This is a genomic window from Psychrosphaera sp. B3R10 (assembly GCF_018861025.1).
GTDB lineage: Bacteria > Pseudomonadota > Gammaproteobacteria > Enterobacterales > Alteromonadaceae > Psychrosphaera > Psychrosphaera algicola.
Genome location: NZ_JAHKQH010000042.1, coordinates 1,964 through 117,306 on the forward strand (window position 1 = coordinate 1,964; position 115,343 = coordinate 117,306).

General features: G+C 40.4%; 112 protein-coding genes and 5 tRNA genes (1 of these 117 cut by a window edge). 70 read left to right on the plus strand and 47 right to left on the minus strand.

Annotation, left to right across the window (positions count from 1 at the left end; translation table 11 throughout):
- The 3 genes from KO525_RS15405 to KO525_RS15415 form a co-directional block, all read left to right on the plus strand.
- On the plus strand, positions 1-1,063 hold a 1,063-nt coding region (locus tag KO525_RS15405; protein WP_215964734.1), incomplete at its 5' end, for a hypothetical protein.
- 67 nt (positions 1,064-1,130) lie between these two features.
- Positions 1,131-2,594, plus strand: coding sequence for a hypothetical protein (locus KO525_RS15410; protein WP_215964735.1), 1,464 nt, complete (start codon positions 1,131-1,133; stop codon positions 2,592-2,594).
- Positions 2,595-2,727: 133 nt separating this feature from the next.
- On the plus strand, positions 2,728-4,572 hold the full coding sequence (locus KO525_RS15415) for a POTRA domain-containing protein (protein WP_215964736.1): 1,845 nt from the start codon (positions 2,728-2,730) through the stop codon (positions 4,570-4,572).
- Positions 4,573-4,652: 80 nt separating this feature from the next.
- On the opposite strand, the gene KO525_RS15420 is transcribed toward KO525_RS15415, so the two are convergent.
- The 7 genes from KO525_RS15420 to KO525_RS15450 form a co-directional block, all read right to left on the minus strand.
- Positions 4,653-5,150: a GNAT family N-acetyltransferase gene (locus tag KO525_RS15420; RefSeq protein ID WP_215964737.1), complete on the minus strand. Its 498-nt coding sequence runs from the start codon at positions 5,148-5,150 to the stop codon at positions 4,653-4,655.
- Positions 5,151-5,327: 177 nt separating this feature from the next.
- The gene (locus KO525_RS15425; RefSeq protein WP_215964738.1) at positions 5,328-6,242 is read right to left on the minus strand and encodes a hydroxymethylglutaryl-CoA lyase; all 915 of its coding nucleotides are present in this window, start codon (positions 6,240-6,242) and stop codon (positions 5,328-5,330) included.
- Positions 6,239-8,353, minus strand: coding sequence for an acetyl/propionyl/methylcrotonyl-CoA carboxylase subunit alpha (locus tag KO525_RS15430; protein ID WP_215964739.1), 2,115 nt, complete (start codon positions 8,351-8,353; stop codon positions 6,239-6,241). The genes KO525_RS15425 and KO525_RS15430 overlap by 4 nt, the downstream gene beginning before the upstream one ends.
- A 5-nt stretch (positions 8,354-8,358) precedes the next feature.
- A complete protein-coding gene (locus KO525_RS15435) occupies positions 8,359-9,189 on the minus strand; it encodes an enoyl-CoA hydratase/isomerase family protein (protein ID WP_215964740.1) in 831 nt (276 codons plus the stop codon).
- Positions 9,190-9,198: 9 nt separating this feature from the next.
- Positions 9,199-10,806 carry a carboxyl transferase domain-containing protein gene (locus KO525_RS15440; RefSeq protein ID WP_215964741.1) on the minus strand — a complete coding sequence of 536 codons (1,608 nt, stop codon included), beginning with the start codon at positions 10,804-10,806 and terminating at the stop codon, positions 9,199-9,201.
- 158 nt (positions 10,807-10,964) lie between these two features.
- Complete coding sequence (locus KO525_RS15445) at positions 10,965-12,134, minus strand: isovaleryl-CoA dehydrogenase (RefSeq protein WP_215964742.1); 1,170 nt, start codon at positions 12,132-12,134, stop codon at positions 10,965-10,967.
- 92 nt (positions 12,135-12,226) lie between these two features.
- Positions 12,227-12,613 (minus strand): MerR family DNA-binding transcriptional regulator, encoded by a 387-nt coding sequence (locus tag KO525_RS15450; RefSeq protein WP_215964743.1) that lies wholly within the window; start codon positions 12,611-12,613, stop codon positions 12,227-12,229.
- A 562-nt stretch (positions 12,614-13,175) separates the two neighbouring features.
- On the opposite strand from KO525_RS15450, the gene KO525_RS15455 reads away from it, so the two are divergent.
- On the plus strand, positions 13,176-14,360 hold the full coding sequence (locus KO525_RS15455) for an acetyl-CoA C-acyltransferase (RefSeq protein WP_215964744.1): 1,185 nt from the start codon (positions 13,176-13,178) through the stop codon (positions 14,358-14,360).
- A gap of 81 nt (positions 14,361-14,441) precedes the next feature.
- Here the strand turns inward: KO525_RS15455 and hpf are convergent, their stop codons facing one another.
- The 6 genes from hpf to KO525_RS15485 all read right to left on the minus strand — a co-directional run bounded on the left by hpf (position 14,442) and on the right by KO525_RS15485 (position 20,431).
- Entirely contained in the window at positions 14,442-14,801 is a 360-nt protein-coding gene (hpf, locus tag KO525_RS15460; RefSeq protein ID WP_215964745.1) for a ribosome hibernation-promoting factor, HPF/YfiA family, read from the minus strand.
- Positions 14,802-15,104: 303 nt separating this feature from the next.
- Positions 15,105-15,458: a DUF2149 domain-containing protein gene (locus KO525_RS15465; protein WP_215964746.1), complete on the minus strand. Its 354-nt coding sequence runs from the start codon at positions 15,456-15,458 to the stop codon at positions 15,105-15,107.
- Positions 15,458-16,018: a MotA/TolQ/ExbB proton channel family protein gene (locus KO525_RS15470; protein WP_252736570.1), complete on the minus strand. Its 561-nt coding sequence runs from the start codon at positions 16,016-16,018 to the stop codon at positions 15,458-15,460. Before KO525_RS15470 ends, KO525_RS15465 begins: the two co-directional genes overlap by 1 nt.
- A 365-nt stretch (positions 16,019-16,383) precedes the next feature.
- Positions 16,384-16,770 carry a tautomerase family protein gene (locus tag KO525_RS15475; RefSeq protein WP_215964748.1) on the minus strand — a complete coding sequence of 129 codons (387 nt, stop codon included), beginning with the start codon at positions 16,768-16,770 and terminating at the stop codon, positions 16,384-16,386.
- A 153-nt stretch (positions 16,771-16,923) separates the two neighbouring features.
- Complete coding sequence (gene asnB / locus KO525_RS15480; RefSeq protein WP_215964749.1) at positions 16,924-18,603, minus strand: asparagine synthase B; 1,680 nt, start codon at positions 18,601-18,603, stop codon at positions 16,924-16,926.
- A gap of 280 nt (positions 18,604-18,883) precedes the next feature.
- The gene (locus KO525_RS15485) at positions 18,884-20,431 is read right to left on the minus strand and encodes a M28 family metallopeptidase (RefSeq protein WP_371744426.1); all 1,548 of its coding nucleotides are present in this window, start codon (positions 20,429-20,431) and stop codon (positions 18,884-18,886) included.
- A gap of 297 nt (positions 20,432-20,728) precedes the next feature.
- Here KO525_RS15485 and KO525_RS15490 point away from each other — a divergent pair, with 297 nt between their 5' ends.
- On the plus strand, positions 20,729-21,550 hold the full coding sequence (locus KO525_RS15490) for a DUF3025 domain-containing protein (RefSeq protein ID WP_215964751.1): 822 nt from the start codon (positions 20,729-20,731) through the stop codon (positions 21,548-21,550).
- A 155-nt stretch (positions 21,551-21,705) separates the two neighbouring features.
- Positions 21,706-22,797: a PQQ-dependent sugar dehydrogenase gene (locus KO525_RS15495; RefSeq protein ID WP_215964752.1), complete on the plus strand. Its 1,092-nt coding sequence runs from the start codon at positions 21,706-21,708 to the stop codon at positions 22,795-22,797.
- A 105-nt stretch (positions 22,798-22,902) separates the two neighbouring features.
- Here KO525_RS15495 and hisF read toward each other — a convergent pair whose 3' ends face one another.
- Positions 22,903-23,676, minus strand: a complete 774-nt coding sequence (hisF, locus tag KO525_RS15500; protein ID WP_215964930.1) for an imidazole glycerol phosphate synthase subunit HisF — start codon at positions 23,674-23,676, stop codon at positions 22,903-22,905.
- Between the two features lie 210 nt (positions 23,677-23,886).
- Between hisF and KO525_RS15505 the strand changes: the two genes are divergently transcribed.
- The 3 genes from KO525_RS15505 (at position 23,887) to KO525_RS15515 (ending at position 28,985) form a co-directional block, all read left to right on the plus strand.
- Positions 23,887-25,677 carry an alpha-amylase family glycosyl hydrolase gene (locus KO525_RS15505; RefSeq protein ID WP_252736569.1) on the plus strand — a complete coding sequence of 597 codons (1,791 nt, stop codon included), beginning with the start codon at positions 23,887-23,889 and terminating at the stop codon, positions 25,675-25,677.
- A gap of 176 nt (positions 25,678-25,853) precedes the next feature.
- The gene (locus KO525_RS15510; protein ID WP_215964753.1) at positions 25,854-27,548 is read left to right on the plus strand and encodes an NAD-dependent malic enzyme; all 1,695 of its coding nucleotides are present in this window, start codon (positions 25,854-25,856) and stop codon (positions 27,546-27,548) included.
- A 153-nt stretch (positions 27,549-27,701) separates the two neighbouring features.
- A complete protein-coding gene (locus KO525_RS15515) occupies positions 27,702-28,985 on the plus strand; it encodes a vWA domain-containing protein (RefSeq protein WP_215964754.1) in 1,284 nt (427 codons plus the stop codon).
- Between the two features lie 155 nt (positions 28,986-29,140).
- On the opposite strand, the gene lipA is transcribed toward KO525_RS15515, so the two are convergent.
- From lipA to KO525_RS15590, 15 genes are all read right to left on the minus strand, one after another.
- Positions 29,141-30,112 (minus strand): lipoyl synthase, encoded by a 972-nt coding sequence (gene lipA / locus KO525_RS15520; RefSeq protein ID WP_215964755.1) that lies wholly within the window; start codon positions 30,110-30,112, stop codon positions 29,141-29,143.
- Positions 30,099-30,794, minus strand: coding sequence for a lipoyl(octanoyl) transferase LipB (lipB, locus tag KO525_RS15525; RefSeq protein ID WP_215964756.1), 696 nt, complete (start codon positions 30,792-30,794; stop codon positions 30,099-30,101). The genes lipA and lipB overlap by 14 nt, the downstream gene beginning before the upstream one ends.
- Positions 30,795-30,799: 5 nt before the next feature.
- Complete coding sequence (gene ybeD, locus KO525_RS15530; RefSeq protein ID WP_215964757.1) at positions 30,800-31,072, minus strand: DUF493 family protein YbeD; 273 nt, start codon at positions 31,070-31,072, stop codon at positions 30,800-30,802.
- 87 nt (positions 31,073-31,159) lie between these two features.
- Positions 31,160-32,314: a serine hydrolase gene (locus KO525_RS15535; protein WP_215964758.1), complete on the minus strand. Its 1,155-nt coding sequence runs from the start codon at positions 32,312-32,314 to the stop codon at positions 31,160-31,162.
- Between the two features lie 479 nt (positions 32,315-32,793).
- Positions 32,794-33,561 carry a septal ring lytic transglycosylase RlpA family protein gene (locus KO525_RS15540; protein WP_215964759.1) on the minus strand — a complete coding sequence of 256 codons (768 nt, stop codon included), beginning with the start codon at positions 33,559-33,561 and terminating at the stop codon, positions 32,794-32,796.
- Position 33,562: 1 nt separating this feature from the next.
- Positions 33,563-34,678: a rod shape-determining protein RodA gene (gene rodA / locus KO525_RS15545; RefSeq protein WP_215964760.1), complete on the minus strand. Its 1,116-nt coding sequence runs from the start codon at positions 34,676-34,678 to the stop codon at positions 33,563-33,565.
- 1 nt (position 34,679) lies between these two features.
- Positions 34,680-36,614, minus strand: a complete 1,935-nt coding sequence (gene mrdA / locus KO525_RS15550; RefSeq protein WP_215964761.1) for a penicillin-binding protein 2 — start codon at positions 36,612-36,614, stop codon at positions 34,680-34,682.
- Positions 36,615-36,634: 20 nt separating this feature from the next.
- Complete coding sequence (gene rlmH / locus KO525_RS15555; protein WP_215964762.1) at positions 36,635-37,105, minus strand: 23S rRNA (pseudouridine(1915)-N(3))-methyltransferase RlmH; 471 nt, start codon at positions 37,103-37,105, stop codon at positions 36,635-36,637.
- Between the two features lie 15 nt (positions 37,106-37,120).
- The gene (gene rsfS / locus KO525_RS15560; protein WP_215964763.1) at positions 37,121-37,459 is read right to left on the minus strand and encodes a ribosome silencing factor; all 339 of its coding nucleotides are present in this window, start codon (positions 37,457-37,459) and stop codon (positions 37,121-37,123) included.
- Positions 37,460-37,561: 102 nt separating this feature from the next.
- On the minus strand, positions 37,562-37,891 hold the full coding sequence (locus KO525_RS15565; protein WP_215964764.1) for a DUF962 domain-containing protein: 330 nt from the start codon (positions 37,889-37,891) through the stop codon (positions 37,562-37,564).
- A 127-nt stretch (positions 37,892-38,018) separates the two neighbouring features.
- Complete coding sequence (locus KO525_RS15570) at positions 38,019-38,654, minus strand: GNAT family N-acetyltransferase (RefSeq protein ID WP_215964765.1); 636 nt, start codon at positions 38,652-38,654, stop codon at positions 38,019-38,021.
- A 368-nt stretch (positions 38,655-39,022) separates the two neighbouring features.
- Positions 39,023-39,463: a DUF4426 domain-containing protein gene (locus KO525_RS15575; protein ID WP_252736568.1), complete on the minus strand. Its 441-nt coding sequence runs from the start codon at positions 39,461-39,463 to the stop codon at positions 39,023-39,025.
- Positions 39,463-40,005 (minus strand): YggT family protein, encoded by a 543-nt coding sequence (locus KO525_RS15580; RefSeq protein ID WP_215964766.1) that lies wholly within the window; start codon positions 40,003-40,005, stop codon positions 39,463-39,465. Before KO525_RS15580 ends, KO525_RS15575 begins: the two co-directional genes overlap by 1 nt.
- A 19-nt stretch (positions 40,006-40,024) precedes the next feature.
- On the minus strand, positions 40,025-40,867 hold the full coding sequence (gene proC / locus KO525_RS15585; RefSeq protein WP_215964767.1) for a pyrroline-5-carboxylate reductase: 843 nt from the start codon (positions 40,865-40,867) through the stop codon (positions 40,025-40,027).
- An 18-nt stretch (positions 40,868-40,885) separates the two neighbouring features.
- Positions 40,886-41,590, minus strand: a complete 705-nt coding sequence (locus KO525_RS15590) for a YggS family pyridoxal phosphate-dependent enzyme (RefSeq protein ID WP_215964768.1) — start codon at positions 41,588-41,590, stop codon at positions 40,886-40,888.
- Between the two features lie 34 nt (positions 41,591-41,624).
- On the opposite strand from KO525_RS15590, the gene KO525_RS15595 reads away from it, so the two are divergent.
- From KO525_RS15595 to KO525_RS15605, 3 genes are all read left to right on the plus strand, one after another.
- Positions 41,625-42,686 carry a type IV pilus twitching motility protein PilT gene (locus KO525_RS15595; protein WP_215964769.1) on the plus strand — a complete coding sequence of 354 codons (1,062 nt, stop codon included), beginning with the start codon at positions 41,625-41,627 and terminating at the stop codon, positions 42,684-42,686.
- A 12-nt stretch (positions 42,687-42,698) separates the two neighbouring features.
- On the plus strand, positions 42,699-43,823 hold the full coding sequence (locus KO525_RS15600; protein WP_215964770.1) for a PilT/PilU family type 4a pilus ATPase: 1,125 nt from the start codon (positions 42,699-42,701) through the stop codon (positions 43,821-43,823).
- Positions 43,824-44,189: 366 nt separating this feature from the next.
- Entirely contained in the window at positions 44,190-44,393 is a 204-nt protein-coding gene (locus tag KO525_RS15605) for a hypothetical protein (protein WP_215964771.1), read from the plus strand.
- 435 nt (positions 44,394-44,828) lie between these two features.
- Here the strand turns inward: KO525_RS15605 and rne are convergent, their stop codons facing one another.
- On the minus strand, positions 44,829-47,711 hold the full coding sequence (rne, locus tag KO525_RS15610; protein ID WP_215964772.1) for a ribonuclease E: 2,883 nt from the start codon (positions 47,709-47,711) through the stop codon (positions 44,829-44,831).
- A gap of 528 nt (positions 47,712-48,239) precedes the next feature.
- On the opposite strand from rne, the gene rluC reads away from it, so the two are divergent.
- On the plus strand, positions 48,240-49,208 hold the full coding sequence (rluC, locus tag KO525_RS15615; RefSeq protein WP_215964773.1) for a 23S rRNA pseudouridine(955/2504/2580) synthase RluC: 969 nt from the start codon (positions 48,240-48,242) through the stop codon (positions 49,206-49,208).
- A 191-nt stretch (positions 49,209-49,399) separates the two neighbouring features.
- On the opposite strand, the gene KO525_RS15620 is transcribed toward rluC, so the two are convergent.
- On the minus strand, positions 49,400-50,008 hold the full coding sequence (locus tag KO525_RS15620) for a nucleoside triphosphate pyrophosphatase (protein WP_215964774.1): 609 nt from the start codon (positions 50,006-50,008) through the stop codon (positions 49,400-49,402).
- 125 nt (positions 50,009-50,133) lie between these two features.
- Here KO525_RS15620 and yceD point away from each other — a divergent pair, with 125 nt between their 5' ends.
- The 13 genes from yceD to KO525_RS15685 all read left to right on the plus strand — a co-directional run bounded on the left by yceD (position 50,134) and on the right by KO525_RS15685 (position 60,119).
- The gene (gene yceD, locus KO525_RS15625; RefSeq protein ID WP_215964775.1) at positions 50,134-50,667 is read left to right on the plus strand and encodes a 23S rRNA accumulation protein YceD; all 534 of its coding nucleotides are present in this window, start codon (positions 50,134-50,136) and stop codon (positions 50,665-50,667) included.
- A 9-nt stretch (positions 50,668-50,676) separates the two neighbouring features.
- On the plus strand, positions 50,677-50,841 hold the full coding sequence (rpmF, locus tag KO525_RS15630) for a 50S ribosomal protein L32 (RefSeq protein ID WP_215964776.1): 165 nt from the start codon (positions 50,677-50,679) through the stop codon (positions 50,839-50,841).
- 15 nt (positions 50,842-50,856) lie between these two features.
- Positions 50,857-51,885 (plus strand): phosphate acyltransferase PlsX, encoded by a 1,029-nt coding sequence (plsX, locus tag KO525_RS15635; RefSeq protein ID WP_215964933.1) that lies wholly within the window; start codon positions 50,857-50,859, stop codon positions 51,883-51,885.
- 33 nt (positions 51,886-51,918) lie between these two features.
- The gene (locus KO525_RS15640) at positions 51,919-52,881 is read left to right on the plus strand and encodes a beta-ketoacyl-ACP synthase III (RefSeq protein ID WP_215964777.1); all 963 of its coding nucleotides are present in this window, start codon (positions 51,919-51,921) and stop codon (positions 52,879-52,881) included.
- Positions 52,882-52,894: 13 nt separating this feature from the next.
- Positions 52,895-53,818, plus strand: coding sequence for an ACP S-malonyltransferase (gene fabD, locus KO525_RS15645; RefSeq protein ID WP_215964778.1), 924 nt, complete (start codon positions 52,895-52,897; stop codon positions 53,816-53,818).
- Between the two features lie 11 nt (positions 53,819-53,829).
- Complete coding sequence (gene fabG / locus KO525_RS15650; RefSeq protein ID WP_215964779.1) at positions 53,830-54,573, plus strand: 3-oxoacyl-ACP reductase FabG; 744 nt, start codon at positions 53,830-53,832, stop codon at positions 54,571-54,573.
- Positions 54,574-54,729: 156 nt separating this feature from the next.
- The gene (gene acpP / locus KO525_RS15655) at positions 54,730-54,963 is read left to right on the plus strand and encodes an acyl carrier protein (protein WP_215964780.1); all 234 of its coding nucleotides are present in this window, start codon (positions 54,730-54,732) and stop codon (positions 54,961-54,963) included.
- A gap of 127 nt (positions 54,964-55,090) precedes the next feature.
- The gene (gene fabF, locus KO525_RS15660) at positions 55,091-56,329 is read left to right on the plus strand and encodes a beta-ketoacyl-ACP synthase II (RefSeq protein ID WP_215964781.1); all 1,239 of its coding nucleotides are present in this window, start codon (positions 55,091-55,093) and stop codon (positions 56,327-56,329) included.
- Positions 56,330-56,428: 99 nt separating this feature from the next.
- Positions 56,429-57,235, plus strand: a complete 807-nt coding sequence (gene pabC / locus KO525_RS15665) for an aminodeoxychorismate lyase (RefSeq protein ID WP_215964782.1) — start codon at positions 56,429-56,431, stop codon at positions 57,233-57,235.
- A 65-nt stretch (positions 57,236-57,300) separates the two neighbouring features.
- Complete coding sequence (mltG, locus tag KO525_RS15670) at positions 57,301-58,284, plus strand: endolytic transglycosylase MltG (RefSeq protein WP_252736580.1); 984 nt, start codon at positions 57,301-57,303, stop codon at positions 58,282-58,284.
- Positions 58,285-58,297: 13 nt separating this feature from the next.
- Complete coding sequence (gene tmk / locus KO525_RS15675) at positions 58,298-58,924, plus strand: dTMP kinase (RefSeq protein WP_215964934.1); 627 nt, start codon at positions 58,298-58,300, stop codon at positions 58,922-58,924.
- The gene (locus KO525_RS15680; RefSeq protein ID WP_215964784.1) at positions 58,924-59,790 is read left to right on the plus strand and encodes a hypothetical protein; all 867 of its coding nucleotides are present in this window, start codon (positions 58,924-58,926) and stop codon (positions 59,788-59,790) included. The genes tmk and KO525_RS15680 overlap by 1 nt, the downstream gene beginning before the upstream one ends.
- A 2-nt stretch (positions 59,791-59,792) precedes the next feature.
- Positions 59,793-60,119, plus strand: coding sequence for a PilZ domain-containing protein (locus KO525_RS15685; protein WP_215964785.1), 327 nt, complete (start codon positions 59,793-59,795; stop codon positions 60,117-60,119).
- A gap of 141 nt (positions 60,120-60,260) precedes the next feature.
- Here KO525_RS15685 and KO525_RS15690 read toward each other — a convergent pair whose 3' ends face one another.
- Together KO525_RS15690 and KO525_RS15695 are read right to left on the minus strand one after the other, a co-directional pair.
- Positions 60,261-61,727, minus strand: coding sequence for a DUF3413 domain-containing protein (locus tag KO525_RS15690; RefSeq protein WP_215964786.1), 1,467 nt, complete (start codon positions 61,725-61,727; stop codon positions 60,261-60,263).
- 40 nt (positions 61,728-61,767) lie between these two features.
- Positions 61,768-61,992 carry a DUF1414 domain-containing protein gene (locus KO525_RS15695; protein WP_215964787.1) on the minus strand — a complete coding sequence of 75 codons (225 nt, stop codon included), beginning with the start codon at positions 61,990-61,992 and terminating at the stop codon, positions 61,768-61,770.
- 70 nt (positions 61,993-62,062) lie between these two features.
- Here KO525_RS15695 and KO525_RS15700 point away from each other — a divergent pair, with 70 nt between their 5' ends.
- From KO525_RS15700 to KO525_RS15710, 3 genes are all read left to right on the plus strand, one after another.
- Positions 62,063-63,076, plus strand: coding sequence for a nucleoid-associated protein (locus KO525_RS15700; RefSeq protein WP_215964788.1), 1,014 nt, complete (start codon positions 62,063-62,065; stop codon positions 63,074-63,076).
- A 10-nt stretch (positions 63,077-63,086) separates the two neighbouring features.
- Positions 63,087-63,305: a hypothetical protein gene (locus tag KO525_RS15705; RefSeq protein WP_215964789.1), complete on the plus strand. Its 219-nt coding sequence runs from the start codon at positions 63,087-63,089 to the stop codon at positions 63,303-63,305.
- A gap of 110 nt (positions 63,306-63,415) precedes the next feature.
- The gene (locus KO525_RS15710) at positions 63,416-63,850 is read left to right on the plus strand and encodes a hypothetical protein (protein ID WP_215964790.1); all 435 of its coding nucleotides are present in this window, start codon (positions 63,416-63,418) and stop codon (positions 63,848-63,850) included.
- Positions 63,851-63,986: 136 nt separating this feature from the next.
- On the opposite strand, the gene KO525_RS15715 is transcribed toward KO525_RS15710, so the two are convergent.
- Positions 63,987-64,427: a lysozyme inhibitor LprI family protein gene (locus tag KO525_RS15715; protein ID WP_215964791.1), complete on the minus strand. Its 441-nt coding sequence runs from the start codon at positions 64,425-64,427 to the stop codon at positions 63,987-63,989.
- A 20-nt stretch (positions 64,428-64,447) separates the two neighbouring features.
- Positions 64,448-64,747, minus strand: a complete 300-nt coding sequence (locus KO525_RS15720) for a YciI family protein (protein WP_215964792.1) — start codon at positions 64,745-64,747, stop codon at positions 64,448-64,450.
- Between the two features lie 173 nt (positions 64,748-64,920).
- On the opposite strand from KO525_RS15720, the gene KO525_RS15725 reads away from it, so the two are divergent.
- The gene (locus KO525_RS15725) at positions 64,921-66,342 is read left to right on the plus strand and encodes a sodium-dependent transporter (protein ID WP_215964793.1); all 1,422 of its coding nucleotides are present in this window, start codon (positions 64,921-64,923) and stop codon (positions 66,340-66,342) included.
- A 154-nt stretch (positions 66,343-66,496) separates the two neighbouring features.
- Here KO525_RS15725 and KO525_RS15730 read toward each other — a convergent pair whose 3' ends face one another.
- A complete protein-coding gene (locus KO525_RS15730; protein WP_215964794.1) occupies positions 66,497-66,892 on the minus strand; it encodes a ribonuclease E inhibitor RraB in 396 nt (131 codons plus the stop codon).
- A gap of 90 nt (positions 66,893-66,982) precedes the next feature.
- Positions 66,983-67,879, minus strand: a complete 897-nt coding sequence (gene queF, locus KO525_RS15735) for an NADPH-dependent 7-cyano-7-deazaguanine reductase QueF (protein WP_215964935.1) — start codon at positions 67,877-67,879, stop codon at positions 66,983-66,985.
- A 91-nt stretch (positions 67,880-67,970) separates the two neighbouring features.
- Here queF and syd point away from each other — a divergent pair, with 91 nt between their 5' ends.
- Positions 67,971-68,513, plus strand: a complete 543-nt coding sequence (gene syd, locus KO525_RS15740) for a SecY-interacting protein (protein WP_215964795.1) — start codon at positions 67,971-67,973, stop codon at positions 68,511-68,513.
- A gap of 24 nt (positions 68,514-68,537) precedes the next feature.
- Here syd and rnt read toward each other — a convergent pair whose 3' ends face one another.
- The gene (gene rnt, locus KO525_RS15745; RefSeq protein ID WP_215964936.1) at positions 68,538-69,167 is read right to left on the minus strand and encodes a ribonuclease T; all 630 of its coding nucleotides are present in this window, start codon (positions 69,165-69,167) and stop codon (positions 68,538-68,540) included.
- Positions 69,168-69,604: 437 nt separating this feature from the next.
- Between rnt and KO525_RS15750 the strand changes: the two genes are divergently transcribed.
- The 13 genes from KO525_RS15750 (at position 69,605) to KO525_RS15810 (ending at position 78,735) form a co-directional block, all read left to right on the plus strand.
- Complete coding sequence (locus tag KO525_RS15750; protein WP_215964796.1) at positions 69,605-70,483, plus strand: OmpA family protein; 879 nt, start codon at positions 69,605-69,607, stop codon at positions 70,481-70,483.
- 287 nt (positions 70,484-70,770) lie between these two features.
- Complete coding sequence (locus KO525_RS15755) at positions 70,771-71,316, plus strand: hypothetical protein (RefSeq protein WP_215964797.1); 546 nt, start codon at positions 70,771-70,773, stop codon at positions 71,314-71,316.
- Positions 71,317-71,452: 136 nt separating this feature from the next.
- Complete coding sequence (locus KO525_RS15760) at positions 71,453-71,824, plus strand: hypothetical protein (RefSeq protein ID WP_215964798.1); 372 nt, start codon at positions 71,453-71,455, stop codon at positions 71,822-71,824.
- A gap of 497 nt (positions 71,825-72,321) precedes the next feature.
- Complete coding sequence (locus KO525_RS15765) at positions 72,322-72,654, plus strand: hypothetical protein (RefSeq protein WP_215964799.1); 333 nt, start codon at positions 72,322-72,324, stop codon at positions 72,652-72,654.
- Positions 72,655-72,720: 66 nt separating this feature from the next.
- Positions 72,721-73,404, plus strand: a complete 684-nt coding sequence (locus KO525_RS15770; RefSeq protein WP_215964800.1) for a YoaK family protein — start codon at positions 72,721-72,723, stop codon at positions 73,402-73,404.
- A gap of 84 nt (positions 73,405-73,488) precedes the next feature.
- Positions 73,489-74,175, plus strand: a complete 687-nt coding sequence (locus KO525_RS15775) for a 2'-5' RNA ligase family protein (protein ID WP_215964801.1) — start codon at positions 73,489-73,491, stop codon at positions 74,173-74,175.
- A gap of 291 nt (positions 74,176-74,466) precedes the next feature.
- Positions 74,467-74,871 carry a DUF3465 domain-containing protein gene (locus tag KO525_RS15780; RefSeq protein WP_215964802.1) on the plus strand — a complete coding sequence of 135 codons (405 nt, stop codon included), beginning with the start codon at positions 74,467-74,469 and terminating at the stop codon, positions 74,869-74,871.
- Positions 74,872-74,905: 34 nt separating this feature from the next.
- A complete protein-coding gene (locus KO525_RS15785) occupies positions 74,906-75,112 on the plus strand; it encodes a hypothetical protein (RefSeq protein WP_215964803.1) in 207 nt (68 codons plus the stop codon).
- A gap of 347 nt (positions 75,113-75,459) precedes the next feature.
- Complete coding sequence (locus tag KO525_RS15790) at positions 75,460-76,038, plus strand: YdeI family protein (protein WP_215964804.1); 579 nt, start codon at positions 75,460-75,462, stop codon at positions 76,036-76,038.
- A gap of 118 nt (positions 76,039-76,156) precedes the next feature.
- Complete coding sequence (locus KO525_RS15795; RefSeq protein ID WP_215964805.1) at positions 76,157-76,633, plus strand: GNAT family N-acetyltransferase; 477 nt, start codon at positions 76,157-76,159, stop codon at positions 76,631-76,633.
- Between the two features lie 374 nt (positions 76,634-77,007).
- Positions 77,008-77,379, plus strand: coding sequence for a hypothetical protein (locus KO525_RS15800; protein ID WP_215964806.1), 372 nt, complete (start codon positions 77,008-77,010; stop codon positions 77,377-77,379).
- A gap of 161 nt (positions 77,380-77,540) precedes the next feature.
- Positions 77,541-77,960 carry a hypothetical protein gene (locus KO525_RS15805; RefSeq protein WP_215964807.1) on the plus strand — a complete coding sequence of 140 codons (420 nt, stop codon included), beginning with the start codon at positions 77,541-77,543 and terminating at the stop codon, positions 77,958-77,960.
- 64 nt (positions 77,961-78,024) lie between these two features.
- Positions 78,025-78,735, plus strand: a complete 711-nt coding sequence (locus tag KO525_RS15810) for a ZIP family metal transporter (RefSeq protein WP_215964808.1) — start codon at positions 78,025-78,027, stop codon at positions 78,733-78,735.
- A gap of 22 nt (positions 78,736-78,757) precedes the next feature.
- On the opposite strand, the gene mnmC is transcribed toward KO525_RS15810, so the two are convergent.
- Positions 78,758-80,167, minus strand: coding sequence for an FAD-dependent 5-carboxymethylaminomethyl-2-thiouridine(34) oxidoreductase MnmC (gene mnmC, locus KO525_RS15815; protein WP_215964809.1), 1,410 nt, complete (start codon positions 80,165-80,167; stop codon positions 78,758-78,760).
- 634 nt (positions 80,168-80,801) lie between these two features.
- Between mnmC and fabB the strand changes: the two genes are divergently transcribed.
- The 10 genes from fabB to purF all read left to right on the plus strand — a co-directional run bounded on the left by fabB (position 80,802) and on the right by purF (position 94,591).
- Positions 80,802-82,010 (plus strand): beta-ketoacyl-ACP synthase I, encoded by a 1,209-nt coding sequence (gene fabB / locus KO525_RS15820; RefSeq protein WP_215964810.1) that lies wholly within the window; start codon positions 80,802-80,804, stop codon positions 82,008-82,010.
- Positions 82,011-82,124: 114 nt separating this feature from the next.
- Positions 82,125-83,267 carry a 4-phosphoerythronate dehydrogenase gene (locus KO525_RS15825; RefSeq protein WP_215964811.1) on the plus strand — a complete coding sequence of 381 codons (1,143 nt, stop codon included), beginning with the start codon at positions 82,125-82,127 and terminating at the stop codon, positions 83,265-83,267.
- Positions 83,268-83,510: 243 nt separating this feature from the next.
- Entirely contained in the window at positions 83,511-84,530 is a 1,020-nt protein-coding gene (locus KO525_RS15830) for an aspartate-semialdehyde dehydrogenase (protein ID WP_215964812.1), read from the plus strand.
- Between the two features lie 523 nt (positions 84,531-85,053).
- The gene (locus tag KO525_RS15835) at positions 85,054-88,545 is read left to right on the plus strand and encodes a FimV/HubP family polar landmark protein (RefSeq protein ID WP_215964813.1); all 3,492 of its coding nucleotides are present in this window, start codon (positions 85,054-85,056) and stop codon (positions 88,543-88,545) included.
- Between the two features lie 62 nt (positions 88,546-88,607).
- Positions 88,608-89,393 (plus strand): tRNA pseudouridine(38-40) synthase TruA, encoded by a 786-nt coding sequence (truA, locus tag KO525_RS15840; RefSeq protein WP_215964814.1) that lies wholly within the window; start codon positions 88,608-88,610, stop codon positions 89,391-89,393.
- A gap of 199 nt (positions 89,394-89,592) precedes the next feature.
- A complete protein-coding gene (gene accD, locus KO525_RS15845; RefSeq protein WP_215964815.1) occupies positions 89,593-90,465 on the plus strand; it encodes an acetyl-CoA carboxylase, carboxyltransferase subunit beta in 873 nt (290 codons plus the stop codon).
- On the plus strand, positions 90,465-91,844 hold the full coding sequence (folC, locus tag KO525_RS15850; RefSeq protein ID WP_215964816.1) for a bifunctional tetrahydrofolate synthase/dihydrofolate synthase: 1,380 nt from the start codon (positions 90,465-90,467) through the stop codon (positions 91,842-91,844). Before accD ends, folC begins: the two co-directional genes overlap by 1 nt.
- An 8-nt stretch (positions 91,845-91,852) precedes the next feature.
- Positions 91,853-92,503 (plus strand): SPOR domain-containing protein, encoded by a 651-nt coding sequence (locus KO525_RS15855; protein WP_215964817.1) that lies wholly within the window; start codon positions 91,853-91,855, stop codon positions 92,501-92,503.
- Positions 92,504-92,571: 68 nt separating this feature from the next.
- Complete coding sequence (locus tag KO525_RS15860; RefSeq protein WP_215964818.1) at positions 92,572-93,063, plus strand: CvpA family protein; 492 nt, start codon at positions 92,572-92,574, stop codon at positions 93,061-93,063.
- A 13-nt stretch (positions 93,064-93,076) separates the two neighbouring features.
- On the plus strand, positions 93,077-94,591 hold the full coding sequence (purF, locus tag KO525_RS15865; RefSeq protein WP_215964819.1) for an amidophosphoribosyltransferase: 1,515 nt from the start codon (positions 93,077-93,079) through the stop codon (positions 94,589-94,591).
- Positions 94,592-94,691: 100 nt separating this feature from the next.
- On the opposite strand, the gene folD is transcribed toward purF, so the two are convergent.
- Positions 94,692-95,549 (minus strand): bifunctional methylenetetrahydrofolate dehydrogenase/methenyltetrahydrofolate cyclohydrolase FolD, encoded by an 858-nt coding sequence (folD, locus tag KO525_RS15870; protein ID WP_215964820.1) that lies wholly within the window; start codon positions 95,547-95,549, stop codon positions 94,692-94,694.
- Positions 95,550-95,805: 256 nt separating this feature from the next.
- Between folD and KO525_RS15875 the strand changes: the two genes are divergently transcribed.
- The 11 genes from KO525_RS15875 to KO525_RS15925 all read left to right on the plus strand — a co-directional run bounded on the left by KO525_RS15875 (position 95,806) and on the right by KO525_RS15925 (position 104,932).
- Positions 95,806-95,882 (plus strand) — tRNA-Pro (locus tag KO525_RS15875).
- Positions 95,883-95,915: 33 nt separating this feature from the next.
- A tRNA-Arg gene (locus KO525_RS15880) sits at positions 95,916-95,992 on the plus strand.
- 25 nt (positions 95,993-96,017) lie between these two features.
- Positions 96,018-96,093 (plus strand) — tRNA-His (locus KO525_RS15885).
- A 6-nt stretch (positions 96,094-96,099) separates the two neighbouring features.
- Positions 96,100-96,184 (plus strand) — tRNA-Leu (locus tag KO525_RS15890).
- 14 nt (positions 96,185-96,198) lie between these two features.
- Positions 96,199-96,275 (plus strand) — tRNA-Pro (locus KO525_RS15895).
- A 215-nt stretch (positions 96,276-96,490) separates the two neighbouring features.
- Positions 96,491-97,798 carry a trigger factor gene (tig, locus tag KO525_RS15900; RefSeq protein WP_215964821.1) on the plus strand — a complete coding sequence of 436 codons (1,308 nt, stop codon included), beginning with the start codon at positions 96,491-96,493 and terminating at the stop codon, positions 97,796-97,798.
- Positions 97,799-97,893: 95 nt separating this feature from the next.
- Positions 97,894-98,535 (plus strand): ATP-dependent Clp endopeptidase proteolytic subunit ClpP, encoded by a 642-nt coding sequence (gene clpP, locus KO525_RS15905; protein WP_215964822.1) that lies wholly within the window; start codon positions 97,894-97,896, stop codon positions 98,533-98,535.
- 86 nt (positions 98,536-98,621) lie between these two features.
- Positions 98,622-99,890 carry an ATP-dependent protease ATP-binding subunit ClpX gene (clpX, locus tag KO525_RS15910; protein ID WP_215964823.1) on the plus strand — a complete coding sequence of 423 codons (1,269 nt, stop codon included), beginning with the start codon at positions 98,622-98,624 and terminating at the stop codon, positions 99,888-99,890.
- Between the two features lie 112 nt (positions 99,891-100,002).
- Positions 100,003-102,354: an endopeptidase La gene (gene lon, locus KO525_RS15915; RefSeq protein ID WP_215964824.1), complete on the plus strand. Its 2,352-nt coding sequence runs from the start codon at positions 100,003-100,005 to the stop codon at positions 102,352-102,354.
- 216 nt (positions 102,355-102,570) lie between these two features.
- The gene (locus KO525_RS15920; protein WP_215964825.1) at positions 102,571-102,843 is read left to right on the plus strand and encodes an HU family DNA-binding protein; all 273 of its coding nucleotides are present in this window, start codon (positions 102,571-102,573) and stop codon (positions 102,841-102,843) included.
- Between the two features lie 238 nt (positions 102,844-103,081).
- Positions 103,082-104,932 (plus strand): SurA N-terminal domain-containing protein, encoded by a 1,851-nt coding sequence (locus KO525_RS15925; protein WP_215964826.1) that lies wholly within the window; start codon positions 103,082-103,084, stop codon positions 104,930-104,932.
- 94 nt (positions 104,933-105,026) lie between these two features.
- On the opposite strand, the gene KO525_RS15930 is transcribed toward KO525_RS15925, so the two are convergent.
- Positions 105,027-105,308, minus strand: coding sequence for an EscU/YscU/HrcU family type III secretion system export apparatus switch protein (locus tag KO525_RS15930; protein ID WP_215964827.1), 282 nt, complete (start codon positions 105,306-105,308; stop codon positions 105,027-105,029).
- Entirely contained in the window at positions 105,305-106,213 is a 909-nt protein-coding gene (locus KO525_RS15935; RefSeq protein ID WP_215964828.1) for a hypothetical protein, read from the minus strand. The genes KO525_RS15930 and KO525_RS15935 overlap by 4 nt, the downstream gene beginning before the upstream one ends.
- 245 nt (positions 106,214-106,458) lie before the next feature.
- Between KO525_RS15935 and KO525_RS15940 the strand changes: the two genes are divergently transcribed.
- The 5 genes from KO525_RS15940 to KO525_RS15960 are packed head-to-tail and all read left to right on the plus strand — an operon-like array spanning position 106,459 to position 111,512.
- Positions 106,459-108,420: a heme lyase CcmF/NrfE family subunit gene (locus KO525_RS15940; RefSeq protein ID WP_215964829.1), complete on the plus strand. Its 1,962-nt coding sequence runs from the start codon at positions 106,459-106,461 to the stop codon at positions 108,418-108,420.
- A complete protein-coding gene (locus KO525_RS15945; RefSeq protein ID WP_215964830.1) occupies positions 108,420-108,992 on the plus strand; it encodes a DsbE family thiol:disulfide interchange protein in 573 nt (190 codons plus the stop codon). The genes KO525_RS15940 and KO525_RS15945 overlap by 1 nt, the downstream gene beginning before the upstream one ends.
- On the plus strand, positions 108,989-109,489 hold the full coding sequence (locus KO525_RS15950; RefSeq protein ID WP_252736565.1) for a cytochrome c-type biogenesis protein: 501 nt from the start codon (positions 108,989-108,991) through the stop codon (positions 109,487-109,489). Before KO525_RS15945 ends, KO525_RS15950 begins: the two co-directional genes overlap by 4 nt.
- The gene (ccmI, locus tag KO525_RS20015) at positions 109,486-110,730 is read left to right on the plus strand and encodes a c-type cytochrome biogenesis protein CcmI (RefSeq protein WP_215964831.1); all 1,245 of its coding nucleotides are present in this window, start codon (positions 109,486-109,488) and stop codon (positions 110,728-110,730) included. Before KO525_RS15950 ends, ccmI begins: the two co-directional genes overlap by 4 nt.
- Positions 110,727-111,512, plus strand: a complete 786-nt coding sequence (locus KO525_RS15960; protein ID WP_215964832.1) for a VacJ family lipoprotein — start codon at positions 110,727-110,729, stop codon at positions 111,510-111,512. Before ccmI ends, KO525_RS15960 begins: the two co-directional genes overlap by 4 nt.
- Positions 111,513-111,627: 115 nt before the next feature.
- Here the strand turns inward: KO525_RS15960 and ilvN are convergent, their stop codons facing one another.
- The 5 genes from ilvN to KO525_RS15985 all read right to left on the minus strand — a co-directional run.
- Entirely contained in the window at positions 111,628-112,125 is a 498-nt protein-coding gene (gene ilvN / locus KO525_RS15965; RefSeq protein WP_215964833.1) for an acetolactate synthase small subunit, read from the minus strand.
- A complete protein-coding gene (locus KO525_RS15970) occupies positions 112,125-113,885 on the minus strand; it encodes an acetolactate synthase 3 large subunit (RefSeq protein ID WP_252736564.1) in 1,761 nt (586 codons plus the stop codon). The genes ilvN and KO525_RS15970 overlap by 1 nt, the downstream gene beginning before the upstream one ends.
- A gap of 243 nt (positions 113,886-114,128) precedes the next feature.
- A complete protein-coding gene (locus KO525_RS15975; RefSeq protein ID WP_215964834.1) occupies positions 114,129-114,812 on the minus strand; it encodes an NAD(P)H-binding protein in 684 nt (227 codons plus the stop codon).
- Positions 114,796-115,215 carry a Holliday junction resolvase RuvX gene (gene ruvX / locus KO525_RS15980; protein ID WP_215964835.1) on the minus strand — a complete coding sequence of 140 codons (420 nt, stop codon included), beginning with the start codon at positions 115,213-115,215 and terminating at the stop codon, positions 114,796-114,798. Before ruvX ends, KO525_RS15975 begins: the two co-directional genes overlap by 17 nt.
- Positions 115,215-115,343, minus strand: the end of a protein-coding gene (locus KO525_RS15985) for a YqgE/AlgH family protein (RefSeq protein WP_215964939.1). 429 nt of this gene lie beyond the right edge of the window; only the last 129 of its 558 coding nucleotides appear in the window; its start codon lies beyond the right edge, outside the window; it ends in the stop codon at positions 115,215-115,217. Before KO525_RS15985 ends, ruvX begins: the two co-directional genes overlap by 1 nt.

Here is a 115,343-nt window from a genome sequence, read left to right on the forward strand (position 1 = left end):
AGATACCGCAATTGCAGCAGTGCAAGCAGATGTTGACTTAAACGAGTCTGATGCGGATACCGCGATTGCAGCAAATACAAGCTCTATAGCAGCAGTGCAAGCGGATGTGGACTTAAACGAGTCTGATGCAGATACCGCAATTGCAGCAGTGCAAGCGGATGTGGACTTAAACGAGTCTGACGCAGATACCGCAATTGCAGCAGTGCAAGCGGATGTGGACTTAAACGAGTCTGATGCAGATACCGCAATTGCAGCAGTGCAAGCGGATGTGGACTTAAACGAGTCTGATGCAGATACCGCAATTGCAGCAGTGCAAGCGGATGTGGACTTAAACGAATCTGATGCGGATACCGCGATTGCTGCAGTGCAAGCGGACGTTGACTTAAACGAATCTGATGCCGATACCGCGATTGCAGCAAATACAACAGCGATAGCAGAAAATGCAACTGGTATTTCGGATGAAATGACACGTGCTATGGCAGCCGAAGCTGCACTTCAAACTGAAATAGATACGATAGATTCAGATCTCAGTGGTGTTGTTGCCGACAATGCAACGGCTATAGCAAGCAATGCAACCGCGATAATGTCTAATTCAAGTGCAATCGATGCAGAAACGGCTCGTGCTGTCGCAGCAGAATCGCTAAATACAACAGCGATTGCGGCCAATGGCACTAATATCAATATTAATGCAGAGGCAATTACCGCAGAAAGCGCACGGGCAATGGCTGCCGAAGCAAGTAATTCTGAATCCGCAATGCTGGCTAATGCAAAAGCTGATTCATTGGCGACTTATTCAACATCAAGCGGTGAAACTCCAGTAGCGGCGGATGGCAGTGACATTGCAAATGCGAAGTTAAATGCAGTTGACGCTTCGTTGGTTACTGCGGGGGCAGACAGTACCGGACTTGGAACGGAACTAGATGCGATTCAGGCTGACCAAGAAAGTGGCAGTGGATTTGTCGATTTCTTCCGTAAATTGTTTGGTGAAAGCGACGACAGTGGTACAACTGATTCAGGAGACAGTGAAACTGGCGAAAGTGAGTCTGGGACCAATAACGGATAATCATGCTAATGAGCAAACAAGTTGTTAAGCCTACGGATATAGATATGTTGTTAGATAGGAGATGTGCATGAACACAATGATTAAACAGTGTTTATTTGTGTTATTAGCGATTGGCGTATTACAAGGCTGTAGTCGCCCCGGGCATTCAGAGGTAGAAGTGGATCCTGAACCGTTTTTCTATAGTTTTGTTGCTGAAGATGCTTCGCTAGTTGGGCTGTTGGTTTCAGATAGTACTGGAACCGTGGCAACTGAAATTAGCCCCGGGGTTTATCAGTTTGGTCCAGACTATCTTCCTACGACACCAATTACGTTTGAGTCTAAAAATTTAGTTGAACCTGGTGCATCGTTTCAAGATATCGATGAAGATGGTCTAAAAAGTGCCACGGATATTAATTACAATGTCGGATTGGAAATTGCTTACATTGGTAGTTTTAGTGCTTTAGGAGAACGTACCGTTTTTGCCAATCCAATTACTGCTTTAATCCCATCAACAGGGATCCCCTCTTCGGGGATTGGAGGACTGCCTGAGGAGTTATTTCAGTTAGCGTTTTTAGCTGGGATAGCAGGCGCACCTACAACGACAATTGAACTAAGTGACGGCATAGAACTTTCGATAAAAGCGGTATTGTCTCGAACTGCGGTTTTACTCACGGCATTGCAGGAAGGCATTGTGATATTAGAAGGTGATACGCAAGCCGCGGTTGATGTCAGTATTGCCGTGTTAGCAAGTTTTAGGGATGCTGAACCAACGGAAGGACTTGCTGATATCACACAATTAAGCATTGCAATGCAAAGTGCTATTGAGTCGCATGTTTCCCAAGCAAATAGCGATAAGGTAATGCAACTTGCAAGTTCAATTGGCAATACCTTAGCAAGTACGACAGATGCGACATTTTATGAAGCATTAATATTGGCTGTTCAACAAAATGTCAATGCATCGAGTACGGTCGCCTCAATTCTTGAAAAACTGACAGTACAGGAGTTTTCTAGATTAGATAATAGCATTCAATTTGCCGTTAAACTTGCCAATGAAATCGCTGAGAGCGGCGGAATGTCGGCATTCTTAAATAGTTTGTCAATTGTTCCTATTAATGTCAGTGGCAATGGCCAGTCTATCGTTGACGATGGGGTGACCGATTTTAATTTAGAGTTAATAACATCCACTGAAACCATCAAACTTAATGGCAGTGACGCTTTTTTTGACCAAAGTGAACTGACTTATTATTTTGAAGATGATTTATATGGCGTTAAAGTTGATGCAGACCACGCGGTACTCATAGCTTTAAATGCCAATGAAACCAACTTGTTGGGAGCGGCACAAAATGGCATTAATTCAGCAAGATTACTGGCGTTGTGCTGGAATAGTGTTGAACAACCAAATAGCTCCGACTCGGATGTTTGTGGTTCAGAAAATGCTAACCTAGAATATTATGCGCTTGCTACTCAAAGTGAAGTCTGCGCGGCAGATTTTGACGCCGCAGAATTGGCGCAAATTAATGCCTTAAATCGTCAGCAAATATCGTGTAACTAATTGAAACTCATGCTAACTTAATCCTAATCACCTATTGTTTTTACCTTGTAAGGTTTAAACTTTTGGTGAATAGGCATCAAATCGGTGTCATTTAATTGTACCGAATTTAGTTTAAAGGACGTATTGGGCTTTTATGGTTATTCGAGTTGTAACACCTAGCTTATCGATTGTAAGTTTTTTGATTTATGTGGTGCTGAGCTTTATCGCACTCAATGTTTCCGCGGTTTTAGCTGCGCCGACCCCGAGCTTACCTGAGATAAAAAAACAACAGGAAGATTTACTCAATAAATCCAAAAATGACACATTAATCGACAATTTAGTTGACGACTTAGAAGTAGAAAAACAACAACAAAAAGCTGAAATTGCTGGCAACATTGCATTTTTATTGCGCGGAGTGAAAATCACCGGTAATAACGTCCTCACTAAAGAAGATGTTTCACCTCTCATACAACCCCGAATTAATCAACAAATCACAGCAAACGAACTCAAAGATATTGCCGCAAAACTGACGTTGGTTTTGCAGTCTAAAGGTTATAAAAGTTCTAGAGCGTTTGTACCACCACAACAAATTAGTGGTGGCATTGTAGAGTTTCAAGTAGAAGAAGATTTGTTGAGCAATATCCATGTTCTCGGCAAAGACAGTTTTAAATATGAAGAGTCATTGTTTTATCAATACTTTGCGGATTTAAAAGGCAAAATCATTCATACTCCAACCTTAGTTGAGCGTCTGAAATATCTCAATTTTTTACCGGGTACCCGAATTAAACCCACACTCAAAAAAGTTGAATTTGGCAAGAGTGCTTTAGTCTTGGTATTAGAACCTGTAGAAGACTTAACCGCATTAGCGATAAACAATAACGCATCCCGTTATCAGGGAGATTTACGTACCGTGTTTTCTACGTTAGTTACCAACCCAACAGGTAGGTCAGATACTTTTAGTCTGTTTGCTGCAATTAATCCTGAGTTTCCCAAGTACTTCTCATCAATGGCAGCCAGTTATTCCGTACCGTTTGGCAACAAAGGGGCAAAATTGCACCTCAATATGTCTAAGCTGGACTATCAAATAGATCCTGACGCCATTGGTCAAAGTCTATTATTGTTTAGTGGGAGCAGTGACACTATGAGTGTGTCCTACGAAAAACCATTTTGGTTAGATGTAGGTAGCAACAGTTGGACCGTTGGGCTTGAGAAACGTTCGGCAAGTTCACAAACAACCAATAATTTTCCAGACCCACTTGTTGGCAATCAAATAGGGTTTAAGTGGGTTGACCAATCTGAAACTTTATATGCATTAAATGCGTCAATGCAGTTTGTTTTTTCTGATCAGATTATTGATGAAAACTACCCAGCTCAAAATGTGCTTAATGTTAAAGTCGCTAAGATATTAGAAGGGCTAGCAGATGCCACGACGCAGGAAGAAATTGACTACAAAGAACTCAACAATAACAATGGCATTATTCCACAAAAAGGCCCAATAGGTGACACTAGAGACGCAGTTGCTAATTTTTGGAAAGTTTATTTGAGTTATTATCGCCGACAAACATTACCGTGGAATATGACCCTTAATGTGCAGGCCAATATTGAGTGGGCCAATTTTGATAATATTCTAAGCTCATATGATTATGGTGGTGCGGATACGGGGACATCTGGCGGTGATCTCAGTATTAGTGTGGCTCGGAATTTTGAATTTGAAAAGTATCTAGATTGGATGAATCTGCAATTTGGGTTTGAACAACAAATTTCCTACAATACGTTTTACCCTGACCGAAATAGACCATTAGACCGAAGTGTAGAAGCTTGTGGTGGCTTAACTGACTTAACGCCATATTCACAATATCGTTGTGACGCATCGAGTCCCTTTCTATCGACACGACTTAAAAAAGACAATCATTTGTTGTCAGTTAAAGTACGAAGCCGATTGCAGAGCTTTGGCGTGACAGAAGATAAAGCCACTATTACCTACACTTATGTTTTTTAAACTCTATTGTTGAGACGAGTCCCGATAAGTAAAAGGTAAGACGAGTAATTCGGTTGTCGAATCGGATAGTATCTGCATATTTAGAATATTAACGTGTATTTTTTGATCGGCTCCTCTTCGCCATCCATAACAACAACCCCGTCTTCTTTAAAACCTAATTTAAGCAGTAAATTTTGAGATGCAATATTAGGAAAGTCGACTACGCCATTTAGGGCTGTTAATCCTTTTCTTTTTGCGTAATTGACCAAAGCTGAAGCGGCTTCGAAGGCGTAACCTTTGCCAAAATAGTCAGGTAAAAAGGCATAGCCAATATCTTCAAATGCTAAGAAATCCCTTTTTAAAAAACTGACAGAACCAATCGCAGTATGATCGTTACGCCGCACAACTATAAACAAGCCATGGGTTGGATAATTGACAATATACTTCTCTAAAATCATTTCCTCAGCTTGCTTCACCGTACGAATACCGCGGTCACCAATATTTTCGATAAAGCCGTTGGAATTAAGTAATTCAACCAGAAAAGGCGCATCTTTTAAGGTTAATTCACGAATGTTGAGACGGTCGGTGGTTATATTCATCTTTGGCGTTTGATTTTACATTTAGTCTATTGGATTACTTTACGTGCTATTGGCAAGTAGAGGAAATGAAATTTTATGAGGAAGTCATTTTTAAAGCGAACAAAATCGTCCTTGTTTTTGTTCACTAATTTAGTATTTAGTGGTTATCATTGACCGCCATTTTTTACTGTTTTTCTATTATGACTTGGCCGCTAATGCGTTTGCTACTTTTGATTGTGGCGGTTTTCCCAATGCAGCACATATATCAAGTCCTGCCTGTGCCAGTTTAGTTAAATCGACACCATGGGTGATCCCCAACCCAGTTAACATATAAACGACGTCTTCGGTGGCTACATTACCCGATGCACCTTTGGCATACGGGCAACCGCCTAAACCAGCAACTGCCGAATCTATGACACTGACGCCAAGCTCTAGACAGGCGTAAATATTGGCTAACGCTTGTCCATAAGTATCATGAAAGTGCACCGCTAAGTGCTCTATCGGTACGACCTCTGCAACTGCCTGCAACATCGCTTTTGCCTGTTGTGGTGTGCCAACGCCAATAGTATCGCCCAATGATATTTCGTAACAACCCATTTGATACAGGGTTTGTGCAACGTTCACGACATTGTTGATGTCAATGTTACCTTCATAGGGGCAACCTAAAACACAAGATACATAACCACGGACTTTGACGATTTCTAATTTGGCTTGAGCCATAATGGGTTCGAAGCGCTGTAAGCTTTCTGCGATTGAACAGTTTATGTTTTTTTGTGAAAACGACTCGCTGGCAGCACCAAAAATAGCGACTTCATCAACTCCAGCACGAATCGCGTCCTCATAACCTTTCATATTTGGAGTGAGGGCAGGGTAGCTGATATTGGTTTTACGGGATATCCTGCTGAAAATGTCTGCACTACCCGCCATTTGCGGCACCCATTTAGGGGACACAAACGATCCCGATTCAATCACCTGCAAGCCAGTTTCAGATAAGCTGTTGATCAGTTTAATTTTATCTTCTAATGTGACCGGAACTTCATTTTGAAGACCATCACGTGGACCGACTTCAACAATTTTTACCGATTGTGGAAAGCCTGTTACTGTTGTATTCATTTATTTGTTTCCTGTTCGGCTTTGGTAACAGAAGTTGGTGCTTCTGTAACAAGGTCAAACGCCAATAATGGCGATCCACCGTCGACCATATCGCCTTCTGCATAATAAAATTCAGTGACGACACCATCTGCTGAGGCTCGAATGGTATGCTCCATTTTCATCGCTTCCATGATCACGAGAGCCTGGCCTTTAGTTACCGGTTCACCGACGGCAACCAAGTTACTGACAAGTGTGCCGTTCATTGGTGCAAGTAATCCGTCGTTACCAGCCACATCATCAACTTCACCTAAACTTGGCAGTACGCGGCTAAACTGAAAAACACCACTTGGGTGATAAAGACTCATTTCTAAGCCATTTTGAACCAACTCTGCCGTTGTCCGATAGCCGTCAATATAACAAGTTAATGTATTGTTAGACTTAGCATTGGTGACCGTTGAATGGGCGCTATCAAGTTGCGTGTGCAACGAACCTTGGCAGTCGACAGCTAAACGAGAGAATGCTTCGCCTTGGATAGATATTAAATAATAACAAAGGTGGGCCGTGCGTTTTTGTTCAACCGAGATTTGATATTCGCGATTATCATGACTGAGCACAAACGACTGCGTATGTGGCTCATTAAGTCGCCACCCGTTGCGTTGATGCCATGGTGAGTTGCGGTCTTGGCTGTGCTCTGCGACAATTTTTGCGTCATTTTTTTCGGTTAAGACTAATGCCAGTGCTGCCATTGGTAGCTCTTTACTAAGGGCTTGTTCTGTTGAATGGAACAACTGGTCTTGGTTTTTGTCGATAAAGCCTGTATCTATTTCTTCACGAATAAAAGGCTCGCATGTACTTAAATTATACAAAAACTCAATGTTAGTTGTAACACCACTAATGCGGAAGGCCGCGAGTGCTTTTGATAGTCGCTGTAACGCCTTTTGACGGGTTTCGCCCCATACAATGAGCTTTGCTATCATAGGATCGTAATACACGCTGACCTCGTCGCCTTGACGTACGCCCGTGTCGACCCGCACAAATTTATTTTGCTCAGGAGTTTGCATAAATTCCAACAAACCCGTTGCCGGTAAAAAGTCATTGTTGGCGTCTTCGGCGTAAATACGTGCTTCAAAAGCATGGCCATGAATGGCAAGCTCGTACTGTTGTTTCGGTAACGATTCGCCAAAGGCGACTCGCAATTGCCATTCCACGAGATCTTCGCCGGTGATCATTTCCGTTACGGGGTGTTCAACTTGCAGACGGGTATTCATTTCCATAAAGTAGAACGAACCGTCTACGTCTAATAAAAATTCCACTGTCCCCGCACCACAATAACCAATCGCTTTAGCTGCTTTGATGGCCGCTTCACCCATTTGTTGACGAAGCGATTCGGACATACCAAATGCGGGCGCTTCTTCAATGATCTTTTGATGGCGACGTTGCACAGAACAATCGCGCTCAAATAAATAAACTGCATTGCCATGGCTGTCACAGAATACTTGAATTTCCACATGACGGGGTTGTGTTAAGTATTTTTCAACTAACATGATGTCGTCACCAAATGACGAACGTGCTTCGCGTTTCGCTGCCGCTAAGCCTTCGGCAAATTCATCCGCTGACCAAACTTGACGCATGCCCTTACCGCCGCCACCGGCTGCGGCTTTTAATAATACTGGGTAACCCATGTCGTCAGCGGCTTTTTTAATAATAGCATCTGACTGATCATCGCCATGATAACCGGGAACGAGAGGTACATTGGCTTTTTCCATTATCGTTTTAGCGGCGGATTTGCTGCCCATCGCTTCAATAGCAGAAACTGGCGGGCCGATAAAACAAATGTTTTCTTGTTCGCATCGGCGACAAAAATCTGCGTTTTCAGATAAAAAACCATATCCTGGGTGGATTGCTTGAGCGCCTGTTTGTTTAGCGGCGTCGACGACTTTATCACCCAATAAATAACTTTCACGAGATGGCGAAGGGCCTAAATAGACCGCTTCATCCGCCATATTGACATGGAGTGAATCTTTATCTGCGTCGGAATAAACAGCCACTGTGCTTATCCCCATAGCGCGCGCCGTTTTTATTATACGGCAAGCAATTTCACCACGATTAGCAATAAGTATTTTAGTAAACATTGAGATTATTCCTGTAGCTTATTAGCTGTAGACCCACGTTGCCAATTTGGTTGGCGTTTTTCAAAAAAGGCGGTTAACCCTTCTTGGCCTTCGGCTGATACTCGAATTTCTGCGATTCGACGGCTTGTTTCTGCCATTATCGTGTCATCCACATCTTGGCCTGCAACATCAAAAATCAACGCTTTAGCTTCACGAATTGCTGTAGGACCATTATTGAGTAAAAGGTTGGTCATGTTTTCAGTTAGTTCGTCTAGTTCAGTGACCGCAACAACTTCGTCAATTAAGCCAATTTGCTGGGCTTTTGCCGCAAAAAAACGTTCCGCAGTGGCAAAGTAACGTCGACTGGCCTTAACACCAATCGCGGCTACAACGTAAGGGCTAATCGTTGCTGGGATCAGGCCGAGTTTAACTTCACTTAAACAAAAGCTGGCTTTTTCAGACGCGAGGGTAATGTCACAGCAACTCACAAGTCCTACCGCACCGCCAAACGCTGCACCTTGGACTTTAGCAATTGTAGGTTGTGGAAGGTAATTTAATGCGTATAACATCGATGCGAGGGCATTGGCGTCTGTTAAATTATCCTCGAAAGAATAACTTGCCATTCGTTTCATCCAACCTAAGTCCGCACCGGCGCTAAAACTTTTACCGTTTGCTGCAAGTACAACCACGCTGATGTCAGCGCGTGTGGCGATATGATCAAAAGTACGTTGTAATACGCCAATTATTGTATCGTCAAAAGCATTGTGTTTATCAGGATTATTGAGGGTCACCGTCGCAACACCACGGCTATCCACAGTAAATAAAACTGCGTTGTTTTGAGTCGAGAATTCAGTCATGTCAGCCCCTTACATTCTGAAAATACCAAACTTGGTATCTTCTATTGGTTTGTTAAGGGAAGCCGAAATGGCAAGACCTAATACTTGTCGAGTTTCCGCAGGGTCAATTACACCATCGTCCCACAATCGAGCAGAAGCGTAATATGGGTGCCCTTGGTGCTCGTAAGCGTCGATAATTGGCTGTTTAAATTCAGCTTCTTGTTCATCGCTCCAGTCTTCACCACGTTTGGCTTTTTGATCACGGGTTACTTGCGCTAATACGCCAGCAGCTTGTTCACCGCCCATGACCGAAATGCGGGCATTTGGCCACATAAATAAAAATCGTGGGTCGTAGGCTCGCCCACACATACCGTAGTTTCCGGCACCATAACTGCCACCGATTAATATGGTAAATTTAGGGACTTTTGCACAGGCAACGGCCGTTACCATTTTTGCGCCGTGTTTGGCGATACCGCCGGCTTCATACTGTTTGCCAACCATAAAGCCTGTAATATTTTGCAAAAAGACCAGTGGAATTTTGCGTTGGGCACATAGCTCAATAAAATGCGCGCCTTTTTCTGCGGATTCGCCAAATAAAATGCCATTATTAGCAACTATACCAACAGGATAACCGTAAATGTGGGCAAAACCACAAACCAATGTTGAACCGTAAAGTGCTTTAAATTCGTCAAATTCGCTGTTGTCGACGACCCGTGCGATGATTTCTTTTACATCATATGGCTGGCGTGGATCTTTAGGGATCACGCCATAAATGTCTTGAGTTGGGTAGGCCGGTGGCGTGACATCTTTAACCGCCAGTTGCATTGGCTTAACTCGATTTAGATTGCTTATGGCACTGCGTGCTAACTCTAATGCGTGGTGATCGTTTTGAGCATAATGATCTGACACGCCAGATGTTCGGCAATGCACGTCGGCGCCGCCAAGCTCTTCCGCCGTAACAACTTCGCCCGTCGCGGCTTTTACTAGAGGTGGGCCAGCTAAAAATATCGTGCCTTGTTCTTTTACAATAATGGATTCGTCAGCCATTGCTGGGACATACGCACCACCGGCGGTACACGACCCCATTACCACAGCAATTTGTGGAATGTTCTGAGCGGACATATTAGCTTGATTAAAAAAGATCCGGCCAAAATGCTCCCGGTCTGGGAATACTTCGTCTTGATTGGGTAAATTGGCGCCACCTGAGTCAACCAGATAAATACAAGGCAGGTAATTTTCCTGCGCTATGGTTTGCGCGCGAAGATGTTTTTTTACCGTAAGCGGGTAATAGGTGCCGCCTTTTACTGTTGCATCATTAGCAACGATGACACACTCTTGCCCACCCACTTGACCAATGCCGGTAATAATACCAGCAGCAGGAACATTGTCTGGGTAAACATCAAGTGCAGCAAGTTGTGACAATTCTAAAAATGGTGAACCTTGGTCCAGCAACTGAGTCACCCGATCACGAGGTAATAACTTACCACGGGATAAGTGGCGCTCACGGCTTTTTTCGCCGCCACCTAACTTGATTTTTTCTAATGTGGTTTTTAAGTCGTCAACCTGAGCCTGCATATGTTCTGCATTTTGGATAAACTCTGGGCTGCGTGGGTTCAATTTAGTAACTAATTTCGCCATGACAGTTTCTCTTTGGAGGCCCGTATCGGAGGCCTCTTTCTAGAGACATCAACGGATGTCTCGTTACGTTTATTTGTCCGATTCAAACCCTATTCATATTGTAAATATTGAATCGTGTCGATGTAATTCCAAATTCAAAATGGTCGCGTGGGCAGACCTTATTTGGATTCGTTAAATAATTCACGACCAATTAACATTCTACGAATTTCAGATGTACCGGCGCCAATTTCATAGAGTTTGGCGTCACGCAATAAACGTCCAACTGGGAATTCATTGATGTAGCCGTTACCGCCAAGGAGCTGAATTGCATCAAGGGCCATTTTGGTGGCAAGTTCTGCTGAATATAAAATGACAGCAGCGGCGTCTTTACGAGTCGTTTCACCGCGGTCACATGCAGCGGCAACAGCATAAACATAAGATTTAGCCGCATTCATTTGGGTATACATATCTGCTAGTTTGCCTTGGATTAATTGGAATTCACCAATCGATTGGCCAAACTGTTTTCGGTCGTGGACATATGGCACTACAATATCCATACATGCATCCATAATCCCAAGTGGACCACCGGATAAGACAACACGTTCGTAGTCCAAACCAGACATTAAAACGCGAACGCCTTTGCCTTCTTGACCAAGTATGTTTTCTGCTGGTACTTCACAGTCTTCAAACACTAATTCACAGGTGTTCGAACCGCGCATACCTAATTTGTCGAGTTTCTGGTGACGGGAAAACCCAGGGTAATCGCGTTCAACGATAAATGCTGAAATGCCTTTAGAACCTGCATTTACATCAGTTTTTGCATAAATAACATAAACATCAGCGTCGGGACCATTGGTGATCCACATTTTGTTGCCGTTAAGAATATACTTATCGCCTTTTTTGTCGGCTCTTAATTTCATGCTTACAACGTCTGAGCCCGCATTCGGTTCTGACATTGCTAATGCGCCAACATGTTCGCCTGTACATAACTTAGGAAGGTATTTTAATTTTTGCTCATGGCTGCCATTTTTACGCAATTGATTCAAACAAAGGTTAGACATTGCACCATAACTTAAACCAACAGACGCCGATGCACGGCTGATCTCCTGCATTGCAATTACATGTTCTATGTAACCTAAGTTACTGCCACCGTATTCTTCTTCCACTGTCATGCCAAGCAACCCCATATCTCCAAACTTACGCCATAGGTCGCTTGGAAATTCGTTGTCGATGTCAATTTGCGCCGCTCGTGGTGCAATTTCATCGCGGGCAAAGGCATTAACTTGGTCGCGGATCATATCGACAGTTTCGCCAAGATTAAAATTTAAGGACGTGAAAGGACTGATCATGATGGTTCTCTTATTCTTATGTTAATAGGGTTCTGTTGATTGAGTTTTTGTTCTATTTTTCAGTTTTAATATTTGTAACAACTAGTGTAGTTCTAAATTTTAGCTAATGATTCATTGCAGCTATCTTCGAGTGCCGCTAAGTCGTGTAAAATATCTTCCAGATCTTTTTGTTGTTGGATAAGTTGTTGTTTTTTAGCGGCGATGAGTTCCAACATTTTATTTAATTGTTTTTCTTCTGTTGGTTCATTATCGTATAGTTCAAATATCGTTTTAGTTTCGCCTAATGAGAAGCCTAAACGTTTGCCACGTAAAATGAGCTTTAAACGAGTTCTGTCTTTTGAACTGTAAACTCGCGATTGCCCTTTACGACTGGGATATAACAATCCTTCGTCTTCGTAAAAACGAATACTGCGGGTCGTGACATCAAACTCTTTTGCTAACTCACCAATAGTGAATGTTGTTTGGTTTTGAGTTGTCATTAAGAACTTCCTACAAATTAATTTTTACAAATATTAGGGTAAGTTTACGTAAACGTAAAGTTAGATGTTTTTTATCCTTTTCTCCAACTGTAAATAAATTCGCACAATGTCGTTTTAAATTTGTATTTCAGTTCATTTCCTTTGTTTGGCAATGACTCAGGTACACAGCGGCTTATTTGTAAACGATGGTGTTGAATAGACGTTGAATTAGTGACTCTCGGCAGGGATCAAATAAGCGTCTAATATGATCATTTAGGTTTTATCTATTGGTTTATAAGTGAATTTAATGTCGTTGAAATTAAAAATGTGGGTAAAAGTCTTTCTTCGAGGCGGGGTTTTAAGGGTTGTCTATCTATTAGTTTGTGCTTAGGTTGATGTATTTAAATAGCTTTTTTGTTTTCGTGTAAATAATATTTTCCAACTGGTGGTTAAGCAAATCAGTGTTGAAAATTGGTTTACTCATGCAACCATCGTAGTATCCCCAGCATAAATTATAAGGGGTAAACTAAGCCCCACGCTTTAGTACCAATTAGGTCATCAACAAAATAGAAGGGTAAGCATTATGTCTGATCTTGATCCAATCGTTATTGTATCTGCACAACGGACGCCAATGGGCGGTTTTCAGGGCGCGTTAAGTGGCGCAACAGCACCGGAATTAGGTGCCAGTGCAATTCGAGCTGCAATTAGCCATGCAGGCATCTCGGGTAATGACATCGATGAAGTCATTATGGGTTGTGTATTACCCGCAGGACTAGGGCAAGCGCCAGCTCGACAAGCGGCCATTAAAGCAGATGTTAGATTAGCTGCTGGCGCCACAACGATAAACAAGGTTTGTGGTTCTGGAATGAAAGCGGTCATGATGGCCAATGATTTTATTACGGCAGGTTCTATTAATGTTGCAGTTGTTGGTGGCTTCGAGTCAATGACCAATGCACCATATATGTTACCGCAAGCTCGCTCAGGCATGAGAATGGGTCATAGCAAAACCATGGACCATATGTTCTTAGACGGTCTTGAGGATGCGTACCAAGGCAAAGCAATGGGATGTTTTGCTCAAGACACGGCTAATGAGTACCAATTTACCCGCGAACAATTAGACGAATACGCCATTCGCTCACTGACTCGAGCTCAAGAGGCAATTGCCAGTGGTCGATTTGATAATGAAGTATCGCCTGTAACCATACAATCCCGTCGTGGCGATATAACCGTATCCGTCGATGAACAACCGGGTAATGCCAAGATGGATAAGATCCCAACCTTACGTCCAGCCTTTGCGAAAGATGGCACTATTACTGCGGCTAACTCTTCTTCAATCAGTGACGGTGCTGCGGCATTAGTTGTGATGAAGTTATCTGAAGCACAAAAACGTGGTTTAACGCCAATGGCAAAAATTGTTGCCCAGGCGACAAATTCTATTGAACCTGAAAAATTCACTACTGCGCCTGTTGGGGCCATGCAATCGGTATTAGAGAAAGCCGGTTGGAAGGCCAGTGACGTTGATTTGTTTGAAATTAACGAGGCGTTTGCAATGGTAACTATGGCGGCCATTAGAGATTTAGAGTTGTCATCAGAGAAAGTGAACATCAATGGTGGTGCTTGTGCATTAGGTCATCCATTAGGTGCATCGGGCGCACGAATTATTGTCACTTTATTACATGCTCTTAAAAATCGTGGATTAAAAACCGGTGTAGCGTCGTTGTGTATTGGCGGTGGTGAAGCGACTGCAATGGCTTTCGAATTGTTGTAATCGTTGCGGTGTTAGACGAATGTCTTGTCTGTAAATCAAAACGCTAGGATAGAACCTAGCGTTTTTTTTTTGGAAGTGAGATTAATTTAGCTGCAAGTTTTGCAGATGTTCATGGGTATGATCTTGCTCTACTTCTTCTATTTTATCGTTGCGTGCGGCTTGTTCGATACCTTTTCGGTCGACTAATACACGGTGAAGCTTATCGGTTGCTCTGTTTATGGCAACTGTAATATTGTCCTTTGAATCTTTAACTGCGACTTTGTGTCCGTGATATACGGTTTCAAATTCAGCAATCGCATTTTTCTTGTTATCTATAGTGAGTATGACGTTTGTCGAAATAAGTTCAGGAAAGTGCTCACTGATTTTTGCTAGTTTTTCCTCAACATGTTCTTTAATAGAATCTTTAACACTGAGGTGATGACCAGAAATATTTATCTTCATAAAACTTTGTCCTTAGATATGCAGAGCATACGCTCATTAATAACTATGGCCCTCTTATTTTATTTTTCCAGTGCTAACTGGTTTGTTTGCTGTTTATTTCACCAACTTGACGATTTTATTACAAATTTAGTTTTATAAAAGTTAAAAAACCGCCATAAAGAGGCGGTTTTTTTTATGCAATGTCGCAGTAACTTTCTTACGTCATTTTTAAGCCATTTTTATGCGGTTTGTGGTGAGTTAATTTAACATAACAAAAGGGCAATAAATTGTGTTGGTATTACATGCTGGTTTTGCTTTCAGCGATTAATTCTTAGGTTGACTATTTTTCGTGGGATCGTTTTTTGTGTCACCATCTTCAGGGACATAAACAAAACTGCCATCTGCCATTTTGTAGGCAACCCCAGCACGTGACCCCTCACCTGAGCCCATTTCCCCGGTGGACTTGTATTCTTTAATTTCTTTTCCTTTTTTAACAATAACCTCCATATTTGGTTTACCGGCATTTTTTATGACGGTGACATCATCACTAGAAAACACACTTAGCGGGTTTTGGGCTAAGGCAATGAGCAGGGCCGCTATGATTACCAAAAATACATCCACCAAATTGACCGCACTGCTCATTGGGTTTAATTCTTCGTCTTCATTGAGCAAACGCATTACGCTGCTCCTTGTACAAGCTCGGTTTCAAATTCAGGTTCATTTGTTGTCACTTGATCATCATTGCGTCTGAATTTGCGAATATTGATCAGCTCAGTGGCGTACCAGCGCTTTTTAACTGACGCAGGCCAAAATGTAATGGTCGAAACCAATAATCCCCAAATAACCGCGGCGAAAGCAATGATGAGGTTTTCACTTATCCCTTGAATATTACCATCAGCAAGTGCTTTTAGTGCCGGTCCCATTGGGATCATTGTTGCAATTAAGCCTAACATTGGGCTCAATTTAGTGACGATCCTTAATGACTCCAACTGCTTTAAAGCAAACACATCGACTTCATCTTCATCACATTGAGGGTTGGCAATAAAATAATTATGAATTGGGTAACCTGCAATAGGTTTGGCTAGTCCTTGTTTTAAACTTGTTTCGTACTGTACCGAATGTTTACGACGTAATATTGATTGGGAAATAAACTTACCCAGTTCAAAAAGGGCATAGATGAACATGCCGCAAATTAAAAATAGTACCGGAACGATAAATAGTTCTGACATGTCTGCCATTAGAGTTTCAATTTGACTGATTAACACGGTGGACCTTACTTAATAAATTGATTTCAGAGCCGTATTGTAAAGTAATAAAATAAAATGTAAATACGAATCATTATCATTTGACTTAAATTTTGCGGTGTGTCATTATCTTTCCGTGGTTTGGTATGACACATTAAATACTTTGGATTACAGGCCTTTGGTATTTATATCCGTACCAAATCAAGATTAAACTACGACGTGGTAGTTTAATTTTTGGTTTATTAACATCGAAGTTAATAGAGCAGTTTTTGTTTATGTTGGAAGTCAAAGCCAGTGCGCACACACTGGCTTTTTTCATTTAAAGCTAGTCCCTGAAATCAATTGCAAGTCGTTGTGTGTTAAACATCTACCTTGTAGCTTAAGGTGTTTGCTTCATCTCCAGTAATGCCTCTAAATCCCCAGCAATGTTTTGGTTGCTCATGAATGGTAATCTCGACATCAATAGGTTTGATACCTAATGTCGATTCAATCGACGTGAATAGGTGCTTGATTAGCGCTTTTTTGGTTTCTATGGTGCGTCCTTCCATCATGTTAATTTCAATGATGGTATATTGGGCGCTTCGGTCACTTGGGTAATAAAAATTATCAGCGTCCATCGGCATAAATCGTTGAATACGTTTATCTTCAGGCAATCCTAATACGGCGACAAGGCTCGCGTGGATGACATCAGATAGAGTGGCTTTTATTGGGTTTAACGTTTCTCTAATTCCATAAATGACAATCATAATGTTTCCTTTTTTGATCCCGTTAATACATTAATATTAATAATAACTTCTTGTTTTCTTATTCCAGCAGATTGTACAGTTTGATTAAATAGGTATAAAAAAACGGCGCTAATTGAGCGCCGTTTCTAATGTTTGTTTTGTGTTATGTCGGTATTACGATTTGTCGTTATATCCTGACGAGTGAACATCAAACATAGCACGGCCAGATGGGTCAGCATTGGCTGCAAATTTAGCATCCCATGCAATCGCTTCAGGCGTTGAACATGCAACTGACTTACCGCCAGGGACACATTCAGCTGCTGAATCTAATGGGAAGTGCGCTTCAAAAATTGTGCGGTAATGATACGCTTCTTTAGATTGTGGTGTGTTATGAGGGAAGCGATATTCCGCGCTTGCCATCATTTGGTCAGTCACATTAGATTCCGCTGCTTCAACAAGAGAATCAATCCAACTGTAGCCAACGCCGTCAGAGAACTGTTCTTTTTGACGCCACAATACTTCTTCAGGTAAATAACCTTCGAACGCTTCACGTAAAACGTGTTTTTCCATTTTACCATTGCTACCACAAAGTTTTAGTTCAGGGTTTATCGACATTGCGATATCCAAGAATTCTTTGTCTAAGAATGGTACACGGGCTTCAACACCCCATGCCGACATAGCTTTATTAGCACGAGCACAGTCAAACATGTGCAAACGGTCTAATTTACGAATGGTTTCTTCATGGAATTCTTTTGCATTTGGTGCTTTGTGGAAATACAAATAACCACCAAACACTTCATCTGCACCTTCACCAGAAAGAACCATTTTAATGCCCATCGCTTTGATTTTACGCGCCATCAAATACATTGGAGTAGAGGCACGGATAGTTGTTACATCGTATGTCTCTAAATGGTAAATAACGTCACGAATGGCGTCGATACCTTCTTGTACAGTGTAATGCACTTCGTGGTGGATCGTACCAATCGCGTCGGCAACTTTTTTCGCTGCGATTAAATCCGGTGCGCCTTCAAGACCAACAGCAAATGAATGCAGTTGTGGCCACCAAGCTTTTGATTGGCCATCATCTTCAATGCGTTTTTGCGCGTATTTTTGCGCAACAGCAGAGATTACAGATGAATCAAGGCCACCTGAAAGTAATACGCCGTATGGTACGTCAGACATCATATGAGACTTAACAGCGTTAGATAATGCGTCGTGAATTTCCTTTGCAGAACCTTTGTTGTCTTTAACGTTGTCAAACTCTCTCCAGTCACGCGAATAATATGGCGTAATTTTGCCGTCACGGCTTGACCAGTAATGGCCAGGAGGAAATTCAGTTACGGTACGACAAACTGGTACAAGTGCTTTCATTTCAGAAGCCACATACAGTTGACCATGCATGTCATAACCATAATACAGAGGGATGATCCCCATGTGATCACGTGCAATTAGGTAACTGTTATCTGTTTCATCAACTAAGATAAACGCGAACATGCCTTTAAGCTTGTCGATAAACCCTAAACCTTCCTGTTCATATAGCGCTAAAATGATTTCACAGTCAGATTGGGTTTGAAATTGATAGTCGACGGTCAGTTCGGCCTGCAATTCTTTGTGGTTATAAATTTCGCCATTAACGGCTAATATGTGATTTCGATTATTATTTAATAGAGGTTGCGCGCCATTCTCTAAATCGACAATCGCTAACCGCTCATGGGCTAAAATCGCATTGTCGTTACTCCAAATACCAGACCAATCAGGGCCACGGTGACGTAATAAACCAGATAATTCTAACGCTTTAGGGCGCAATTCTGTGGCATCAGTAGTGATGTCCAGAATTCCAAAAATCGAACACATAGGTGTTGTACTCCAAAAATTAATAATCAAAATCACGGTGCTTAGGTTTGACTTTGGCGCGGTCACTGGCCTAAGCAGTTGTATAAGTGTAATTAGAGTTAGTACTTTAACTCTTATCGCACACTGTCATAAACTTTAAATTATGCCAAGTGATTTTTGTGCAATTAATAAATGTAGGCGATTAAACGAAGACTTATTGAACAATTTTGGAGGTTGGGACTCGATTGAAGCGGCCCGTATTGAAAGGGCCGCAGAAGATTAGACAATACTAAATATCTGACTATTTTGAACGTTGAAACTCGGACGTTTTTGACCATTTTGGCCAGTCTTCGTTAGTCGATAATGAATAGCCAATATCGAAAAAGAGTTGTACGTCTTGTTGCGCTCCGGTGAGGTCCCAATTACGACGATATTCATCACATGGTTGGTGGTAACAACCGCGCACAACCAACTTCATTTTTTTACTGTATTTCGCCGTTTTTTCATCGACAGGGGTTTCGCCATTGCCAGCGTAAAGGGCTGGAACACCCACTTTGGCAAAGTTAAAATGATCCGAGCGATAATAGTAACCCGCAGATGGGTTTTTACCTTTAATTAAAGTTCGGTTTTGTTTTGCTGCAGCAACGGTAAGGTAATTGTCGAGTTCTGATTTACCTAAGCCTTGAACAGCCACTTCTTTGACTTTTCCAAGAATATTAAGACTGTCCATATTGATATTCGCGACGGATTTATTCAGTGGGATAATTGGGTTTTCAGCATAAAACTTAGAACCTAACAAACCTTGCTCTTCCGCTGTAACGGCCAGCACAGTAATTGAGCGGTCAGGCCGATTTTTTAATATGCTGAATGCTTGTCCTAACTCCAATAAGCCAGCAATGCCCGTAGCATTGTCATGGGCCCCATTATAGATTTTGTCGCCTTTTTTAGTGTCGTCAAAACCAATATGATCCCAGTGGGCGGTGTAAATGATGTGTTCGTCAGGGCGTTTAGCGCCGGGTAGGGTTGCAATAAAGTTATAGCTGGTTGATTTTTTTACTTTTGAATTAACAACGACCGAAGCTTTTAAACCACTCAAATTTACAGCTGTTGGCTTTTTCATTGCTTGTTTTTTGTAAGTTTCAAAATCGAGTCCAGCCTGATTAAATAGCTCTACGGCAACATTACGCTGGATCCAACCTTCAACGGCGACTCGACTCTTATTACCGTCGTCTTTCCAAAGTCCATATTGCGGGCCTGTCCAGCTATTTTCTACGACGCTCCAGCCATATGATGCTGGCGCGGTTTCATGAATGATAATAGCTCCGGCAGCACCTTGACGGCTCGCTTCTTCATATTTGTATGTCCAACGACCGTAATAGGTCATGGTTTTACCTTGGAATTTACTGTCGTCGCCGGATTCAAACCCCGGATCGTTGACAAGTATAACGGCGGTTTTGCCTTTCATATCGACATTGGCGTAGTCATTCCAGTTATATTCTGGTGCGTTAATGCCATAACCTACAAAAACAAGCTCTGAGTTTTTTAGTTTTTCAAGTTCACTTGTGCGACTGGTGCCCATGACCATGTCTTTTCTAAATTGATATTTTTTATTGCCAAGTGTTAATACTTGGTCTTCACTTGCAACGATTTCGACCAGATCAACAGGTTGTAAAAAACTGTCGCCATTACCAGGTTGAAAACCATATTTTTTAAAATTAGTCGTTAAATAATCAAGCATTAATTGCTCTCCCGGACCAGTAGGCAATCGGCCCATGTATTTGTCTGAGGCAATTTCTTTAACGTGAGTGGCGAGGTCTTGATCAGAAATAGAAAGGTATGCAGCTGACATTTTGTCATTGGCAGCAAACAATGGACTTGTTACAACGGATAAAGCAACAATCCATTTTCTTAAAGCTGGGTGTCGAAACATGAACAATTTCCTATAAATGCAATGTTTTAAAATGAAACATTTAACTTCATCAGTATACGCAAGGCGAACCGTGTGGCAAATAATGCTGCAGTAATTCAGATATTGGAAAGTGTAAACTTTTCGTTTCTGATATACTCAGTTTATTCGATTTTATCCTCGATTATATTGTTTTAAGTTATTGATTGAGGAAGTATTTAATAAGCGTAACCTTTAATAATGAAAAAATTCCAACCACTTACCCATTGGACCACTGACTTTGCAGCGCAAGGTGTTTTTGACGATATTAATCGATTGGTCGCCTTTGACGAGTGGTCTAACTGGCCAACGTGTGAAGAGCTTGCGACGCTTTTTCCTTATGACATTACCAATCTAAATAACAAAGCGATTGAATTTGTGCCGCAAAAGGTCAGCGAAAACTTTAGCGCTGTGGCCTACGAAGAAGTGATTTACACAACCGGTAAAATACCGACTCGTGAACAGTCGTGGCACGATGTGTTTGGCGCGTTAACATGGAGTTTGTTCCCGCAGACTAAAGCGTTAATTAACAAATTGCACTTTGACGACATCCAAAAAAATGGCAAGGAACAACGTTCTAAATTACGAAACGCCTTAACTTTGTTTGATGAATGCGGAGTCGTATTGGTAACGACAAACAAAGAGGTTTTAACGAAATTGGAGTCGCATCAATGGACTGAAACGTTTGTTGATAATCGCAAACTTTGGCACTGCGCTAAAGCCGACGGGGTTGGTGTGTTTCAGTTTGGACATGCAAATTATGAGATGTTAACAAAACCGTATATCGGCTTAACCGGAAAATGGCTAGCGCTAGAGATGAGCGCTGAGTTGTTGTCGTTACCATTAAACGTTCAATATCGAATGGTGGACGAAAGACTAGCAAAGTATATTAAATCCGGTGCCCTTAACGACAATCAAAAGTTATTCCCGCTGCCATTGTTAGGCGTACCTAACTGGTATTCTGAAAATGAACATCCTGATTTTTATTTAAATGAAGATTATTTTCAGCCAAAACGAAAATAATTAATTGCGATTTAAGTAACAGCGGTTGAATGTAGAGTTTATATCATTAGTGTTTGTCTGATAGAGCATAACCGGTGGGCACTAATTGGTATTTTTTTGTTAGAGTCATATGCCAAACGTTGATGAGCTAATTTCATAACTATCTAGGAACCAATATGTTAAAAATGATTTTGAGTATGTTGGCTGTGGTTAGTTTTTACAGTCATGCTGAATTCGACTTTAAAGTAGATGTATTAGCTGACGATTTGCAACGGCCCTGGGGCATAAGTCACATAGGCAGTGGCAAAATGTTAATTACTGAACGAGATGGTGATGTGCGACTCTATGATGGCAAAACTATGCTGCCTGCACTTCAAGGTTTACCCTCCGTTTATAATGTTGGGCAAGGAGGCTTGTTAGATGTATATGCTCACCCTAATTATGCATCAAACAAGTACGTTTACTTTACATTTGGTGAAGGGACGGCGACGAAAAACTACACTAAACTTATCCGAACAAAATTTACGGGATCTGAGTTTGTCGACGTAAAAACACTTTTTATGGCTTCCCCGACTAAAAAACAAGCGTTGCACTACGCAGGGCGAATTAGCTTTTTAGCAGATAATTCAATGGTTTTTGGGGTTGGAGACGGTTACCTCTACAAAGAACAAGCTCAGGAACTAAACTCACACCTTGGTAAAATTATACGGCTTTATGACGATGGTTCTATTCCGGCAGATAATCCGTTTATTGGTAAAAAGAAAACACTGCATGAAATATATTCCTATGGGCACCGTAATCCACAGGGCATGTTTTTTGACAACAAACGCAAAATTCTATTTTCTAACGAACATGGCCCGAAAGGCGGTGATGAAATTAATATCATCCAGGCTGGGAAAAACTATGGCTGGCCTGCAATTACCTATGGTGTTGATTACTCTGGGGATATCATCAGTGATTTAACTCATAAAGCGGGGATGGAACAGCCTTTATTGCAATGGACACCGTCCATCGCGCCGTCATCTATGTTGGTTTATTATGGCGCAATGTTCCCTGATCTAAATGGCCATATATTGGCAACAGCGTTAAAGTTTACGCAGATGAGAGTTGTTAGATTAAACGATAAAAATGGTCAAGTGTCAGTAGTGAAACAAGAAGTGTATTTAAAAGACCGCGGCGAGCGAATTAGAGATATTGAATTGGATGACGTTGGCCGGATATATTTGATCACCGACAGTGGTAAGTTACTTCGCCTGACTAAACCTTAGTTAAATCAGTTTCACTAAACCCCTAGCAGGCAGTGGAACTGACTTTGCGACAAAATGTTTATGATGATAAAAGGAGCGAATTAGGTAAACTCGCTCCGTTAACTATTAGGTTCTGATTGGAATATTGTTGCTAATTAAATACGATTTTAGCTCTTGAATGTCGATGATTTTTTTATGGAATACTGACGCAGCAAGGGCTCCGTCGACACCAGCTTGTTGGTAAACGTCATAGAAATGCGACATTTCACCAGCGCCACCAGAAGCAATGAGAGGGACTTTGCATTTCTCACGAACTTTAGCGAGTTGTTCGATGTCATATCCTTTACGAACGCCATCTTGATTCATGCAATTTAATACAATTTCTCCTGCGCCTCTAGACTGCACTTCTTCTATCCAATCAAGTGTACGATAACCTGCTTTTTGAGTTCGAGATTCATCACCGGTAAATTTGTACACTTCGTACTCACCAGTTTCCGCATTAAAAAATGAATCAATCCCGATTACAACGCATTGTTGACCATATCGGTCATGCAGCTCAGTGATTAAACTTGGGTTTAACAAGGCTGGGGAGTTTATTGAGATTTTGTCTGCACCCATTGCCAAAATTTCACCGGCTTGCTCAACACTCTTAATTCCACCGGCAACACAAAATGGAATATCGATAACCTCAGCAATTCGAGAAACCCAACTTTTATCAACAACGCGAGCGTCACTAGAGGCGGTAATATCATAAAAGACAAGTTCGTCAGCGCCTTCGGCAGCATAACGTTCAGCTAATGGCACTATGTCGCCAATCGTTTCATGGTTTCTGAATTGAACACCTTTAACAACTTTACCGTCTTTAACGTCTAAACAAGGAATGATCCGTTTGGCTAACATATATACTTCAACTATGACAAATTCTGGACCGTAATGGTCGCTGACCACATGTTTAGTGTCAAGACTCTAGAATTTTATTTTCAGGAATTAATTATATTAAATGCCTAACATCCATAAAGTGCATACGTAGTCATCAGTAAATAGGTTCCCAAAGCCCCCTGTGATCGGCTAAATTGACGTCACAACAACAGTGGATTTGGCTTTAATTTTATGACAAAACGATATTTAGGTATGAAAATACTTAGCATGGCAGCCGTGACAACTTCTCTTTTAATGTTAAATGGTTGCGGTAAAAGCTCGATGGAAACATCAATAGGCGCAAGCAATAAAATAAACGCTACGGGTGATATAGAATTTTCAGAACATTATCTGACTCGGGATGTCCGTGATGATGTGTTTTATTTTGTTATGCCAGACAGATTTGATAACGGTGATCCGAGCAATGACTTAGGATCTAAAACCATCAAAATTAGCTCTGGTGGATTCGATCCAAAAAGCACTGGGCATTACCATGGTGGTGACATTAAGGGGCTTACTAAGCGTTTAGATTATTTAAAAGATTTAGGGATTTCGGCAATTTGGCTTACGCCTATCCTCCGTAATCAAGCAGTGCAGGGCGATTCGTCAGGTTATCATGGTTATTGGCCGTTAGATTTTACGGAAATTGACCCTCATTTGGGTACCAATGCGGATCTAAAAGAGTTTATAGACAAAGCCCACGCTAAAAATATAAAAGTGTTTTTTGACATCATCACAAACCACACCGCAGATGTGATTAAATTCAAAGAATGCCATGGCAGTGACCAACCTCAATTTAGTACTTCTACCGCATTATGTGATTATCGTTCAGTCGCCGATACAAAAGCTGGTAAGGGTTATACACCATATTTACCTGAGGGGACCGCTGAGTTAAAAAGCCCTGCATGGTTAAATGACCCTAAGTTTTACCACAATCAAGGTGATAGTACATGGCAGGGGGAAAACTCTGTTTACGGTGACTTTATGGGACTTGATGATGTTGATACCGACAACCCTGAAGTTGTAAAAGGCATGATTGAAATATTCAATAATCTCATTAAAGAATTTAAACCAGACGGTTTTCGAATTGATACCGTCAAACACGTGAATATTGAATTTTGGCAGCAATTTACTCCCGCGATAACTGAGTTTGCTCAGTCTATTGGGATCCCACAATTTTTTGTGTTTGGTGAAGTTTTCTCTGGTGATACCGACGTATTAAGTCATTACACAACTACAGGTGATATGCCTTCTGTTTTAGATTTTGCATTTCAATATCGAGTTAAGGATGTATTTGCCAGTCAAAAAGGCACTGACAATTTGGCGGACTTATTTAGCCATGATGTAAAATACGAAGATCATAATAGCTCTGCTGATCTGTTGATGAATTTTGTCAGTAACCATGATGTGGGACGACTTGCTTATACGCTTGACCAATCGTTGCCAAATGCAGATGAAGACGAAAAAATACAACGCTTTTTATTGTCCAATGCGATGATGTATTTTGCGCGCGGTATTCCTGTTATTTATTATGGTGATGAGCAGGGATTCACTGGCGACGGTGGGGACCGCGGTGCGCGCGAAGACATGATGCCTTCAGTGACGCCAGAGTATAATGATAATAATCTGTATGGCACGAGTAAAACCACAGCCGATGACAATTTTGACCCTTCGCATCCTATTTACCAGCAGTTTGCTAAATATGCTGAGTTGTACCATGGGCACAAAGCACTTCGTCAGGGCAAACAAACGGTTTTACAAACAAGTGATGAACCAGGGATTTTTGCGATCAAACGTTCTTTTGCTAATAACGAAGACTATATCGTTGTTTTTAACTCTGCAACTGAGGAAAAAAACTTTACCCAATCAATTGAAGGTCATTCAGCTGAATTAATTTATGGTAAAAAGGCGAATGTGAAAAACAGGGTTGTTTCGACGACGTTACCTGCATTAAGTATGAGTATATACCGAATTGGTCGATAGTTTACGCTAACGCAGAAAAAGCCCCGGACAAATAAATTGTTCGGGGCTTTTTTGTTTTAAAGGTGTTTTTAACTAAATTAAAATTAATTGCTATTAATACCGCTAAGTCTTTCACAAATGGCTAAAAAATTACTAAAATAGGCAGATACCCGACAACAATAATAATTAGGAAAGTAATGATCCAGCCTGAGCCAAAAAGCGCACTGTATATTCACCACTCCGGTCCTGCACTGATTGAAACGCCGTTGTTAAACAAAGGCACAGCATTTAGTAAATTGGAACGAACTAATTTTAACTTGATGGGGTTGCTACCACCTCGTTATGAAACGATAGAAGAACAAGTCGATCGTGCTTACCGCCAGTTTTCAAGTTTTGACGATCCGATCAACAAACACATCTATTTACGTGCAATTCAGGACAATAACGAGACTTTATTTTTTAAATTGTTGCAGCGCAATATTGAAGAAATGATGCCGATTATATACACCCCGACGGTGGGCGATGCCTGTGAGAAATTCTCTGATATTTATCGCAGTAACCGGGGATTGTTTATCTCCTATACCGAACGCGACCAAATGGAAGATATCCTACGCAACGCAACTAAACAAAAAGTTAAGGTTATCGTAGTTACCGACGGCGAACGGATCTTAGGCTTAGGTGACCAAGGTATTGGTGGTATGGGGATCCCAATTGGTAAATTGAGTCTCTATACAGCCTGTGGTGGGATCAGCCCCGCATATACTATGCCTATCACATTAGACGTAGGCACAAATAACGAAAAGCTATTAAACGACCCAATGTATATGGGCGAACGTCACAAACGAGTTTCTCAACAGGAATATGATGCGTTTGTTGAACGGTTTATACGCGCGGCTCAAAAGCGTTGGCCTGGCGTTATGATCCAATTTGAAGATTTTGCACAGCCAAACGCAATGCCATTATTAAAACGTTATCGAGACGAAGTTTGTTGTTTTAATGACGATATTCAGGGAACCGCTGCGGTAACCGTTGGAACCTTGTTAGCCGCATGTCGCAAAAAAGGCGAAAAACTATCTGAACAAAAAGTCGTGTTTGTAGGTGCTGGTTCTGCCGGTTGTGGGATTGCTGAGCAAATCATTATGCAGATGAAGGCAGAGGGGGTTGACGACAAAACTGCACGTAGCCAAGTCTTTATGATTGACCGCCACGGTTTGGTTTCAGAAGGTATGACGGACTTACGAGATTTTCAGCAAGTTTTGACTCAAAGTGCAGAAAATCTAAAAGACTGGCAGTACTCAGGTGACTACCCAAGTTTATTGGATGTTATGCATTGTGCCAAACCGGGAATTTTAATCGGGGTGTCTGGCGTACCAGGATTGTTTACCGAAGAAGTTGTTAAAGCCATGTCAAAAGGCACAGAACAACCGATTATATTCCCACTAAGTAATCCAATTAAACAAATAGAAGCCCGTCCGGAAGACATTCTGAAATGGACTAAAGGTCAAGCCATCGTTGCCACTGGCAGCCCATTTAGTAAAGTTGAAGTTGATGGAGAAACGTTTGAAATTGCCCAGTGTAATAATGCTTATATCTTCCCAGGTATTGGGTTAGGTGTGATTGCAGTCGGTGCTAAGTTGATTAGTGATGAAATGTTAATGGCCACAAGTGTTACCTTGGCTGACGCGAGTCCGGTTGTAGAAAATAATGATGGCGCGTTATTACCTAAGCTGGTGGATTTACCAGAGTTAAGTAAAACCATCGCATTTAATGTGGCTAAAGTTGCTATAGAGCAAGGTTTAGCGCTGCCGTTATCCGATGAACAATTACGCGATAAAATTAATAAAAACTTCTGGCAACCAGAATATAGACCGTATAAGCGGGTAAGTGTTTAATCGAACGTTTGTGGTTATAAACGCATTCGGATTTAAAGCTTGTTGCAAGCTCTAGCTGCATTAATGGTCAAGTAACATTCGATAACAAATGATTACATAATGGTGTTACTTGACCTGCTAGATTATGGACTGGATTAAATTAAGGACGAAAGAATGAATAAAATTACCACAATGTGTTTTGTATTGGCTTTGTTAGGAGGCTGTGGTGAAGTGGTTACTGAAAGTGCTGACTCCGATACAGAAATCGTCACAGAGACTCCCGTTGCTGATGGCACAGACAAAACAAGTGTCGATTCTGATGCTTTATGGTCTGGAGAAGTCAGCCCGTCTACCGGTACGGAAACCGAAATTCAAGCCGGCACATTAACGTCTGGCGATTATGACGACTTACTTAATCCTGCACTTTATTCAGATTATATAACCTCTATTTTACAGGGGTCAGAAGAATTTTCTGAATTTCCTACCTTTGATATTACTAATGCAATTAAATTGTCTGTTGTTGATATGGATGACAAACCATTCGGTGGTGCAACGATTTCAATACAGTCTGGTGATACTGGGTATTCACTTTCAACACCTAGCGCTGGTTGGGTTCACCTTTATCCTGCATTAGATAGCCTATCAGATACGGTTGATATTACGGTTACTTATGATACTTATTCAGTTTCAAAAACAATAAAAATTAGCGAATTAGGCGACCAACGTACTGTTGATTTCAAAATAGAAGACTTTGCAAATTCGCCGTCAATGTTAGACTTGATGGTGGTAATTGATACAACAGGAAGTATGGGGGACGAACTGGCTTATCTTAAAGTTGAACTGGCTTCGATACTGAATGAACTCTCAGTTTCATTAGGCGGCATTGACCTTAATTTAGGATTGGTTATGTATCGTGATGATGGCGATCTTTATGTTACTCGAGTCTTTGACCTATCAAGTGATGTCGACCAAATTCTCGATGACTTGTCAGAACAGAATTACGATGGTGGTGGTGATTACCCAGAGGCGATGGAACGAGGTATTGGCGAGGCATTACAACAACAATGGCGTGGACAGGCGACCAAAATGATGTTGTTAGTCGCTGACGCGCCACCACACGACGAAGCGTTAATAACAACCTGGGAACTTGGCCAACAGGCACGTGAACAGCAAATTCATATCATCCCGATCGCAGCCAGTGGTGTAGCGTTAAAAGCTGAGTTTGTAATGCGCGGTTTGGCGGCGCTAACACACAGTCGGTATATATTCCTAACCGATGATTCAGGCGTTGGTGGCACCCATGAAGAGCCAACAGCAGACTGTTATGTTGTGACACGTCTCGACAGTAATATCCGCCGAGTGATATTGGATTTGTTCACAGGCGCTCGTACTGAACCAACAGAAAACGAAATTGTTCGAACCAAAGGTAACTATCAAAATGGCATCTGTGGCGAATAGTGCGCAATCATTCATGTGATATCGCACTTTAGGTGTTAACTTTAGGATTAAATGATTAATCTTGGTTATACGATAAAGCGATGTAAAAAGGCGCCCAATGTGATTGCAATGGGCGCCTTTTATCTAATAGAGACTGATTTTACAGTCGACTATTTTTATTTAACCTCTTCACCAGCTGCTTGTTTGTCCGCATGATAACTAGAGCGTACAAATGGACCTGAGGCCGCATGTTTAAAACCTAGGTTGTCAGCTTCAGCTTTAAAGATATCAAACTCAGCAGGCGGTACATAACGTTCTACTGGCAAGTGATGTTTACTTGGTTGTAAGTACTGGCCAATAGTTAACATGTCTACGTCGTGCTCGCGAAGATCTTTTAGTACTTCAATTATCTCTTCGTTTGTTTCACCAAGTCCAACCATCAGCCCTGATTTAGTATCAACCTCTGGATGTTGTGCTTTGAATTTTTGAAGTAATTCTAGTGACCACTTGTAGTTAGCGCCTGGACGAGCTAAACGATACATACGAGGCGCTGTTTCTAAATTGTGATTAAACACATCCGGTGGTGCGGTCCCTAAAATCTCCAGAGCAGTGTCCATTCTTCCACGGAAATCAGGAACCAAAATTTCAACTTTAATGCCAGGGTTATGTTTACGAATTTCAGTCACACAATCAGCAAAGTGTTGGGCACCGCCGTCACGCAAGTCATCACGGTCAACAGAGGTGATAACAACATATTTAAGGCCCATTTCTTTGATGGTTATGGCGAGCTTTTCTGGCTCTTGAGCACTTGGAGGCAATGGGCGTCCATGAGCAACGTCACAAAATGGACAACGGCGAGTACAAATGTCACCTAGAATCATGAAAGTTGCCGTGCCGTGGGTAAAACATTCTGGCAGGTTAGGGCATGACGCTTCTTCACATACAGAACTTAACCCTTGGCTACGCATCGCTTTTTTGATGTTGTCGATTTTTTCGCTCGACTTAGGCAATCTGATCTTCAACCAATCAGGTTTTCTTAACATGGTTTCGCGTTCAGTCGGCATGATCTTTACCGGAATTAGCGCCATTTTGTCTGCATCACGTAATTTAACGCCTGCTTCTAATTGAGATGTTTTAATTCTGCTCATCGTTTTTTTCAACTAACCTTTGTTCAAGATCCGTTATGCCTTGTGTGATTTCAATGTCCTTCGCATTAAGCGAAAGCGCCAGTATTTTTGTCAGTCTATCTGCAGCATCAGAAACGTGGGAAGGCCCGCCAATCTGATTAGACTGGACCATTTCAAGTCCAGCGTAGCCACATGGATTAATTCGCAAAAACGGTTCCATATCCATATCTACGTTTAACGCAAGGCCATGAAAACTGCAACCTTTACGAACCCGCAATCCTAGGGAAGCGATCTTTTTCTGATCAACATAAACACCAGGAGCGTCTTTTTTTGGATATGCTTCAATATCAAATTGTGCCAGTAGGTCGACAATTGATTGTTCAATTTGAGTAACTAATTCACGAACACCTATCTTACGGCGACGTAAATTAAGCAATAAGTAAACAACAAGTTGGCCGGGACCGTGATAAGTGACTTGACCACCACGGTCTACTTTAATGACCGGAATTCCACCGGTATTTAACAAATGTTCTTCTTTACCTGCTTGGCCTTGTGTAAATACCGGGTTGTGCTCGACCACCCATAATTCATCGACGGTGTCGTCGTTTCTGCGGTCAGTAAAGTCCTGCATTTTGTGCCATATTGGCTCGTAATCAGAACGACCAAGTTGACGAATAACAAGCTTGTCATTTAGGTTGGTCATGACGACTAAAGTACCACACGCACAAGTTCAAGTGCACCAAGTTCGTTATAAACAAGTTCCATATGGTCTTTGCTTGTCACAGTTACCGATATAGAAAGTGAATGGTAATTGCCTTTACTGCTCGGCTTTATTTTTGGGACGTAATCACCCGGAGCGAGCCTTTGTAAAACGGTTATGACGTGAACCGGTAAGTCGTCGTGCGCCACGCCCATGATTTTAAACGTTTGCTGACAAGGAAAATCCAATAACTCGTCAAATTTCGTATCTTTTACTGTCATGTTAAAACCTCATGTTTCGTAGGGGTAAGGTTTAATAAAACCGAAAAACCGATCTTTAGACCGGTTTTTTGTTACTCAACGTATTTATTATAGGTCGAGTTTCTTTTTGACGAAGTCTTTTATCTTTTTAAAGACACTGCCTTCATTCACTTCATCGAGTGAAACTAATGGATATTGGGTAATGAGTTCGTCTTCAATTTTTAACGTCAGAGTCCCAACAACAGCGCCTTTATTAATTGGGGCTTCTAACTCTTTATCAAGAGTGAAACTTGCTGTTAATTTTTCTCTATAACCACGAGGGATAGTAATTGGGGTGCTTTGGTTTATACCTAAACGTACTTCATCTTTGTCGCCCATGTAGATTTTTTGCTTGGCAAACTCAGTACCGGCTTCATAAGCGGTTAAAGTTTCAAAGAATCGGAATCCGTAATTTAATAGCTTTTTGCTTTCAACTTTACGCGCTCGCTTACTTGCGGTACCCATAACAACCGCGATAAGGCGCATTTCGCCTTTGGTCGCTGATGATACAAGTGAATAACCAGCAGCGTCTGTATGACCGGTTTTAATACCATCTACATTGAGGCTTTTATCCCATAACAAACTGTTACGATTAATTTGAGAAATGTTGTTAAACGTGAAGTCTTTTTCTTGGTAGATTGCGTATTCTTCAGGTACGTCGCGTATTAAAGCGGCACCAAGTTTAGCCATATCGCGAGCGGTAGTCATGTGGCCATCTGCAGTTAAGCCATGGCTATTCACAAAATGAGAATCATGTAGGCCAATTTTTTCAGCGTACAAGTTCATTAATTGTGCAAACTGATCTTCACTCCCGGCAATATGTTCTGCCATTGCCACACATGCGTCGTTACCTGATTGAATGATAATGCCCCGATTTAAGTCAGAAACAGAAACTTCTTTCCCGACTTCGATGAACATTTTTGATGATTCTGGGAAGTTCTTTGACCAGGCTTTGTGACTAACAGTTACCATGTCCGTTAATGAAATTGTGCCGTTTTGAATTTCACGACCAATAACATAACTCGTCATCATTTTTGTCAAACTTGCAGGGTTAAGTTGCTCATCCGCATTTTTTTCAGCGAGAACCTTACCAGTGTCAAAGTCAATTAGAATGTAACCCTTGGCATTAACTAAAGGCGGGTTTGGGACTAAAAAGTTGGCGTTAACGTTCAGGGTGAAAACCGTGGCAGATACTAAGATAATTCGAGTTAATAATTTTTTCATGTTTTAAAATTGAATTCCAATAACAGTAGTTAAATACAAAAGGATGAGGCGTGTTATTTAGGGTCGATATTATCCACACGTTAGCTAAGCATGTCTAGCAGACCAGTGAAATAACCGACAATTTGTTTAATCTAATGGTATCCCCCTAACAAGTGACAAATTAATGGCTATGGAGTTCAGGGTTTTACGAAATAAATAAGGTTTGAGATAAATTCATGCGGTGGCCTAAATGGACGCAAAAATTTGCCTATTGCCTAGCCCAGAGGAAGATTGCAACACAAATGTCGAGTGAAGGCGTGACTATTTCTGGTCAAAGTAACTGTATGTTGGTCGTCAATGCGAATCTACGACAACGAATACGAATACTAAAGTGGGTCCGTTTAGCTCTGCGGTACGATAAATAGTATGTTCTTATTAAGAGTACTAAAAGTCGAGAACCCAAATGTAAGCAATCTAAAAGTCTGAAATCGGAAATTCGACTATTTTGAATAGGCTTCCAATGTTGCTTCTGGGTAACCAAAGTCATGTACTTTTTGTTTAAGCTGCTTGGCATCTTTTTCTGAGCCAAATGGGCCAATTATCAAGGTTTGGTGATGTGAGTCGTCAATAAACTTTGAGTCAATATGTAACATATGACTAAGCCCTACAGCGGTATCACGGACTTCATCACGAGATTGAAACCCAGAAACTCTTATTTGATACTGTGACGATTCAAGCGCAACAGTAGGCTTTTCAGGTTTGAGAGGGGGTGGTAATATCGTTTCGATTTTCACATTGGCAGTACCGGTGTCAAAAACCCCAATTTTCACTGCCGCTGAATAGGATAAGTCAATGATACGACTTTCATGAAATGGCCCTCTGTCATTCACTCGGACCACTACGGTTTTATTATTTGAAAGGTTGGTTACTTTTACATAGCTAGGTAAAGGCAGAGTTTTATGCGCCGCCGACATGGCATACATGTCATAAACCTCGCCATTTGAGGTTAAGTGCCCATGGAATTTTTTGCCATACCAAGAAGCAATGCCTTGCTGTGAATAAGGTTTCCTATCTCGCATTGGTTTGTATTTTTTTCCAAAAACGATGTAAGGATTATTGCCACGTCCCACAGGCTCGTGCACTACTTTTGCATCTTCGAGTTCCATTGCCGTTGGCGGGCGAACGGGTGCGCTATCGTGTTTGTGATCATATCGGCCACTGGTACAAGACGCCAATAATAAGGCTACAAAGACAAATACAAACTTCATGTTAACTCGCTAATAAACGTTTATTGGTGCTAATTGCCATTAAAATACCAAAACTTGCCATTAACGTCACAATAGAGGTGCCGCCATAACTGACGAGTGGAAGCGGTACACCAACGACAGGGAGAAGGCCGGAAACCATTCCAATATTGACAAAGAGATAAACAAAAAAGGTTAAGATCAAACTGCCAGCCAGCAATTTAGCAAAGCCTTCTTGAGCCCGAACCGCAATATAAATACCTCGGGCGATAATAAAGGCATATACAGACATCAGCATTAAAACCCCAATAAACCCAAACTCTTCACTAAAGACTGAAAAGATAAAGTCGGTGTGGCGTTCTGGTAAAAATTCCAGTTGCGACTGTGTCCCGTGTAAAAATCCTTTACCATTTGTGCCGCCTGAGCCAATGGCAATTTTTGATTGAATAATATGATAGCCAGAACCGAGTGGATCGCTTTCGGGGTTTAAGAAAGTAAGCACACGTTGCTTTTGATATCCATGCATCAAGAAGTTCCAGAGGATATAAAGGAAGGGCACAGATGCACTGAGCAAACCGATAATTATCCGAAACCTTAAACCCGCCAAAAACAACACAAAAAATCCACTGCTGGCAACTAATATGGCGGTGCCTAAATCAGGCTGTTTGGCAATAAGTAGCGTTGGAATAGCGATTATTATAAAGCTAAATAGCGTATTTTTACTCGAAGGGGGCAAGGTAAATACACTTAAAAACCACGCCATCATCATAGGTAAAGCGAGTTTCATTACTTCAGATGGTTGGAATTTAACGATTTTTAAATCGAGCCAACGTTGGGCTCCTTTACCCATATCGCCAAATAACAATACAGCGAGTAAAAACGCAACGCCAAGGATATACAAGTGGGGTGCCCATTTTTGGTAAGTAAATGGGGATATTTGTGCGACGACAATCATCACAACGATGCCAATGCCAAGTCTAACCGCTTGTCGAATAACCATATCCATGTTTTGACCGCCGGCACTATATACGACGCACATACTCAGCGCCATTAGTGTCAATATTCCGAGCAATAACGGAATGTCGATATGAAAGCGAAAAAACAACGAACTACGACGTTTTTCGTGTTCAGTTTTTGCCATCTTATTCTCCGGCCTTAACTGTAGTTGAAACGGGCGCTACGATATCAATTAACGGAGCAACTTTTCGTTTACTCGGAATACCTAGTGCAAAATACAAATCCATCATTTGCCGTGCAATCGGCGCTGCGTTAGAACCACCACCGCCAGCATTCTCGACGGCAACCACGATAACAATTGACGGTGAATCAAAAGGCGCAAAACCAATATACATGGCGTTATCGCGTTGACGTTCAGCAACTTTTTCTACTTCATACTCTTCGTCTTCACCAAGAGAGAAAAGCTGCGCCGTTCCGGTTTTTCCCGCAGAACTATAAACTGACCCTACGAAGGCCGAACGGGCCGTACCGTTATCAGCATTTACAGTATCGTACATGGCCTTTAAAATGAGATCCCAATTTTCAGTTTCTACGTCATCAATTGGCTCACGGATTTTAACGGGGGTTGCTTGATATTCGCCTTGATTAGTGATCCCTGTGACGATCCTAGGCTCGATGACCGTACCTTTGTTGACCATAACCGATGTTGCCATCGCAAGTTGAATTGGCGTTGCCGTCCAATATCCTTGGCCTATACCAATAGAAATTGTATCGCCTTTGTACCAAGGTTGCTTAAATCGTTCTTTTTTCCATTCCCTCGAAGGCATATTGGCTTTGGATTCTTCTTTTAAGTCGATGCCAGTGTAATTGCCAAAGCCAAACCGATGCCCAAATTTACTAATTTCATCGATCCCTAGCCGATAGGCTAAATCATAGTAATAAATATCGCAGGATTGGCGGATAGATAATGACAAGTTAACATGGCCATGACCAGATGGTTTCCAATCTCTAAAACGACGTTTAACATCTAGGTTTGGAAATCGCCAATAGCCAGGGTCCCATATAGTGGTTTCGGGGGTAATCAATTTGTTATGCAAACCAAGTAATGCTAATTGTGGTTTAACGGTTGAAGCCGGTGGATATTGGCCCTGCGTTACCCGGTTTAACATAGGTTTGTCTTTAGAATTAACAATCTTAGAATAAAGTTTTTGGCTTATACCACTAACAAAGTAATTAGGGTTATAACTTGGATTACTGTACAGAGCTAATATTGAACCGTCGCGTGGATCCATTGCGACAATGGCTCCGCGATTCCCGTCTAAAATTTCCTGGGCCTTTTTCTGCATTTCAACATCAATGGATAGGTGTAAGTCGCTGCCAGGAATGGGCGGTGTGACACTAAGCTGTCTAATCACTCGACTACGGTGATTAACTTCAACTTCTTCACTGCCAGTTATGCCGTGGAGTTGCGTCTCGTAGAAACGTTCAATTCCTAACTTTCCGATACTCCGTGTTGCGGCATAGTTTTGAATTTGACTGTTTTGTTCTAAGCGATGAATGTCTTTTTTATTTATTTTTCCGACATAACCTACTGCATGGGTCAGAAATGAATCATAGGGATAATAACGCGCTAAACGAGCTTCGATAGAAACACCTGGAAACTTGTGTTGGTGAACACTAAAGGATGCAACTTCTTTTTCAGTCAATTTTGTCTTAATCGGCATGCCTTTAAAGCGACGCTGGTATTTTATTGATTTTTTAAACGCGCTGATGTGCTCTTCTGAAAGTTCGATAACCTCACTAACCGCAGCGATAGTTTCATCCATATCGTCGACGAGTTCGGGAATGATCTCCAATGAAAACGTGGGTTCATTGGTTGCCAGCACATTGCCATTAATGTCTTTAATTACACCACGATTAGGTGCAATCGGTTGGACTTTTATTCGATTGTCGTTAGACCGAGTTTGGTAAGATTGGTAAGAAGCGACTTGTAAATAATAGAGATTACCGATTAATACCCCCATCATGCAAACCACAAAAACAAACGAGATTATAGCTCGACGCGCAAATAAATTTGCTTCAGCAGAATGGTCTTGGATTTGATAGGAGTTACGGCGCATATGATTGAATTATATAAAAATCATTCTCTATGATAAGGATGATTATTATTTAAACTCCAAGCTCGATATAGACTTTCCGCCACGATAACGCGAACCATCGGATGTGGCAAGGTTAAAGGTGATAGGGACCATTTTTGTTCTGAACGTTGAATACACTCAGGTGACAAACCTTCAGGGCCACCGACAAGTAGACTGACGTCTCTGCCGTCCATCTGCCAACGACTCAGTTGCTCAGACAGTTGGTGAGTATCCCAAGGTTTACCGGTAACTTCTAACGTTACTATGCGATTTGATTGAGGCACAGCCGCTAGCATTTTTTCGCCTTCGGCTTGCAAAATACGAGGTATGTCTGCGTTTTTACCGCGCTTCCCGGCGGCAATTTCGGTGAGGTCAAACTGGCAGTCTTTTGGAAATCGGCGCTGATATTCAGCAAATCCGATTTCTACCCACTTGGGCATTTTGGTGCCAACAGCAACTAACTGAATTTTCATTTGGTCAGTCGCAATTTATTCGTCATTTGAGCTGGAGGCTTGCCAAAGTTTTTCTAATTGGTAGAAGTCTCGAGTGGCATCTTGCATCACATGCAGAACAACGCCGCCTAAATCCACTAAAACCCATTCACCTTCAGTAAATCCTTCAATACCAATCGGTGGATTGTCAGAATGCTTAGCTTCAGTTAATGCGTGGTCTGCAATAGATTGCACATGTTTTTTAGAGTTGCCTGAACAAATTACCATGTAATCGGTAATCGAAGATGTTTTGCTGACATTTATAGTTTGAACATCACGAGCTTTAAGACTGTCTATATTTTCTAAAACAGCATTTAATATTTCTTTATTTAACAAAGTAAGTTTGGCCTATTTATAATTAAGGTTTGTAATTTTACGCGTCACAGCCCGATTTGTAAAAGTGTTCGCGGATTTAATCCCAAATTAATGGTACAAACCTTATTTTGAGGTGGATTTTGGAAGCTTTCCAAATAAAAAGTCTTTTAACATGACCCAATCACCAAGAAAACTATAGAAAGGATAGGTAAAAGTGGCGGGGCGGTTTTTCTCAATAAAAAAATGGGCGATCCAAGCAAAGCCATAACCAAGTAGTGGCAAATACCAAAATACATAATATTGGGATGTGAACAGACCATAAAACAAAGTTAACAGTACCAATGTTGAGCCAACGTAATGAAGGGCTCGGCACATTGGTTTGCTGTGTTCAGCAAGATAAAAAGGATAAAATTCAGCAAATGATGAAAATTTTTGAGGGGGGGCATCGTTCATCTATTCATCTCCCTTTGTCGTTGGTACGCTTTTTCACTTTTGTTTCGAATTTACATTCATTTTATCTAAAACATTATCAGACAATAAGGTTAACTTGTTTGCCGCTAAGTCTGTATTGAATGACGTTTTACTTCTCTCTAAACATTAGCGTACCGCAAACATCGCCGATGGTGATATCTTCTAATTCTTTATAATTGCCACCGTCAAACAGAGGCTTGTTTTTTTCTTTTGTAACAAAAACCGCAACACCTTTAGATAGGCTATTTTCATTAACAATTGAATCAACGGCTTTGATCAAATAATGGCCCAATCCTAAATGTTGATGGTCAGGGTGAACGGCAATAAATGTTAATAAATGATAGTGGTCAAATGGGATAGCAGCGGCGACACGTTTTTCTTTTTCGATCATGTTTTTAGTGCTTAAATAGCCTGCGTTGATCATCATTTTTAAGCGCCAGTGCCAAAAACGTTCTGGTTCCAATCCGGTTTGCGGTTCAATTAAACACGCAACAGCGAGTAAATGTTCATCAGAATAGAGGCCAATCATAGGCTGTTCAGTTTGCCAAAAAGCCGCAAGTTCTTCGCGGATCGCAGCACGAAGACGCTTATCGTAATCTGGACGCTCACTTTCGAAAATATGTTTAAATACAGGATCTTCGTGATAAGCAACATAAAGCAACGAGGCTGCGAGATTAATTTCTTCTGCCGTTAATAAAATTGCTTTAATTCCTAAGTCTTCCGAGTGTTCTTGTGTAGCAGACATTCGTTTACAATCCTTATTCATTTGAGTGAACATAACGTACCAATATATTTTCAAATCGCCAAGTATAAATATTCAACGATTCACTGAATTTACAATTTTTAGTTTAAAACGGCAAAATATTTCTGAAGATTGGTTCACAATATGCTTTCTGATTGATAGATGACTTTGCTCCGTTCTAATCTTTTTATAATGGAATGTTGGAATGTTATTTGGCAGTTACAACGAGGTATAAAGAGGGCTAGTGCAAAGGTCGATTTTAGGGCTGGCTTTTACAGGTGTGGCTGTCAAAACAAGAAGTGAGGTCAATTGAAAAGAATTGACCTCACGACTTAATGGTTTCACGCTAACCTAAATTCCTCAGGAGGGGGTTAATCAACATAAAATTTTTGGTCAAATTTTAATTTTTCTGACCGGTCACCTAATTTGATATCAATATCAAACTTATAGATTTCTTCATTACTAAATTTCAGTTGTGCTAAATAATAAATAGCGTCTCCCTCTTTCACCTTGCTAAATGATAACGATTTAGTTTGGCCAAGTAGGTTTCTTGCTGTTCCGGTAACATAGACATTTTTTGCAGCGTCATTATTTTGATTGTCTAGAACGGAAATATTTACAACCCCCATATATCGACTACGCTGCAATTCGTAAGTTTTAGCTACCGTTGGGTTTAGAAAGGAGCTTGGAAAGGCGATGTAATGAATATCCCAATCACCCTTTACGACCTTTTGTTCTGCCGATACAGTCCATGACGTAAGGACCATAACGCAGATAAAACACAGTGTTTTTAAATTTATTTGACTGCTCATTAAAATACCATTTTTAACATTTCATTAACTAATATTTGAACAAACTGCAGTCCGATTAAAAATACAATTAGGCTTAAATCCAATCCACCAATTGGTGGAATGATTTTACGAATGGGCGCCAATATAGGGTCTGTTAGTTGGTGTAATAACGCTTCGACCGGATTATAACCCTGTGATATCCAACTCATGATGGCGCGGATAATAGTTACCCAGAAAACAATAGTGAATATTTCTTTAATCACAGTAAATAAACCAGCAATTAAAATTTCAGGAATTGGAAATCCGTTACTAAACAAGGCTTGGATTGCGACTATTTTTAGTGTCGCCACTAAGTAAACAAGTACAACGCCAGCCCAGTCGATACCGGCAACACCGGGAACAACTCGACGTAACGGAACTAAAAGCGGATTTGTCGCTTTAACTACAAATTGGCTAACAGGATTGTAAAAGTCAGCTCGAACCAACTGTAGCCAAACACGCAGAATGGCAACCATGAGATATAAATCAAATAAGGTTGAAATTAAAAAGTGAAACGCTTGCATATATAAAGTACCTTAATAATTATGATAATTGGCTAAGCTCTTTTGCTCTTGCGATATTTGCATCTAAAGCATCGGCAGATATGGCGGACAAATTATTCTGTTCATAACAACGGATCGCCTCTGCGGTTGTGCCACCGGGCGAAGTGACATTTTTTCTCAGTTGCTCAACTTCAATCGTGGCTTGTTGCGCCATTGTTGTTGCGCCAATAGCCGTTTGCTTGACCATCAGTTTAGCTTCTTCGTCAGAGAATCCTAGCGATTTAGCTTTTTCAATTAGTCCTTCCATAAACAAGAAAAAATACGCCGGACCGGAGCCCGAAATCGCCGCTACAGCGTCAATTTGTGCTTCTTCATTTAGCCAAACCGTTTCGCCAACACATTTAAATACATTCTCAGCAACCGCTTTGTCCTGTTCGATTACATCCTGATCAAACGTTGTTATGTCAGACGCTGAATAAATGCCCGTCATGCCAAGGCCTAATACTGACGGCGTATTTGGCATAGTGCGGATAAACCTAACATTGCCAATAATGTCTTTATAGCTTTGACTATTAAGACCTGCAGCAACGGTGACAACAAGTTTTGAACTAAAATCGACGCCGTCTGCCACCAACTCTTTAAGCATTTGCAACATCATTTGCGGTTTGACGCCAAGGATAACAACATCTGAGTGTTCGATAGCCTGACGGTTACTGCAATTTGTAATAACACCGAGTTCCGCATGTAGTTTTTCGTTTTTCTCTTTGCTTCGATTGGTGGCATAAATTTGTGTGGCTGGGACGCCAGCGTTAACCATACCAGTTAAAATTGCGCCAGACATATTGCCTGCGCCAATAAATGCGAATGTTTGATTTAATGTCATAAATAGTTTCTTGTCTTTTTAGTTTCTTGAGCCAAAGATGGCAGTGCCAATTCTTACCATTGTGCTACCACTCGCGATTGCTAAATCCATATCACCAGACATTCCTAGCGACAAAGTGTCAACTGTAGGATATTGATGTTGCAATTGCATAAAACAAGTGTGCATTTGGATAAATTCATTTTTAAGTTGTTGTTTGTCGTCATGTTGATCGGGAATAGCCATCAGGCCTTTTAGAGTCAAGTGCGGTAAATTGTTTATAACGTCTGCTAACTCTTCTACCTTTGTTATTAATACCCCCGACTTTTTGTCAGAGTTTGATATGTTCACCTGGATCAAAATATTCAGATTTTTTTCCAGTTGTTGTGCGTGATTATTGAGTCGAATTGCGATTTTTTCACGGTCAACACTGTCTACCCAATTAGCGGCTTCTGCTACGATTTGCGTCTTATTACTTTGAATAGGGCCGATATAATGCCATTCAATGTCCTTTAGATGTGCCAGAGCCTTATATTTTTCATTTAGTTCTTGGGCATAATTTTCGCCAAATATACGTTGCCCACATTCATATGCCGCTATAATGTTTGATAAGGGTTTGGTTTTACTTACCGCCATAAGTTTTACATTAGTTGCTGATTTTTCAGCTTTTTGAGCCGCCATTTGAATATTGTCGTGGGCAGTTGACAGGCTATTTGCTATGGTATTTATAAGTTCTTTTTCCGACATGATTTTTGACTTTAATTAACTCTAGGTTATTAGTATGGATATTACCGAATTATTAGCGTTTAGTGTGCAACATAAAGCATCCGATTTACATTTGTCAGCTGGATCACCACCAATGATTAGGGTTGATGGCGACGTGAGGCGCGTAAATATTCCGGCATTGGACTCGAAAGAAGTTCAATCGCTTATTTACGATATTATGAATGATAAGCAACGTAAAGAATACGAAGAAAATTTAGAAACGGATTTTTCGTTTGAAGTTCCAGATCTGGCGCGCTTTCGTGTTAACGCATTTAACATGAATCGTGGTGCTGGTGCGGTATTTAGAACAATTCCGGCAGAAGTGTTGTCATTAGAAGAAGTTGGCGCTCCTGATATTTTCAGAGATATTGCTGATAACCCTCGTGGTCTAGTTCTAGTAACCGGCCCTACCGGCTCGGGTAAATCAACAACGTTAGCAGCAATTATTGATTATATTAATGCTAAACGTCACGACCATATTTTAACAATTGAAGACCCTATCGAATTTGTTCACAACAATAAGAGCAGTTTAATTAGTCAACGAGAAGTACATCGAGATACGCACAGTTTTAGTAATGCATTACGCTCGGCGTTACGTGAAGATCCAGATGTTATTTTAGTTGGTGAATTACGAGATCTTGAAACCATACGATTAGCAATGACCGCAGCAGAAACCGGCCATTTAGTCTTTGGTACTTTGCATACAACATCGGCCCCTAAAACAATAGACCGGATTATTGACGTATTTCCAGGTGAAGAAAAAAGCATGGTTAGGTCGATGTTATCTGAATCTCTGCGCGCGGTAATTTCTCAAACCTTATGTAAGAAAGTCGGTGGTGGACGTGCCGCTGCTCATGAAATAATGATTGGTATTCCGGCAATACGTAACTTAATTCGTGAAGACAAAGTCGCGCAAATGTACTCTTCGATTCAGACTGGTGCAGCACATGGCATGCAAACAATGGATCAGTGTTTAATGAATCTCATTAATATGGGCTTGATTACACGAGATGAAGCATTAACAAAAGCGAATGACAAAAATATGTTTAGCCAAGGTTTTGGCGGCGGCGGATTCTAGGACGGAAATTATATGGATTCTATAGATAAAATTTTTGAAAAGATGGCGATGCAAAAAGCGTCAGACCTTTTCATCACGGTAGGTTTGCCAATAAGTGCGAAGATTAATGGCGAATTAACACCACTTGAAAGTGAGCCTTTGTCAAAAGACGAAGCTCAGGAACTTGTTTTTAGTTGCATGAGTAGCAAGCAACAAACTGAGTTTGAAACAACTAAAGAATGCAATTTCGCGGTGGCGAATGATGTCGGTCGATTCCGTATTTCGGCGTTTTGGCAGCGCGATCAAGTTGGTATGGTTGTAAGACGCATCGTAACCAAAATACCTGATGTGGATGAGTTAGGCTTACCACCAATCCTTAAAGACATGATCATGGCTAAACGTGGGTTATTGTTATTTGTCGGCGGCACTGGCACAGGTAAATCAACAAGTCTTGCCGCGTTGTTAGGCTATCGAAACCGTAATTCAAAAGGGCATATTTTAACCATTGAAGACCCAATCGAATTTGTTCATGATCATAAAAAATGCATCGTTACCCAACGCGAAGTTGGTATTGATACACCATCGTTTGAATCTGCACTGAAAAGTTCGTTGCGACAAGCACCTGATGTGATCCTAATTGGTGAAATTCGTTCCCAAGATATTATGGAATATGCACTGTCTTTTGCTGAAACAGGTCATTTATGTGTAGCCACATTACACGCAAACAATGCGAACCAAGCAATTGACCGAATTATGCATTTAGTGCCAAAAGAAAAACACGACAAACTTAAATACGATTTGGCCTTGAACTTAAGAGCAATCGTCGCCCAACAACTTATTCAGACATCTGATGGGTTAGGGCGTGTGGCAGCCATAGAAGTACTACTAAACTCTCCTATGGTTGCTGAGTTGATTAAGAAAGGTGATATTTCTGGACTTAAAGAGGTAATGGCCAAATCCAAAGAAATGGGAATGCAAACTTTTGATCAGGCATTGTTTGAATTGTATCAGCAATCTCGGATCAGTTATGCAGACGCCTTGCATCATGCAGATTCGCCAAATGATTTACGATTGATGATTAAATTGAGAAACAATGAGCAGACGGGTTCTGGTTTTCTTCAAGGTGTGACTGTTGACGGCTTAGAGAAAGACGAATAGAAATAGCCTTGTCATTCACAATTGTAATTTAGTTTTATTTACTATGCCGACGCACAGTCGGCATAGTTATTCTAATCGAACTTCAAGCATTATTATCCCTCTTAACTTCGAAACAAAATCCGATGAGTGCTAAATGGAACCTAGTTTGATGTGACTCTCTAGGCCATAGACGCTTAGCTAGAACATTGTGAAAACGTAAATTGCTGTGATAAATGCAATCGATAGGTCATTAAATTAGCTTATAACTAAAAGTGTAAAATAAACACAATATATTAGTGCTTTTATTCTAAAAATTGATTAGAATATACACTCTATTAATTTAGAGCATAAACTCAATCATTAATTTATTTTTAAAGGATAGCAATTATGACTTTCGCAGAACTCGCAACAACATTATTGATCACAGCAACTCCAGTAGATGCAGCGGCAATTGATAAAAATATTATCAAAGTTGAAATTCAAAACTCTTTACAATCAGAACTTAGCTTGATTAATTTTGAACACCAAGTAAAACCTGTATTTGCAGCTAAACTTGACAAACAAACATCAGTTAACGAAAACGCTGAATAATTACACCAGTTTATTAGCATTTCCATATATTATATGGTTCCAAAATGCACAATGGCTGAGTTTTTATCCGCGTTAGTTTTATCCTGATTTACATAAAGAATTATTAAAGAACCGTTTAGTTAAACGGTTTTTTTTCGTCTTAAATTTGGTGTTTAGTTGTTAACTTAGTAACTCATCAAAAGTAACTCACCACAAGTAACTCATCACAAATAAACTTAACTTAATCATCCACACCCGATAGAAATCCCAAATATCACGGTGGCTAGGTGCTATTACAAGTTAAGGAATGACTTTTTTATTCTTGATTTAAAATGTTCATGGGTAAAGCTAAGGAAGTCGTAGTTGCGTGGGGATGGCATATTTTGTCAATATTAAAGCCCAAATTTTGGACATAAAAAAACCGCTCATCAGAGCGGTTTTTTAAACGACTTAACGTTAAAGTGTTTTAGTCGCTTCAGATGTTGCACTGTTGGTTGCATTAGATGCACCAGCAGAGCGGCCTGATACCGTAATTGCAGGACGTGACTCGATAGCCATAGCCACTAAACTTTCACCAGTACCTGCTACTACAGGCGTTGGTTTTGTCATCGGCGCGCTAGCGAAGCCAATCGTTGCTGATTTTGGTTTAACAATTTCAGTTTCGACCTTAGTCTCAGCTTTTACAACTTCAGCTTTCAATTCGGTTTTAGCAGGTTCTTTTACTTCTTCAGCCGGTTTAGGCTCTTCCGTAATTGGTGCTTCAACTTGTTCTACTTCAGCTTTAGGCGTATCGACAACGTCAGTTTTCACCTCAGGAGCCGCTTCAGCTTCAGGGACAGATACCGGAGCATCGACGCTTTGAACTTCTTCAATCGTTTTGGCAGCCGGTGTCAAATGTTCATGCGTTTGATCAAATGTTGCATCAGACTCAGGATAACGACTTTCAACTTCAGCAGCTGTTTTGACAGATGCGAGTTGTTTAATCAATAAACGTTGTGCTTTAGTAACAAAGACTTTATCTGTTCTTAGTGGGCGTTTAAACCTATCTAAACCCGTCACTTTAACAACCGCTTTTTCTACAACTGGTTTAGCTGCTTCTGGCTGTTTTGTCGGTGCTTTTTTAGCAACGTCAGTTTTAGCAACTTCAGTTTTAGCAACTTCAGTTTTAGCAGGCTCTGCTACGTTGGTCGCCTTTTGTTCGTTTTGAACTTTAGGTTTAACGTTTTGTTTCGCCGCTACTGCCGAGTCGTCTTTTTGAACTCGAACACGCTTACGATTGTTACGACGCTGACGACGTTCAGCGAGCTTCTCTTCTTTCTTAGGAGCAGGCGCTGCTGTTTTGGTTGTCGTTGCATCTTCGTTTTCATTAGTACGAGGCGCATTCTTTTGACGATTGTCATTCTTAGGCTTATTCGTGCGTTCCTGTGGTTTTCTACCACGCGGTTGTTCTGCACGTTTGTCATCGCGGTCTTCGTTATCGCGTTTGTTGTTACGATTACGATTACGGTTGCCATCAGCATTTTGGTTGCGATTGCGACTGCGATTTTTATTGTTATTACGACGATTGTCTTCACGTGGCCCATTGTTGGTATTACGTGATTTATTTTGCGTCTTCTTAGTCGTTTCTTCTTCAGATTTGAATAAGTCAGTAACAAACTTAACAAGTTTACTAAATAAGCTTGGACCAGCTGGCTTAGCCTGTTCTGCTGCTTTTGCTGGAGCCGCAGTCGGCGCCGGAGCAACAGGTGCTGCAAAACCTTTTAATACCGGTTGTTCAATCTCTTTTTTCATCGGAATAACGATTTCTTGAGTTGATTCTGCAGTTTCAGGTTTGGTCACAAGTTTAAAGCTTGAGTCAGCAATGTCTTCATCAATACGAACACGCACAACATCATAATGTGGTGTATCCATATGGATGTTAGGGATGATCATTACGTTAACTTTATTGTTAATTTCGATGTGGCGAATAGAGTCACGTTTCTCATTTAACAAATAAGACGATACAGGAACAGGCACTTGCGCTTGAATTTGAGCTGTATTTTCTTTAATAGCCTCTTCTTCAATAATACGAAGAATAGAAAGTGCTAAAGACTCATTACTACGGATTGTGCCTTGGCCATCACAACGAGGGCAAGTATGTTGGCTTGCATCACCTAATGAAGGACGTAAACGTTGACGTGACATTTCAAGCAAACCAAAACGACTGATTTTACCAATTTGCACGCGTGCACGGTCTTGTTTAACGCTGTCTTTTAGACGGTTTTCAACTTCGCGTTGATGTTTTGGTGGTGTCATGTCAATAAAGTCAATAACCAACAAACCACCTAAATCTCTAAGGCGCAGTTGACGGGCAACTTCTTCAGCGGCTTCTAAATTAGTATTTAGGGCCGTTTCTTCGATGTCGCCACCTTTAGTTGCTTTTGAAGAGTTAATATCAATTGATACTAGGGCTTCAGTTGGGTCGATAACAATTGAGCCACCAGACGGAAGACGAACTTCACGTTGGAATGCCGATTCAATTTGCGACTCAATTTGGTAATGAGTAAATAAAGGTACGTCGCCTTTATAAAGCTTAACGCGTTCAACAAAGTCAGGTCTAAATAGTTCGATATGACCTTTTGCTTCATTAAATACGTTTTGGCTGTCGATTAGAATCTCGCCTACATCACGCTTAAGATAGTCACGTATCGCACGGAATACGACGTTACTTTCTTGGTGAATTAGGAATGGAGCAGGGCGACCGCCAGCAGCTTGTTGGATTTTATCCCAATGTAATAGTAGTGCACGTAAGTCGTATTCAAGTTCTTCATACGATTTACCAACACCAGCAGTACGAACAATTAGACCCATGCCTTTAGGCAATTCTAATTTGTTTAGCGCTGTTTTAAGTTGTGTGCGTTCGTCACCTTCGATACGACGTGAAATACCGCCTGCACGTGGGTTATTTGGCATTAATACCAAATAGCTTCCAGCTACAGAGATAAACGTCGTAAGGGCTGCGCCTTTTTGACCGCGTTCTTCTTTTTCAATCTGAATGATAACTTCTTGACCTTCTTTCACCACTTCTTTGATGTTAGGTCGGCCTTGAAATTTATAATCGTCAGGGAAGTAATTGCGGGCAATTTCTTTGAGAGGTAAGAATCCGTGTCTATCCGCACCATAGTCGACAAATGCCGCCTCTAGGCTCGGTTCAACTCGAGTGATAGTTCCTTTGTAGATGTTGGCCTTCTTTTGTTCATGACCTGGACTTTCGATGTCAAGGTCATACAAACGCTGACCATCAACCAACGCGACACGCATTTCTTCTTGTTGCGTGGCATTAATTAACATGCGTTTCATATATATAGTAGCTCTTTATTTTTTAGGGCCACGTTTCACACATTTTTACCTGCACTATTGAACACACCTAGGCGCTGTATAGTTTCTCAACTAGTTATTGCTTCATTTCAATCGTCTCGATTGTAATCAAGGGTTTCAAATTCTATTTGTCAGAATACTTCATGTGCCAATTGCTAAAAATGCTTTTGGAATACGTGGCACTGGTTAAATTAACGCCTCTTTTAGTTGACAGGTCTGAACGGTTAAAGAAGAGGGTAATATGTTACACGCATTACCGTACTTAAGTGGCGTGGAGGTTTGAGATTATGTTCCTGGCACCGATTATAGATGTGCGCTGTGGAAGTTTTCTGATATTATCGAGTTCTCAAACCCTGCTCCGTTACATGACTCTTACGTCCATTGAGTGAGGCAGTTCAATCAGTTGCTCAACTGAGCGCGGCCATTATCAGTCGCATTGCCAGATATAGCAACATAATTAAAGCAGTTTTTCATATAATTGTTGAAAAAATGACAGGTAATGACGTTTTTATGACCGAACAAACCACAGAATTCCCGAAAGTTCAATTTGTCGAAATTGACGAGGTTCATGAAGGGCAACGAATAGACAACTTTCTCATTACCAAATTGAAAGGGGTTCCTAAATCAGTTATTTACCGAATTTTGCGAAAAGGCGAAGTTCGAGTTAACAAGGGCCGTATTAAACAGACATACAAATTGTTAAATGGCGATGTTGTCCGAATCCCCCCCGTTAGAGTAAAAAGTGACCAAGAGTCAAATATATCTAGTGGTCTGAAATCTGTACAAAAATTGGAACAAGCGATCATTTATGAAGACAAATCTCTTATCGTATTAAATAAGCCATCTGGCATTGCTGTTCACGGGGGGAGCGGATTAAGTTTTGGGGTTATCGAAGGGTTGCGTGCACTTAGACCTAAAGAAAAGATGCTTGAACTTGTGCATCGATTAGATCGCGACACGTCAGGTATTTTATTGATTGCTAAAAAACGTTCTACTTTAGTGGCGCTACATGAGCAACTAAGAAGTAAGTCGATGAACAAAATCTACTGGGCATTGGTTGAAGGCGAATGGGATAAGTCAGTACGTTCAGTGCAAGAGCCCCTGTTAAAAATCAATACAAAATCTGGTGAGCGCATCGTTGTTGTTGATAGAGAACAAGGCAAAAGCTCATGCACTATGTTTGATGTTGTCGAACCGCTCGACGGCGCAACATTGATAGAAGCAAGACCGCAAACCGGTCGTACTCATCAAATTCGAGTGCATACCGCGTGTAAAGGTCATGCTATTGCGTGTGACGATAAATATGGTGACAAAGCATTTGCGGCTCGAGCGAATTCACTGGGGTTAAAACGATTATTTTTACATGCCAAGGAAATTTCGTTTTACCACCCTGTGTCTGAAACCACTGTGCGATTTGAAGCCGAATTGGAACCTGCTCTACTAAATGCAATTGAAGCGTTTAGGATTAAGTCGGATTAACCAGCGCTATAAACCAGTTGAGTAGCTAATACAAACGCGGTTCAAAAACGATATGATGAAAGTGCTAATAGAAGTAAAGTTTAATGGGTATAACAATTGAATTATTTCGTTTGGCGATTGCGATAACGTAATTAAAAAGAATAGCCATTAAAAAGCCACATCTTCATTTATTGAATGTGGCTTTTGTGATTTTATGTGGCTTGTTGTTCTAATACATGAAATCCAAACTGCGACAATATTTCAGTTAATTTAATTAAAGGTAGCCCAATTAATGTATTTGGATCGTCGCCAACCAGTTTTTCAAATAAGCAAATGCCCAATGCTTCACTTTTAAAACTGCCTGCACAATTATATGGTTTTTCTGCAAGCAGGTAGTTTTCTATTTGATCACGACTCAACGCTTTAAAATGAACTTCAAATGGTTCTACAATAGCCGTTGTTTTGCCAGTAGCAGAGCACGTAACCGCTAAACCCGTTAAAAAGGTGACTTTATTACCAGAGAACTCTGAAAGCTGCTTGACGGCATTTTCGTGGGTATGTGGCTTTCCTAAAATACGATTATCGAAAACCGCAACTTGATCTGAACCAATAATAAGGGCATCTTCATGACGTACTGCAACAGCATTCGCTTTTAAAATCGCTAAACGTTCAACAAGCTGCTGTGGTGTTTCGTTTAATAGAGGTGTTTCATCTACTTCTGGTTTATCCGTAACAAATTTGATATTAAGTTTATCGAGAATCTGTTTGCGAAATGGCGATGTTGAACCAAGTACTATTGTGGGTGTTTTAATTTTAGTCATGTTTTGCTCAGAAAATTAGCAATTTGTTAATTAATAGTGGATTATGTCCGGAGTTTAGCTTTTTTTCGTGTTTCGTACTATTTTCTTTTGACTATAGAGAACACTAACTATATTATGCGCGCCCTATGCAAATGGTAAAAATTCCTATCTCGATCGCACCAGCAAGAGCTGCGCTTAAACGAATGACTTATGACGGTATTATCGTTAAGAGTGAGTTTGTTCGTATTAAAGAAGTGGCAACTGTTTTAGACGATCACATAAACGTGACTATTGAATGTGGTATTGATGCCCAGAATTTAGTTGTGATTAAAGGCAACGCGGCTGCTAATTTAGAATTAGTATGTCAACGATGTGGAACGGGTTTAAAAACCCACATTTCTACAGAGTTCGCATTTACTCCGGTAAATGTGTCGGCTGAAGAGAGTGACGAACGGATACCAGATGCGTACGAAGAAATCGAACTAAATGAATTTGGTGAGGTCAGCCTCGTTGAATTAATCGAAGACGAATTAATGTTGGCGCTACCTATTGTAGCAATGCATGAGCTAAAAGATTGTCAACTCAAAGAGACTGACATGACATTTGGTGAATTGGCGCCAGAAGCGACGGAAGAGAAAAAATCGAATCCGTTTGATGTATTGAAAAAACTTAAGAACTAGGAGACGGCAATGGCAGTTCAAAAAAGTAAGAAATCCCGTGCTAGACGTGGCATGCGTCGTTCACATGATGCATTAACTGCAGAGAATCTTTCTGTAGATCAAACGACTGGTGAAACTCACCGTCGTCATCATATGACTGCAGACGGCTATTTCAAAGGCCGTAAAATTAAGTAAGCGAAAGTAGACTTAATTATGCGTGATATTCGCATCGCGCTAGATATGATGGGGGGCGATTATGGCCCCCGAGCTACTATTCCAGCAGCCATACGCGCTGTTGAAAAATACCCCTATTTACATCTATATCTTTGTGGTCATTCGCAAAGTATTCACACGTTTTTAAATAAGCATAATGCGTTAAATCATCCTCGCTTGACAGTTGTCCATACGGAACAAGTTGTTAATCAAGATGAACGACCTGATATTGCTTTACGTCGTAAAAATCGTTCATCAATGCGCAAAGCCCTCGATCTTGTTGAGCAAGACCAAGCGGATGCCTGCGTTTCCGCCGGAAATACCGGTGCCTTATTGGCGATGGCGCGATATGTACTAAAAACGTTGCCGTTAATCAAACGTCCCGCGTTAATTAGTTCACTACCTACTTATGAAAACGAAAAAGTCTATTTGCTGGATTTAGGTGCAAACATACACCAATGCCCAGAGACCTTGTTTCAGTTTGCCGTAATGGGTTCTGTGATGGCAAACGAAGTTGAAGGTATTGAAAACCCTAGGGTAGCCTTGCTAAACGTTGGTGAAGAAGAGATCAAAGGCAGTGACCATTTAAAGCAAGCTGCAGAAATGTTGTCCAAATGCAAACACATTAATTATGTTGGATTTGCTGAAGGTAACGATATTTTTTCAGGAAAAGCCGATGTTATTGTCTGTGACGGTTTTGTCGGCAATGTGGCATTAAAAACCATTGAAGGCGTCGCAAAGCTTATTATATCTAAGCTTAGAGCCTTAAGTGAAAAGTCTTTGTTTACCAAAATAATGATTGGTATCTTAATGCCAGGGATCAGAAAACTGTTTTCAAAGATGAACCCCGACCACTACAACGGTGCGAGTCTGGTAGGATTGCGCGGAATTGTGGTTAAGAGCCATGGTAATGCGTCTGCTAAAGCTTTTTATAGCGCGATTAAAGAAGCGGTAAAAGAAGCGCAGCGTCAAGTTCCACATAAAATTAAAGATAGAGTGGAACAGGTCCTCAAAGACGAGGAATAATAACAAAAAGTCTTAGCGACATTGAGAGGATTCATGTTTTCAAGAATTATAGGCACAGGTAGTTATTTCCCGCCTCATATACGTACCAATTCAGATTTAGAAAAAATGGTCGACACTAGTGATGAGTGGATCCAAGAGCGTACTGGCATGAAAGAACGCCGCATCATTGGTGAAGGTGAAACATTGGCATCAATGGCTGTTGAAGCGTCTAAAAAGGCGATTGAAGCGGCTGGTATAGACGCTGATGAAATAGATTTTGTTATTGTTGGTACTACGAGTCATTACCGCTCGTTGCCAAGTGCTGCATGTGAAGTGCAACGAGATTTAGGTCTAAAGTCAGGTGTTCCAGCTATGGATGTATCAGCAGCCTGTTCCGGTTTTGTTTATGCACTTAGCGTGGCAGATGCCTATGTTAAAACTGGGCAAGCAAAAAAAGCCTTAGTCATTGGCGCTGATTGTTTAAGTCGATTAATGAGTCCTGAAGACCGTTCAATGGTCATTTTGTTTGGTGATGCTGCTGGAGCTGTTATTGTTGAAGCATCAGAAGAGCCTGGCGTGTTGTCCACACACATCCATTCAGACGGCAACTACACAGAATTACTCCAAGTTGGAATTCCGACACGTGGTGATGAAGCATCAGTTCATACGAACTGGGGTTCTATGGAAGGCAATAAAGTATTTAAAGTTGCGGTTTCAAAATTAACAGAAGTCGTAGACGAAACGCTTGAACACAATGGTATTGATAAGTCACAAATTGACTGGTTAGTGCCTCATCAAGCGAACTTAAGAATTATTTCTGCGGTAGCCAAAAAGCTCGATATGTCAATGGATCAGGTTGTTATCAACTTAGACCGTTACGGCAATACATCAGCCGCAACTGTACCAACCGCGCTAGATGAAGCAATTCGCGATGGCCGAATTCAACGTGGACACAACCTAATGTTTAATGCATTTGGTGGTGGATTCACCTGGGCATCAGCACTGATTAAATATTAAGAAAGAGATTTAGATGACAAAAGCAATCATTTTCCCTGGTCAGGGTTCACAGTCTGTAGGCATGTTAGCAGACCTCTATGACAAGTTTGATGTTGTACAATCAACGTTTAATCAAGCATCAGATGCCCTTGGTTACGATTTATGGGCGTTAGTTAAAGACGATGCTGAAGGTAAACTTAGCCAAACCGAATTTACTCAGCCAGCTTTATTAACAGCGTCAGTTGCGGTTTGGCGTGCTTACGTTGCTGAAGGCGGTTCTGTTCCTCGTTATTTAGCAGGCCACAGTTTAGGTGAGTACTCAGCTTTAGTTTGCGCTGGGGTACTAAGTCTTGAAGATGCCGTTAAACTTGTTGAGAAGCGTGGTCAATATATGCAACAGGCGGTTCCCGCAGGAACCGGAGCAATGGCCGCCATTATAGGTTTGGCTGACGATTTAATTGCTAAGGCCTGTAGTGAAGCCGCTCAGGGTGAAGTCGTTTCACCGGTGAACTTCAATTCACCAGGTCAAATTGTAATCGCGGGCAATAAAGCTGCCGTTGAACGTGCAATGGAATTGTGTAAAGAAGCAGGCGCTAAACGTGCCTTGCCATTACCAGTTTCTGTACCGTCTCATTGTGCACTTATGAAACCTGCGGCTGATATGTTGGCAGCGGATTTGGTTAATTTAGAATTTAATACACCTGAAATTTCGGTGGTTAATAATGTTGATGTCAAAGTTGAATCTGACCCAGAAGCGATAAAACAAGCATTAATTAAGCAGTTATATAGTCCTGTACGTTGGACAGAAACCATTCAGTTTTTTGCAGCTGAAGGGATCACAGACAGCTTTGAATTTGGCCCAGGGAAAGTACTTTCTGGTCTAGCAAAACGTATCGATAAGTCAGTAAGTTGTGTGTCTGTTTCAGACAGCGATAGCTTGTTGGCAATAGTTAAATAAGAGGGATATAGATGTCTTTATTTAGTTTAGAAGGCAAAGTGGTATTAGTTACCGGCGCGTCTCGTGGTATTGGTAAAGCAGTTGCAGAGCAACTTGTTGCCCAAGGTGCGAAAGTTGCAGGTACGGCTACATCAGAAAGTGGTGCAGCGAATATCTCAGAATATTTGGGTGAAAATGGTAAAGGTTACGCGTTAAATGTAACGGATATCGATTCAGTTAACGAAACGTTAGCAGCAATTAAAGCTGATATGGGTGACGTTGACGTATTAGTGAATAATGCTGGTATTACCCGCGACAATCTTTTGATGCGCATGAAAGAGTCTGAATGGGATGAAATTATTCAAACCAATTTGACCTCAATCTTCCGTTTGTCGAAAGCGGTATTACGTCCTATGATGAAAAAACGTCATGGTCGTATCATTAATATCGGCTCTGTCGTTGGTACTATGGGGAATGGCGGTCAGGCTAATTATGCAGCAGCGAAAGCGGGTGTTATTGGTTTTTCTAAGTCATTGGCGCGAGAAGTTGCCTCACGTGGCATTACGGTTAACGTAATTGCACCTGGTTTTATCGATACAGATATGACTAAAGCGTTGGGAGATGACCAAAGAAAAGCGATTTCAGATCAGGTTCCAGCCGACAGGTTAGGTGATCCGAAAGAAATTGCGGCGACGGTTGCATTCCTTGCAAGCAGTGAATCTGGCTACATTACGGGTGAAACAATCCACGTAAATGGTGGCATGTATATGGTATAGCTATTGAAATTGTTTGATTTTGATAGCAAAAGGGTCGAAACTGTCATCAGGTTTGACCACCGCAATAAATAAAATTATAACTTGAATACGACGTAGTCATTCTTTTAAACTACGCGCATTCAAACATTATCTTATAAAATGATAAGGAAAATAAAAATGAGTATTGAAGATCGCGTAGCAAAGATCGTTATTGAGCAATTAGGTGTTAAAGAAGAAGAAGTTAAATCTGAGTCTTCTTTCGTAGATGATCTTGGCGCTGATTCTCTAGATACTGTTGAGTTGGTTATGGCTCTTGAAGAAGAATTCGACACAGAGATCCCAGACGAAGAAGCAGAGAAAATCACAACTGTTCAATCTGCAATTGACTATATCAAAGCACACGCTGAATAATCGATTTTGTATTTGAAATTGGGCAGCACACGCTGCCCTTTTTTTCGCCTCAATATAAATTCCGCTTGAGTTTTAAACTTAGAATACAATCAGAATCAATATTCTTGGCAGTTTCCGGAGAAAGAACGTGACGAAACGTAGGATAGTTATAACGGGTATGGGCATGTTGTCACCATTAGGTAATGATGTGGCAACATCCTGGAATAGTATGTTAGCGGGTAAAAGTGGCGCGCAGTTTATCGATCACTTTGATACGACTAATTACGGTACTAAATTTGCCGCCATGGTTAAAGGCTTAGAAACGACGGATTTTATTCCGCGTAAAGAAGCTAAAAAAATGGACCTTTTTATTCAGTACGGGATCATTGCTGCACAGCAAGCAATAAAAGATTCGGGTATTGAAATTACAGAACAAAACGCACACCGCATAGGTGCTGCAATTGGTTCTGGAATTGGTGGCTTAGGTCTTATTGAAGAAAATCATACTAAAATGCTTGCTTCAGGACCACGTAAACTATCTCCATTTTTTGTGCCATCGACCATTATTAATATGATTGCTGGTCATTTGTCGATTATGTACGGACTTAAAGGTCCTAATATCTCCATTACGACCGCATGTACCTCTGGTGTACATAACATCGGCCATGCAGCCCGAATGATTGCCTACGGCGATGCGGATGTGATGGTAGCCGGTGGGGCAGAAAAAGCTTCTACTGAAATGGGCATTGGCGGATTTGGTGCGGCTCGTGCGTTATCAACACGCAATGACGATCCATCAAAGGCTAGCCGTCCTTGGGATAAAGACCGTGATGGATTTATGCTTGGAGATGGTGCCGGGATTATGGTTGTTGAAGAATACGAACACGCAAAAGCCCGTGGTGCTAAGATTTATGCAGAATTAGTCGGATTTGGCATGAGCGGTGATGCTTATCATATGACGTCACCGCCTGAAAACGGTGAAGGCGCAGGTCGTGCAATGGAAAATGCACTAAACGACGCAAAAGTGAATGCTGAACAAGTGGGATATATTAATGCTCACGGTACATCAACAGCGGCAGGCGATAAAGCTGAGACTCAAGCGGTTAAACGTGTCTTTGGTAAAAGTGCGTCATCTGTGATGGTGAGTTCGTCTAAGTCGATGATAGGACACCTATTAGGTGCAGCAGGCGCTGTTGAGTCAATTGTGACAGTAATGAGTTTATTGGAGCAGAAAATAACACCAACAATTAATTTGGATAACCCAGATGTTGATTGTGACTTAGATTATGTTCCACACGTAGCCCGCGATGCGGCAATTGAGTACGCGTTATGTAACTCTTTTGGTTTTGGTGGTACAAACGGTTCATTGCTTTTCAAAAAGATGTAACCGCTAAGTATTAACAAAACGACTAAATAAATACAGAGTTTAGTGAATTTTGCGCTAAATTTTGGTACAAAAGCCCAATGGATCTATTGGGCTTTTTTTATGTCATTTTTTTGCTTTAATTCAGACGGATATAAAGTCGACCTATCGGACGACTGGTTTAAGCAACGTTCATTTTTGTACGGCGATGGCCACTTTACAACTGCATCTGTGGTTAATGGTTCTGTTACCATGCTTGAACAGCATATTGAACGACTGCAACAGGCAAACCAACGACTTAAATTTAATGCACTTAACTGGACTCAGTTAATCCATAATATTAGTGAGTTAGTCCAGAACACCCCTTGCGGTGTGCTTAAAATTCAAATTGACCGTGGTTCAGCGGTGCGGGGCTATGGTAATACGACTGAAACTAAGCCAACGGTTTTTGTGTGGTTAACGCCGATGGCAGATTTTTCGGCGTTCCAACAGCCTGTGGATAATCTTGATCTAGTAGAAACTCCGCTAAGTCATAATAGGATGTTAGCCGGACTTAAACACATCAATCGGCTTGAACAAGTGATGATTGCTGTTGAACTTGAACGCACTCAATGTCTTGATGGGCTCGTTGTTGATATTGACGGTAATTTGATTGAAACAAATAAAGCGAATGTATTTTGGTGTGAAGACGGTAAGTGGTATACCCCCGATCTCGAATTGTGCGGCGTAGCCGGTACGGTAAGGGAAAACCTGCTGGCGCAGCGTCAAGGTATAAAGATCACAAAAAGACTCGGCCAAGACGTTTTGGCGAATGCTGACGCGCTAGTTTTATCTAATGCGTTAATTAAGTTGCAACCGGTTCTCCATTTGGCTGGTAGGCGACTAGACTTAGAGATTGCCCAGGCCTTTATTAAGAAGTTTACAATATGACCTTGTTCTCCAATTTATCTAAACGACTGACAATTAAACATCGCCCAAGAACAATAAAAGTCTTAATGTTCGTCGTCGCAGTGTGCGCAATTTTACTATTAGTGTTAAGTTCAAGAGTTATTAGCTCCAAAGAACAACGTTTGCAAAATTCTCAACCAATATTATTCACAATCCAAAAAGGTGAATCTTTCAGTAAAGTATGTAAAAACCTTGTAAAACAAACGTTAATTACCGATTGTTTTGGCCATAAACTAGAGAACAAGCTATTTGGAACCGGTCTCAAAGTTAAATCCGGGACTTATAAAATCGAGCTTGAGCAGCATTTCGACGCTGTAGTTCAGCAGTTTATTGCAGGCAAAGAAGCACAGTTCAGTTTTATTATTTTGGAAGGTGAGAATGTTTATCAGGTGCTAGATAAGGTCGGTGCTCAAGAATACTTAACAGATGATGTATCAACACTTGACCTTAATTCGTTAGCTCAAAAGCTTGATTTACCAGAGCCACACCCGGAAGGATTTTTGTATCCAGACACGTATTTTTATACTAAAGGTACAACGGCCAGTGCGTTATTAAAACGAGCAGCATTAAAACAACAACAAACCTTGATTCGATTATGGAATGAAAATAATCACCAACAGATCCTTACAACACCTTATGAGGTGTTAATTCTTGCATCAATAATCGAAAAAGAATCTGCGTTAAAATCGGAACGCGATATTATCGCTTCGGTATTTTTTAACCGACTAGAAAAAAATATGCGACTGCAGACTGACCCAACTGTTATTTATGGTGTTTGGGACGAATACAAAGGCGATATTACTCGTCGACATTTAAAACAAAAAACAGCGTATAATACCTATCGAATTAATGGTTTGCCGCCAACACCAATTGCAAACCCAAGTGCCGAATCGATTAAAGCTGCGTTAGATCCGGCAGCCACCGATTATTTTTATTTTGTTTCCTCCGGCGATGGAGCCCATGTGTTTAGTCAAACACTTAAAGAACATAACCTTGCTGTAAAGCGCTATTTAGAAAAAACGAGAAGTTAATATGTCATCAGTTATTCCAGGGAAATTTATTGTAATCGAAGGACTTGAAGGCGCAGGTAAATCAACAGCAATTAGCCAAATTAGCCAACAATTATTAGATCAAGGTATTCACTTTGTTAATACACGCGAACCTGGTGGCACCCCGCTAGCAGAGAAAATGCGTGAAATTGTTAAGGCTGAAACTGACGAACTATTAACCCCAGAAGCGGAATTGTTAATGATGTATGCCAGTCGCATACAGCTCATTGAGAACGTAATAAAACCCGCGTTAGCAAAAGGCCTGTGGGTAATTGGCGACCGCCACGACTTGTCATCACTAGCTTATCAAGGCGGCGGTAGACAACTTCCGGATGACTTAATCTTACCTATTCGAAACGCAGTATTAAAAGGTTTTGAACCTGATCTCACAATTTTAATGGACATAGATCCGCGCATTGGACTCGGTCGCGCAGCAGAACGTGGCGCCCTTGATAGGATTGAACGTGAGCAAATTGAGTTTTTTGACCGCACTCGAAGTGTCTATTTACATCACGCGAACACTAATCCGCGAATAGTCACGGTAGATGCCTCTAAAGCGCTTGAAGACGTTCAACAGCAACTACAAGCCGTGTTGTCGACATGGTTAAAGAGTCTAAGCTGATGAATTTAAAGCAGCTTGCCCTGCAACCGCAACAATTGGCCCATGCCCATATTATTGAAGGTGCCGACTTACCAAAGGTTGTTGAATCTTGTTTACAGTTTACTGCTTTAATGCTTTGTTCAAAGCGGCCATTAAGCTCAGATACGCCCTGCGGCCAATGTCAAAGTTGTAAACTGTTTGCAGCCAACAACCACCCAGATCTTTTGTCAATTGGACAAGAAGGGTTAAGTGTTGGTGTGGATGAGGTTAGGTCTATCGCCACGTTTTTCTCACAAAAACCCCATATTGCAGGTCGGCAAATCGTACTTATCTATAATGCTGATAAAATGACTGAAAGTGCGGCCAACGCGGTATTAAAAACGTTGGAAGAGCCAACAGACAACAGTTTCATTTTATTAATGAGCGAAAATAGACATAATCAAGTGGCGACAATATTAAGTCGTTGCCAAGTGTGGGCCATTGATATTGATCAAAATACTGATTTGAAAGTCAAGTTTAGCGACATACCAGACTATGTAGTTGGTTATGCCGCTGGTGTTGAAAGCAAGTTAGAACGTTGGCGTGAAGATGGCGATATCGAACATTTTACCGCGATGTATCAAACCTTTATTCGATGGCTTAAAGGACAAGCAACAGCAGATGAATTTGTTGAAGTCTCCGGGAAACATGCTGAATTAAATACGTTTTTATTGTATTTAATCGAACGCAGAATTAGACAACTTATGTTGAAAAATGTCGGACAAAAGGCAATTGACGGGCATACTAAATTAACGCAATATCGACTATCTCGTAAAGAGTTTCATAACCTCGGTGCACAAGTCGCCTTAATTACTTTTATTCAAGAATTGGAATATTTGATTAGATAACTATGAACAGACTGACAATAGAAATAGAAGACGTAAAGGAATTGTTTCAGAGCTACATGCCTTTTATTAAAGGGGGTGGCTTGTTTGTTAAGAGCAATCAGCCTTTTAAAATAGGGGATGAAGTTAATTTGGTCGTTACTTTACCAGACGCATTAGAACCTGAAATGTTTACAAGTCAGATAGTTTGGATGAACCCGCAGGGCGCTCAAAATGAAAACCCAACCGGTGTTGGCTGTTCGCTTAATAATCACGACAATAAGATGCAGTTAAAGATAGAAAAGCTATTAGGGCCAATGCTTAATTCGCCTGAGCCCACTTATACAATGTAGCTACAAATAAGCGACGAACAAAGTAATTATGCCCCGAGTAGTTGTGAATTGAGTGAAGTGTTTGCATGTTGTAACGCGTAAACACCCGCTAATTAACAGTCCCATTACTATTCTCAAATGGCGAGTGTTAAGTAGTCTTAGCTATTTTGTAATACGTCGTCCGTTTATTTTCACTATCGCTTTATGTACCGCTTCAATATCCATTGGTTCGTTGACATTTTTATTGGTTGAAAACGTTTTATTAGAAACCAACTGACCTTTAGAAAACAACATGGATTTGTCTTTATAAATTAAGTGGAAATAACCATCACTATAATTACTCGCTACATCCGTAAATTGGACGTCCTCTAATGTTGAATCTAATAAGTTGTCACGAACAAATTCTGGACAATTTAGTCCTTTGTCTATGTAGGACGCCACAATGTTTTGCGCGCTAATAGGGACATCGCCAAATGATTCAAAACCGACAAATATTGCCGTTGTTCGATAAAACAATTGCTCAGATTTAGACTGGTAAAACAAAAATACTCTGTGGTCTGACAATTTTCCGAAGTCTTGTTCAATATCAAAGGTTTGTTGATGAATTTGAATGGTCAGTTTTTGCTGATCAAACAGTTTATTTATTTCAAGCGGTGTATCTGAATTGGCATAACGGTAAATACCCGGTAAGCCTGTATTCAAATTAAAGAGGTTGGTATCCATGTCGGTGCTAAAACTTAGCTGATGGCTGTGACTAGAAGCGATGTTGTTCGCCTGTAACCAACTTTTAACCTTTGGTTCTATCGACGCGTCCAGTAAATAAATGTGTAGGTTAGGTTTGTCTGTGACGTCACACGATGGCGCAATCGTCGGGCGCATTTCAAACTCCCGATTTGAAACAAACGCAAATTTACTTTTGTTTTGATTGTATTCATTAATATCGATTAGGCCATGACGAACCAACAAGCTTTTTGCTGTAAGGGGGTAACTTGCTGGGAACATTGCGCTTTGTTTTGCGATATCGGTATTTACCGTGGCATCACCCCATAAATGCATGGCGTGACTCAAACCAAAACAAATCACTAGGCCCGTTGCGATTTGATTTTTAAATCTATAATTTTGCAGTTGATTAATGCGTTTCCAGGTCAAGTTACTCACTAAAAATTGGTAACACAATATCCCGATAAACATGACTAAAAGTAGCACCCAATATCCGCCGCCTAAGCTAGCAAGATAAACGTCTTCTACTTCACTGAGTTGGTCAACTGAACTGGTGGATAAATGATAACCTAAACCACGATAGGCAAGGACATCTAAAAATAAAAAAAGCTGAAAAAACGCAGCCATAATCGCGCTAACACCACGAATATGCCGTTTATAAGGAAACAAGGTGATTACTGGAAATATCGTTAGAATAAAACAACTAAGCGATATAAACGCAAAATGACCCACCCAAGTGATCAGTAAATAAAACCAGCCAATGAAGGTTTCTGGTAGGGGGGAGCCAGAAAAATAAAAAAACGAAACGACTAATGCTAAAATTAAATTAGCAAATGTAAACCAGTGACCCCACGCCAGTAAATTAAACGAGCGTTCAGTGTCGTGTTGCCCTTGAAGGTTTATAACCATAACCCAACCGTATTAGTGTTTCGTTAACTTTCTTTTTGTATTAGTGCTGTTTGCCGCCAACCGACGCAAGTAGCGCCTCTGAAAAGCTTTTTGCGATATCCGCTTTTGCTTTTGCAGGCACATTTGAGTCGATGACATTACTAACCGCGTTGCCCAAAGCAATTAATGCCAAGTCTACAGAAGGTTTTTGAGTTTGTATTACAGATAATAATTCTTCTACTAAATTATTAATCTCTTCGTTTGAGTATTTTGATATGATTGGCATATTAAAGTCTGTGCTTTGTTCAAAGATGATAAAAAGCAATGCTAACACAACAAAATGATTAGGAAAAATCATGTCTTTAGAAGTAAATCAATTTTCTATCGCATTTTACGAAAAAAAAGAAAATACCGACTTTTCCACGAAGTGGGCGGTAATGACAGATAATAGTCTCGGCAAATCAGAATCGTTTGTCGAACAGTTGCATAATATCTATACCGCAAAGCCAAGTAAAAGCTTTGCGGCGTTCAATGAGGAAAAAAACACAGCGTTTTCTCAACGCTTGCACAGCTATCTGGCTAACGACGTAGCCTTTGATCATTTATCAAAAGATACGTTGCAATTATTCCAAGCTGAGTTAGAAAAATACGAATTTGAAGAGACGGGATATTTGTTGTTAATCGACTATGAATATGTTGCAAGTCGTTACTTTTTAGTTGGTGTAGTTAATTTGACGGATCATTATTCAGTAGACAGTGAATTTGGGATCAATCGCTCTCGTCATCTGGATTTAAATAAAATACAACTCGCTGCTCGTATTGATGTAAGCAATTTGTTGCACGCAAAAGATGACTTAAAAACGATTTCATTTATAAAAGGTCGTGCCGGTCGTCAAGTAAATGACTTCTTTATGGACTTACTTGGTTGCTCTGAAACAGTCAATGCTAAAGCACAAAGTAAAGAGTTACTTACTGCGATTGATGACTTTATGGCATCGGAGTCACTTGATCCAAAAGAAAAAGCCGAAACCCGTGAAAAAGTATACGAATATTGTAACGAACGTATTGCCAGTGGCGAAGATGCAGAAATGTCTGAACTTAACGACACATTATCGACACTAAGTAACAGTGAATTTAATGATTTTGTCGCAACCAAAGAATACAAATTTGACGATAATTTACCGTTAGATAAAAGTACTGTACGGAAACTGGTTAAATTGTCTGGTGCCGGTGGTGGTGTGTCCGTTTCCTTTGACCGCATCTTATTAGGTGACCGAGTTAACTATCAACCGCAAACCGATACGTTAACGATTAAAGGAGTTCCTGCGTCTCTTAAAGCGCATTTACTAAACGAATTTGGACTTGAGTGAGAAATTTAGAATGTTAAATGTTAAAGCAAAGATTGCTCGAAAAATTCGCGATAAAGCGATAATGCGCGCCAATACACGGATCATATTAGCGGGTAAAACCGCTAACGACTTTGATGAAGAACAACTTGAAGTGATCGTAAGGGAAGAAGAAGACAAGATAAAAGGCAATGCGAAAGAGCGTGGTCTTATGGCTTTGGCGGCCATGTTAGGACTATCACTTTGGGGATAGTGGTCGTATTAGGTTGTATTTGACCCCATTGGTCTGGGTTAACCTTAGGTCAGTTGCACGTTGATTAAGTTCAGATTTGGCAGATTAGTAAATGGTAGGGTAAGCATAATATGTTTCAACAAATGGTTAGGTTAACGTTAGCAGCAACAATTTGGCGTAAGTACCGTAATTATATTGTCGGTATTTTATCTCTAGTCGCATTTTGGTTATTGCTCAATTTTATTCATCAAGATTATTTGTCTTATGCGCAACTTGATGTTGAAGCTAATCAGTCAATCATCGCATATTCATATGTACTTAAATGGGGATTAATTTTGCTGTCGGCTGGGGTATTTATTCGTTACGTGAAAAAGCCACTGAGCAGTGACAAAAACAAAACCCTGCAACGCGAGATGGAAAAGTCACATAAGATCAACAAAGAATCGCCGGTATCGGCGGTTTCCGAGACATTAGAAAATGATCCGTTTGCAAATATTCGAACAAAAAAGTCGTTACGTTCAGAGGCTGATTTTGTTCTTGAAAAAAGTGCAGACAAGAAAAAATAGATAGCTGTAGAACGACTATTTAATGTGTAGTCATAAACCATAATCGATTTGTCGACCGACGATTATGGTAAACAAAAATGTCTTGTTTGAAGAGAACCGGGCACAAGAATAGCCCATACGCAGAATAATATCAGGCCTAGTAGTATTCCAGCTCGCTCATTATCATCAACTTACTAATTCTATCTTTAGACATGCTAACTTCGCATTCTTTTAACCGAGCGGATGCCATCATTATGTCGGGCAAAAAGGCTAAGTATTGCCACTGGCAATTGATCTTTTTGAAATTTTGAAAATATTTTATCGATTTTTTAAAACCAGCAATGGCGTCTTTGCGGCCACTTGATTCACTCGCTTCCTCAAGTTTAAAAATAATGCTGTTTTCCCAGGAAGTCATTTCTCGCTCAAATTGATTGTCGGCAGCATCTAAACAACGAAGATATTTTTTTTCGTCCTGTTTATGCTTACTCTGACAATTTTTGATTTCTACAATCGCAGTATCATTAGCGCGAGTGTCCGTCGAGATGGTCAATAATAATCCAACACAAACTTGGAGCATGACAATTGATTTCGTAAGCATAAATTAAAACCTCAAATCAGTTATGGTAATACTATTTTATAAGGTTTAACGATGGAGTGGTCGTAAACACCTGCTTTGATATATGGGTCTTCATCAGCCCACGCCTTAGCATCGGCTAAAGAATCAAATTCTGCAACAACTAATGAACCTGTAAATCCGGCTTCACCTGGATTTTCGTTATCAATCGCCGGGAACGGGCCAGCAACAAAAAGTCTATTTTGTTGTTTTAAGTCGTTTAAGCGTTTTAAGTGAAGTTCGCGAACGGATAGACGTTTTTCCAAACTGTTTTCTACATCCTGCGAGCAGATCATGTAATACATATAAAAATTCCAATTATTTGAGAAGTACGGATCTTGCTACAAATGACATAAAAATCAAGTCGGATGGGAAGACAGTTGCTAAATTAGTTGATAGCATGCTTCGCAATGGTGATCTTAGTTAACTTAAGGTCAACCTAAAATAATAATTATAATGATAATAAAAGGTAGTCTGTATGAGTGCGGATAGAGAGCATTTTTCGTCAAAACTCGGTTTTATACTTGCCGCGGCCGGCTCGGCTGTTGGTATCGGAAATTTAGTTGGTTTTCCTGTGGCTGCTGCTAAAAATGGTGGTGGTGCGTTTTTGTTTATTTATGCAATTTTTGTCATCGTTATCTGTTTGCCAGTCATGATGGCCGAAATGGCCTTGGGTCGAAGCACAAATAAAGACCCGTTAGGTGCCTATACTGAAATATCTGAAGGCGATAAGAAATGGAAGGTTGCTGGCTTAATCGGTGTCATAACGCCGTTTATGATTGGGGTATTCTATCTCGTAATAACAGTTTGGATATTTGGTTATTTGGCAGGAGCGATTACCGGAGATCTCGATTTACTCGCTAATCCAAACACCTTTGGTGAATTTATTACCGGTAAGTCATTGTTTGGTTACATGGTTGGTGTAGTTGCTTTGACGGGATTCATTCTGATGAGCGGGGTTAAGCAGGGCATAGAACGTGCTGCCAAAATTCTTATGCCGACACTATTTATGCTGTTGGTCATGTTAGTCATCTATGTTTTGACTCTAGATAATGCGATGGCCGGAGTGAAGTTTTATATCTTGCCGGACTTTTCTAAAATAACAGCAAGTGTAGTTAGTGGTGCCTTGTCTCAGGCATTTTTCTCATTATCTCTCGGTATGGGTATATTAATTACCTATGGGTCATATATGAATCGCAATCAAGACATTGCTGATTCTTCTAAGCTAGTTGCCCTAACAGACACAGGTGTCGCTTTTGTTGCTGGTTTAATGATAATGCCTGCGATATTTAGTTTTGACCCTCAAATCGACCCGTCGTCGCTTTCTGAGTCATCCATCTCACTTATCTTCGTATTAATTCCTAAAATATTTTTGTCGCTGCAAACCGACATAGGTTATTTTGGCGCAAGCGCTATCGCATCGGTGTTTTTCTTATTGGTATTTTTTGCGGCGATTACGTCACTTGTATCGATAATAGAAGTGCCAAATGCGGCATTAATGGAACAACAATGTATTAGCCGTAAGAAGTCGTTGGTGATTTTAGGACTAATGGTTGTTGTACTAAGTGTATTTGCATCTATGTCGTTTGGAATGTCAGAATTTTTTACCAAGTTTGTTTGGTATGCCGGGGCTGATAAATCATTATTTGATGTCATTTACGATGTATTTTACGATACTATTTTGCCACTTAACGGCTTGTTAATTTGTTTGTTTGTTTCTATGAGATGGAAAAAACACAACTTTAACAACGCACTTAAAGAAGGGGCTGCAGCTGGTAAACATAGCTTTTTGTTTAAATATTCAGATGTTGCGTTATCGACCGTCATTCCACTGATCTTATTTGTTATCTTTGCAAATACCGTGGCGTTGAAGTTTTTTGGGGTAAATTTACTCTTCTAACATTAAAGTGAACTCGATGATGTTAGTTATCGACTAGACATTAAAAAAGCCGCTATGATGAAATATGTCCAAGGTTATGGGAGATTTCATCTTAGCGGCTTTTTTTGAAGCGTTATTTGGCATCCAAATGAACTGTCGTTAGTAATGTGAGCGTTTAGGTATAAGAATCTTCTTCTAAGTCTTCTTCTGACTCATCATCTTCACCCATATAAACACCCCAACCATCTGAATAACCGTTGTGTTTTTCTGCGATACGTTTGTAGTCTTGTTCAAACTCGCTGATTGCTTCATATGTGACTGGGAGTTCTTTAGAAATTTGCAATTCTATTGCGTCACTCTCTTTGCCGCCGTGGTCGTATTTTCTGTTTTCAACCTTAACAATGGCTTCTTGTTCGTCAATTCGTCTTAAGAATATTTTCGCTACAGCATCAGCGTCTTCTTCTTTATGAAAAAGCGCAAAAAAATCGACAACATATTCTTCACTGAAATCAAATCCGGCGTCAAACATCTCTTGTAAAATTTGACCAGTTTCATCTTTGGGAAATTGCATAATATTCCATTTCTAACGTGTTAATTCGTAATAGGGCGATTGTAAGGCAATTTGCCGATAGGTGAAATGTATTCCACCTATCTGACGTAATTATTGTCTGTGGGTTCTTATATTGTGTTCAATAGGTTGACTTGAGCTGCTTCTAAAGGGATTAATATCTAATCCGCCTCTTCTGGTATAACGGGCATAAACCGATAGTTGGCTTGGATTACATGCGTCAATAATGTCACAGTAAATCCGTTCAACACATTGTTCGTGAAACTCATTGTGCATCCGAAACGAGATCAGATAGCGCAATAAGGATTCATGGCAAATTTTAGAACCAGTATAACTAATGATGATGCTTGCCCAATCTGGTTGATTGGTGATCAAACAGTTAGACTTTAATAAGTGGCTGTTGATGGTTTCAGTCACAACTTTTGGGCTGCTGTCGCTACTGTCTTCGACGTCGTCTTTGGCAGCAGAGTCCGCTAGTGACAATAACTGGTCATTGTATTGGTAATCAGTAACTGTTATATCAAGTCCGTCGATATTGGTGCCTGGCAGTTGTTGAATTTGGAACTTATTAGGATCAGAGACATCAAACAATTCAACATTAACGGGCGCTCCCGCACACAAACTTAAGTCTTTGGCCATGGTTTCTTTAACCGCTTCCCAGTCCGAAAACTGAGTTTGATTAAAGCTATTTAAGTATAACTTAAAGGATTTACTCTCAATTAAATTAGGACTTATGGCTGGCACCAAAAACTCTGCGATGGCAACAATAGGTTTGCCATTTGGGTTTAACCAACTTAGCTCATAACCGGTCCATAAGTCGTGGCCGTAAAATGGCATGGCAGCCGGAATGGTGAGTTGATCACGATTTAAGCTCCTTGGCACCGGTTGCAGTAACTTTGCATCGTACTGGTCGTGGTATTTGGTTGTTTTACCTAAAGTTAGCTCGTTTAAAATATCAGATTCGTTATACTTGTCGTTCATGTTTTCCATGTCGTTCATGTCGATTGGGCCAAGAGTTTATATACCGCTGGTATATTTGATATGGCTATTGTACTTAGGTTTAACTAGAAGTGAAAATTTTATGGACCAAGATTTAATTCAAAATTTGACGTCGTTAGTAACAAAGGCGCAGGTGTTGACAGCTGCACGAGGATATAACGACTTTGAACGAGACGAACAATGGCCGTCTCCTTGCGAAACCGAAGTTGACGGACAGTGGCAATGGGCACCGGTATTGCAAACCGAAGCCGGATTTGAGGGGGACTTTAGCAATGTAGAATCGGCCTTAAACATTAAAATAGATCAACAATTTCAAGCGTTTTTTTCCACTTACTTTAGTTCAAATATCCTTGCTAAACATAAAGATGGTGATTTGGAGTTATTGCAAGCTTGGTCTGAAGAGGATTATGCTCGTTTGCAACAAAACTTGATCGGTCACTTAATGATGAAACAGCGCCTAAAACAATTGCCAACTTTGTTTTTTGCGGTAACCGACGAAGAAGATCTAAATTTAGTTGTTAACAACTTAACGGGTGAAGTGTGTTTAGAATATGTTGGTAAAGAACCACATACCGTATTGAGTCGAAATTTGGCGACGTTTTTAGCCGAGTGTGAACCAGTTTAGTAAACTGGTTCACGGTAGAGCTATTTATTCGGCTTCTTGCACCATTGGCCAGCCGCCAAGTGCTTTATAACGATTTACCATCATACAAAATAAGTCTGCGGTTTTTTCAGTATCATATAAAGCTGAGTGGGCAGACGCGTTGTCAAAGCCTAACCCGGCTCGTTTACATGCTTCGGCCAAAACGGTATGGCCAAGAGTAAGCGCTGCAAATGAGGTGGTATCGAACGTTACAAATGGGTGAAAGGGTACCCGTTTATAATTTACCCGCTCTACTGCAGACATTAAAAATCCGTGGTCAAATGCCGCGTTATGTGCAACAACTACAGAGCGGTTACATCCTGCCGCTTTCTGGCCTTTTCTGACCATTTTGCAAAGTTCTTTGATCATAGTTGCTTCATCGACTGCGCCACGAAGCGGATTAAATGGGTCGATACCATTAAACTCTATAGCGGCTTTTTCGATGTTTGCGCCTTCAAAAGGTTCAACGTGAAAATGAATTGTTTCATCTTTAACTAGGTTTCCGTCGTCATCCATTTTTAAGGTAACAGCTGCAATTTCTAATAATGCGTCAGTTGTTTTATTAAAACCGGCGGTTTCAACATCAATAACAACAGGATAAAACCCACGGAAACGGGACGCCAATGTATTTGTTATTTGTGGCTCAGCTGGCGAAGTGGCGCTTGGTTGGTTTGGTGATAATTCGTCATTACTCAAGATTTTGGTCTCTTTTTATTGCAGTTTAGATTCAGCGAGAGATTGAAATTATCCCATTTTAGCGCTGGCATTAACACTCAATATTAAATAATCTTTTTATTCAAATTGAAGAATAAAAATAGTGGCTAAAAGTGAGTGTTCGGCCGATATAAATAAGTAACTATTGGCAAAGTGGCGTGGAACGTAAAACTGGAACGTTTTTAGCATGTCCACAGAGGTAATGTCTTCTCGTGGTGAAGTGTATGACAAATTCAGCCAGTGCAAATTAGCTCGCTAGAACATTTTCATACGCGTTTTTGAATAATACAAATGATTAGACGACGCAAAATGCGATAACACATTAATTACAATGTGACATGTTGATAAAGGTTTTTTAAATGAACAAGATACTTAAGCAACTGCTCCTTGTTGTGCCATTTTTACTTAGTAGCTTTGTGTCCTCAGCGGGCATGCGCAGCTATAGTGGCACCTTAGAAAACTCCAAATGGCAAGTTTCACAAAAAAGTCGGTTGCAATGCCAACTCACACATAACATTCCAAATTACGGGGAAGCCTTGTTTGTTAGTGAAGCCAATAAAATCTCAAATATGGGTTTTGAACTTGACCTTAAACGATTACCGGCTGATTATTCGTTAGCGCAGGTGATGTCTGTGCCACCACGGTGGATGCCAGGTAAGGGCGCAACACCTATTGCAGAACTTCAATGGCATCGTCAATTTAATGGCGACTTAGATGAAAAATCTGCATGGGTCATGTTAACTGAATTAGAAAAAGGGTATTTTCCAACGCTTTATTATGCCGATTGGCACAATAAGCGCGACAGAGTGTCAGTGGCATTGTCGGCAACTAATTTTAAAGATAACTATTATCAATTTTTGGACTGCATAGACAATCTTTTGCCGTACAGTTTTGATGATATTTCATATGCGCAATTGCATTTTGAAAAAAACAGTTCAAAGCTCGATAAAGCCTCGCGCAATAAATTGGCACAAATCGAAGAATACTTAAAACACGACAAAGACATTGAATTTATTTCTGTCAAAGCTTACAGCTCGTCGTGGGGCGGCAGGTATACCAATTTAAAAATGTCAGAAAAACGAGCCATGATGTTAAAACAATTTTTTGTCGATTTAGGTGTTGTCCAAGACAAAATTGAAACCGAAGGTTTTGGTGAGAAACGCCACATTGCGTCAAACCAAAATGAACTTGGCCGTGGTGAAAACCGCAGAGTTGTTATCGAGCTTATCAAGCCATAACCTCCCAACTCTCCTTAATAAACGGAGCTATGCCGTGACATAGCTCCGCTATCAATTACCAGGGTTATAGAGCTTAATTCATAGCTCAAAAGTCAAAAGTCATCCAAATTAAATTTAGATATAAAGTACAGTTGGATTATTCGCTTGAGTAAAGTAATGTCTTTAATTATATAAAACTTGGCAGTAACCGATTAATTGTTGTGACAGTTCATTTGCAGGTGATCGGGTTGTAAGAGCGTTTGGTCGAACGGATTTAAATAGCGTTTAACATCTTAACGGAGTAAGTGGTGAAGGATTTTGTGGAGTTAGGTTTACCTGACAAAATGGATATTAAGCGTCAATATAACGCGATGACAATCACAAGGAAATGGTTTGGGTGGCAAGTGATTTTTCTAACTGTATTTGCTGTTGTTTGGAATGGTATTATTTTTAACAACTATTTGAGTGTTGAAGCTTACAGTGAGTTGCCTTGGATACATATTATTGCAGGAATTGCTGTAACCTATTACGCCATTACTGGCTGGTGTAATGTCACCAACATTCATGTTACGAAGCAGCAAATTCAAATTAGCCACAAACCATTACCTTGGATTGGCAATAAAACCATAGACTCCCATGACATTAAGCAGTTGTACGTAAAAGAAAAAACCTCTAGAAACCGGAATCACAACTCGTACTCTGTTAGTTATGAAGTCCATACCATTACAAATAGTGGCAAAGTGACGAGATTACTTAGCGGATTGTCAACAAGTGAACAGGCGTTATTTGTTGAGCAAGAAATAGAAAAGTACTTGGGAATAGAAAATAAACTAGTTCGTGGTGAGTTAAGTTAATGAGCTGTTTTATTACGTTATTAGGTTTTATTACGTTATTAGGTTTTCTTAGCCGATATTGAAATAACAGCGGCGCCAAACTAGACACAATGTGCCTGCGAAATTAGCGCAGGTAAAAGAATACAAGGATGGTTTTATGAAATGTTTTACCCACCAAGTTGATTCCGTTGGAATATGTAAGTCGTGCAATAAAGCAGTATGTTCAGAATGTGCTGTTGATACTGGAAGAGGGCTTGCCTGTAGCGATTTTTGTGTTGAAGAACTGAACGATATAAATGTCATCATGGATAAAAGTAAACAAATTTATGGCATAGGCAATGACAGTAAATTACCGCCTACCGGGATCCTGATGTATATGTTTTTTGCCGCAGCTTTTATAGGTTTTGGCGTTTATCAAACAATATTGAAAGGACGCCCTGACTACTTTTTATTTGTAATGGGAACGGGTTTCTTAGTGGTAGGCGGATTAGCCTGGTACCGTAATAGAAAGTTAAATATCAACTGTTAGTTTTTATCAATTGTTGTATGGATTTGGTAACGAAATGGAATTTTGAAAAATGGAATATAGAAAAGAAAGCGTGATCTCAAGAGTGTTGAAACACTACTTATTGCCCTCAATTTTACTAATATACTGCCTAGTTGGTGCTTTTTGGGCCGGAGTCCCAATGTATAAAAAAAGTGGAACTGTTGAATTGATGGGTACAGAAGCCTTATTTTTGTCAATTGCCCCCGCACTATGGTTAATTAGTGATTTAGTTATGTATGAGCCTATTTTAAACCTAAGCAAGAAGCAAAGATTAGTATGGGGTACGTTGATATTCATACCAGCGGTCTATGTGTTTTGTAGTACGATTTTTTTCTGATCCCAACTGAAGACGTTAAAAATAAGTTTTTGTGGTAACTCCGGTCATAGTAACGCACTCATTTGACTTTGGAACAGCCTTCAGAATAGACTTGGTTAACAGATAGTTATTTAAATGTCTGGGATTGAAATTGGTGTAAGTAATGAGCTTTATATTGTTTTTGGCGATTGTTATTGGCTTAACTGTATTGCCGATAATGATTTCGGCCAAGATATTAAAGGCGAACAAAACGTCGTTTAAAGCTTGTTTAATTAGTGCTGTTGGGGCTGTTTCGGTTGAGCATTTCACCCGCACAGCAATTGAAAATCAGGGCTTTGCTGGATTAGCTGCGTTAATCATAAACGGTATACTTTTTTCTTTGGTGCTTGGCACTGGCTTTTGGAAAGGTTTAACTATTTCATTGTTAGCTTTGGGCGTACAAATACTAATTGGGTACATTTTTGTGGGTATAGGGTTATCTACCGGTACTATTTAGGTTACACCATTATAAGAAACTGCAATTTACGCAGTTACTAGCTTGCTTTTTATCTAAAGGATTGTCGTGATATCTAAATTACCTCGTTGGGTGGAATATGGCTCTTTTGTTCTTGCATTAGTTGCAGGACTTGTTAATTCCATAGGACTGTTGGGGTTTAAACACCAATCAATATCTCATTTGTCGGGCACTGCGACCCTTTTAGGCACCGGGATTATTAACTCAACGTATTCTGATGTTTTTCATTTGCTTGTGGTACTTATTAGTTTTTTAGTGGGCGCGGCGGTTTCTGGATATTTCCTAAGTAGTGGCGTTGTAAAATTGGGACGTAATTACAGTCGATTGCTTTATTTTGAAGCAATTTTGTTGCTTTGCTCGATTTATTTTTTAACAAATGACACGTTACAAGGACACTATTTAGCCTCTGCCGCATGTGGACTTCAGAACGCATTGGTAACTACTTATAGTGGCGCAGTCATCAGAACGACTCATGTCACTGGCCTATTTACCGACTTAGGGATCATGTTGGGTGCAAAACTAAGAGGCGACGAATTTGATAAACGTAAAGCACTATTGTTTCTGATCATCATTGTCGGGTTTATTTTAGGGGGCGCATTAGGGGCTTATTTTTTTGTAATGTTCAGGTTTAACGCATTATTTATCCCAGCGATTATTTGTGCGCTACTGGCTTTGGCATACTCAATTTACAATGCAAAAATAAGTCATTCAGCGGTCGAAATAAACGATTAAGGTTCAATCGCTGACGGGTATTGGTTTATAAAAGGGTTGCAGTAGGGTGTTCAATGGTGGAATTCAGAAAAGTGAACATTGATCATGTCAGAACTTAAGCATGTATATGCTCAAATGTGGGCGGACTCCATAGACAAATTTAGTCATAATGAATGTGAGTTAGATCCTCTAATTAACAATAACTCCGATATGCGACGTGGCATAACGGTATTATCTTATTTCGACAAGGTCGTTGGAAATAATATATTGAGTTTTCTCGATGAATTAAGAACTATTGAACCTGAGCAATATTATTACCCCGCAAGCGATCTCCATTTAACGATTTTGTCGATTATTAGCTGCATAGATGGATTTAACTATTCGGATATTGACGCCGATGCTTATTCAAATGTGTTTAAAGCAGCAGTAAAAGACACCGGTCCATTTAAGGTGCATTTTAAAGGCATTACCGTTTCACCATCGTGTATTTTAGTTCAAGGCTACCCTGATTTTGAACCGTTAACCAAACTCAGAGATTCATTGAGACAAAGGTTCAAAAAAGCTTTTATTGAAACGACTATTGATTCTAGATACAAAATTTCTACAGCCCATACGACGGTTGTACGTTGTATCTCCCCCTTTAATAATAGTGCGGCTATGATCAATTTATTACACAAGTACAAGGATTATGATTTTGGGACATTAGAAGTCGAGTCAGTCGAACTTGTTTTTAATAACTGGTATCAAAATTCTTCAATAACAAAATCGATTTCGAGCGTAAAACTAAAATAAAATTTGAGCGTTGGGCTATTAATTAGCGACGGACACGTGATAGTTTGCCACAACGGTGCTCTGCCTAAGCAGAACATATGTATTGTTGATAAAAAGCTTTTGTACAGGAAGTTAACACTCAACATGGCCATAACTGCCTAAATTGAAAAACAATTAGAGAGCGTCGTTTAATGTCGACTGAGAGGGTAAACTACATTCAAATTGAGTTTAAGACAGTCGAGTTTATTGGTAGGTTACTCAGTTGAGAATGGTCAGTTTTAATTAAAATTTAAAGGAAATAAGAAAAAGTAAATGGATGAGATTAAAAACGTATTACTCGTTATTGTTGGCTCGTTAGTTTTAATTCTGTGGGCTAATCTTTCTGGGGCGAGTACCTTAAAAAACGCTTTTGACAAACAAAAAAGTAATATTCAGGTTAAAGGCAGTGGCAAGGTTATTCATATTTTACCCGACGACAATAAAGGCTCGCGTCACCAAAAGTTTATCTTAAAATTAGACACTGGCCTGACAATATTAATAGCGCACAATATAGATCTTGCTCCTAGGATAAAATCAATATCTAAAGGGGATACAGTAAAGTTCTATGGTGAATATGAGTGGAACAGTAAAGGTGGCGTTGTGCATTGGACACATTTAGACCCAAATAATCGCCATGTGCATGGTTGGCTCAAGCATAAAGGCAAAACATATCAATAATTCAAAAACGGTTTCGTTTTAAAGGATGCGCTTTATGGATAGTTCGACAATGATGCTTTGGGGTGTTGTTTTTAGTGGCTTAGGCCTTGGCTATTTTTCATATGGAAAGAAGCAAAAGTCGTTAGTTCCTTTGTGCTGTGGTTTATCACTTATCATTTATCCCTATTTTATGACGAGCTTATCAAGCTTACTGATTGTTGGCGTTATTTTGCTGGTGGCCCCATATTTTATAAAGTTTTAATTCAATTAGTCGTTTTTGAGACATGTTGGAGGGCACCCAATAAAACTTCTCCAAAAGCTGAAACTGAATGTTCGACTTAAAAGACAAATCAAATAACCTATAAGAAGTAAATTAAATGTTTAGCGGTGTTTAGTCGATTGGCACGGGTCGCGGTGTTTCTTTTGGTGTTCGTGTTGAACATATTGTGATGGACTGACGATGAGGATATGGTTTTTATATTGAGGTCGCTGTTATATCAGTAACTTAGTTTTAGAACAAATATTTGTAAAATTGACTAGCGGGTGTTGTTACGTATATTTTTAATGGGTTAGAAAAGTAATTATTAATGGGAAAAGCATAAACTTAAAATGCCTAAAGTTAATTTAGATAATGTTAAAACCTTTCAGACACCTGAGTTATTTGCAACTTGGCTGGAACAGAACCACGATACAAAGACTGAGTTGTGGTTAAAAATTTTTAAAAAATCCTCCAAAATACCAACAATTACTTGGGGTGAAGCGGTAATTGAAGGATTATGTTGGGGCTGGATTGATGGCGTTAAAAAGTCGTTAGACGATGACGCTTATCTTCAAAGGTTCACGCCAAGACGACAGGGCAGTAATTGGTCAAAGCGGAACACGGAACATGTAGAGAAGTTAATTCGTGACGGTCGTATGCAAGAGTCAGGATTAATCCATGTCCGTTTAGCAAAAGAAGATGGAAGGTGGCAGGCGGCTTACGCGCCACAAAGCGAAATGGTCATCCCCGATGATTTTTTAGCCGCACTTGATGGTAATAGTAAAGCAAAACAATGCTTTGAAACGTTAACAAGATCTCAAAAATTCACAATATCGACGGGTTTACAGACCGCTAAAAAACCAGAAACAAGGCTTAAACGATTTAACCAATTCTTGTTAATGCTAGAGCGTAATACAAAGCCATCTTAAATTATTAAAGGGGATATTATTCGTTGCGAATTATGTTTTTTATTTGGATACAGGGATTAGATAATTGCCAAACAATTCATCACTTAAAAATTTAGTTGTCTCAACCACGAGATTAACAATGTTTAATGTCACCGAACTTTCTGATTTTGCTTGGTCAGAATCAGAATTAACCTCATCTATTTTGACATTGTTGACCCCAAACGTAGTGAAGTCGTTACCGCCGAATTTTCAAAATATTAAAACCACAACAGCAGCAAAAAATTGGTTAGACGAAATGGTGTCACAAAGTCATCTTTTTACTGTATGTTTACGAGATACAAAGTCAATTATTGGTTTTGTATTTTTGTCAGAGTGGGACAACCAAAACGTACATTTAGGTTATTTGCTGGGTGAGTTGTTTTGGCAACAAGGCTATGCCAGTGAGTTTTTATCGGGATTTATCACTGATTGCCGCGATAATCACTTAGTTAAATCGTTAATCGGAGGGGTTGAGGCCGCCAATGTTCCATCCGCTAAGTTATTACTTAAACTCGGATTTGAACAAAGTCATACGACCGAAAACGGAGTTACTTTTTATCAAAGACAACTTTACTAACTTGCAATTAAAGTAAGGGGAGTTCGTTGTATAATCTTCAAGATGGAGTTACCCCTCAAATTGTTTATTAACGTTAAACTTATTTACGTAACGTTTATTGGCAAATATTGGCAAAATCAGTCCATTTGTATTTTTAAATGACCTCTGTGCCAAATCAATTTCTAATTGTTATTCATAACTGTTTCATTTTCATAATATAAACATATTTCATTCGATTCAAATTACGTTACATAAAATACCTGCTAAGCTTAGTTAACAAGAAGTTGTCTTAACTGAAGGGACAATTGGTTAAGTGTTACGGTCGTTTTGTTGCAAATGCGATGAAGGTAATCGGCTTTGTTTCCATTTGTTTTATTATCAGAGTTGTTAATGCTATGCCCTTTAAAATTGAAAGTGTTCGCCATTTAGGTGTTCTAAAAGTTATCTATAGTGGCGCTGTTACGTTGGATGAAAGGATCAATGTCGTTCATTCTTTGTGTGTTGATCACTATGATTCGACTCGATTTAGAATTTACATTGACGCTAGGTTAGTCGACTACCAACTCTCAGTTGCGGAACAAGAAGTTTTTGGCGCTTATATAGCGTCACGAGAAGAATTTAAAGACGCACTCGTCGCTGTCGTTGTTAATGATGGGCAAGTAAAAAACAAAAATATTATTACCAAATCATCTAAATCTGGCCAAATAATTAATATTTTTGATAATGAAGATGATGCATTGCAGTGGTTAGTATCACAATCGGTTTAATTTGAATACGTTTATCTAACTAACTTCACTATTCTTACATCCTCATTAAGCTGAAAAATTTCCTATTTTGCACTGAATATCACGCTGCAATTATTTAATATTGCAGTCTTACGTTATATAGTCACTACAATATTAGTTGTTGATTAGGAGTGGTGAAAACTGTGAATGTATTGTTAGTTTTTTCTGGCATTTTGAGCGCAGTTGCCGCGTTGTTGCATTTAGGGTGTATCTATTTTGGAGCACCTTGGTATCGAATTTTTGGTGCCGGGGAACAAATGGCACAATTGGCCGAACAGGGCAGTTTGCAACCCACAATTATAACATCAGGTATCACAATGGTATTGGCGATATGGTCTCTGTATGCTTTCTCTGCTGCGGGCATCATTGGTAAATTACCCTTTATGCGTTTAGCTCTCGTAACGATTACTGCTTTATATTTATGTCGAGGAATTGTTGGACTCTTTTTGATCTTTTACCCAATTGGCCGAACTCCACAGTTTTGGTTATGGAGCTCCGCAATTTGTTTATTGATCGGAGTGGTTCATCTTTTAGGCGTGAAACAGCAATGGCGTTTGCTATAACCCCAGTTGTAATGTTAAACGCACGATTAATTATGCTCATTACATCAAATCAATTAGGACATTCATGGATTCTCTATTTACCGTCATTTGGGTAACGTTAGTTGCCGGACTTGCAATGCCTTTTGGTGCTTTTATCGCGAATATAGAAAATGTAAAACCACAATGGTTAGAAGATGAGATCAGACATTTGGTTATGGCATTTGGAGCTGGCGCATTATTGTCAGCGGTGAGTTTGGTTTTGGTTCCAGAGGGGATAGTTGAATTAAAACCTTTGACCGCAGCCGCATTTTTTCTGGCCGGCGGCCTAAGCTTTATGGCACTGGATATTTTATTAACAAAAATCGCAACACCAGCCAGTCAGCTAGCCGCCATGCTTGCCGATTTTATTCCAGAATCAATCGCATTAGGCGCGGCATTTGTTACCGGGAGTAGTAGTGCTTATTTATTGGCGGGATTAATCGCATTACAAAATTTACCAGAGGGATTTAATGCGTTTCGAGAGCTCAAAGAGTCATCGTCATATAAACCATTCAAAATTATACTGCTTTTTGCCACCATGGCTTTATTGGGGCCGGTTGCAGGGAGCATAGGTTATCTCTATTTAGCCGATTCAATTACGACGATATCAGCGATAATGTTATTTGCATCGGGCGGAATTTTGTATTCAATTTTTCAAGATATTGCCCCGCAAGTTAAACTGGAAAAACATTGGTTACCTTCAATGGGAGCTGTACTTGGTTTTATGTTTGGAATGGTAGGGCAAATGCTCGTTTAATGGTTTACGACTAGAACAAGTGTTATTGCCACATCTGCTCTATTCTGTCTTTATCTCGTTTTAGCTGCCTTATTTGAAATCGCATAGGGGAAATAGCCGAAATTAATTCGGTGGGTAAACTCGCTGAAATGCTAGTCAAAGTTGAACTCGATTGATTATTTTCTGCGGTCATGATGCTCGCGACATACTTCGCCATCAGTGGTCCAGTCGTTAATCCCCGGGCACCTAAACCGGTAATGGTATAGAGGCCTTTGGTTGGGTTAGTATGATAACCGTCCGGATCAACGAGGTTGTTGGGCGCTAACTTATCTTTGCGCATTAATTTTCCATTGTTTTTATCAATATTTTTTAGTACCCAATTATTTGGAAAAACTTCACCAGCAATGGGTAAATGATCAATGGACGTTGCTCTAATACATGCACGGTCGGCGATAACATCATTTTTAGACAGCGAGTGTGCCCAATGTTGCTGCTCGTATACCTGTTTAACTTGCAACACATTATGGTCAGTTTCGGTTTCCCTTACTTCAGTATTGGCATCGTTGTGACGGTAAGTCGCACCAAAACATTGATACTCGCCCTGTGACGGTGTGACGTAGCCTTTGTGACATAAGGTTGTTTTTAGTTTATTAAGTGGCGTAGTTGTCGATAGTTGACTGACTTGACCTCGTATAGGGTCGATTGAAATGTGCTTGGTTTGTTCAAACTTTGACGACAAGTGACCTGCGCAAATCGCAACCGCATCGTATTTTTGTGCGATTGAGTGGTCATCACACCCTAAGCCCCATCGAGCACTATGGGGGTCAACTATTGTGGTTAACTTATCTCCTTTGCCGTTTGACGTCTTGGTTGCAGTTTCGTTGCTTAATGTTGTAATTCGATGATTTAAATGGACATTAACTTTGTGTTTAGAAGTCAAATAAGACAATGCATTCTGGCAAAAAGAAAATGGTTCCAGCCACCCCCCTTTAGCAAACCATAAGGACGAATAAGGCAACTCTAAGCCAGCTAATCGAGATGACTCAATGTCGTCTACGAACGTACACACCTTTGGGAAAAATTCAGTTATTTGTTGGTATCTCGATTGCAAATCTCCAGTGAATGCCTGTTGCAACACCCCAGTTTGGTAAAAATGTTTAGTATTGGTGTGTTGTTCCATTTGCAAATAAAAATCCAAAGCATATTGATAAGCAGCGCAATTTAACGCTGCAAGCGGGCTGTTTTTACCTTGCAATAATGGATAAACCGCACCTTGACGATTGCCCGATGCACCCTGAGCAATTGCGTTATCAGCACAATAAATGTCTATTAAGAGTTTTGGGTTTTGCTGCAATAACTCATATGTGAGACAAACCGCAGCAATACCGCCGCCAATAATGGCCACATGTTCTAGATTGGAAATGACGCTGTGTCGGTGTTCTGGTTTAAGCATGAGCTATTTCTGACAATTCCTGCTACAAAATAATTAATAAATTGAAATTACTAAATGCCAGCCAGTATAAAGATTTTTAATCAAAATATTCACGATTTATTGGTCGTTTATGGATGATGATTTACGAAACCGATTTTGAGCGCTTTTTGTTAACAAATTATTTAGTTTTTAAATTGCCATTTAAATAACCTTTCAAATAACGGTGGGGACTGTTTGGCCCGACTTTATTTTCCTAATTCTAATTTATATTTAGAAAAACTGACCTTTGATATTAAACGTGGTCAATTTACGCAAAAAAATGAATATCGTATGAAACTGGAGTAACTAGATGAAGTGACATACAAGACATAAATACAGCCCCAAAAACGTGTTTTAACGAAATGGAATAGGTTATTTAAAAATAATACATGGGCATTGAAAAAATATTTAGGTGTCACAAAGTCGTGTTCAAATTGTCATAAAGCCGTTATATCATTGTCACTTGGACAATTTTGTATAAAAGTTTTTACAGTTGATTTAGGTAAAAATACAAAAAAAAGTTTCAGCTAACACTTGTTCGCTGAAATAAGAGCAGTTAACATTAAAAACAACGTAATATACCGCAAAATTATTAAAGTTATAAATTGGATTAAATATGAAAAGAGCAGTCATCACTGGCTTGGGCATTGTTTCTAGTATTGGTAATAACAAACAAGAAGTATTGGAAAGCTTAAAGATTGGAAAATCTGGCATAAGTGCATCAGAGCAATTTAAAGAATATAAACTTCGCTCCCAAGTATGGGGAAATATCGATATTGATATTTCTGAACATATTGACCGTAAAACAATTCGTTTTATGGGTGAAGGCTCAGCATACGCCTATATCGCTATGCAAGAAGCTATCACGGATGCGGGATTATCAGATGAGCATGTATCTAACCCTCGTACTGGCTTAGTGGCAGGTTCTGGTGGCGCATCTTCAAAAAATCAAATTTTAGCGTGTGATACTTTAAGAGAACGCGGTGTTAAGCGTGTTGGTCCATACCAAGTTCCTCGTACAATGAGCTCGACCTGTTCTGCAACATTAGCGACGCCTTTTAAAATAAAAGGGATTAACTATTCAATTAGTTCTGCTTGTGCAACATCGGCGCACTGTATTGGACACGCTTTAGAGCAAATTCAACTTGGCAAGCAAGATATTGTTTTTGCTGGTGGCGGCGAAGAAGTCGATTGGACCTTAGCGGGTTTATTTGACGGCATGGGTGCATTGTCTACTAAATACAACGATACACCTGAGCATGCATCTAGAACATACGATGCAGACCGTGACGGATTTGTCATCTCAGGCGGCGGCGGTATGGTCGTTGTTGAAGAGTATGAACACGCTATTGCACGTGGTGCAAAAATTTACGCTGAAATCGTAGGTTACGGCGCAACTTCTGACGGTTTTGACATGGTTGCTCCGTCAGGTGAAGGTGCAGAACGTTGTATGCAAATGGCATTATCAACGGTTGACCAACCAATTGACTACTTAAACACACACGGAACAAGTACACCGGTTGGTGATGTTAAAGAACTTGGCGCAATCCAAAACGTATTTGGTGGAAAATCACCACTTATCAGTGCAACAAAAGCGATGACGGGTCATGCGTTAGGCGCGGCTGGTGTTCACGAAGCTATCTACAGTATATTAATGATGGAAAACAGCTTTGTTGCACCATCTATTAATATCAGCAACTTAGACGAAAAAGCAGAAGGCTTGAACATTATTACTGAATTCACAGAAGCAAATATTACGACAGCAATGTCAAATAGCTTCGGTTTTGGTGGTACAAACGCGACGTTAGTATTCAAAAAAGTATAGTAATTAAGTTAAAATTTTTGACTATATAAAATAGCGCAAAGCACTGAATTAAAAACCCGAAACAAGGTAAACTGTTTCGGGTTTTTTAGTATTAGCGAACTGGTAATTGCATAAATGAAATTTTTGATAGACGAAAACATTCCCTACGCCGAAGCGTTTTTTTCATCCTTGGGCACCATTGAACGATTTGCAGGGCGCGAGCTCAAAGCAGAACAACTAAAAGATGTTGATGTTTTACTCGTTAGGTCAATTACCAAAGTAAATGACGAACTATTGAGCCAGGCCAACAAACTTAAATTTGTTGGCACCGCTACGATAGGTGAAGACCATATTGATAAACAATTATTAAAGCAGCGTGGTATTGAATTTAGTTCTGCTCCAGGTTGCAATGCGACCTCAGTTGCTGAATTTGTGATCAGTGCGTTGTTAGTGCTCCACGACCGCTATAATCTAGACTTTATTAATAAAACCATTGCTATTGTCGGAGTCGGAAATATTGGCAAACGACTATTGCAGAGATTAAATACACTTAATGTTGATGTATTATTGTGTGACCCGGTTCGCCAAGACAACGAATCGGACGCAGCGCATTTTATTGACCTAAATGATGCATTAGCACGTGCCGACATTATTTCGTTTCATACCCCATTAACTCGTGATGGTGCACATCCCACGTTTCATTTATTAAACGAAAATAATTTACCGCTACTTAAAGACGACGTCGTTTTAATTAATTCTTGCCGCGGTGAAGTTATCGACAACCAAGCGCTATATAACCACATTATTTGGCGCGAAGAATCGTCTAAGCCTGCAATAAAACTTGTGTTGGATGTCTGGGAAGGTGAACCTAACCCAATGCCGGCGCTGATTGAAAAGGCCGAATTGGCGACGGCACATATTGCTGGGTACAGTCTAGAAGGGAAGGCACGTGGTACTGAAATGTTGTATCAAAAAGTATGCGCTTTGTTAGCCGTCCCGTCGACAATCAAATTATCTACGTTATTGCCAATTGCTGATGTTGCTTCAACAAAGTTAGCTCAGGATGTTACTACGACAGACGAATTAAAAAAATTGGTACATTTAGTATTTGACGTACGCCGAGATGATGGCTTATTTCGAGAGTTGCTAAATTCCAATGGCTTTGATTGGCTTAGAAAAAATTATCCAACGCGGCGTGAATGGTCATCGCTGCAAGTTGAAATTGAAAAAAGATCAACAAATTCTATCGATTTATCGAAAATAGGGTTTGCTATTTAGCCGTCTAGACGGTAATTTTAGTGCAAATACACTAAGGTGTGTTTATCAATGTTAGGTGAACCCAATGGGTGGCGAATAAATGGTTTTTACCAAGGTATTTGATTTATTTGGCAGAATAGCGAAATGTAATTACATTATCTTGTAGGAGAACGATTTTGAGTTAATGACCCTGCATTGAACAATACGCTTTAGACAATAAACACGGTTGTAATAAGCCGAATAACTGGAAGTACAGAGAACACCATGTCACAGCAAAAATATAATGTCGCGATATTAGGTGCGACTGGCCTGGTTGGTCAGCATCTAATAGAGATCCTTGAACAAAGAAATTTCCCTGTGGGCGAATTATTCCCACTCGCAAGCGCACGCAGCGCAGGCAAGACCGTAAGCTTTAAGGGCAAGGATGTTGACGTTATCAATGTTGACGAATTTGACTGGTCAAAAGCTCAAATTGGTTTGTTTTCTGCTGGTGGTAATGCATCTGCTAAATACGCTCCAATTGCCGCTGAAGCGGGTGTTGTGGTTATCGACAATACATCGCATTTCCGTTACGAACCGGATATTCCACTGGTGATCCCAGAAGTAAATCCTCATGCAATTGCAGATTTCCGTAACCGTAATATTATTGCGAATCCAAATTGTTCAACGATTCAAATGTTAGTTGCGTTAAAACCAATTCATGACGCATACGGAATTGATCGTATTAACGTATGTACTTATCAGTCGGTAAGCGGTGCGGGTAAAGAAGCGGTCGATGAACTAGTTGCCCAAACTGGCCAGTTGATGAATGGTCGTCCTGTAGAAAACGACGTATTCCCAATGCAAATGGCGTTTAACGTAATTCCACAAATCGATGTTTTCCAAGACAACGACTACACCAAAGAAGAAATGAAAATGGTGTGGGAAACGCATAAAATTTTGGGCGACGAGTCGATTGGTGTTAACCCGACAGCGGTTCGAGTACCTGTTTTTTATGGTCACGCTGAGGCAATTCATATTGAATTACGTCAACCAGTTTCTGCTGAAGATGTCAAAAACGTCCTTGAAGATGCACCAGGTGTTACTTTGATGGCCGACAGCACAACTTACCCAACTCAGGTGACTCACGGTAGTGGTCAAGATCAAACATTTGTTGGCCGAGTACGCGAAGACATCTCACATCCAAACGGCATAAACCTCTGGGTTGTTGCGGACAATATCCGTAAGGGTGCGGCAACAAATAGTATTCAAATTGCAGAAGTACTGATTGCTGATTACTTATAAATTGTAATTAAATGAATTAAAACAGCCCTTTGATTTTCAAAGGGCTTTTTTTTGGCTATTTGTCAGCGGGATGGCCTGAATGCATTGTTTTTGTTTGGTTAATCGATATATTAGATAGATTCATTTAAACCTCGTTATTTAGTCCAAAGCATAAAATGGATATAACTATTAGAGTGAATTCAAATTGTTGGCACTGTACTTAAGGCAATTAAAATAACTTGCTGATTAATAGGTGTTATTTAAACGAAAGGCCATTAGAATAGATATATTCTTAACGTCTAGTGTCGTTAAATAGCCTTTATCTATTGGCATAACAAAGCCGAAGCATTGGTTTTAAACAACGTTTTACCGTTTTGTTAATGTATTGTTGGTATAAGGTTTGCTACAAAAATTGTATATCGCGTTAATTTTTGATGGACGTCAATTTAATGCGAATTTGGAAACGTGTATTTTGTCGCGTTTGGTCTAACATAAAACAAAGGTAATTGTTTTGTGTAGGTTTTGATTGATTTGGATATTATCGATGCGTTCTAGTCTTAAAATTTTGCTTTTTATCGCGCTAACTTTTTTAGTCGCCAATCTCTCTGTCGCGAAGCCTGAGTCACGCTTAAAAGGCCCTAAGGGGGTCGACTATGGTGCGATGGGGGAAATTTATGGCCCTGTGTCAAGTCGCGATACCATGTGGAAATTGGGCAATAAATTCCGAGTCAAAAATGATGTATCGGTTTACCAGGTTATGGTGGCGGTATTAAAGAAAAACCCTCAAGCATTTGAATTTGACAACTTAAATGGCCTTAAAGACGGCGAATATCTAAAGATCCCAAGTCATGCAGAAGTTAAAGGTATAGACCGAAAATACGCTAAGCAGCGTGCGGACGCAGATGATAAATTATGGGCCGACAAATTGGCCGGTAAATTTACTGAAAATAAGCGTGAAACTTTACTGTCACCAATCGAAGGTGCAAAACAGATTGATGTCAAAGTCGCTAAGCAAGAAATAGAAAAGAAACTTGAAGCAGCTCAAGTAGAAAACATCGAAAAACTTAATTCAATACAAGTTCAATTCGACTCGTCTAAACAGACAGTAGAAAATGTTTTATCAGAAAATAAATTATTACAGGACAAAATTACCGCTTTAGGTGAACAGCTGCTCCGTATGCAGGAAGAGTTGCTAAAAGAGCGCGAAATTCGCCAAGCGGAGTTAGCGCTTTTAGAACAGGTAAGGATAACGTCAGAGCAAAATCTAACGAACACAACGGCATTAGTTGAAGAAACAACGGTGTGGGAAGAGTTTGTTGCTTTTGCAAAAACGACCTTAGGAATGATCATTATTTCGAGTTCTATTCTTATTTTGTTGTTGGTTTTAGTCGCAATGAAACTGCGTAATCGCAACAAACCTAAAGCATCAGAACAAGAATCCCCTGACGTCTTAGCGCCAATTGCTGCGACAGCGGCCGCAGCAACGATGGCGGATCTTGACCTGTCTGAGCCGGTTGATGAATTAGACGAGGGGTTAGATAATTTAGATTTAGGCGATGATCTACTGCACGATGATGACATTCAACTTGACGTAGAAGATGAGCTAGATATAACTGACACCTTAGACATTGGTGACGATTTAGACCTCGGCGATGATCTTGATTTAGGTGGCGATGACTTTGATGATGACCTACTCGCTGATGACCTATTAAGTGACGATTCGGAAGAAATTTTATTGGATGACGAGTCTGATAACGACGATTTATTGAGTGCTGATGATGGCTTGTTACAGGCATCAGATATTGATGAATTGTTATCGGAAGATGACGATTTAGATGGCGACGATTTAGATGTCGATAACTTATTAAGTTCGGACGATATCGACCAGTTAATGGCTGAAGATGATGGTTCAGAAATCGACGAAGACACTATGCTTGATACTGGCGTTGATGATGTCGATGAGATTATGGACGAGTTGGGCATTGGTGACGATCTAGATGATCTCGATACCGAAGAAGAATTTAGTGGTGTTACAGATGACGATGACGATTTTGACATCGATGATTTAATTGACCAAGCGTCAGAGCAAGAAACTGCAGATGAATCCGAAACAGAGCCTGAACCTGAAGTTGAAGCGGAAGATGAATTTGATGTTGATCAACTCATCGATGAAGCTGGTATCGATTCAGCAACGGTTGAACCAGAGGCTACCCCAGAGCAAGAAAACCCTGTAGATGATGATGAATTTGATATTGACGCACTCATAGATAGCGCCAATTTGGCTGAGGGCGATGAAGAAAAAGGGCAAGCATCGACTGATTCTGATGATGAAATGGATGATATTGACGCTCTGCTTGCTGAAACTCAGGCTGAGCCATTAGAAGCGCACATTGAACCTGAAATCGGTGATGTTGACGATTCACTATTTGATGGTGATGAGACTGATCCGACAATAGAAGAAGATGAGACTGAACAGGAAACTAGCGAAGTCGAGTCTGACGAATTGATCGCAGATTTACTCGATGAACCGGTTGCAGAACCAGCGGCTGATGAAACACCGTCGCAGGAAGATGCTCTCGTTGACGAGGCAATTGATGAAGAATTAGATCTTGAAGAAGCAAGTGAACTTGCCGAAATCGAATCTGAAATAGATGGCTTAGAAGAAAGTGAACTTGATGCAATAGATGAGTTAGATGCCCTCAATCTAGACGATGAGCAATTAGATACAGAATTGCTTGACGAAACGCTAGAAGAACCAGAACTAGAATTAGAAGAACCAGCGCTAGAAGATCCAGAGCTAGAGCTAGAAGAGCCAGAGCTAGAAGAACCAGAGCTAGAAGAACCAGAGCTAGAAGAACCAGAACTAGAAGAGCCAGAGCTAGAAGAGCCAGAACTAGAAGAACCAGAACTAGAAGAACCAGAGCTAGAAGAGCCAACGCTTGAAGAACCAGAACTAGAAGAGCCAGAGTTCGATGAGTCAGAACTTGATGAATTTGACTTAGAACAATCCGATTTAGAAACTGAAGAGCTTGATGCAGAAGACGAAGAAGACGACGATTCATTTGATGAACTTGCAGACGAGTCAGAATTAGACGACATAGATTTAGATGAAAATGAAGCAGAAAGCGACCAGCCTATTAGAGATGTTGAAGCGAGTGCTGAACTTGACGTTTACCCCGAATTAAATCTTGATGAGTCGTTAGATGACGATTCTATGGATGATGAAGACAATGATTTTGATCCAGACTCGTTACTAAGCCTTGACGGAGAAGACGAATCCGAAGAACCAGATGAAGATAATTTAATCGACGCAGATATCGAAAGTTTACTGTCGGATCCTGAATTATCCTCAGAAGAATTAATGTCTGATGCTGATTTGATGAATGCCGGTTTTGGTGACTCTGATATTGAGAATTTACTGAATGAAGAATTTGGTGAAGAAGACATCGATTTAGATTCAGCGGCTGATCCAACAGACAGCGATGATAATGGGTCGGCTAAAAACACTGAAGAATCCTTTAGTATCGATGAATTGGAACAGGCTGATTTTGACGATTTATTATCGGAATTGTCGGATGATTTTGGCACTGCAGAGCTTGAACCAGATGTAACTGAACAAAAATTACCGAGCGGAGATGATACAGCTAGTAATGTTGCTGAACCTGCGTTAGATATTGCGGATGAACTCGGAGACGATTTAGCCGCCGATGTTGATTTGACAGCGGAAGAATTAGATTTTGTCAGTGTTGATAATTTAATCGACGAGCTTGGTGATGGTGACGAAACGAATGTGCCAGACGATTTTGATATCGATGTTGGATTAGATGATTTTGACGAATTAGATGGCGAACGTGGCTCAGTTGACGTTGACTTGGAAGATGGTGGAATGGCATCGCAACTGGATTTGGCGCGAACTTACCTTGAAATGGACGATGAAGAAAACGCACAATTGCTATTAAATGAAATTCGAGAAACTGGTCATGCGGACGCAATTGAACAGGCTGATCTGCTATTAAAAGAATTTATTAACAAATAAGATTGAATAAATCTGCCAGTTTTTTATAATTTTGCACCTTTTTAGATATTAAGTTAGGTCTTATGAGAATTGCCTTAGGCGTAGAGTATGACGGTGCAAAGTTTTGTGGTTGGCAAAGGCAAAATGATGTTGAGACAGTACAAGAAGTTTTAGAAGCCGCTTTATCGAAAGTCGCTAATCACAAAGTTAATGTATTTTGTGCTGGTCGCACCGATACAGGCGTACATGGTACTGGGCAAGTTGTGCATTTTGAAACAGACTCTGTTCGTGGTGAGCGGGGCTGGACTCTCGGGGTCAATACCAATTTGCCTGACGCTGTTGCAGTCCGTTGGATGAAAGTTGTTCCTGACGATTTCCACGCTCGCTTTTCTGCGACAGCACGGCGATATCGCTATATTATCTACAATGGCAAACTTCGTCCTGGCATACTCAATCATGGTTTGAGCCATTATCACATGCCACTTGATGAAAAAAAGATGCATATCGCAGCACAGGCATTGTTAGGCGAAAATGATTTTAGTTCTTTTCGAGCTTCACAATGCCAATCTAAATCACCAGTTCGCTTTATGCACTTTATTAAAGTGACCCGCCATAACGAATTTATAGTTATAGATATAAAAGCCAATGCATTTGTCCACCATATGGTTCGTAATATTGCAGGAAGTCTTATTGCGGTAGGTCGCGGCGATAAGCCTATTGAATGGGTAGGTGAGTTGTTGGCAGTTAAAGATAGAAGACAGGCCGGTGAAACTGCAAAGCCAAACGGTCTTTATTTAATTGAAGTGGAATATCCAGAAATTTTTGACTTGCCAAAATCAAGTGCCGGACCACTGTTTTTACCAGAATAGAATTCAAATTAGTGGTTTTTAGAAGGTCATTATCGACAAATAAGACCAGTTTAATGAGTTCTTTTCATAAACATTGTGGTTTAATAGGGCCAATTTTGACGTCGGTCTAAATATTTGATGCAGTTCAAGTCGTTTAAACGCCTTGCCCATCTAGATAAATGGCCCATATTGACCACAGCATTACACAGGTAGCAATCACATGAGCTGGATAGAAAAGATCCTTCCAAGAACAAATACATCAACTAAACGCAACATCCCAGAAGGGATTTGGACAAAGTGTACAAGTTGTGACTCTATTTTATATAAAAATGATTTAGAGAAAGAACAAGGCGTTTGCCCTAAATGTGACCATCATATGCGTTTGACTGGTCGCAAGCGTTTAGAATTATTTTTAGACTCAGGTGAAAAAGTAGAGATAGCTGCGGATCTTGAACCTCAAGACGTATTGTCTTTCAGAGACACCAAAAAGTATAAAGACCGTATTTCAGCGGCGCAAAAACAAAGTAACGAAAAAGACGCAATGATAGTAATGAAAGGTCGTGTAAAAGGCGTACCTTGTGTTGCTGCTTCGTTTGAATTTTCTTTTATGGGCGGGTCAATGGCTACGGTTGTTGGCGAAAAGTTTGTGCAAGCGATAAATGTTTGTTTGAATGAAAACATTCCATTTATTTGTTTTTCTGCCTCAGGTGGCGCACGTATGCAAGAAGCCTTATTTTCTTTAATGCAAATGGCAAAAACAAGTGCGGCGTTGGCTAAGTTAAGCGAAAAAGGCATCCCTTACATCTCAGTATTAACCGATCCTACTATGGGTGGTGTTTCTGCAAGTTTGGCGATGTTAGGCGATGTTAATATTGGTGAACCTAAAGCATTGATTGGTTTTGCGGGCCCTCGAGTTATCGAACAAACGGTTCGTGAAAAATTACCTGAAGGTTTCCAACGCAGTGAGTTTTTATTAGAGCATGGTGCAATTGATATGATTGTTGACCGACGCGAAATGCGAAATACTGTTGCACGTTTGTTCGCAAAAATGTGTAAACTACCGTCATTGGAAAAAGAACACAGAATGGCGTAATGACAACACAAAAGACAATTCAAACTTGTCCTACAAGCCAGTCTCTCAATGACTGGCTTTTTTATTTAGAGTCTCAACATCCAGCAGAGATTGAATTGGGATTACAACGGGTTAGAGCCGTTGCGGAACAAGGCCAACTGACAACCTTTGGTAAATCGAAAATTGTTCTAGTTGCCGGAACTAATGGCAAAGGCACGACGATTCGTTTTATGGAGCAGTATTTGCTCGATAAAGGTTTTTCGGTCGGTGTCTATAGTTCGCCGCATATGCACGTTTACCATGAGCGCGTGCGTATTAATGATTCTTTGCTTGGCGATGAGCAGCATGTTGCAGCATTTCAATATATAGAGAAAATTCGCGGTACGACACCACTGACGTATTTTGAATACGGTACATTGGCCGCGTTTTCTATTTTTAAGCAAGCAGAATTAGATTATGTATTAGTTGAAGTTGGCCTAGGTGGTCGACTAGATGCAACAAATATTCTCCCCCATGACTTATCGATAGTGACGTCATTAGGACTTGATCATACTGATTGGTTAGGCGACACAATTGAATTAATTGGTTTTGAAAAAGCCGGTATTTTCCGCGCCGATAAACCGGCACTGGTGGGAATGATAGAGCCACCAGTTACGGTGTTTGAACAAGCTGAAAATTTAAACGTCAGTGACTTGATAGTTGCAGGGCGCGATTATCAGGTGAGTTATTCAAAAGACCATACACACTGGCAGTTGTCCTGTAACACATTTAACTTTGCAAACTTACCAAGACCTCTAATCCCTATTCAAAACGTGGCTACCGCAATTGTAGGGCTAAATTTGTTAGGTATCGAGCTCGACTTAAGCACGTTACAGTCTTTATGTTCAACAATCTCATTGTATGGCCGTATGCAATTGATATCGATTGATGATGAAGCGCAATCCGTAAATGCAGCGAGCATCACACCTGACAGTGTCATTGATGCTCAGCCCAAAGTACCAACCGGTTTGGCTATGGTCGATGTCGGGCACAACACCCATGCGTTAAATTATTTAATTGATACCATAAAAACGCACCCAATGTTTGCACAGGTCAAACAAATCGATGTGGTTCTTGCCATGATGGCAGATAAAGATATTGAAGCTTCACTAAAATGTTTAGCACCACATGTCCGGAACTGGCATTTAGGTTCACTTAAAGACAACAAAAGGGCTGCAACCAAAGATGTCATCAAGCAGCAATTGGCTAAAATAGGTGAAACAAATATTGTAATACACGACGATGTTAAGTCAGCGTGGAGAAGTGCATCGACAAAAATAGATGCTGATACGCTTTTACTTGGCGTTGGTTCGTTTTACACTGTGGCTGAAATTTTGTCGTGTAATGATGTAAAAGGTTAGGGATTTTTGTGAGTGAAATAATTAAGCAACGTTTAGTTGGTATGTTGATCATCGTAATCGCAGGTGTTGTTTTTTTGCCAGACCTACTCGACGGTGAAAAACAACTGACAAAAGAAGAGTTTAAAAAAGTCCCAGCGAAACCGGAAATTAATGAACAGCCGATTTTGACCGAATTTCCAGCGCAGCAAATATCTGATGCAATGTTAAACGCGCCAGTAAATAATACAAAGCCAAGTGACTCTGATAATGAATCAGAAAAGCAGTCTGTTAATCAAGACGGCAGTGTGAATGTTGCGGCTGCTGATATTATTGAAAAAGGGGATTCGACCCAAGTATCGACTTTAAAAGAAGAAACATCGAATTTCCAATCAGCATCAACACCAACGCCGGTTAGTAATCAAGTCAAATTTAAAGAACCAGCTTGGATATTGCAGCTTGGTAGTTTTAAGCACAAAGAGAATGTCAATGTATTGCGACAAAAGCTAGCAGATGCAGGGCTAAAAACGTTTACCAAACCTGTGCAGACCAAGGGGGGCGTCTTGTCTAAGGTCTATTTAGGTCCAGAGTTAAATAAAGATGTCCTTATTTTAGCGCAAGCCAAGATAAAAGAAATTGCCGATGTAGAGGGGAAAATAACCCGCTACGATCCGATAAAGTAGTGGCTTGTGAATTTGGCTTCTGTTAGAATTCGCGCCGAAATTTACCCAGCAGGTTAAACGAAATTTTAATGGTTTGGATCGATTACGCGATTATCGCTATTGTTGCTATTTCGGCGTTAATAAGCTTAGTTCGTGGATTTATAAAAGAAGCGGTGTCTCTTGCCGTCTGGGTTTCTGCCTTCTTCATAGCAAGTCGCTTCTATGCCGATCTTGCAGTTTATCTAACGGGTATCGAAAAAGAACTCGTGCGCAATGGCGCTGCTATCGCAATTCTATTTGTAATTACTCTCATTTTAGGTGCTCTGATTAATCATTTGTTATCAGAGATTGTCCATTACACAGGTTTAAGTGGCACTGACAAAATGCTCGGCATGGTGTTCGGTGGGTTACGTGGCGTATTAATCGTTGCGGCTACATTATTATTTCTAGACACTATGACGCCCGCTAACGGTGCTGATTGGTGGAAAACATCTGTACTGATTCCAGAATTTACAATCGTAGTTGATTGGTTCTTCGAATTGTTACAACAAAATTCAAGTTTATTGTCGACACAACATTGATGGAGAGCTAATCATGTGTGGTATTGTGGGAATTGTTGGAAAATCTTCTGTTAATCAAATTATTTATGATGGATTAACAGTATTACAACATCGTGGGCAAGACGCCGCTGGTATTGTGACTATTGATGATGGTCATTTTCGATTGAGAAAAGGCAACGGTTTTGTTCGTGACGTGTTCCAAGAACGTCATATGCAACGCTTACAAGGCAACATGGGGATTGGCCATGTTCGTTACCCAACTGCGGGTAGCTCTAGTTCTTCTGAAGCTCAACCGTTCTATGTTAACTCACCTTTTGGTATTGCTCTTGCCCATAACGGCAATTTGACCAATGCTGCTGAGTTACGTGAATTGTTGTTCAAAGAAGCTCGCCGTCATATCAATACAACTTCCGATTCTGAATTGTTACTTAACATTTTGGCACATGAATTATGTGAATCTAAATTGTTAGAGTTAAAACCAGATGATATTTTTAATGCGGTTTCTCGAGTTCATCAAGTTATCCGTGGTGCTTATGCTGTTGTTTCAGTCATTATTGGTCATGGTTTATTAGCATTTAGAGATCCTAACGGTATTCGCCCACTTGTACTGGGTCAACGTGAAACCGAAGATGGTATCGAATATATGGTTGCCTCTGAAAGTGTCGCACTTGATATCGATGGTTTTAAGTTGGTGCGAGATGTTGCGCCTGGTGAAGCAATTTATATTTCTGAGTCTGGTGAGTTGTTTACTCAACAGTGCTTTGACAACGCTAAATGTGTTCCGTGTATCTTTGAATACGTTTATTTTGCTCGTCCAGATTCGCGACTTAATGATGTTTCAGTCTATGGTTCTCGTGTCAAGATGGGTGAATATTTAGGCCGTAAGATCAAGCGTGAATGGGCTGACTTAGACATCGACGTCGTTGTGCCTGTACCAGAAACAAGTTGCGATATTGCACTACAGATTGCCCACGAACTTGATTTACCGTATCGCCAAGGATTTGTAAAAAACAGATATGTTGGTCGAACGTTTATCATGCCTGGTCAAGCAGAGCGTAAAAAGTCTGTACGCCGTAAATTAAATACCATTGAAGTTGAATTCAAAGGTAAAAATGTATTGTTAGTTGATGACTCGATTGTACGTGGTACCACATCGGAGCAAATTATCGACATGGCACGAGAAGCGGGCGCGGCAAAAGTTTACTTTGCCTCTGCGGCTCCGGAAATTCGTTTTCCAAATGTGTATGGTATCGATATGCCGTCGGCTAATGAACTAATTGCCCACGGGCGTGATGTTGAAGAAATTGCTGAGATGATTGGTGCCGATGAACTTATTTTCCAATCGCTTGAAGATTTAGAATCTGCAGTACGAGAAGAAAATGATTCATTAGTGTCATTTGAAACTTCGGTTTTCAACGGTAATTACATTACTAACGATATTGACCAAAATTATCTTGAGTCATTAGAAACGACGCGTAATGATAATGCCAAAGCAAATCGTCCAGAGCCATTAGATAATGGTTTGGAAATGCATAACGAAGAGAATTAATTGTCTTTGTTGTGACTCAAACTAAAAAGGCCAGATTTAATCTGGCCTTTTTAATTCTAGCTTTTGAAAATGTTAATTTCTCAAAATAGCGTCTACTCAATTATTTGCTGTGGAACTTTTCACAGGCTTCTAACGTATTTTCTACTAGTGAAGCCACTGTCATTGGTCCAACACCACCAGGGACAGGTGTTATCCAACTTGCACGCTCAACTGCGTCGTCAAATTTAATATCACCAACTAATTTTCCTGATTCTAATCGATTTATACCAACATCAATAACGACCGCACCTTCTTTAACCCAAGTGCCTGGAATAAATTCTGGTTTACCTACAGCAATAACCAAAATTTCCGCGCGACGTACTTGTTGTTCTAAATCTTTTGTGAATTTATGACAAACAGTTGTTGTACAACCCGCCAGTAATAATTCTAAGGACATCGGGCGACCGACAATATTAGACGCGCCAACAACAACGGCATGTTTACCTTTAAATTCTGTGCTGGTATTAGCCAGCAATGTCATAATGCCTTTTGGCGTGCAAGGGCGAAGGGCAGGGACACGTTGCGCTAAACGGCCAATGTTATATGGATGGAAACCGTCAACATCTTTATGTGGATGTATACGTTCCAAAATGGTCTCTACGTTTAAGCCATGAGGTAAAGGAAGTTGCACTAAAATGCCATCTATCTCTTTATCTTCATTTAATTCGTCTATTAACGTCAATAACTCTTGTTCAGTTGATTCACTTGGCAGGTCAAAAGACTTAGAAACTAAGCCTACTTCTTCGCAGGCGCGTTTTTTGTTGCCTACATAGACCTGTGACGCCGGATCGTGTCCAACGAGTATCACAGCAAGCCCAGGCGCTCGTTTACCGGCTTTGACGCGTGCAGCGACGCCAGTTTTAACTTTATCCCTTACTGTTTTGGCAATTGCTTTGCCATCAATTAATTTTGCAGTCATACCGCTCTCTAAAATAAATGCTAAAAACTGAGTGAATTGTAAACCTTTTAAAGAACGTTCGCATTTATAAATAGAGACAATGTTGAGGTTTATCTTAAATTTGCATGTGTTTTAGACAAAACTTGGTTAAAGTTAACCCATTTGCTGTAAAAATCGCCAAACGATAAAAATCTTTCAAAAAGTGTTTGACTGCAAAAGGGGTTATCCGTAATATGCCGCCCTGTCGCGAGGAAGCAATTTCTCAAAGATTTAAAGTCGGTGTTTAGCGCAGCTTGGTAGCGCACTTCGTTTGGGTCGAAGGGGTCGCAGGTTCGAATCCTGCAACACCGACCACTTTAAATTTTTGAAATATTTCCCGTAGGTTATGCGCCCGTAGCTCAGCTGGATAGAGCAACGCCCTTCTAAGGCGTCGGTCGTAGGTTCGAATCCTACCGGGTGCGCCATTTCTCGTTGACACGTCCTATAGCGGTGATTGTAGCTCAGTTGGTAGAGCCCCGGATTGTGATTCCGGTTGTCGTGGGTTCAAGTCCCATCAGTCACCCCATCTTTTGCGGAAGTGGCGGAATTGGTAGACGCGCTGGATTTAGGTTCCAGTATCGCAAGGTGTGAGAGTTCAAGTCTCTCCTTCCGCACCAATACTTTTATTTGTCGGTGTTTAGCGCAGCTTGGTAGCGCACTTCGTTTGGGTCGAAGGGGTCGCAGGTTCGAATCCTGCAACACCGACCATTAAATCCATTTTAAAGTCCACATTTCTCCGTAAAGTCAAAAAAATCAAATTTATTTACTCGTTTGCTCATTATTTAAGTCATTTGGCTGTGTTTTGGATGGACGATTAATAAAGACATGGCTATAATGCGCCGTCATTTTAAGAACATGAATTCGGGCCGTTGTCTATGATTTACAACTTCCGGCCATCAAGATAAAAATAATTGAGGTAGAAAATGCAAGTTTCATTAGAAACGACTCAAGGTTTAGAGCGTCGTCTTACAATTACGCTTCCTTCAGGTTCAATCGAAGAACTAGTTAAAAAACGTTTACGTGAAGTTGGTAAAACTGCGCGTATCGATGGTTTCCGTAAAGGAAAGGTTCCTGTTACTGTAATTGAAAAACGTTACGGTCAATCAGTTTTTGCTGAAGTTGCTCAAGAGCAAATGCAACAAAACTACATCCAAGCTGTAATTCAAGAAAAAGTAAATCCAGCTGGCGCGCCTTATTTCGAACCTAAAAACATGAAACGTGGCGAAGACTTAGTATTCGTTGCAACGTTTGAAATATTCCCAGAAGTTGAAGTGCAAGCGGTTGAAGAAATCGAAATTGAACGTCTAGTTGCTGAAGTAACTGACGAAGATCTTGCTAAAATGATGGAAACATTGCGTAAGCAACAAGCATCATGGGAAGAAACAGCTGAAGCGGCAACTGACGGTAGCCGAGTTACAATTAACTTTGTTGGTAAAGTTGACGGTGAAGAATTTGAAGGCGGCAAAGCTGAAGACTTTAGTCTTGAGTTAGGCCAAGGCCGTATGATCGCTGGTTTCGAAGATGATATCATCGGTAAGAAAGCAGGCGAAGAAGTAACAGTAAACGTTACATTCCCTGAAGAGTACCACGCTGAAAACCTTAAAGGTAAAGACGCTGAGTTTGCTGTAACGGTTAATAAAGTTGAAGTTCAAGTACTTCCTGAATTAAACGACGAATTTGTTGTTAAATTTGGTATCGAAGAGGGCGGCGTTGACGCACTTAAAGAAGAAGTTAAAAACAACATGACTCGTGAACTTTCTCAAGCACTTAAAGCGAAAGTAAAAGAATCAACTATCAAAGGCTTATTGGCGAAAAATGAAATTGACGTGCCTAAAGCGTTAATCGACCAAGAAGTTGAAACTTTGCGCAAGCAAGCGATGGAACGTTTCGGTGGTCAAATGGACCCAGCAAACATGCCAGACCTTCCTGCAGAGTTGTTTGAACAGCAAGCTAAAGATCGCGTTCGTACTGGTCTTTTACTTGGTGAGTTCATCAAAACTAACGAAATTAAAGCCGACGAAGACCGTGTTAAAGAAATTATTAACACTCAAGCGTCTGCTTATGAAGCACCTGAAGAAGTTATTGAACATTACTACTCAAACGAGCAGTTATTACAAAACATCCGTAGCCTAGCAACTGAAGATCAAGCCATTGACTTGATTTTAGAAAAAGCAAAAGTAACGGACAAAACTGTAAGCTTTGATGAAATAATGAACCCTCAACAAGCTTAATGTGAAATCCCGATTGACTTAGGGGTTGAACACAAGGTTAAATGGCTCGATATACTAAATGTATTTCGAGCCATTTTTGTTTTTAAGGAAGGTCTATGTTTAACCACACAAATACTGTGGCTGGCGGTAACCCTGCTGATGTATTAAGTGCATTAGTTCCTATGGTTGTTGAACAAACAGCCAAAGGCGAACGTTCGTACGATATCTACAGCCGCTTGTTAAAAGAGCGCATTATATTTCTTACTGGTCAAGTTGAAGACCACATGGCGAATTTAATCTGTGCGCAATTATTGTTTTTAGAGTCTGAAAATCCTGATAAAGATATTTATCTTTATATTAATTCTCCAGGCGGTAGTGTCACAGCGGGTATGTCTATCTATGATACGATGAATTTCATCAAACCTGACATCGCAACGATATGTATGGGACAAGCAGCAAGTATGGGCGCGTTCTTACTATCTGGTGGAGCAAAAGGTAAACGTCATTGTTTGCCAAACTCACGGGTGATGATCCATCAACCTTTGGGTGGTTTTCAAGGCCAAGCGTCTGATTTTGAAATCCATGCAAAAGAGATTTTAACCATTAAAGAACGTTTAAACCGTTTAATGGCAGATCACTCTGGTCAACCTTTTGAAAAGGTATGTAAAGATACAGACCGTGATAACTTCTTAAACCCTCAAGAAGCCCTTGATTATGGTTTAATTGATTCTATTTTAACTAGCCGTGAAACTAAATAATATTTACTATTGACCGATATAGGTAAATATAATTTTATTGACTACGCTTAAGTAGTGTTTTGTAGCTAGCAAAGTGAGGTGACTTTATGTCAGAGCATACAGATAACGACAGCAAACTACTGTATTGTTCATTTTGCGGCAAGAGCCAGCATGAAGTAAGAAAACTGATTGCGGGCCCTTCTGTTTATGTTTGTGACGAATGCGTTGATTTATGCAACGACATTATTCGCGAAGAAATAAAAGAGATATCACCAAAGCGTGATAACTCAGCTTTACCGACTCCGATGGATATCTGTAAGCATTTAGACGACTACGTTATTGGCCAACAACATGCCAAAAAAGTATTGTCTGTAGCCGTTTATAATCACTATAAACGTCTTAAAAATGCCGGAACCGAATTAGACGTTGAATTAGGTAAAAGTAATATCTTGCTAATCGGACCGACTGGTAGTGGTAAAACATTATTGGCAGAGACATTAGCTCGCTTATTGGATGTTCCGTTTACAATGGCTGATGCTACGACATTAACCGAAGCCGGTTATGTTGGTGAAGACGTTGAAAACATTATTCAAAAGCTTTTGCAAAAATGCGATTACGATGTAGAGAAAGCCCAACGCGGTATTGTTTACATTGACGAAATCGATAAAATCTCTCGCAAGGCTGACAATCCGTCAATCACTCGTGATGTGTCGGGTGAAGGTGTTCAACAAGCGCTATTAAAACTGATCGAAGGTACTGTTGCATCTATACCGCCTCAAGGTGGTCGAAAACATCCGCAGCAGGAATTTTTGCAGGTTGATACTTCGAAGATTTTATTTATCTGTGGTGGTGCATTTGCAGGCCTAGATAAAGTGATTGAAGCTCGCTCAGAAACGGGCACCGCAATTGGTTTTGGCGCTGAAGTGAAATCGATGGCTGACGCTAAAACGTTAACCGAACATTTCCAAAATGTTGAACCAGAAGACCTAGTAAAATATGGTTTGATACCAGAGTTTATTGGTCGATTGCCAGTTGTTGCGACATTAGGTGAGCTAGACCAAGATGCCTTGGTACAAATTTTAAGCGAACCTAAGAATGCACTAACAAAACAATATGGTGCGTTATTTAAATTAGAAGACGTCGAACTTGAATTCCGTGAAGATGCTTTAGCTGCAATTGCGGCAAAAGCAATGCAACGTAAAACCGGTGCGCGTGGACTTCGTTCAATTATTGAAGGTGTATTGTTAAATACAATGTATGAATTGCCTTCAATGGACGATGTTTCTAAAGTTGTTGTGGACGCTTCTGTAATAGACGGGGATTCAGATCCCATTCTTATTTACGATAATTCACAATCAAAAGCGGTACCTGAATAGCAGGAACGATTAAAAAGGAGTCAATTGACTCCTTTTTTGTTTTTAGCAATTGAACTTTTTCTCCTCCGCCCCATATACTTAGTAATTAACAGAATCCAGAGAATTCATTGATATGACCCATGATCCCGCAAATTCTAATATCCCCGTTTTAGCCTTAAGGGATGTTGTTGTCTACCCACATATGGTTATTCCACTTTTTGTTGGGCGTGAAAAGTCCATTGCCTGTTTAGAACAAGCTATGGAAAAAGACAAAAAGATTTTTCTCGTTGCTCAAAAAGACCCAACGACTGATGACCCAACTGTTGAAGAGTTGTTTACCGTTGGAACAGTAGCCACTATTTTGCAGATGCTAAAATTACCTGACGGCACCGTTAAAGTTCTTGTCGAAGGAAACTATCGCGCGAAAATTAGTGAATATACTGAAACTGGCGAATATTTCGAAGCGAACATTAAGCAAATTCAAGTGTTTGAAGCCGATGAACGCGAGCAAGAAGTATTGATCCGCTCAGCGATTAATCAGTTTGAAGGCTATATTAAGCTTAATAAAAAGATCCCGCCTGAAGTCTTAACATCTGTTTCAGGTATCGACGATGCAGACCGCTTAGCCGATACCATGGCATCCCATATGCCGTTAAAAGTTGAAGAGAAACAAAAAGCATTAGAAATTGAAGATGTTCGAGAACGTCTTGAATATTTAATGGCATTGATGGAAGGCGAAATAGACTTGTTGCAAGTGGAGAAAAAAATCCGCGGCCGAGTTAAAAAGCAGATGGAAAAAAGTCAGCGTGAATATTATTTGAATGAGCAAATGAAAGCCATTCAGAAAGAATTAGGCGAGACTGAAGACGGCGTTGACGAGTTTGATTCATTAGAACAAAAAATCGTTGAAGCTGAAATGCCAGAAGAGGCTGAGCTTAAAACACGCTCAGAACTTAAGAAATTAAAAATGATGTCAGCTATGTCTGCGGAAGCCACTGTGGTTCGTGGATACATTGAATGGATGACAAACGTACCTTGGAAAGCAAAGTCACGTGTCAAAAAAGACTTAAATAAAGCGCAGGATATTCTAGATTCTGACCATTACGGATTAGATAAAGTTAAAGAACGTATTGTCGAGTATCTCGCGGTGCAGCAACGAACAAGTAAATTAAAAGGGCCAATCTTATGTTTAGTTGGTCCTCCAGGTGTTGGTAAAACATCTCTAGGTCAATCAATTGCTAAAGCGACTGGACGTAAATATGTTCGCATGGCATTAGGTGGTGTGCGTGATGAAGCTGAAATACGTGGTCATAGAAGAACGTATATCGGCTCTATGCCGGGTAAAATTGTGCAAAAAATGTCGAAAGTTGGGGTTAAAAACCCACTGTTTCTATTAGACGAAATCGATAAAATGAGTTCGGACATGCGTGGCGACCCATCGTCTGCATTGTTGGAAGTTTTAGACCCAGAGCAAAACTCAGCGTTTAATGACCACTACTTAGAAGTTGATTATGATTTGTCTGACATCATGTTTGTCGCGACATCAAACAGCATGGATATTCCAGGCCCATTATTAGACCGTATGGAAGTTATTCGTTTGGCCGGTTATACCGAAGACGAAAAAGTAAATATTGCGCTGGAACATTTATTAAGTAAGCAGAAAAAGCGTAATGGCCTTAAAGACGGTGAATTTGACTTAACGGAAGATGCAATTGTAGATATTGTTCGCTATTACACGCGTGAAGCTGGCGTGCGTAGTTTAGAACGTGAAATTTCAAAAATTTGCCGCAAGGTCGTAACTGAAATATTAACGCAGAAAGACACAACATCAGTGACTGTCAACGCTGCAAATTTAAATAATTATTTGGGTGTTCGTCGTTACGATTACGGAAAAGTTGAAGGCGACGACAGAATAGGGCAGGTAACTGGCCTAGCATGGACTCAGGTTGGCGGTGACTTGTTAACTATTGAATGTGCCACTGTCCCAGGCAAAGGCAAGCTCGTCTATACGGGCTCGTTAGGTGATGTAATGAAAGAATCGATTCAAGCGGCATTAACAGTAGTTAAAAGCCGTGCCGAATCGCTTCGTATTAACACTGACTTTTCTGAGAAACGCGATATTCATATTCACGTACCAGAAGGTGCAACTCCAAAAGATGGCCCAAGTGCCGGTGTTGGTATGGTAACTTCGTTAGTGTCTAGTTTAACAGGAAATCCAGTGAAAGCTGATGTTGCAATGACTGGTGAAATTACATTGCGGGGCGAAGTCCTAGCAATTGGTGGTCTGAAAGAAAAATTACTTGCGGCACATCGCGGTGGCATTAAAACGGTTCTAATCCCTCACGAAAACGAAAGAGACCTCGAAGAGATCCCTGATAACGTGAAAAAAGACCTTACGATTATTCCTGTTAAATGGATTGATGAGGTGCTCAATGTGGCATTAAGTCAGCCTGTAGAACGAATTTCGACCGAAAATTGCGCATAAAATCAAAAAAAGGTGAAAAAAAGCAATTTTTTACTAAAAAAGGCTTTTCAAAACCTCGGACTGTGCTAGTTTATTGCCTCTAGGGGGATTAGGAGACTAATTTTCCAGACCTTAAATATACAGTCCGATGATACTCATAATGGACTACAGCCTGAGTGATAAACCTAGCTGTTAATAAAAAAATTAAAAAATTTAAAAATTATAGGGGATGATATTGTGAACAAATCTCAACTGATCGAAAAAATGGCTGAAGGCGCTGACATTTCAAAAGCTTCTGCTGGTCGTGCATTAGATTCATTCATTGAAGCCGTAACTGGCGCATTAGCGGAAGGCGATTCTGTCGCTCTTGTTGGTTTTGGTACTTTTACAGTTCGTGATCGAGCTGCAAGAACTGGACGCAACCCGCAAACTGGCGCAGCAATTGAAATTGCAGCAGCAAAAGTTCCAGCGTTTAAAGCTGGTAAAGCGTTAAAAGACGCTTGTAACTAATTAAAACTCTTTAATTAAACGGAAGCGCATTAAAGTCACTATAATCATTGACTGTTGTGCCGGAACACACATTGTTATTCAGGTCGTGTTTCCACTGTTCTACTAATTAAAGGTTCAAGCATTAAAGCGCATCTGGTAAGATGCGCTTTTTTTATAATAGGCTAGGGATTGAGGTCAACAATATTGACCCTATATTGTTAGTTTGATTTGAATTCCAGTTCAGCTAAGAGAAGTGAAAATGCTAGAAAGAATTAGAGAAGGTTCTCAAGGAATCGTTGCCAAATCCGTATTGGGTTTAGTTATTTTTACCTTTGCCATTAGTGGTATCGGTAGTTATATAAATAGTACATCGGATAGCACAGTTATTTCAGTTAATGGTGTTGAAATCACCAAATCTGAAGTTGATCAGGCATATCAAAATGGTCGTCAACAATTGCAATCACAATATGGTGAAATGGTAGAGCAATTATTTGCCGACGAAGCCTATGTTGCAACTTACCGCGAACAAATTATTGATAACTTAGTTGTTGAAGAGCTACAAAAACAACAAGCTAAAGAAATTGGCGTACGCGTTAGCGACGAACAAATTCGTAAAGCAATTATCGAAATGCCAGCTTTCCAACTCGCTGGTGAATTTAGCAATGATATTTACTTGGCAAAAATACGCCAAGCGGGATATTCAGCTAGTCAATTCCGTGAAATGTTACGTCAACAATTGAGCCGTACGCAATTTGCAGGCTCTGTAATGGGCTCTGAATTTGTATTACCGTCAGAGAAGCAACAATTTGCCGCTTTGTTTAATCAAACTCGTTCATTTGACTTAGTCAAATTTGATGCAAAAGCATTAGAAGCGTCAATTACGCTTGAAGAAGCAGACATCAAAAATTATTTTGAATTAAATGCATCTCGCTACCAGACGCAGGAAAAAATCTCTTTTGAATATATTTTGATCGACAGCGAAAAACTTGCAAGTAAAGTTGTTGTCTCTGAAGAAGAGTTGAAAACGTATTACACAAATAATATTGCTGAGTTTACAACAGCTGAAAAACGTCGTATTTCACATATTCTAGTTGAATCTGGCGATGCAGCTAAGGTTGCTGAAATTCAAGCTAAGCTAGATGCGGGCGAAAATTTCGCTGACGTAGCTAAGTCTTTATCTGAAGATTCATTCAGTGCTGAAAACGGTGGTGACTTAGAATATTTCGAATCTGGCGTATTTGGTGACGCATTTGACTCAGCAGTAACGTCATTATCTACAGTTGGTGAAGTTTCACCATTAGTAGAAACAGACGGCGGTCAGCATTTCATTACGTTAACAGAGTTAACACCTGAAGTTGTTAAGCCATTTGCTGAAGTAAAAGAAACTATTGCTGAAGAAGCACGTCAATCTAAAGTTGCTGAATTGTATATTGAAGCACAAACTAAAGTGACAGAAGTGGCCTTTGAAGTGCCGGATGATCTAACTGACGCGGCTAAAGAAGCTGGTTTAGAATTAAGCACTCAAAAATTGGCGAGTCGTTATCAATTAACGGGTGACTTAAGCAATCCTCTATTAGTGAACAAAGTCTTTGATGTCGACTTTATTTCTGAAGGTCTAAATAGTGACCTGATTGAATTGAGTGATACCAAGTCAATCGTTGTTCGTGCCCTAGAGCATGAAGCCTCACGCCCACAGACGTTAGAAGAAGTTAAAGGGTTAGTGACAAGCGCATTAACTAAACAAAAAGCGTCAGAACTTGCTCAGGAGCAAGCTAAAGCGCTATTAGCTAAAATCTCTGAAGGGTTTGACTATACAACGGACACATCATTGGCTGCGGAAACGTTTACTCGTGTAGATCGTAACAATACTGCTGTTGATAGAGCGGTTAAAGAGCATGTGTTTACAATGCCTAAACCAGCAACTGACGCTACGAGCTCAGACTGGGTTGATATGGCCAATGGCAGCGCAGCTGTTGTTGTTTTAAAAGCCGTAGATGTCAATGTTAATGGCGATAAAAATGCAGGTGAACAAGTTGCCGGCATTTTATCTCAAGCGACAAACAAAGCATTTATTGAGTCGGCTAGACTAAGTGCAGAAATTGAACGTTAATACCGCTTTGGTATAAAAAACAAAAAACCTCGATTTATTCGAGGTTTTTTTATGTCAAAAATTTATCGTCAACTACAGACGATTTCGATTCAAATTATTGCCAGGAATCTGGAAATTTACCCTTAAGTAAATAACTAAAGGCGATAAGTTCAGCGATGACGACGTACATATTTGGAGGGATTTTGTCACCTACCGCCATTGTTTCTAACCGTTTAAACAATACCTCATCTTTATGTATCAATATATTATGGGCACGTGCGTGTTCAATAATTTGATCAGCGAGTTCGTTGTAACCTTTACTGACGATTTCAGGTGCACTAAAACCATCGTAAACTAAAGACAGTGCTTCGGTATTTTTATGATGATGATTTTTCATATCTTAATATCTATTAAACCAGTAGATTTAGCCGGCGACGGTTGAATTAACGCACTGTCGACTGCGAAGTTAGCTTGGCATTCAAATCCTAATGCGGTAAATCTATTTTGTAAAAGGGGCCAACAGCTGTTCACACGCTCAAGCATGACCGCAGACGAACACGTATTGGTGAATTGCAAATCTTGATTACGTAAACGGACATTACAACGCGCAATTCCAATACTTTCTAAGGTGATTTGAAAGTCGAATGAAAGTAATTGTTGTTCTATCTTCTGATCGTTATTTGAACTCGATTGCTGTTTTATTGAAATAAGTGATTTGGCTTTTTCGTCTAACAAAATAATTAAATTTAGAAGTGACGAACTACTGTCTTGGTTTGTTTGTCCAATTTGTCTTTTACTGGCGCTTATTTCCGTTATCGGGTCATCCATGAATAGCAAGGCGGTTAGTTGGTTATTTCTCAGTTCCAGTTGAGTAAGCCGATGATCAAGTTTAGATGAGCTAACCCCCGTTAATTGCGATAAAAGTTTATTTATTTCCTTTGGCACTGAAACATTTTTATCATTTTGTTGTCTACTGAGGTACTGCGTCATCAGCACCGTCATTGCCGGATTGAGAGTTAAGTTCGCTGGTCGAAGAGAGGAGGATAGATAAACTTCTAATCGAGTCGTCGCTTGCATTAATAATACGGTTTGAGAATCCAATAGTTGACGTTGGTTAATGGAAACCCGTTTTGGCGAGATATCGATGTTTGTCAATTGAGGCATATTCTGGACCGTCAGGAGCAGATGTTGATCTACTTTAGCGACAGCCCGTATAGGTGACGATACTAATGCAATAGTTACATCAGCAGCACGGTTTTGGGTAACTTGTCCTAATTGTGAAGAACTTGGAATATGCGACACAATAAATACCTTATGAGCGTGTTCTTAAAGTACCAAAAAGTGGCAAATTTAGTGATCAGTTTGCCTGAATATCTAGGTAGCGGCAAATTCATTATGTTACAATGCCGCGTTTTATTTCGGATCTTCAGGCATTTATCGAAGACTACGAAAAATTAAAATACCACTGGTCGTAATGACCAGACTCATAATAGACGGCAAAAAGCTGTTTATAAAGTTTACAAAGTTAACTAGTAGAAAGTATTAATATGATCCCAGAGTTAGGTAATTTTGCGCTTTATATCGCATTCGGATTTAGTTTACTGTTATCCATACTGCCGTTTATCGGTCTTCGTAAGTCAAATATGGGGTTAATGCAAACAGCCCCTAATTTAGCGGTTGGCCTTTTTGTTTTCACCTTGTTTGCATTTTTATGCCTTGTTTTCGCGTTTGTTACCGACGACTTTACGGTATTAAATGTCGCTCAAAACTCCAACTCTGCATTGCCGGTTCAGTATAAGTTTGCCGCGTCTTTTGGTAGTCACGAAGGTTCGTTCCTGTTGTGGTTGTTAATGCAGTCTGGCTGGGCCTGCGCTGTGGCCGTGTGGTCTAAATCGTTACCTACGACAATGCGTACGCGTGTATTGATGGTGATTGGCTGGATTTGTGTTGGGTTTTACGCTTATATCATTACGGTTTCTAATCCGTTTGACCGTACATTACCGTTTTTTCCGGTTGATGGCGCTGACTTAAATCCGCTATTACAAGATATTGGTATGATCATACACCCACCTTTGTTGTACATGGGTTATGTTGGAATGAGTATTTGTTTCTCTTTTGCAATTGCGGCTTTGTTAAGTGGCGATCTTGACTCTACGTGGGCTAAATGGTCACGTCCATGGACTGCTGTTGCCTGGGGCTTTTTAACACTCGGCATCACCATTGGTTCTTGGTGGGCTTATTCTGAGCTCGGCTGGGGCGGTTGGTGGTTCTGGGACCCAGTAGAAAACGCTTCTTTAATGCCTTGGCTTGTTGCAACGGCTTTGTTGCACTCATTAGCTGTTGCCGAAAAACGAAATGCCTTTAAAAGTTGGACTGTATTTTTAGCCATTGCATCGTTTTCGTTAAGTCTATTGGGCACATTTTTAGTTCGTTCTGGCGTCATTGTTTCGGTTCATGCTTTCGCAACGGACCCTGCACGTGGTGTGTTTATTCTTGTTTTGCTGGCGATTGTGATTGGCGGCAGTTTGTTGTTGTATAGCTTAAAAGCAGGATTAATTAAAAGTGTTGGCAAGTTTTCTATTTTTTCTCGTGAATCTAGCCTTTGGCTTAACAATGTCTTTTTAGTTGCTGCGACCATCATTGTTTTATTAGGTACCTTGCTACCTCTTGTGCATAAAGAAATTGGTCTTGGTACCATTTCAATAGGCGAACCTTTCTTTAATCAGATGTTTACTTATCTCATTGTGCCATTTGCATTATTAATCGGTATTGCGCCACACATTCGATGGAAACAAGACAAACCGAATAAATTTGTGGCTACTCCGTTGATTATTTGTTTGGCGTCGGTCGCTCTGTCTTACCTTTGGTTAGTTGTCGAATTTGGTGAGGTTAAAGGGCTTGCTTGGTTATCGACAAGTTTATTCTGGTGGATCATACTTTTCACCGCCGTTGAGCTGGTAAAGACGACTCAAAAAGTTCGCTTAACCAAGTTGCCTTTAAGTCATTTTGCTATGGTCTTAGGGCATGTCGGTTTGGCCTTTGTTATTGCAGGAGTTGGCTTAACGAGTCAATATTCTACAGAACGGGATGTGAAAATGTTTGTGGGTGGCAGCGAATCGTTTTCTGGTTTTGACTTTAAATTTGTAAAACTACAAGATGTTAAAGGTCCAAATTATGATGGATGGGCGGCGCAAATTGATATCACACAACAAGGACAAGAAGTATCCACTTTGTTGGCTGAAAAGCGTTTTTATCCTGTGCAACGCAATACTATGACAGAAGCAGCGATAGACGCGACATTTTTCCGCGACATTTATATTTCACTAGGCGAGCAGCTTCCTGATAAAGGATGGGCTTTACGTTTGCATCTTAAGCCTTATGTCAGATGGTTTTGGTTTGGTGGTATTGTTGTCGCATTTGCAGGAGCATTGATAGTCGCTGACAAGCGGTACCGCCAGCAAAAGTCGTCTGTTCGAGTGCGTAGTTCTGCCGCCGCGGAGATTGTGTAATGAAGTATAAATTAAGCTTGTTTCTCCCCTTGTTTATTTTTGTGATCTTAGTTGGCTTTTTATTAAAAGGCTTATTTAGCGATCCTCGTCAACGCGACTCCGCAGTGGTTGGTAAGTCGTTCCCTGAATTTCAATTACCCGATTTAATGAATGAAGAAAAAGTTCACTCATTACAAACACTAAGAGGTGAAAAAGTGCTCCTTAATGTTTGGGGTACCTGGTGCATTACTTGTAAATATGAACTGCCTTTTTTGACAAAAATTAAAACGGAATATGGCGTTAAGGTTGTCGGTATTTATTACGATCAAAATCACGCGCCTGAGTTTGGTCAATTTGCAAATATTCCTCAGATCCAAGTTGAAGTTAAACAATTGCTAGCTCAACTTGGTGACCCTTATCAATTTCATATATTGGATCTCGACCGCACATTGTCTTTAGATTTGGGTGTCACGGGCGCTCCTGAAACCTTTCTGATGGATTCAAATGGGGTAATCAAAGCCCACCATATGGGAGATGTTAATGAGCGAGTTTGGCGCGATAAATTGGCACCAATTTGGAATGAAATGCAATGATGAAATCAATTTCAATATTAATCGTGATCCTAGCTTCACTGGTTAGCGTTAAATCTTATGGCTTTGACGAAATGGTGACGTTTGACAATCCTAAGCAAGAAGCCGAATACCGGGAACTTATAAAAGAGTTGCGGTGTCCTAAATGCCAAAACCAGAATATTGCAGACTCAAATGCCATTGTTGCAAAAGATATGCGGGCAAAAGCTTTATTGTTATTACAAGAAGGCAAAAGCAAACAACAAGTTGTTGACTATATGATTAATCGCTACGGACAATTTGCTCATTATCGCCCACCAGTTAATATCGCTACAATTATGTTGTGGGCTATCCCAGTAGGTTTCATCCTTATGTGTATCATTTTATTGTGGCGACGCAGTCGACTGTCAACGCAAGTTGATAATGCCACCGACACCGCTGGATTAAATTCTGAACTTGATAATTTGTTAGATGAAGTTAGTGACCTACAAAACGCAGAAACGACGAGGAACAATCCGTGAGCAGTCTATTTTTTAGTTTTATCGGAATGTGCATTGTCGCGTTAGTGTTTATATGTGTACCGCTATTTCGATTCAGCCAATTTGGCCATAAACGAAATGCTTCGGCGCAGTGGTTTGAACAACGTCTTGCAGAATTAACAGACGAACTAGAACAAGGCCGTTTTACTCAGCAACAATACGAGTTTGCAGTTACCGAATTAAAACTGACCACTAAATTCGAACTGACCAAAGAGAATAAGGTACAACCCACGATTATTAATGAATTTGGTTTCAGTTCAAAAATATTAATATCGGTTCTGTTTGTTGTATTTATCTCTGGGTTTTATTTGTTTTATGGCAATTATACGAAGTTGTCTAATTGGCAGGATTCAATTGATGAGTTACCTGATTTAACTCAAAAAATAATTCAAAATCAAAACCAAGCACCGACCGTTCAAGAATTGCAAAGTTTCGCTCTGGGATTAAGAACAAAATTAGCGGTAAAAGACGAAGCGATTGGGTGGATGTTGTTAGGTCGTACTTTATTGGCTTTAAACGATATTAATTCGGCGATAGATGCATTCAAAAAATCCTACGATAGAGATCCTAAAAGCGTAACCAATATCGTCAATTACGCACAGGCTCTTTATTTAAAAGGAGAGGACTTTGAACTGGGTAAAGCAGTAAACATATTGCGCGAAGCATTATATTTACAACCAGATAATATGATGGCTTTGATCATTTTTGGTGAAAGTAACCTACTATTAAAACGTTTTGATAATGCGAAAGAAGCATTTGAATTGGCATTGTCTCAGCTTAATGCTGATGACGAGCGCACTGTCGCTTTACGTCAACGAATTGAATTTATTAATCAAAGCACAGGCACTCAAGCACCTGATACGCAAACTAACGACATACAAAGTGGATTAACAATTACAGTGCAACTAGATGACCGCGTTACGGCGTCTGGAACACAATTTCGTTATTTATTTTTATTCGCCAAGTCAGCGTCAAGTCCGGTTCCTGTCGCCGTGAAAAAATTGCCAATAAGCAATTTCCCGTTGACAGTTAATTTATCTGATTCGGATATCATGTTACCAGATGTGAAGTTATCGGATCAGAGTTCAGTTAATATTACAGCTCGTTTGTCGATTGACGAAGCGGCTGGTTTGACCGCAGGGGAGTGGCAAGGAGAGTTACTTGATATTAAGCCCTCAGCAAATGAACCTATTACGATAGTTATTAATAAGGAAACAAAATGAAGTCAACTTGGATTAAACAAGCCGTTTTAATCACTTTCGTATTGTTGTTGTCTGCCTGTGCCAAAACGCCAGAGCCACAACCTGTGGACGCGACCAACACGGAACAAGTGATAGCCCCTATTGTTGATGAACGTGACCCGTTTGAGTCGATGAACCGTTCATTATGGGATTTTAACTGGAATGTTTTAGACAAATACGTATTAAGACCTTTGGCCGTTGGTTATTCAGAATATTTGCCAAGACCAGCCCAAACAGGTGTCCGTAATTTTGTGACGAACCTTGAAGAGCCAGGTTATGCGGTAAATAGCTTACTGCAAGGTAAAGTAAAACATAGCGGTAAAGCGGTAGGTCGTTTCCTGATTAACTCTACGGTGGGAATTTTTGGCCTGATTGACGTTGCTGACTATATGGGAATAGAACGCCACAAAGAAGATGCAGGGCAGACTATGGGTATTTATGGTGTTGGTAACGGACCTTACGTTATGATCCCAGGTTACGGTCCTACAACTATTCGAGACGGTACGGGGGATTTTATTGATGGTCAAATCTTTCCACTGTATTTACTTGATTGGCCAGCAGCCTTGTTAAAAACGGGTATTAAAGCCGTTTACACTCGTGCTGATCTAATCGCGCAAGAGGGCATGATTGATAATTCTGTAGACTCTTACATTTTTGTCAAAGAAGTTTATTACCAAAATCAGAATTTCAAACTTCACGACGGCAACCCGCCGCTTGAAGAACCTGAAGAGTTTGATGAAGCGTTTTTAGACGAGATAGATTAATAAAATAAATAGTGCTGAAACTGAGTTATAAAATCGGTTCCAGGTAAATAAAAAGGCCAAATTCAATATTCTTGAATTTGGCCTTTTTAGTATTAATTATAGGTAAACTAGTGCCTTAAGGTTTTAATGCCTTTTCACCACGACCGATACCAACTACGCCAGAGCGTACGGTTTCAATAATCGTTCCGTTATCTCTCATAACATCAATAAAGGCGTCAACTTTGCCTGAAGTACCAAGCATTTGAACGGTGTAAGCACGGCTTGCAACGTCAACAATCTGGCCTCTGAAAATATCGGCACAGCGTTTTATTTCTTCACGTTGTTCGTTTGTGTCAGCTGCTATTTTTACAAGCACGATTTCACGTTCAACATGGGCACTTTCCGTTAGTTCTCGAACCTTTAAAACGTCAACAAGCTTATTGACTTGTTTGGTAATTTGCTCGATTACACGTTGATCGCCTTCCGTTGTAATCGTAATACGCGATAAGCTGTCGTCGTCGGTCTTAGACACAGTTAAACTGTCAATGTTATAGCCACGTTGCGAAAACAATCCAACAATGCGAGAAAGGGCACCAGCTTCATTTTCCAATAAAATAGATAGGATGCGTCTCATTATTCTTTCTCCCCTTGAATTTCCCCTGCGACTTTGCCCTTAGGTGCTAAAACCATATCGTCAATTTTTCCACCTTTGATTTGCATTGGATAAACATGTGCTGACTGGTCAACAACAATATCCATAAAGACTAATTTGTCTTTCATTGCAAAGGCGTCTTCCATGGCTTGATCTAGTTTCGCTGGGTCTGTCACACGGATACCAACATGACCATAGGCCTCTGCTAGTTTGACAAAATCTGGAAGTGAGTCCATATAAGAATGAGAATGACGTCCATCATAAAACATGGTTTGCCATTGTCTAACCATGCCTAAAGCTGAGTTATTGATGTTAATCACTTTAACTGGAATACCGTATTGTAAACACGTCGCTAGTTCTTGAATGTTCATTTGAATTGAACCGTCTCCTGTCACACAGGCGACATGAGCATCAGGAAACGCTAATTTAACCCCCATAGCAGCAGGTAAACCAAAGCCCATTGTGCCTAGACCACCTGAGTTAATCCATTGACGTGGTTTTTTAAACGGATAGTACAATGCAGCAAACATTTGGTGCTGACCGACATCTGACGTAACGTAAGCATCACCATTTGTCACCTTGTAAAGCGATTCAATGACTTGTTGCGGCATAATTTGGTTGTCAATTTTGCTATAAGCCAAACTGTCTTCTGCACGCCAATCGTTAATCGTCTTCCACCAAGTTGACATGGCTTCAGGGTCCGTATTGAGATCATGACTGTCGATGTAAGCAAGTAATTGTTCAATAACTTTTTTCGCTTCACCCACCACTGGCACATTCGCTGGAATGGTTTTAGAAATAGACGTTGGGTCTACATCGACGTGAACGATAGTGGCATTGGGACAAAATTTAGCAACGTTGTTGGTTACACGGTCGTCAAATCGAGCACCGATGGCAAAAATCACATCAGCGTTGGACATTGATTTATTTGCTTCATACGTGCCGTGCATACCTAACATGCCAACAAACTGAGGATGAACGCCAGAAATACCGCCTAACCCCATTAAAGTATTTGTTACCGGTACATTTAGTTTTTCTGCAAGCGCAGTGAGTTGTTCAGATGCGTTGGCAATTACAATACCGCCACCGGTGTACAAAATAGGGCGTTTAGCGGCACATAAAATTTCTGCCGCTTTTTTAATTTGCTTTGAATGACCTTTAACCGTTGGGTTATATGACCGCATATTAATTTCAGCAGGCATTACATAAGGCGCTTTAATTTTTGGATTGACGATATCTTTAGGTAAATCGACAACAACAGGGCCCGGTCGACCTGTTTTTGCAATGTAATAGGCTTTAGCGATAGCTTCAGGAATATCCTCAGCTCGTTTCACTAAAAAGCTGTGTTTTACGATAGGGCGAGAACAACCCACCATGTCACATTCTTGGAATGCGTCTTCACCGATAACAGTGGTTGGAACTTGACCAGACAATACAACAAGTGGGATAGAATCCATATATGCTGTTGCGATGCCGGTAATGGTATTGGTTGCGCCTGGACCTGAGGTCACAAGGACAGAACCTACGTCACCTGTAGCACGAGCATAACCGTCTGCAGCGTGAACGGCGGCTTGTTCGTGACGGACAAGAATGTGTTCTATTTTATTATGTTCAAACAAAGCGTCGTATATATCTAATACCGCGCCACCAGGATAACCAAACAGGTGTTTTACCCCGATGTCTTCTAACGCTTGCACTACCATTTCCGCACCGGATAACATGGTTGGCGAATTCTTCTCCATCGTATTTTCTCACTTCAAAACTTATTGATCGTAGCTAGTTACGTTTTTACTCTAATTCGCACACCGATTACAAGGGCAAATCGCCGAATAAGTAAAATAAATTTATCTATGTTAGGACGATTGGTGCGATAACCGTTTATTTACTAAATAATAGTGTGATTTTTAACCAGGACGGTGTGGGGATACTTAATTTTGGCGTTTCAATATTACTTAAAAAATAGCCCATCTTAGTTTTAAAAGATTCTAATCTTCGGGTTTTTTAAAAGATTGTAATCTTCGGTTTTCTGCAATTGTAACGGATTGTTTTTGATCAGCTATTATCTGGCACATCGCTCGGGAAACCGTATCGGCAGTAATTGGCTTATATTGACCAATAAAAGGTATGAATTGCAACGCAGTTAAAACATATTTCCCAAAAGTTTCACCTATCCGTTTCTCTGGACGAGGGCCGACTAATACACTTGGACGGACGATTAACGAGTGGTCAAAACCAAGTTGCAATAATTGGTGTTCCGTTTCGCCTTTCAAATTTAAATAGAACGATGACGCGCCGACTTTTGCACCAATGGAAGAAATAAAAACCAACCGAGTTGCGCCATTTAATTTAGCTAATGTTGCAAACTCAACTGGGTAGGTTCGGTCAACTCTAATCATTGCCTGTTGACTGCCTGCGTGTTTAATTGTGGTGCCTAAACAACAAAATACCGTGTCGCCAACAATATCTTGAACATGGGCTTCAAGGTGGTCAAAGTCTGTTTTTATCTGGACCAATTTATTGTGTGTAAAGTTAGCGGGTAAGTCAGAGCGACTGAAGCTGATAACTTGACAATAGTGTTCGTCGGCCAATAACTGAGTAATTAATGATTGACCAACAAGGCCTGTTGCGCCAATAACTAAAGCGCGTTTGGGGTTAGTAGCAGTTTTCAAAGTAACTTTCTAATATAACTACTGCAGATTGTGAGTCAACATTACCTTTTTTTAAGTTACGAAAGCCACCGGATGCAAATAAATCTGCCTTGGCATCAACTGTTGTCAGACGTTCGTCATGGGTTACTATGGCATAACCAAAGCGACCATGGATCTTGTTGGCGAATTTTTTTGCGCGGGCAGTCATCGGTTGTTCTGTACCATCCATATTAAGTGGCAATCCGACAACAACTAGGTCTGGTTCCCAAGTGGTAAGTAGCTTTTCAACTTGGTCCCACTGAGGTACACCATCCTTCGCTCGTAAAGCTTCAAGGGGGGATGCCGTACCGGTTAATGATTGTCCTACTGCAAAACCAATGCTAGTTGTGCCGTAGTCGATACCAATAATGGTTTTTGACTTCATTAAGCGTGTCCTGAAATTGCGGACAGTTGACTGATGTCGATGCCCAGTTTTTGGATTGCTCTTTCCCAACGTTTTTCAACTGGGGTATTGAATAAAATATCGTGGTCAGCTTCAATTGTTAACCAGGC

What these genes read in the sequence shown, in the direction of transcription:
- KO525_RS15950 (WP_252736565.1), top strand. Translation starts at nt 108,989, where the DNA reads ATGATGAAATCAATTTCAATATTAATCGTGATCCTAGCTTCACTGGTT.
- KO525_RS15465 (WP_215964746.1), bottom strand. Translation starts at nt 15,458, where the DNA reads ATGCGTTTGCTCAATGAAGACGAAGAATTAAACCCAATGAGCAGTGCG.
- purF (WP_215964819.1), top strand. Translation starts at nt 93,077, where the DNA reads ATGTGTGGTATTGTGGGAATTGTTGGAAAATCTTCTGTTAATCAAATT.
- proC (WP_215964767.1), bottom strand. Translation starts at nt 40,867, where the DNA reads ATGACATTAAATCAAACATTCGCATTTATTGGCGCAGGCAATATGTCT.
- asnB (WP_215964749.1), bottom strand. Translation starts at nt 18,603, where the DNA reads ATGTGTTCGATTTTTGGAATTCTGGACATCACTACTGATGCCACAGAA.
- KO525_RS15640 (WP_215964777.1), top strand. Translation starts at nt 51,919, where the DNA reads ATGTTTTCAAGAATTATAGGCACAGGTAGTTATTTCCCGCCTCATATA.
- KO525_RS15970 (WP_252736564.1), bottom strand. Translation starts at nt 113,885, where the DNA reads ATGGAGAAGAATTCGCCAACCATGTTATCCGGTGCGGAAATGGTAGTG.
- KO525_RS15420 (WP_215964737.1), bottom strand. Translation starts at nt 5,150, where the DNA reads ATGAATATAACCACCGACCGTCTCAACATTCGTGAATTAACCTTAAAA.
- KO525_RS15565 (WP_215964764.1), bottom strand. Translation starts at nt 37,891, where the DNA reads ATGAACGATGCCCCCCCTCAAAAATTTTCATCATTTGCTGAATTTTAT.
- KO525_RS15680 (WP_215964784.1), top strand. Translation starts at nt 58,924, where the DNA reads ATGAATTTAAAGCAGCTTGCCCTGCAACCGCAACAATTGGCCCATGCC.
- acpP (WP_215964780.1), top strand. Translation starts at nt 54,730, where the DNA reads ATGAGTATTGAAGATCGCGTAGCAAAGATCGTTATTGAGCAATTAGGT.
- KO525_RS15470 (WP_252736570.1), bottom strand. Translation starts at nt 16,018, where the DNA reads ATGGCAGACATGTCAGAACTATTTATCGTTCCGGTACTATTTTTAATT.
- KO525_RS15825 (WP_215964811.1), top strand. Translation starts at nt 82,125, where the DNA reads ATGAAATTTTTGATAGACGAAAACATTCCCTACGCCGAAGCGTTTTTT.
- KO525_RS15435 (WP_215964740.1), bottom strand. Translation starts at nt 9,189, where the DNA reads ATGACTGAATTCTCGACTCAAAACAACGCAGTTTTATTTACTGTGGAT.
- KO525_RS15690 (WP_215964786.1), bottom strand. Translation starts at nt 61,727, where the DNA reads ATGGTTATAAACCTTCAAGGGCAACACGACACTGAACGCTCGTTTAAT.
- accD (WP_215964815.1), top strand. Translation starts at nt 89,593, where the DNA reads ATGAGCTGGATAGAAAAGATCCTTCCAAGAACAAATACATCAACTAAA.
- lipA (WP_215964755.1), bottom strand. Translation starts at nt 30,112, where the DNA reads ATGAGCAGAATTAAAACATCTCAATTAGAAGCAGGCGTTAAATTACGT.
- KO525_RS15730 (WP_215964794.1), bottom strand. Translation starts at nt 66,892, where the DNA reads ATGCAATTTCCCAAAGATGAAACTGGTCAAATTTTACAAGAGATGTTT.
- KO525_RS15445 (WP_215964742.1), bottom strand. Translation starts at nt 12,134, where the DNA reads ATGATCAGTCCTTTCACGTCCTTAAATTTTAATCTTGGCGAAACTGTC.
- KO525_RS15720 (WP_215964792.1), bottom strand. Translation starts at nt 64,747, where the DNA reads ATGTATTACATGATCTGCTCGCAGGATGTAGAAAACAGTTTGGAAAAA.
- KO525_RS15785 (WP_215964803.1), top strand. Translation starts at nt 74,906, where the DNA reads ATGGATAGTTCGACAATGATGCTTTGGGGTGTTGTTTTTAGTGGCTTA.
- KO525_RS15925 (WP_215964826.1), top strand. Translation starts at nt 103,082, where the DNA reads ATGCTAGAAAGAATTAGAGAAGGTTCTCAAGGAATCGTTGCCAAATCC.
- hisF (WP_215964930.1), bottom strand. Translation starts at nt 23,676, where the DNA reads ATGTTAGCCAAACGGATCATTCCTTGTTTAGACGTTAAAGACGGTAAA.
- KO525_RS15810 (WP_215964808.1), top strand. Translation starts at nt 78,025, where the DNA reads ATGGATTCTCTATTTACCGTCATTTGGGTAACGTTAGTTGCCGGACTT.
- fabB (WP_215964810.1), top strand. Translation starts at nt 80,802, where the DNA reads ATGAAAAGAGCAGTCATCACTGGCTTGGGCATTGTTTCTAGTATTGGT.
- rluC (WP_215964773.1), top strand. Translation starts at nt 48,240, where the DNA reads ATGACCGAACAAACCACAGAATTCCCGAAAGTTCAATTTGTCGAAATT.
- folD (WP_215964820.1), bottom strand. Translation starts at nt 95,549, where the DNA reads ATGACTGCAAAATTAATTGATGGCAAAGCAATTGCCAAAACAGTAAGG.
- KO525_RS15860 (WP_215964818.1), top strand. Translation starts at nt 92,572, where the DNA reads ATGGTTTGGATCGATTACGCGATTATCGCTATTGTTGCTATTTCGGCG.
- pabC (WP_215964782.1), top strand. Translation starts at nt 56,429, where the DNA reads ATGTCATTTTTTTGCTTTAATTCAGACGGATATAAAGTCGACCTATCG.
- KO525_RS15780 (WP_215964802.1), top strand. Translation starts at nt 74,467, where the DNA reads ATGGATGAGATTAAAAACGTATTACTCGTTATTGTTGGCTCGTTAGTT.
- KO525_RS15440 (WP_215964741.1), bottom strand. Translation starts at nt 10,806, where the DNA reads ATGGCGAAATTAGTTACTAAATTGAACCCACGCAGCCCAGAGTTTATC.
- rlmH (WP_215964762.1), bottom strand. Translation starts at nt 37,105, where the DNA reads ATGAAAATTCAGTTAGTTGCTGTTGGCACCAAAATGCCCAAGTGGGTA.
- KO525_RS15475 (WP_215964748.1), bottom strand. Translation starts at nt 16,770, where the DNA reads ATGATTGTCATTTATGGAATTAGAGAAACGTTAAACCCAATAAAAGCC.
- KO525_RS15750 (WP_215964796.1), top strand. Translation starts at nt 69,605, where the DNA reads ATGAACAAGATACTTAAGCAACTGCTCCTTGTTGTGCCATTTTTACTT.
- KO525_RS15490 (WP_215964751.1), top strand. Translation starts at nt 20,729, where the DNA reads ATGAAAAAATTCCAACCACTTACCCATTGGACCACTGACTTTGCAGCG.
- hpf (WP_215964745.1), bottom strand. Translation starts at nt 14,801, where the DNA reads ATGAAGATAAATATTTCTGGTCATCACCTCAGTGTTAAAGATTCTATT.
- ybeD (WP_215964757.1), bottom strand. Translation starts at nt 31,072, where the DNA reads ATGACAGTAAAAGATACGAAATTTGACGAGTTATTGGATTTTCCTTGT.
- clpP (WP_215964822.1), top strand. Translation starts at nt 97,894, where the DNA reads ATGTTTAACCACACAAATACTGTGGCTGGCGGTAACCCTGCTGATGTA.
- KO525_RS15960 (WP_215964832.1), top strand. Translation starts at nt 110,727, where the DNA reads ATGAAGTCAACTTGGATTAAACAAGCCGTTTTAATCACTTTCGTATTG.
- KO525_RS15430 (WP_215964739.1), bottom strand. Translation starts at nt 8,353, where the DNA reads ATGTTTACTAAAATACTTATTGCTAATCGTGGTGAAATTGCTTGCCGT.
- KO525_RS15450 (WP_215964743.1), bottom strand. Translation starts at nt 12,613, where the DNA reads ATGACAACTCAAAACCAAACAACATTCACTATTGGTGAGTTAGCAAAA.
- KO525_RS15800 (WP_215964806.1), top strand. Translation starts at nt 77,008, where the DNA reads ATGCCCTTTAAAATTGAAAGTGTTCGCCATTTAGGTGTTCTAAAAGTT.
- KO525_RS15795 (WP_215964805.1), top strand. Translation starts at nt 76,157, where the DNA reads ATGTTTAATGTCACCGAACTTTCTGATTTTGCTTGGTCAGAATCAGAA.
- KO525_RS15455 (WP_215964744.1), top strand. Translation starts at nt 13,176, where the DNA reads ATGTCTGATCTTGATCCAATCGTTATTGTATCTGCACAACGGACGCCA.
- rpmF (WP_215964776.1), top strand. Translation starts at nt 50,677, where the DNA reads ATGGCAGTTCAAAAAAGTAAGAAATCCCGTGCTAGACGTGGCATGCGT.
- KO525_RS15695 (WP_215964787.1), bottom strand. Translation starts at nt 61,992, where the DNA reads ATGCCAATCATATCAAAATACTCAAACGAAGAGATTAATAATTTAGTA.
- KO525_RS15510 (WP_215964753.1), top strand. Translation starts at nt 25,854, where the DNA reads ATGATCCAGCCTGAGCCAAAAAGCGCACTGTATATTCACCACTCCGGT.
- truA (WP_215964814.1), top strand. Translation starts at nt 88,608, where the DNA reads ATGAGAATTGCCTTAGGCGTAGAGTATGACGGTGCAAAGTTTTGTGGT.
- KO525_RS15540 (WP_215964759.1), bottom strand. Translation starts at nt 33,561, where the DNA reads ATGAAGTTTGTATTTGTCTTTGTAGCCTTATTATTGGCGTCTTGTACC.
- rodA (WP_215964760.1), bottom strand. Translation starts at nt 34,678, where the DNA reads ATGGCAAAAACTGAACACGAAAAACGTCGTAGTTCGTTGTTTTTTCGC.
- KO525_RS15930 (WP_215964827.1), bottom strand. Translation starts at nt 105,308, where the DNA reads ATGAAAAATCATCATCATAAAAATACCGAAGCACTGTCTTTAGTTTAC.
- KO525_RS15505 (WP_252736569.1), top strand. Translation starts at nt 23,887, where the DNA reads ATGACAAAACGATATTTAGGTATGAAAATACTTAGCATGGCAGCCGTG.
- KO525_RS15715 (WP_215964791.1), bottom strand. Translation starts at nt 64,427, where the DNA reads ATGCTTACGAAATCAATTGTCATGCTCCAAGTTTGTGTTGGATTATTA.
- ruvX (WP_215964835.1), bottom strand. Translation starts at nt 115,215, where the DNA reads ATGAAGTCAAAAACCATTATTGGTATCGACTACGGCACAACTAGCATT.
- folC (WP_215964816.1), top strand. Translation starts at nt 90,465, where the DNA reads ATGACAACACAAAAGACAATTCAAACTTGTCCTACAAGCCAGTCTCTC.
- KO525_RS15790 (WP_215964804.1), top strand. Translation starts at nt 75,460, where the DNA reads ATGCCTAAAGTTAATTTAGATAATGTTAAAACCTTTCAGACACCTGAG.
- lon (WP_215964824.1), top strand. Translation starts at nt 100,003, where the DNA reads ATGACCCATGATCCCGCAAATTCTAATATCCCCGTTTTAGCCTTAAGG.
- mltG (WP_252736580.1), top strand. Translation starts at nt 57,301, where the DNA reads ATGTTCGTCGTCGCAGTGTGCGCAATTTTACTATTAGTGTTAAGTTCA.
- fabD (WP_215964778.1), top strand. Translation starts at nt 52,895, where the DNA reads ATGACAAAAGCAATCATTTTCCCTGGTCAGGGTTCACAGTCTGTAGGC.
- KO525_RS15425 (WP_215964738.1), bottom strand. Translation starts at nt 6,242, where the DNA reads ATGAATACAACAGTAACAGGCTTTCCACAATCGGTAAAAATTGTTGAA.
- queF (WP_215964935.1), bottom strand. Translation starts at nt 67,879, where the DNA reads ATGGAAAACATGAACGACAAGTATAACGAATCTGATATTTTAAACGAG.
- KO525_RS15495 (WP_215964752.1), top strand. Translation starts at nt 21,706, where the DNA reads ATGTTAAAAATGATTTTGAGTATGTTGGCTGTGGTTAGTTTTTACAGT.
- KO525_RS15590 (WP_215964768.1), bottom strand. Translation starts at nt 41,590, where the DNA reads ATGTCGGAAAAAGAACTTATAAATACCATAGCAAATAGCCTGTCAACT.
- KO525_RS15830 (WP_215964812.1), top strand. Translation starts at nt 83,511, where the DNA reads ATGTCACAGCAAAAATATAATGTCGCGATATTAGGTGCGACTGGCCTG.
- KO525_RS15940 (WP_215964829.1), top strand. Translation starts at nt 106,459, where the DNA reads ATGATCCCAGAGTTAGGTAATTTTGCGCTTTATATCGCATTCGGATTT.
- KO525_RS15515 (WP_215964754.1), top strand. Translation starts at nt 27,702, where the DNA reads ATGAATAAAATTACCACAATGTGTTTTGTATTGGCTTTGTTAGGAGGC.
- KO525_RS15580 (WP_215964766.1), bottom strand. Translation starts at nt 40,005, where the DNA reads ATGCAAGCGTTTCACTTTTTAATTTCAACCTTATTTGATTTATATCTC.
- KO525_RS15700 (WP_215964788.1), top strand. Translation starts at nt 62,063, where the DNA reads ATGTCTTTAGAAGTAAATCAATTTTCTATCGCATTTTACGAAAAAAAA.
- KO525_RS15765 (WP_215964799.1), top strand. Translation starts at nt 72,322, where the DNA reads ATGAGCTTTATATTGTTTTTGGCGATTGTTATTGGCTTAACTGTATTG.
- rne (WP_215964772.1), bottom strand. Translation starts at nt 47,711, where the DNA reads ATGAAACGCATGTTAATTAATGCCACGCAACAAGAAGAAATGCGTGTC.
- KO525_RS15760 (WP_215964798.1), top strand. Translation starts at nt 71,453, where the DNA reads ATGAAATGTTTTACCCACCAAGTTGATTCCGTTGGAATATGTAAGTCG.
- KO525_RS15485 (WP_371744426.1), bottom strand. Translation starts at nt 20,431, where the DNA reads ATGTCAGCTGCATACCTTTCTATTTCTGATCAAGACCTCGCCACTCAC.
- mnmC (WP_215964809.1), bottom strand. Translation starts at nt 80,167, where the DNA reads ATGCTTAAACCAGAACACCGACACAGCGTCATTTCCAATCTAGAACAT.
- KO525_RS15410 (WP_215964735.1), top strand. Translation starts at nt 1,131, where the DNA reads ATGAACACAATGATTAAACAGTGTTTATTTGTGTTATTAGCGATTGGC.
- KO525_RS15835 (WP_215964813.1), top strand. Translation starts at nt 85,054, where the DNA reads ATGCGTTCTAGTCTTAAAATTTTGCTTTTTATCGCGCTAACTTTTTTA.
- tig (WP_215964821.1), top strand. Translation starts at nt 96,491, where the DNA reads ATGCAAGTTTCATTAGAAACGACTCAAGGTTTAGAGCGTCGTCTTACA.
- KO525_RS15685 (WP_215964785.1), top strand. Translation starts at nt 59,793, where the DNA reads ATGAACAGACTGACAATAGAAATAGAAGACGTAAAGGAATTGTTTCAG.
- mrdA (WP_215964761.1), bottom strand. Translation starts at nt 36,614, where the DNA reads ATGCGCCGTAACTCCTATCAAATCCAAGACCATTCTGCTGAAGCAAAT.
- fabG (WP_215964779.1), top strand. Translation starts at nt 53,830, where the DNA reads ATGTCTTTATTTAGTTTAGAAGGCAAAGTGGTATTAGTTACCGGCGCG.
- ilvN (WP_215964833.1), bottom strand. Translation starts at nt 112,125, where the DNA reads ATGAGACGCATCCTATCTATTTTATTGGAAAATGAAGCTGGTGCCCTT.
- KO525_RS15600 (WP_215964770.1), top strand. Translation starts at nt 42,699, where the DNA reads ATGGATTCTATAGATAAAATTTTTGAAAAGATGGCGATGCAAAAAGCG.
- lipB (WP_215964756.1), bottom strand. Translation starts at nt 30,794, where the DNA reads ATGACCAACCTAAATGACAAGCTTGTTATTCGTCAACTTGGTCGTTCT.
- KO525_RS15415 (WP_215964736.1), top strand. Translation starts at nt 2,728, where the DNA reads ATGGTTATTCGAGTTGTAACACCTAGCTTATCGATTGTAAGTTTTTTG.
- KO525_RS15605 (WP_215964771.1), top strand. Translation starts at nt 44,190, where the DNA reads ATGACTTTCGCAGAACTCGCAACAACATTATTGATCACAGCAACTCCA.
- KO525_RS15775 (WP_215964801.1), top strand. Translation starts at nt 73,489, where the DNA reads ATGTCAGAACTTAAGCATGTATATGCTCAAATGTGGGCGGACTCCATA.
- clpX (WP_215964823.1), top strand. Translation starts at nt 98,622, where the DNA reads ATGTCAGAGCATACAGATAACGACAGCAAACTACTGTATTGTTCATTT.
- KO525_RS15945 (WP_215964830.1), top strand. Translation starts at nt 108,420, where the DNA reads ATGAAGTATAAATTAAGCTTGTTTCTCCCCTTGTTTATTTTTGTGATC.
- KO525_RS15575 (WP_252736568.1), bottom strand. Translation starts at nt 39,463, where the DNA reads ATGAGCAGTCAAATAAATTTAAAAACACTGTGTTTTATCTGCGTTATG.
- KO525_RS15710 (WP_215964790.1), top strand. Translation starts at nt 63,416, where the DNA reads ATGTTTCAACAAATGGTTAGGTTAACGTTAGCAGCAACAATTTGGCGT.
- KO525_RS15725 (WP_215964793.1), top strand. Translation starts at nt 64,921, where the DNA reads ATGAGTGCGGATAGAGAGCATTTTTCGTCAAAACTCGGTTTTATACTT.
- KO525_RS15570 (WP_215964765.1), bottom strand. Translation starts at nt 38,654, where the DNA reads ATGTCTGCTACACAAGAACACTCGGAAGACTTAGGAATTAAAGCAATT.
- KO525_RS15705 (WP_215964789.1), top strand. Translation starts at nt 63,087, where the DNA reads ATGTTAAATGTTAAAGCAAAGATTGCTCGAAAAATTCGCGATAAAGCG.
- yceD (WP_215964775.1), top strand. Translation starts at nt 50,134, where the DNA reads ATGCAAATGGTAAAAATTCCTATCTCGATCGCACCAGCAAGAGCTGCG.
- KO525_RS15595 (WP_215964769.1), top strand. Translation starts at nt 41,625, where the DNA reads ATGGATATTACCGAATTATTAGCGTTTAGTGTGCAACATAAAGCATCC.
- KO525_RS15535 (WP_215964758.1), bottom strand. Translation starts at nt 32,314, where the DNA reads ATGAAAAAATTATTAACTCGAATTATCTTAGTATCTGCCACGGTTTTC.
- KO525_RS15620 (WP_215964774.1), bottom strand. Translation starts at nt 50,008, where the DNA reads ATGACTAAAATTAAAACACCCACAATAGTACTTGGTTCAACATCGCCA.
- syd (WP_215964795.1), top strand. Translation starts at nt 67,971, where the DNA reads ATGGACCAAGATTTAATTCAAAATTTGACGTCGTTAGTAACAAAGGCG.